Annotated in this window: 103 protein-coding genes and 1 pseudogene (1 of these 104 cut by a window edge); 59 read left to right on the top strand and 45 right to left on the bottom strand. The window is 75.3% G+C overall.

The features are described 5' to 3' along the window. The first annotated feature begins 98 nt into the window (after positions 1–98). The 6 genes from ACU610_RS13500 to ACU610_RS13475 all read left to right on the top strand — a co-directional run bounded on the left by ACU610_RS13500 (position 99) and on the right by ACU610_RS13475 (position 5,731). Positions 99–1,310, top strand: a complete 1,212-nt coding sequence (locus ACU610_RS13500; RefSeq protein WP_446768226.1) for an MFS transporter — start codon at positions 99–101, stop codon at positions 1,308–1,310. Between the two features lie 112 nt (positions 1,311–1,422). Continuing rightward, positions 1,423–2,229, top strand: coding sequence for a SemiSWEET transporter (locus tag ACU610_RS13495; protein ID WP_446768225.1), 807 nt, complete (start codon positions 1,423–1,425; stop codon positions 2,227–2,229). 66 nt (positions 2,230–2,295) lie between these two features. After that, positions 2,296–3,240, top strand: coding sequence for a quinone oxidoreductase family protein (locus ACU610_RS13490; protein ID WP_446768224.1), 945 nt, complete (start codon positions 2,296–2,298; stop codon positions 3,238–3,240). Positions 3,241–3,310: 70 nt separating this feature from the next. After that, complete coding sequence (locus ACU610_RS13485) at positions 3,311–3,691, top strand: hypothetical protein (protein WP_446768223.1); 381 nt, start codon at positions 3,311–3,313, stop codon at positions 3,689–3,691. Between the two features lie 249 nt (positions 3,692–3,940). Beyond that, positions 3,941–4,729, top strand: coding sequence for a DUF4142 domain-containing protein (locus tag ACU610_RS13480; RefSeq protein WP_446768222.1), 789 nt, complete (start codon positions 3,941–3,943; stop codon positions 4,727–4,729). Positions 4,730–4,732: 3 nt separating this feature from the next. Next, the gene (locus tag ACU610_RS13475; protein WP_446768221.1) at positions 4,733–5,731 is read left to right on the top strand and encodes a hypothetical protein; all 999 of its coding nucleotides are present in this window, start codon (positions 4,733–4,735) and stop codon (positions 5,729–5,731) included. 10 nt (positions 5,732–5,741) lie between these two features. On the opposite strand, the gene ACU610_RS13470 is transcribed toward ACU610_RS13475, so the two are convergent. The 3 genes from ACU610_RS13470 to ACU610_RS13460 all read right to left on the bottom strand — a co-directional run bounded on the left by ACU610_RS13470 (position 5,742) and on the right by ACU610_RS13460 (position 8,002). Next, positions 5,742–6,062, bottom strand: a complete 321-nt coding sequence (locus ACU610_RS13470; RefSeq protein ID WP_446768220.1) for a hypothetical protein — start codon at positions 6,060–6,062, stop codon at positions 5,742–5,744. Between the two features lie 290 nt (positions 6,063–6,352). Continuing rightward, positions 6,353–7,285 (bottom strand): ketopantoate reductase family protein, encoded by a 933-nt coding sequence (locus ACU610_RS13465; RefSeq protein ID WP_446768219.1) that lies wholly within the window; start codon positions 7,283–7,285, stop codon positions 6,353–6,355. A gap of 249 nt (positions 7,286–7,534) precedes the next feature. Continuing rightward, complete coding sequence (locus ACU610_RS13460) at positions 7,535–8,002, bottom strand: hypothetical protein (protein ID WP_446768218.1); 468 nt, start codon at positions 8,000–8,002, stop codon at positions 7,535–7,537. Positions 8,003–8,117: 115 nt separating this feature from the next. Here ACU610_RS13460 and ACU610_RS13455 point away from each other — a divergent pair, with 115 nt between their 5' ends. Continuing rightward, complete coding sequence (locus ACU610_RS13455) at positions 8,118–8,471, top strand: dihydrofolate reductase family protein (RefSeq protein ID WP_446768217.1); 354 nt, start codon at positions 8,118–8,120, stop codon at positions 8,469–8,471. Between the two features lie 213 nt (positions 8,472–8,684). Here the strand turns inward: ACU610_RS13455 and ACU610_RS13450 are convergent, their stop codons facing one another. Further along, entirely contained in the window at positions 8,685–9,434 is a 750-nt protein-coding gene (locus tag ACU610_RS13450) for an alpha/beta fold hydrolase (RefSeq protein WP_446768216.1), read from the bottom strand. Positions 9,435–9,602: 168 nt separating this feature from the next. Between ACU610_RS13450 and ACU610_RS13445 the strand changes: the two genes are divergently transcribed. The 5 genes from ACU610_RS13445 (at position 9,603) to ACU610_RS13425 (ending at position 13,290) form a co-directional block, all read left to right on the top strand. After that, on the top strand, positions 9,603–10,055 hold the full coding sequence (locus ACU610_RS13445) for a YybH family protein (RefSeq protein WP_446768215.1): 453 nt from the start codon (positions 9,603–9,605) through the stop codon (positions 10,053–10,055). 106 nt (positions 10,056–10,161) lie between these two features. Next, the gene (locus ACU610_RS13440) at positions 10,162–10,293 is read left to right on the top strand and encodes a hypothetical protein (protein ID WP_446768214.1); all 132 of its coding nucleotides are present in this window, start codon (positions 10,162–10,164) and stop codon (positions 10,291–10,293) included. Between the two features lie 114 nt (positions 10,294–10,407). After that, positions 10,408–10,818, top strand: coding sequence for a YciI family protein (locus ACU610_RS13435; RefSeq protein WP_446770723.1), 411 nt, complete (start codon positions 10,408–10,410; stop codon positions 10,816–10,818). Next, positions 10,815–12,134: an RNA polymerase sigma factor gene (locus ACU610_RS13430; RefSeq protein ID WP_446768213.1), complete on the top strand. Its 1,320-nt coding sequence runs from the start codon at positions 10,815–10,817 to the stop codon at positions 12,132–12,134. Before ACU610_RS13435 ends, ACU610_RS13430 begins: the two co-directional genes overlap by 4 nt. Positions 12,135–12,174: 40 nt before the next feature. Next, positions 12,175–13,290, top strand: a complete 1,116-nt coding sequence (locus ACU610_RS13425; RefSeq protein ID WP_446768212.1) for an aminotransferase class V-fold PLP-dependent enzyme — start codon at positions 12,175–12,177, stop codon at positions 13,288–13,290. A gap of 20 nt (positions 13,291–13,310) precedes the next feature. Here the strand turns inward: ACU610_RS13425 and ACU610_RS13420 are convergent, their stop codons facing one another. Continuing rightward, positions 13,311–14,375: a LacI family DNA-binding transcriptional regulator gene (locus ACU610_RS13420; protein ID WP_446768211.1), complete on the bottom strand. Its 1,065-nt coding sequence runs from the start codon at positions 14,373–14,375 to the stop codon at positions 13,311–13,313. 147 nt (positions 14,376–14,522) lie between these two features. Here ACU610_RS13420 and ACU610_RS13415 point away from each other — a divergent pair, with 147 nt between their 5' ends. Continuing rightward, positions 14,523–15,716, top strand: a complete 1,194-nt coding sequence (locus ACU610_RS13415; RefSeq protein WP_446768210.1) for an MFS transporter — start codon at positions 14,523–14,525, stop codon at positions 15,714–15,716. A gap of 88 nt (positions 15,717–15,804) precedes the next feature. Here the strand turns inward: ACU610_RS13415 and ACU610_RS13410 are convergent, their stop codons facing one another. Then, entirely contained in the window at positions 15,805–16,623 is an 819-nt protein-coding gene (locus ACU610_RS13410) for an alpha/beta fold hydrolase (RefSeq protein WP_446768209.1), read from the bottom strand. Between the two features lie 123 nt (positions 16,624–16,746). On the opposite strand from ACU610_RS13410, the gene ACU610_RS13405 reads away from it, so the two are divergent. Then, entirely contained in the window at positions 16,747–17,421 is a 675-nt protein-coding gene (locus ACU610_RS13405) for a MarR family winged helix-turn-helix transcriptional regulator (RefSeq protein ID WP_446768208.1), read from the top strand. Continuing rightward, on the top strand, positions 17,418–17,921 hold the full coding sequence (locus tag ACU610_RS13400) for an SgcJ/EcaC family oxidoreductase (RefSeq protein ID WP_446768207.1): 504 nt from the start codon (positions 17,418–17,420) through the stop codon (positions 17,919–17,921). The genes ACU610_RS13405 and ACU610_RS13400 overlap by 4 nt, the downstream gene beginning before the upstream one ends. Before the next feature lie 35 nt (positions 17,922–17,956). Here the strand turns inward: ACU610_RS13400 and ACU610_RS13395 are convergent, their stop codons facing one another. After that, a complete protein-coding gene (locus ACU610_RS13395; protein ID WP_446768206.1) occupies positions 17,957–18,112 on the bottom strand; it encodes a hypothetical protein in 156 nt (51 codons plus the stop codon). A gap of 84 nt (positions 18,113–18,196) precedes the next feature. On the opposite strand from ACU610_RS13395, the gene mgrA reads away from it, so the two are divergent. Next, complete coding sequence (gene mgrA / locus ACU610_RS13390) at positions 18,197–19,228, top strand: L-glyceraldehyde 3-phosphate reductase (RefSeq protein ID WP_446768205.1); 1,032 nt, start codon at positions 18,197–18,199, stop codon at positions 19,226–19,228. Positions 19,229–19,339: 111 nt separating this feature from the next. Here the strand turns inward: mgrA and ACU610_RS13385 are convergent, their stop codons facing one another. Then, positions 19,340–19,813 (bottom strand): SRPBCC family protein, encoded by a 474-nt coding sequence (locus ACU610_RS13385; protein ID WP_446768204.1) that lies wholly within the window; start codon positions 19,811–19,813, stop codon positions 19,340–19,342. Between the two features lie 40 nt (positions 19,814–19,853). Between ACU610_RS13385 and ACU610_RS13380 the strand changes: the two genes are divergently transcribed. Beyond that, complete coding sequence (locus ACU610_RS13380; RefSeq protein WP_446768203.1) at positions 19,854–20,810, top strand: hypothetical protein; 957 nt, start codon at positions 19,854–19,856, stop codon at positions 20,808–20,810. 30 nt (positions 20,811–20,840) lie between these two features. Here the strand turns inward: ACU610_RS13380 and ACU610_RS13375 are convergent, their stop codons facing one another. Then, positions 20,841–21,359 carry a DinB family protein gene (locus ACU610_RS13375; protein WP_446768202.1) on the bottom strand — a complete coding sequence of 173 codons (519 nt, stop codon included), beginning with the start codon at positions 21,357–21,359 and terminating at the stop codon, positions 20,841–20,843. A 95-nt stretch (positions 21,360–21,454) separates the two neighbouring features. Between ACU610_RS13375 and ACU610_RS13370 the strand changes: the two genes are divergently transcribed. From ACU610_RS13370 to ACU610_RS13360, 3 genes are all read left to right on the top strand, one after another. Beyond that, positions 21,455–22,462 carry a helix-turn-helix transcriptional regulator gene (locus tag ACU610_RS13370; protein WP_446768201.1) on the top strand — a complete coding sequence of 336 codons (1,008 nt, stop codon included), beginning with the start codon at positions 21,455–21,457 and terminating at the stop codon, positions 22,460–22,462. After that, a complete protein-coding gene (locus tag ACU610_RS13365) occupies positions 22,459–22,638 on the top strand; it encodes a hypothetical protein (protein ID WP_446768200.1) in 180 nt (59 codons plus the stop codon). The genes ACU610_RS13370 and ACU610_RS13365 overlap by 4 nt, the downstream gene beginning before the upstream one ends. 82 nt (positions 22,639–22,720) lie before the next feature. Continuing rightward, complete coding sequence (locus ACU610_RS13360; RefSeq protein ID WP_446768199.1) at positions 22,721–23,527, top strand: SDR family oxidoreductase; 807 nt, start codon at positions 22,721–22,723, stop codon at positions 23,525–23,527. A gap of 10 nt (positions 23,528–23,537) precedes the next feature. Here ACU610_RS13360 and ACU610_RS13355 read toward each other — a convergent pair whose 3' ends face one another. From ACU610_RS13355 to ACU610_RS13345, 3 genes are all read right to left on the bottom strand, one after another. Beyond that, a complete protein-coding gene (locus ACU610_RS13355; protein WP_446768198.1) occupies positions 23,538–24,935 on the bottom strand; it encodes an NAD(P)/FAD-dependent oxidoreductase in 1,398 nt (465 codons plus the stop codon). A 259-nt stretch (positions 24,936–25,194) separates the two neighbouring features. Beyond that, a complete protein-coding gene (locus ACU610_RS13350; RefSeq protein ID WP_446768197.1) occupies positions 25,195–26,124 on the bottom strand; it encodes a diguanylate cyclase in 930 nt (309 codons plus the stop codon). Between the two features lie 145 nt (positions 26,125–26,269). Beyond that, entirely contained in the window at positions 26,270–27,238 is a 969-nt protein-coding gene (locus tag ACU610_RS13345) for a S1C family serine protease (RefSeq protein WP_446768196.1), read from the bottom strand. A gap of 103 nt (positions 27,239–27,341) precedes the next feature. Between ACU610_RS13345 and ACU610_RS13340 the strand changes: the two genes are divergently transcribed. From ACU610_RS13340 to ACU610_RS13320, 5 genes are all read left to right on the top strand, one after another. Beyond that, positions 27,342–29,327, top strand: coding sequence for an alpha-amylase family protein (locus tag ACU610_RS13340; RefSeq protein ID WP_446768195.1), 1,986 nt, complete (start codon positions 27,342–27,344; stop codon positions 29,325–29,327). Continuing rightward, the gene (locus ACU610_RS13335; RefSeq protein ID WP_446768194.1) at positions 29,324–30,472 is read left to right on the top strand and encodes a carboxylate-amine ligase; all 1,149 of its coding nucleotides are present in this window, start codon (positions 29,324–29,326) and stop codon (positions 30,470–30,472) included. Before ACU610_RS13340 ends, ACU610_RS13335 begins: the two co-directional genes overlap by 4 nt. A 29-nt stretch (positions 30,473–30,501) precedes the next feature. Next, positions 30,502–31,293, top strand: a complete 792-nt coding sequence (locus tag ACU610_RS13330; protein ID WP_446768193.1) for an SDR family NAD(P)-dependent oxidoreductase — start codon at positions 30,502–30,504, stop codon at positions 31,291–31,293. 3 nt (positions 31,294–31,296) lie between these two features. Then, positions 31,297–32,595 carry an erythromycin esterase family protein gene (locus ACU610_RS13325; RefSeq protein WP_446768192.1) on the top strand — a complete coding sequence of 433 codons (1,299 nt, stop codon included), beginning with the start codon at positions 31,297–31,299 and terminating at the stop codon, positions 32,593–32,595. 146 nt (positions 32,596–32,741) lie between these two features. Next, the gene (locus tag ACU610_RS13320) at positions 32,742–33,380 is read left to right on the top strand and encodes an alpha/beta hydrolase (RefSeq protein WP_446768191.1); all 639 of its coding nucleotides are present in this window, start codon (positions 32,742–32,744) and stop codon (positions 33,378–33,380) included. On the opposite strand, the gene ACU610_RS13315 is transcribed toward ACU610_RS13320, so the two are convergent. Beyond that, on the bottom strand, positions 33,377–34,804 hold the full coding sequence (locus ACU610_RS13315; RefSeq protein WP_446768190.1) for an NAD(P)/FAD-dependent oxidoreductase: 1,428 nt from the start codon (positions 34,802–34,804) through the stop codon (positions 33,377–33,379). The genes ACU610_RS13320 and ACU610_RS13315 overlap by 4 nt on opposite strands. Before the next feature lie 139 nt (positions 34,805–34,943). Here ACU610_RS13315 and ACU610_RS13310 point away from each other — a divergent pair, with 139 nt between their 5' ends. From ACU610_RS13310 to ACU610_RS13280, 7 genes are all read left to right on the top strand, one after another. Next, entirely contained in the window at positions 34,944–35,618 is a 675-nt protein-coding gene (locus ACU610_RS13310; RefSeq protein ID WP_446768189.1) for an alpha/beta fold hydrolase, read from the top strand. 48 nt (positions 35,619–35,666) lie between these two features. Beyond that, positions 35,667–36,833 carry an ROK family protein gene (locus ACU610_RS13305; RefSeq protein ID WP_446768188.1) on the top strand — a complete coding sequence of 389 codons (1,167 nt, stop codon included), beginning with the start codon at positions 35,667–35,669 and terminating at the stop codon, positions 36,831–36,833. Between the two features lie 374 nt (positions 36,834–37,207). Further along, positions 37,208–38,800, top strand: a complete 1,593-nt coding sequence (locus ACU610_RS13300) for a sugar ABC transporter ATP-binding protein (protein WP_446768187.1) — start codon at positions 37,208–37,210, stop codon at positions 38,798–38,800. Further along, positions 38,797–39,963, top strand: coding sequence for an ABC transporter permease (locus ACU610_RS13295; RefSeq protein WP_446768186.1), 1,167 nt, complete (start codon positions 38,797–38,799; stop codon positions 39,961–39,963). Before ACU610_RS13300 ends, ACU610_RS13295 begins: the two co-directional genes overlap by 4 nt. A gap of 98 nt (positions 39,964–40,061) precedes the next feature. Beyond that, entirely contained in the window at positions 40,062–41,123 is a 1,062-nt protein-coding gene (locus tag ACU610_RS13290) for a substrate-binding domain-containing protein (protein ID WP_446768185.1), read from the top strand. A gap of 66 nt (positions 41,124–41,189) precedes the next feature. After that, a complete protein-coding gene (locus tag ACU610_RS13285) occupies positions 41,190–42,353 on the top strand; it encodes a Gfo/Idh/MocA family protein (RefSeq protein ID WP_446768184.1) in 1,164 nt (387 codons plus the stop codon). A gap of 17 nt (positions 42,354–42,370) precedes the next feature. Beyond that, on the top strand, positions 42,371–43,378 hold the full coding sequence (locus ACU610_RS13280; protein ID WP_446768183.1) for a sugar phosphate isomerase/epimerase family protein: 1,008 nt from the start codon (positions 42,371–42,373) through the stop codon (positions 43,376–43,378). Positions 43,379–43,856: 478 nt separating this feature from the next. Here ACU610_RS13280 and ACU610_RS13275 read toward each other — a convergent pair whose 3' ends face one another. From ACU610_RS13275 to ACU610_RS13265, 3 genes are all read right to left on the bottom strand, one after another. Next, positions 43,857–44,357: a cupredoxin domain-containing protein gene (locus ACU610_RS13275; RefSeq protein ID WP_446768182.1), complete on the bottom strand. Its 501-nt coding sequence runs from the start codon at positions 44,355–44,357 to the stop codon at positions 43,857–43,859. A 104-nt stretch (positions 44,358–44,461) separates the two neighbouring features. Continuing rightward, positions 44,462–45,403 carry an alpha/beta hydrolase family protein gene (locus ACU610_RS13270; RefSeq protein WP_446768181.1) on the bottom strand — a complete coding sequence of 314 codons (942 nt, stop codon included), beginning with the start codon at positions 45,401–45,403 and terminating at the stop codon, positions 44,462–44,464. Position 45,404: 1 nt separating this feature from the next. Then, the gene (locus ACU610_RS13265; RefSeq protein ID WP_446768180.1) at positions 45,405–45,743 is read right to left on the bottom strand and encodes a hypothetical protein; all 339 of its coding nucleotides are present in this window, start codon (positions 45,741–45,743) and stop codon (positions 45,405–45,407) included. A gap of 63 nt (positions 45,744–45,806) precedes the next feature. Between ACU610_RS13265 and ACU610_RS13260 the strand changes: the two genes are divergently transcribed. Then, a complete protein-coding gene (locus ACU610_RS13260) occupies positions 45,807–46,337 on the top strand; it encodes a helix-turn-helix domain-containing protein (protein ID WP_446768179.1) in 531 nt (176 codons plus the stop codon). Between the two features lie 36 nt (positions 46,338–46,373). Here the strand turns inward: ACU610_RS13260 and ACU610_RS13255 are convergent, their stop codons facing one another. The 3 genes from ACU610_RS13255 to ACU610_RS13245 form a co-directional block, all read right to left on the bottom strand. Further along, a complete protein-coding gene (locus ACU610_RS13255) occupies positions 46,374–46,874 on the bottom strand; it encodes a hypothetical protein (protein WP_446768178.1) in 501 nt (166 codons plus the stop codon). Between the two features lie 104 nt (positions 46,875–46,978). Next, positions 46,979–48,595: a DEAD/DEAH box helicase gene (locus ACU610_RS13250; protein WP_446768177.1), complete on the bottom strand. Its 1,617-nt coding sequence runs from the start codon at positions 48,593–48,595 to the stop codon at positions 46,979–46,981. 190 nt (positions 48,596–48,785) lie between these two features. Then, positions 48,786–49,781: a GlxA family transcriptional regulator gene (locus ACU610_RS13245; RefSeq protein ID WP_446768176.1), complete on the bottom strand. Its 996-nt coding sequence runs from the start codon at positions 49,779–49,781 to the stop codon at positions 48,786–48,788. A gap of 120 nt (positions 49,782–49,901) precedes the next feature. Here ACU610_RS13245 and ACU610_RS13240 point away from each other — a divergent pair, with 120 nt between their 5' ends. Then, positions 49,902–51,230 carry an MFS transporter gene (locus tag ACU610_RS13240; protein WP_446768175.1) on the top strand — a complete coding sequence of 443 codons (1,329 nt, stop codon included), beginning with the start codon at positions 49,902–49,904 and terminating at the stop codon, positions 51,228–51,230. 15 nt (positions 51,231–51,245) lie between these two features. Here the strand turns inward: ACU610_RS13240 and ACU610_RS13235 are convergent, their stop codons facing one another. From ACU610_RS13235 to ppk2, 4 genes are all read right to left on the bottom strand, one after another. Next, a complete protein-coding gene (locus ACU610_RS13235) occupies positions 51,246–51,956 on the bottom strand; it encodes a nuclear transport factor 2 family protein (protein ID WP_446768174.1) in 711 nt (236 codons plus the stop codon). Between the two features lie 262 nt (positions 51,957–52,218). Then, complete coding sequence (locus tag ACU610_RS13230) at positions 52,219–53,841, bottom strand: GMC family oxidoreductase (protein ID WP_446768173.1); 1,623 nt, start codon at positions 53,839–53,841, stop codon at positions 52,219–52,221. After that, positions 53,838–55,355, bottom strand: a complete 1,518-nt coding sequence (locus ACU610_RS13225) for an aldehyde dehydrogenase family protein (protein WP_446768172.1) — start codon at positions 55,353–55,355, stop codon at positions 53,838–53,840. The genes ACU610_RS13230 and ACU610_RS13225 overlap by 4 nt, the downstream gene beginning before the upstream one ends. 45 nt (positions 55,356–55,400) lie before the next feature. Continuing rightward, complete coding sequence (ppk2, locus tag ACU610_RS13220; protein ID WP_446768171.1) at positions 55,401–56,333, bottom strand: polyphosphate kinase 2; 933 nt, start codon at positions 56,331–56,333, stop codon at positions 55,401–55,403. A gap of 108 nt (positions 56,334–56,441) precedes the next feature. Between ppk2 and ACU610_RS13215 the strand changes: the two genes are divergently transcribed. Then, entirely contained in the window at positions 56,442–59,471 is a 3,030-nt protein-coding gene (locus tag ACU610_RS13215; RefSeq protein WP_446768170.1) for a sacsin N-terminal ATP-binding-like domain-containing protein, read from the top strand. A gap of 83 nt (positions 59,472–59,554) precedes the next feature. On the opposite strand, the gene ACU610_RS13210 is transcribed toward ACU610_RS13215, so the two are convergent. Continuing rightward, positions 59,555–59,917 (bottom strand): hypothetical protein, encoded by a 363-nt coding sequence (locus ACU610_RS13210; protein WP_446768169.1) that lies wholly within the window; start codon positions 59,915–59,917, stop codon positions 59,555–59,557. A 210-nt stretch (positions 59,918–60,127) separates the two neighbouring features. Continuing rightward, entirely contained in the window at positions 60,128–60,421 is a 294-nt protein-coding gene (locus ACU610_RS13205; protein WP_446768168.1) for a hypothetical protein, read from the bottom strand. Positions 60,422–60,663: 242 nt separating this feature from the next. Here ACU610_RS13205 and ACU610_RS13200 point away from each other — a divergent pair, with 242 nt between their 5' ends. From ACU610_RS13200 to ACU610_RS13190, 3 genes are all read left to right on the top strand, one after another. Then, on the top strand, positions 60,664–61,029 hold the full coding sequence (locus ACU610_RS13200; protein WP_446768167.1) for an STAS domain-containing protein: 366 nt from the start codon (positions 60,664–60,666) through the stop codon (positions 61,027–61,029). A gap of 320 nt (positions 61,030–61,349) precedes the next feature. Continuing rightward, the gene (locus tag ACU610_RS13195) at positions 61,350–62,246 is read left to right on the top strand and encodes an endonuclease I family protein (protein WP_446768166.1); all 897 of its coding nucleotides are present in this window, start codon (positions 61,350–61,352) and stop codon (positions 62,244–62,246) included. 119 nt (positions 62,247–62,365) lie between these two features. Beyond that, complete coding sequence (locus ACU610_RS13190; RefSeq protein WP_446768165.1) at positions 62,366–62,674, top strand: hypothetical protein; 309 nt, start codon at positions 62,366–62,368, stop codon at positions 62,672–62,674. Between the two features lie 254 nt (positions 62,675–62,928). On the opposite strand, the gene ACU610_RS13185 is transcribed toward ACU610_RS13190, so the two are convergent. Continuing rightward, the gene (locus ACU610_RS13185) at positions 62,929–63,918 is read right to left on the bottom strand and encodes an MFS transporter (RefSeq protein WP_446768164.1); all 990 of its coding nucleotides are present in this window, start codon (positions 63,916–63,918) and stop codon (positions 62,929–62,931) included. Between the two features lie 121 nt (positions 63,919–64,039). Between ACU610_RS13185 and ACU610_RS13180 the strand changes: the two genes are divergently transcribed. Both ACU610_RS13180 and ACU610_RS13175 read left to right on the top strand, forming a co-directional pair. Beyond that, positions 64,040–65,251, top strand: a complete 1,212-nt coding sequence (locus tag ACU610_RS13180) for an acetyl-CoA C-acetyltransferase (RefSeq protein ID WP_446768163.1) — start codon at positions 64,040–64,042, stop codon at positions 65,249–65,251. 116 nt (positions 65,252–65,367) lie between these two features. Beyond that, positions 65,368–66,137: pseudogene (locus ACU610_RS13175) on the top strand (SDR family oxidoreductase). A gap of 58 nt (positions 66,138–66,195) precedes the next feature. On the opposite strand, the gene ACU610_RS13170 reads toward ACU610_RS13175, so the two are convergent. Next, on the bottom strand, positions 66,196–67,032 hold the full coding sequence (locus ACU610_RS13170; RefSeq protein WP_446768162.1) for a DUF1206 domain-containing protein: 837 nt from the start codon (positions 67,030–67,032) through the stop codon (positions 66,196–66,198). 192 nt (positions 67,033–67,224) lie between these two features. Further along, positions 67,225–68,088 carry a DUF1206 domain-containing protein gene (locus ACU610_RS13165; protein ID WP_446768161.1) on the bottom strand — a complete coding sequence of 288 codons (864 nt, stop codon included), beginning with the start codon at positions 68,086–68,088 and terminating at the stop codon, positions 67,225–67,227. A 98-nt stretch (positions 68,089–68,186) separates the two neighbouring features. Here ACU610_RS13165 and ACU610_RS13160 point away from each other — a divergent pair, with 98 nt between their 5' ends. From ACU610_RS13160 to ACU610_RS13145, 4 genes are all read left to right on the top strand, one after another. After that, positions 68,187–68,810, top strand: coding sequence for a hypothetical protein (locus ACU610_RS13160; RefSeq protein WP_446768160.1), 624 nt, complete (start codon positions 68,187–68,189; stop codon positions 68,808–68,810). A gap of 64 nt (positions 68,811–68,874) precedes the next feature. Next, on the top strand, positions 68,875–70,500 hold the full coding sequence (locus tag ACU610_RS13155) for an SIR2 family protein (protein ID WP_446768159.1): 1,626 nt from the start codon (positions 68,875–68,877) through the stop codon (positions 70,498–70,500). Between the two features lie 55 nt (positions 70,501–70,555). After that, positions 70,556–71,791 carry a cytochrome P450 gene (locus tag ACU610_RS13150; RefSeq protein WP_446768158.1) on the top strand — a complete coding sequence of 412 codons (1,236 nt, stop codon included), beginning with the start codon at positions 70,556–70,558 and terminating at the stop codon, positions 71,789–71,791. A 100-nt stretch (positions 71,792–71,891) separates the two neighbouring features. Continuing rightward, positions 71,892–72,089, top strand: coding sequence for a hypothetical protein (locus tag ACU610_RS13145; protein WP_446768157.1), 198 nt, complete (start codon positions 71,892–71,894; stop codon positions 72,087–72,089). A gap of 64 nt (positions 72,090–72,153) precedes the next feature. Here the strand turns inward: ACU610_RS13145 and ACU610_RS13140 are convergent, their stop codons facing one another. Then, positions 72,154–75,297, bottom strand: a complete 3,144-nt coding sequence (locus ACU610_RS13140) for an alpha/beta fold hydrolase (protein ID WP_446768156.1) — start codon at positions 75,295–75,297, stop codon at positions 72,154–72,156. A 203-nt stretch (positions 75,298–75,500) separates the two neighbouring features. On the opposite strand from ACU610_RS13140, the gene ACU610_RS13135 reads away from it, so the two are divergent. After that, a complete protein-coding gene (locus ACU610_RS13135; protein WP_446768155.1) occupies positions 75,501–75,668 on the top strand; it encodes a hypothetical protein in 168 nt (55 codons plus the stop codon). A 132-nt stretch (positions 75,669–75,800) separates the two neighbouring features. Here ACU610_RS13135 and ACU610_RS13130 read toward each other — a convergent pair whose 3' ends face one another. Continuing rightward, a complete protein-coding gene (locus tag ACU610_RS13130) occupies positions 75,801–76,526 on the bottom strand; it encodes a hemerythrin domain-containing protein (protein WP_446768154.1) in 726 nt (241 codons plus the stop codon). 150 nt (positions 76,527–76,676) lie between these two features. Here ACU610_RS13130 and ACU610_RS13125 point away from each other — a divergent pair, with 150 nt between their 5' ends. From ACU610_RS13125 to ACU610_RS13105, 5 genes are all read left to right on the top strand, one after another. Next, on the top strand, positions 76,677–77,471 hold the full coding sequence (locus ACU610_RS13125) for an alpha/beta fold hydrolase (protein WP_446768153.1): 795 nt from the start codon (positions 76,677–76,679) through the stop codon (positions 77,469–77,471). A 7-nt stretch (positions 77,472–77,478) separates the two neighbouring features. Next, the gene (locus ACU610_RS13120) at positions 77,479–79,761 is read left to right on the top strand and encodes a SpoIIE family protein phosphatase (RefSeq protein WP_446768152.1); all 2,283 of its coding nucleotides are present in this window, start codon (positions 77,479–77,481) and stop codon (positions 79,759–79,761) included. Positions 79,762–79,812: 51 nt separating this feature from the next. Then, entirely contained in the window at positions 79,813–80,166 is a 354-nt protein-coding gene (locus tag ACU610_RS13115) for a hypothetical protein (RefSeq protein ID WP_446768151.1), read from the top strand. A gap of 90 nt (positions 80,167–80,256) precedes the next feature. Continuing rightward, positions 80,257–81,423: an acyl-CoA dehydrogenase family protein gene (locus ACU610_RS13110; RefSeq protein WP_446768150.1), complete on the top strand. Its 1,167-nt coding sequence runs from the start codon at positions 80,257–80,259 to the stop codon at positions 81,421–81,423. Between the two features lie 67 nt (positions 81,424–81,490). Then, the gene (locus ACU610_RS13105; RefSeq protein WP_446768149.1) at positions 81,491–82,564 is read left to right on the top strand and encodes an acyl-CoA dehydrogenase family protein; all 1,074 of its coding nucleotides are present in this window, start codon (positions 81,491–81,493) and stop codon (positions 82,562–82,564) included. A gap of 180 nt (positions 82,565–82,744) precedes the next feature. On the opposite strand, the gene ACU610_RS13100 is transcribed toward ACU610_RS13105, so the two are convergent. Further along, on the bottom strand, positions 82,745–83,365 hold the full coding sequence (locus ACU610_RS13100; protein ID WP_446768148.1) for a hypothetical protein: 621 nt from the start codon (positions 83,363–83,365) through the stop codon (positions 82,745–82,747). 149 nt (positions 83,366–83,514) lie between these two features. Continuing rightward, entirely contained in the window at positions 83,515–84,135 is a 621-nt protein-coding gene (locus tag ACU610_RS13095) for a hypothetical protein (protein ID WP_446768147.1), read from the bottom strand. Positions 84,136–84,469: 334 nt separating this feature from the next. Between ACU610_RS13095 and ACU610_RS13090 the strand changes: the two genes are divergently transcribed. From ACU610_RS13090 to ACU610_RS13075, 4 genes are all read left to right on the top strand, one after another. Next, entirely contained in the window at positions 84,470–85,936 is a 1,467-nt protein-coding gene (locus ACU610_RS13090; RefSeq protein ID WP_446768146.1) for an aldehyde dehydrogenase family protein, read from the top strand. Between the two features lie 31 nt (positions 85,937–85,967). Continuing rightward, entirely contained in the window at positions 85,968–87,611 is a 1,644-nt protein-coding gene (locus ACU610_RS13085; RefSeq protein WP_446768145.1) for an APC family permease, read from the top strand. 70 nt (positions 87,612–87,681) lie between these two features. Beyond that, complete coding sequence (locus ACU610_RS13080) at positions 87,682–88,194, top strand: universal stress protein (protein ID WP_446768144.1); 513 nt, start codon at positions 87,682–87,684, stop codon at positions 88,192–88,194. A gap of 67 nt (positions 88,195–88,261) precedes the next feature. Then, complete coding sequence (locus ACU610_RS13075; RefSeq protein WP_446768143.1) at positions 88,262–89,002, top strand: alanyl-tRNA editing protein; 741 nt, start codon at positions 88,262–88,264, stop codon at positions 89,000–89,002. Positions 89,003–89,066: 64 nt separating this feature from the next. Here ACU610_RS13075 and sbnA read toward each other — a convergent pair whose 3' ends face one another. The 10 genes from sbnA to ACU610_RS13025 all read right to left on the bottom strand — a co-directional run bounded on the left by sbnA (position 89,067) and on the right by ACU610_RS13025 (position 105,518). Beyond that, positions 89,067–90,113, bottom strand: coding sequence for a 2,3-diaminopropionate biosynthesis protein SbnA (sbnA, locus tag ACU610_RS13070; RefSeq protein WP_446768142.1), 1,047 nt, complete (start codon positions 90,111–90,113; stop codon positions 89,067–89,069). A gap of 193 nt (positions 90,114–90,306) precedes the next feature. Continuing rightward, a complete protein-coding gene (locus ACU610_RS13065) occupies positions 90,307–94,317 on the bottom strand; it encodes an nSTAND1 domain-containing NTPase (RefSeq protein ID WP_446768141.1) in 4,011 nt (1,336 codons plus the stop codon). Positions 94,318–94,634: 317 nt separating this feature from the next. After that, positions 94,635–95,960: an alkaline phosphatase gene (locus tag ACU610_RS13060; RefSeq protein WP_446768140.1), complete on the bottom strand. Its 1,326-nt coding sequence runs from the start codon at positions 95,958–95,960 to the stop codon at positions 94,635–94,637. Between the two features lie 194 nt (positions 95,961–96,154). Next, a complete protein-coding gene (locus ACU610_RS13055) occupies positions 96,155–96,589 on the bottom strand; it encodes a hypothetical protein (protein WP_446768139.1) in 435 nt (144 codons plus the stop codon). A gap of 681 nt (positions 96,590–97,270) precedes the next feature. Beyond that, positions 97,271–97,441 (bottom strand): hypothetical protein, encoded by a 171-nt coding sequence (locus tag ACU610_RS13050; RefSeq protein WP_446768138.1) that lies wholly within the window; start codon positions 97,439–97,441, stop codon positions 97,271–97,273. A 308-nt stretch (positions 97,442–97,749) separates the two neighbouring features. Further along, positions 97,750–98,787 (bottom strand): glutathione S-transferase family protein, encoded by a 1,038-nt coding sequence (locus ACU610_RS13045; protein ID WP_446768137.1) that lies wholly within the window; start codon positions 98,785–98,787, stop codon positions 97,750–97,752. A gap of 37 nt (positions 98,788–98,824) precedes the next feature. Next, entirely contained in the window at positions 98,825–99,247 is a 423-nt protein-coding gene (locus ACU610_RS13040) for a DUF1810 domain-containing protein (RefSeq protein WP_446768136.1), read from the bottom strand. A gap of 46 nt (positions 99,248–99,293) precedes the next feature. Further along, on the bottom strand, positions 99,294–101,198 hold the full coding sequence (locus ACU610_RS13035) for a S9 family peptidase (RefSeq protein ID WP_446768135.1): 1,905 nt from the start codon (positions 101,196–101,198) through the stop codon (positions 99,294–99,296). After that, positions 101,195–102,985, bottom strand: coding sequence for an N-acetylglutaminylglutamine amidotransferase (locus ACU610_RS13030; protein ID WP_446768134.1), 1,791 nt, complete (start codon positions 102,983–102,985; stop codon positions 101,195–101,197). Before ACU610_RS13030 ends, ACU610_RS13035 begins: the two co-directional genes overlap by 4 nt. Beyond that, positions 102,966–105,518: a glutamate--cysteine ligase gene (locus tag ACU610_RS13025; RefSeq protein ID WP_446768133.1), complete on the bottom strand. Its 2,553-nt coding sequence runs from the start codon at positions 105,516–105,518 to the stop codon at positions 102,966–102,968. Before ACU610_RS13025 ends, ACU610_RS13030 begins: the two co-directional genes overlap by 20 nt. A 236-nt stretch (positions 105,519–105,754) precedes the next feature. Here ACU610_RS13025 and ACU610_RS13020 point away from each other — a divergent pair, with 236 nt between their 5' ends. Continuing rightward, complete coding sequence (locus tag ACU610_RS13020; protein ID WP_446768132.1) at positions 105,755–106,969, top strand: CaiB/BaiF CoA transferase family protein; 1,215 nt, start codon at positions 105,755–105,757, stop codon at positions 106,967–106,969. Here ACU610_RS13020 and ACU610_RS13015 read toward each other — a convergent pair. The 3 genes from ACU610_RS13015 to ACU610_RS13005 are packed head-to-tail and all read right to left on the bottom strand — an operon-like array spanning position 106,941 to position 109,745. Further along, on the bottom strand, positions 106,941–108,158 hold the full coding sequence (locus ACU610_RS13015) for an MFS transporter (protein ID WP_446768131.1): 1,218 nt from the start codon (positions 108,156–108,158) through the stop codon (positions 106,941–106,943). The genes ACU610_RS13020 and ACU610_RS13015 overlap by 29 nt on opposite strands. A gap of 55 nt (positions 108,159–108,213) precedes the next feature. Further along, positions 108,214–108,972 carry an SDR family NAD(P)-dependent oxidoreductase gene (locus ACU610_RS13010; protein WP_446768130.1) on the bottom strand — a complete coding sequence of 253 codons (759 nt, stop codon included), beginning with the start codon at positions 108,970–108,972 and terminating at the stop codon, positions 108,214–108,216. Further along, a complete protein-coding gene (locus tag ACU610_RS13005; protein ID WP_446768129.1) occupies positions 108,969–109,745 on the bottom strand; it encodes a GntR family transcriptional regulator in 777 nt (258 codons plus the stop codon). The genes ACU610_RS13010 and ACU610_RS13005 overlap by 4 nt, the downstream gene beginning before the upstream one ends. A gap of 186 nt (positions 109,746–109,931) precedes the next feature. On the opposite strand from ACU610_RS13005, the gene ACU610_RS13000 reads away from it, so the two are divergent. The 4 genes in view from ACU610_RS13000 to ACU610_RS12985 are tightly spaced (at most 28 nt apart) and all read left to right on the top strand, a layout consistent with a single transcriptional unit that may run on beyond the window. Next, a complete protein-coding gene (locus tag ACU610_RS13000; RefSeq protein WP_446768128.1) occupies positions 109,932–110,933 on the top strand; it encodes a TAXI family TRAP transporter solute-binding subunit in 1,002 nt (333 codons plus the stop codon). A gap of 28 nt (positions 110,934–110,961) precedes the next feature. After that, positions 110,962–111,537, top strand: coding sequence for a hypothetical protein (locus ACU610_RS12995; RefSeq protein ID WP_446768127.1), 576 nt, complete (start codon positions 110,962–110,964; stop codon positions 111,535–111,537). Positions 111,538–111,539: 2 nt separating this feature from the next. Beyond that, the gene (locus ACU610_RS12990) at positions 111,540–113,789 is read left to right on the top strand and encodes a TRAP transporter permease (protein ID WP_446768126.1); all 2,250 of its coding nucleotides are present in this window, start codon (positions 111,540–111,542) and stop codon (positions 113,787–113,789) included. Beyond that, positions 113,786–114,367 carry the 5' portion of a DUF6282 family protein gene (locus ACU610_RS12985; protein ID WP_446768125.1) on the top strand. Its footprint extends 270 nt past the window's final position, so 582 of the gene's 852 nt are visible here — the first part of the coding sequence; the start codon lies at positions 113,786–113,788; its stop codon lies beyond the right edge, outside the window. Before ACU610_RS12990 ends, ACU610_RS12985 begins: the two co-directional genes overlap by 4 nt.

Raw genomic sequence — 114,367 nt, 5'->3', positions numbered from 1 at the left:
GACCACCACCGGGTGCCGCCGGCGCCGCCTCGACCGCCGGCAGCCCCTTCCCCGGCCCGCGGCCGGGCGCCGGTCACGGGCGTGCGAGCATCCGGGGCGTGCTGTGGCGGGGGCGGGCGGAGCAGCCCCGTGAGGTCGGCATCCTCGCCGTCGTCGCCTTCGTCGTCGCGCTCGGCTTCGGCATCGTCGCGCCGGCGATCCCGCTGTTCGCCCGGTCCTTCGGCGTCGGGACGACGGCCGTCGGGCTCGCCGTCAGCGCCTTCGCCTTCTTCCGCTTCGTCTCCGCCTTCGCCGGCGGCTCCCTGGTCGAGCGGCTCGGCGAGCGCACGGTCCTGTCGGCCGGCCTCGGCATCGTCGCGGTCACCACGGGGCTGGCCGGCCTGGCGACGTCCTTCCCGCTGTTCCTCGCCCTCCGTGCGGCCGGCGGCGTGGGCAGCGCCATGTTCACCGTCGCCGCGCTGTCGCTGCTGCTGCGGGTCGCCCCGCCCTCGCACCGGGGACGCGCCGCGGCGACGTACCAGGGCGGGTTCATCCTCGGCGGGATCGCCGGTCCGGCGGCCGGCGGGCTGCTGGCCGAGCTCTCCCCGCGCCTGCCCTTCCTGCTCTACGCCGGCTTCCTGATCCTCGCCGGCTCGGTCGCCCTGGTGCTGCTGCGCCCGTCCGTGACCCCGCAGCGCTCGGCGGCACCCGCGGCGACCGGACCCGACCTCGCCGCCGACCCGGTGGGCCTGCGGACGGCGCTGCGCTCGCGCGTCTACCTCACCGCGCTGGTGGCCAACCTCGGCGTCGGCTGGGTGCTCTTCGGCGTCCGCAACTCGCTGGTTCCCCTGTACGTCACCGAGGAGCTGGGCCGGACGGTCGCGTGGGCCGGCGCCGGCCTGCTGGCGGGGTCGGTGGCGCAGGCCCTCGGCCTGCTGCGGTCGGGTCGCCTGGCCGACACGTGGGGACGGCGTCCCGCGCTGGTCCTCGGCGCTGCGCTGGCCACGGTCTCGACGGCGGCCCTGGTCCTGCCTCCGGCGCTGTGGGTGTTCCTGCTGTCGATGGCCCTCTTCGGGTTGGCCGCCTCCTTCCTCGCCAGCGTGCCGGCGGCGCTGGTCGCCGACGTCAGCCCGGCCCGCGGCGGTCGGGTGGTGGCGGTGTTCCAGATGTCGGCCGACCTCGGCGCCATCGCCGGCCCGCTGGTGGCCGGCTGGCTCACCGACGTCGCCTCCTACCAGACCGCCTTCGCCGTCACCACGGCCGTGCTGGCCGCCGGGCTCGGCGCCGCCCTCACCCTCCCGCGGGCCGCGGGCGCAGCCGTCCGGAGCTAGGCCGGGAGGGGCCGCCGCGGCGCCTCCCGGGCACGTGGTCCCGGCCACGGCGATGAGCGAGGTCACAGGACGATCACGCCGGATCGCATCCCGTCACGGGTCCGGAGCGCCGATGACCCCTCTGGCCATCCTGCAGCGCCCGGCGCTGCCGCTCACCGACGAGCGCCCCCGCCCGGCGTGTGGCTGGACAGCCCGCCGGTGGCCGCGCCCCTCGCAGTCCACCCGAACGGATCCCCGCTCCACCATGATCGCCGCTCTCGGCTCCACCGCGGCCGCCCTCAGCATCACCGTCGTCTGGCCCCAGGTCTGGCTCTCCTGCCGGCACGGCCGCACGCTCGGACTCTCCCCGACCGGCAGCTGGCTCGCCGTCGGCCTCAACCTCTGCTGGCTGACCTTCGGTCTCCTCGTCAGCGACGGACCGCAGATCGCCACCCACGCCGTCGTCGGCGCCGGCAACACCGCGGTCCTCGTCGCACTGCTCCGCACCCAGCCGCAGCTGCGCACGGGACAGCAGCTCCGGCGCACCGCCGCGGGAGCCGCCGCGCTGGCCGCGCTGGCCGCGGGCAGCGTCGTCGCCGTCGTCCTCGGTGCCGCGACGGCCGCGGTCGCGGCCGTGCTCAGCGCGGTCGTCACCCTGGTCGGGATCGTCGCCGCGCTGCCCCAGCTCCTGGGCATCCTGGTCGACCGGACCCAGGACCTGTCCGGGATGTCCCCGACGCGCTGGTACCTCGGCGCCGCTTCGTGCGCCTCGTGGACGGCCTACGGCTGGCTGCTGGGCCAGCCGACGGTGTGGCTGTCGTCCGGCTTCGGACTGGTCTGCGCGGTCGCCACCTGCGCCGTCCTGTGGACCCGGCGGACGGCTCCCCGCACCTCCGCACGGCCGGCGGTCGCTGCCCGCGCCGTGCCGGCCGCGGCCTGAGCTACCGGCAGCGCCCGGCGCGGTGCCGGCGTCCGTGGTAGGCACGGGCGACGACGGGAGGACGACGTGCAGGCAGTGCTCATGGAGCGGACCGGTGGCCCCGAGGTGCTGACCGTCCGCGAGCTGCCCGACCCCGAGCCGGGGGAGGGCCAGGTGCTGGTCGACGTCGAGGCCGTGGGCGTCAACTTCCGCGACGTGTACGAGCGTGAGGGTCGTCCGCCCTACGGCGGGGACCTGCCCCGGGTCGTCGGCGCGGAGGGGGCGGGCACCGTCGTCGGCACCGGGGAGCGGGTCGCCTGGCTCGACGTCGCCGGCAGCTACGCCTCCCGGGTGGCCGCGCCGCGCGACGAGCTGGTCCCGGTGCCGGACGACGTGCCGCTCGACGTGGCCGCCGCCGTCATGCTGCAGGGCTGCACCGCCCAGTACCTGGCCGCCGACTCGTACCCCGTCGCCGAGGGCGACTGGGTGGTCGTGCACAGCGCGGCGGGGGGAGTCGGACTGCTGCTCACCCAGTTGGCGCGCGCCCGCGGCGGCTCCGTGCTGGCCACCGTCTCCACCGAGGAGAAGGCCGAGCTCGCCCGGGGAGCCGGTGCCGCCGAGGTGGTGGTCGGCTACGACGGCTTCCCCGAGCGGGTCCGCGAGCTCTCCGGCGGCGAGGGTGCCGCGGCCGTGTACGACGGCGTCGGGCGGACGACGTTCGCCGCGGGGCTGACCGCGCTGCGACCGACCGGCCGGATGATCGTGTACGGCGCCGCCAGCGGGCAGCCCGAGCCGCTGGCGGTGCAGCAGCTGGCGTCGCACGGCTCGCTGTACGTCCAGCGACCGACGCTGGGCACCTACACCCGCACCCCGGGGATGCTGCGCGAGCGGGCCGGCGCGGTGCTGGGGATGGTCGCCGCCGGCCGGCTCGACGTCCGCATCGGCGGCCGGTACCCGCTGGCCGAGGCCCGGCGCGCGCACGAGGACCTCGAGGGACGGCGGACCACCGGGAAGCTGCTGCTGACGGTCTGACCTGACCGGACCCGTCATCGTCGGCCGAGGGCCTCGGCCCGGGCTCCGGTCCGGGTGGTGCACTGTCGGGGTGGACACCGCTGACCTCGACGTCCTGCTGGCCCGGCTCGCGCCCGGGGTGGCCGACCTGGTGCGTGCGGCCGACGCGCTGGTCCGCGACGTGGACCCGGACGCCGTCCGGGTGGTGTGGCCGCACCAGGGGACGGTGGGTTACGGCGTCGGCCCGGCCAAGAACAGCGAGCACTACACCTACCTGGCGACGTTCGCCCGGCACCTGAACCTCGGCTTCAACCACGGGGCCGACCTCGACCACGGCGGGCTGCTGGACGGCACCGGCAAGGCGTTCCGCAAGCTGACCGTGCGCCACGCCGAGGACCTCCGCGACCCGCGCCTGCGACCGTTGCTGCGCGCCGCCCGCGAGGAGCGCCTGTCCGCTCTCGGCCGCACCTGACGCCGCGTGGGAAAGCTCACCCCGAGCGGCCCGCGGGAGGGGACCCGGCCGCGGGCCAGGCGGTGGGCGGGAGCGGGACGACACCCCCGCCGACCTGCAGCGGACCGGCGCTACCACGGCCCGCCGGTGGGGTCCAGCGGGCCCTGTTCCGGGACGGACCGGTCCGTTTTCGGGGGCTTCCGATCACGCTGTGCACTTGCCTAACCTCGCCGGGTCACTGCTGCTCCGGATCCGAGGACGCCGCTCCCCATGCACCACCGCCGCTCCGGGCTCCTGTTCCGCCGCACCGTCCGCTGGGTCCTCGCCCTCGTCGTCCTCGGGGTCGTCGCCGCGCTCGCCGTCCCCGGGCAGGCGGCCGCGGACACCGACATCGGCACACCGGTGCGGCAGGTGGACGAGACCGCCGGTCCCCTCGGCCCCGCCGACCGCGACGTGCTGCACAAGGTCAAGCAGGCCGGGCTGTGGGAGATGCCGGTCGGCACCTGGGCCAGCGAGCGGGCCGAGAGCCCGCGGCTGCGCGAGGTCGGCCGGCTGATCGCCGCCGAGCACCACGAGCTCGACGGGCTCGTGGAGGCCGCCGCGGCGGAGCTCGGGGTCGAGCTGCCGGTCGAGCCGACCGCGCAGCAGCAGGACTGGATGGACGAGATCGCGGCGCAGCCCCGGGCGACCTTCGACGAGCGGGCGGTCTTCCTGCTGCGGCAGGCACACGGCGGGGTGCTGCCCGTCCTCGCACAGGTCCGCGCGGCGACCGAGAACGCGGTGGTGCGCGAGTTCACCGCCGAGGCGATGACCTTCGTCCAGCGGCACATCGAGTACCTCGAGTCGACCGGTCTCGTGGACTACGCCGCGCTGCCCGACCCGGCGGCTCTGGGCTCCGACGACTGGCTCTCGCACACGATGACGTTCGTCGTCCAGGCCGCGCTCGCCGCCCTCATCACCGCTCTGCTCCTCGTCGCCGGTCGCGCCGTGGCCGACCGGGCGAGGCGCCGGGCTCCGATCCCGCGGGCGCCGGTCCGCGGACACCACGCAAGGAGCTGACCCATGGACAGGACCACCAGGCGCCGCACGCTCACCCTCGTCGCCGGGATCGGGCTGGCCGGCCTCGTCGCCGGCACCAGCGCGGCCTACGCGCAGGGCGGCCCGGCCGCGACCGCCACCGCGCCGGCCGCCGCTCAGGACGGGCACGCGCACGGGACGACGTCCGACTCCTCCGCTCCGGCCGGTGCCTCCGCCGCCGCCACCGGTTCGGCCGCTCCCGCCGCGACCGCGGACGTGTGCGCGGAGTCCGACCTGCCGGCGCACACCGGGTTCCAGGTCGGGCCGGCCTGCGTCTCGACGCCGTTCGGCGAGGTGGGCGCGGCGGAGGACAACCCGCAGCTGCTCATCACCGACGCGCCGGAGGAGGTGGCGGTCGGGCAGGCCTTCACCCTCCAGGTGTCGACCCGGAACCTGGTCCGCGACCGCTTCCTCCCGGCCGCGGAGGGCGGCTACTACGTCGAGCCCTCGACGCTGACCGAGGACGGCCTGGTCCGCGGGCACTTCCACACGGCCTGCCGGGTGCTCGGCGACACCGACACCGCGCCGCAGCCGGAGCGCCAGGCGGTCTTCGTCGCGACCGAGGACGGCGGGGGCGGCGCGCGCCCGGACACCGTCACGGTCCGCATCCCAGGCCTGCCCGCGGCCGGTGAGGCGCAGTGCGCGACCTGGGCCGGCGACGGCTCGCACCGGATGCCGATGATGGTCTTCGCCAACCAGGTGCCCGCCTTCGACGCCGTCCGCATCACCGTGCGCGGGGCCGGTGCCGGTGCCGCCGAGTCGGCCGAGGAGTCCGAGCAGGCCCCGGCGGCTGAGGCCGAGGAGCCGGCCACCCAGCCCGAGGTGCCGGCCACCGGGACCGGCGAGGCCACCGGCACCGAGGAGGCGACCGAGCCCACCGGGTCGGCGGCGCCGCAGCGCGCGGACGTCGAGGACGCCGCCGCCGACGTGACCGGCAGCGGCACGCGGTCCCGGGACGAGGAGGACACCGGCGCCGACGACTGACCGGCTGCCGTCAGTCCCGCTCGGCCAGGTCCACCTCGGCCTGTTCCCGGTCGGCCCGGGCGGCCACCCGGTCGCGTGCTGCCTCCTCACGGTCGGCCTGCGCCGCCCGACGGTCGCTCGCGGCCGCGAGCCGGTCCCGTCGGGCATCCTCGCGGTCGTCGGTGTCGGCGTCCCCCTGCCCGGCGCTGTCCGCGGCGCTCAGGGTCCGGTCAGCGGCATGCTCGTCCCGTTCTCGGGCAGCCCGGTCCCGCTCGTCGGCGCGGGCGTCACGGGTGTGGGCCGCGGCGTCGCGCGCCGCGGCGGCCTCGTCTCGCTCCCATCCCCGGTCCACCGGGGAACCCCCTGGGTGCGGTGTGCTGCCGGACACTGCTGCTCCTCTCCTGGCGCGTGCCGGGGGACTGCCAGGGCGTGCCCCCATCCTGGACCGTGCGCGAGCCGGCGGGTGGCTGACACCCGACTCACGCGGAAGTCCAGCTCGGTACCCCCCTCGCGGATCAGGTCGCACTCCGCGCCGAGGCGGACGACGGCGGTCACGGGGGCGTCCTGGCGCGGCGACGCCGTGGACGGCGTCCCGGTCACCGGCCCGCAGCAGGTGCCGTCCACGCTGACCTCGCCGGACGCTCAACTGCCCGGGTGGCGCTCCCGCAGCTCGTCGACGTAGCGGGCGGTGACCGGGACGGCGATCCCGTGCCGGGTCGCGGCGCGCACGACGGCCCCGCCGATCGCGTCGAGCTCGAGCGGGCGGCCCGCCGCGGCGTCGCGCTGCATCGACGAGCGCATGCCCGCGGGGACGCCGTCGAAGAAGGCGACGACCTGCTCCTCGTCGGCGGGCGCACCCTCGGCGCGGGCGACAGCGGCGACCTCGCCGACGATCGCCTCCAGGTCCTCCCGCCGGGACTCGCGGACCTCGCCGGCGGTCGCCTGTGCGGCGGTGGTGAGCAGCGCGAGGGGGGCGAGGAAGTTCAGCTTGCTCCACAGCACGGCCGGCTCGTCGTCCCCGACCCGCGTCGTGACGCCGGCCTGCTGCAGGGCGTCGGCCAGCCGCCGCACCCGCTGCTCCAGCCCGGGGACGGCGACGAGGTCGACGGTGACGAACGGGCTGCCGTGCTGGACCACCCCCGGTGCGGTGCGGGTGCTCTCGACGCGGATCGTCGCCGGGACGACGCCCGCCTGCGGGTAGCGCCGGCGCAGGTGGTCGACGTGCTCCACGCCGTTGAGCAGCGGCACGACCAGCGCGTCGCCGAGGACGTCGGCCGGCACCCGCTCGAGGGCGTCGTCCAGGTGCGTGGCCTTGACCGTCACCAGGAGGACGTCGACCGGCGCGGTCAGTCGCTCGGCGGCGTCCACGGGGACGGCGAGGTCGCCGAAGTGCGCGCTCTCCACCCGGATGCCCGCCGTCCGCAGGTGCTCCGCCGTCGCCGCACCCGCCAGGCAGGTGACCGCCGCACCGTCCCGGGCGAGCAGTGCCGCCAGCAGGCCGCCGACCCCGCCGGGGCCGAGCACGGCGACGCGCAGTCCGGTCAGGGCGTTCTCTCCGTCGGTCACGGCGGACATGCAAGCAGAGGCCACCCGGGCGGCGTCAGACCCCGGCAGCGCGGGAGCCGAGACCTCGGTGACCGACCCCGCGGGGTCTGCGGGCCGGGTCGCGGGTCAGGCCGTGCAGGAACCGCTCGTCGGATCCCGGCGCTCAGCTCCAGGCCGCCACTCGCGACGACGACGATCCGGTCCTGTGGCCTCCCGGTGGCCGGAGCCGCCTGTGCACGATCCCCGGACGGAGCTGCACGTTCGCCCCGCACCGCCTCCTCAGCTCCGCACAGCACTCCGCAACAGCCGCTCGTACGGGCCGTCGGTGGGGGAGGGCTCCAGGTCGCCCAGGAACACCGCGACCACCTGTGCGCCCGGCCGGTCCGCCAGCTCCGCGCGGACCTGTCGCCACGCCGCGAGATTGGGGTGGTCGAGGTCGGTGCACGCCTCGGCCGGAGCCAGCAGGTCGATGGCCTGCTGCAGGCGCTGCTGGTCGAGCACGTAGGTCGCCGTCCCGCGCACGTGGCCGCAGACGGTCGCCAGCACCACCGCGGGGAGGAAGTTCCCGCCACTGTTGATGCGCGGGAAGACGTCCTCGGCCGGGGCACGGTCCTCGGTCGCGGCACGCTCCCTCCCGGCCAGCCCGAGCGCGTAGGCCGCGGGGCGCTCGTAGCCGTCGATCGCGGCCTCCAACCGCGCGCGTGCGGCCGCGAGGTCCTCGGGCGTCGTCCACCGTTCGTCGGTCACGGCGTGCAGTGTGCCGCCGGCGCACCCGTGCGCACCGTCCACCCGACGACACCGACCGGTGGCGATGAGTCCGCCCCGGCCGAGCGGTCACGGACGGCGAGGACGGGAGGGCCCGATGACCCGGGTGATCGCAGGGATGACGGTGTCGCTCGACGGCTTCGTGCAGGACGCAGAGGGCAGCGCGGCGGCGCTGTACACCGGCTTCGCCGACCTGCAGGACTCCGACCACCTGACGGCGATGCAGGACGAGACCGGCGCGGTGCTGATGGGTCGACGGACGTTCGAGATGGCCGGCGACACCGACAGCTACGCCGACACCTACGAGCTGCGGGTGCCGATCCTCGTCCTCACCCACATGCCACCCGCGGTCACGCCCGAGCGCAACGAGCGGCCCCCCGTCACCCTCGTCACGGACGGGTCGAGCCCACCGTCGCGCAGGCTGCCGAGGCGGCGGGGGAGCGCGACGTGACCGTGGTGGGCGGCGTCGACCTCAACCGCCGGCTGCTCGCCGCCGGTCCGGTCGAGGAACGGCGCGTCGACGTCATGCCCGTCCTCCTCGACGCCGGGCTGCGGCTGTTCGACGGCACACCGCCGGGTCGCCTTCGAGAAGCTCGACGTCGACGACGTCGGCGCACGGACCAGCCCTGCGGTTCCGGGTGCTGCGGTCGAGCCGGAGGCGCCGTCAGAGCGACGCCCAGAAGCGCTCGAGGACGGCGGCCCCGCGCTGCGGGTCCTCCACCATCCACCAGTGCCCGAGGCCGTCGAGCACCTCGACGCGGGCACCGGCTCGCTCCGCGGCGCGGCGTCGCTGGGCGTCGGTGCCGACGAAGGAGTCCTCCGACGCGAGCAGCGCCAGTCCGGGGCGGGCGGCGGCGACCTCCAGCGAGCGGCCGGCCTCGGCCATGGCCGGCTGGGCCCCCGAGCGGTGGAGCGCCAGGAGAGCACGCCCCATGTCCTCGTCCTGCCCGGCGGCCACCTGTTCCGCGACGTCCTGCGGGAAGCCGGACGAGACCAGCCGCGCGGCCTTGTCGGCAGGACTGCCGCCCAGCATCTGCGCGATCGACTCCTCGCCGACGCCCGGCTGCTGCCACACCTGCGCCAGGTCGTGCCAGACGTAGTCCTGGTCGAAGATGCCGATCGCGTCGCTCGCCCAGCTGCGCAGCAGGTCGGGCCGCGCCATGGCGACGTTCACCACGTGGGCGCCGCCCCAGTCGTGACCGACGAGGTCGACCGGCTCGCCGATCGGCTCCAGCTCTCCGACCAGCCAGTCGCGGTAGTCGGGCATCGTCGCCCCGAAGTCCGCGGGCAGCGGAGCGCCGAAGCCGGGCGGGGCCAGCCTGACGACGTCCCGCTGCAGGGCGCCGGCCAGTGGGTCCCACACCGCCGGGGTCTCGGGGTTGCCGTGCACGAACACCGCCGGTGGCGTGGTCACGGGGCCTCCTCGACGTCCTGCCGGTGCGACGGCCGCAGCCTGCCCCATTCCGAGACCGGCCGGGGACACCGGACGCCCGGCTCCGGGAGGACCTGTGGTCCTGCCCTCCGCCGGCGGCACGGTCCATGCTGCGGTCGGGCCGCAGGCCTCGGACCCTCGGGAGGGACCATGGGCACTTCCGCCGAGGAGCTCGCCGACGTCGTCCGGTGCACCCGGGAAGCCGCCGCCGCCTACATGCGCGGAGACATGGACCGCTACCTCACGCTGGTCCGCCACGCCCGCGGCTTCACGCTGCTGCCCCCGTACGGCGGGGGACCCCGGCGCTACGACGACCGCGGTGCGGACCTGCGCCGGGCGGAGGCCTCCATCGAGGGCGGCGACGCGGAGCTCGAGCAGGTCGAGACGCACGCCCGGGGGGACACGGTCGTGCTCGTGATGATCGAGCGGCAGCACGGCCGGGTCGGCAGTCTGCCCGACCAGGACTGGTCGTTGCGCGTCACCCAGGTCTTCCGCCGGGACGGTGACGGCTGGCTGCTGGTGCACCGCCACGCCGACCCCCTGGTCCGGCCGGTCGACCTGGAGCAGGTCGCGGCGCTGGCCCGCGGCGCCGACGGGACCTGACGCGGCGGCGGACGTCCCCGGCGGCGCCACGCCGTTCCTCCCCGGCCGACGGGGACGGCCTGGACGTCAGGGGGGAACGGGTCCTGATCCCACCTCGTGGGGAGTGGTGCAATCCCTTTCGCCCACGGCACGGTCGTGGCCGAACTCCCCCGAGGAGGCCCGCGAGTACGGCCCGGTCGACCACGTCGTCCCCTGGGCCGCGGCGCTGCCCGTCCCCGGCCCGGTCGGCTCTCCGTGATGTCGCCGGCGGGATCGCCGCCCGCGGTGTCGATCCGGTGCTGCCGCCGTTCGACCGGGGAGTGAGAGGGTCCGACGGGGACCCGGGAACGGTAGGGAGACCACCGTGAAGTACATGCTGATCATGCGCGCGACCGACGAGACGTACGCCGCCTTCCAGGACGTCGACTTCGCCGAGGTCATCGAGTCCATGGGCCGGTTCAACGACGAGATGATCCGGGCCGGCGTCCTGGTCGCCGCCGAGGGTCTGGACGACGCGGCGAAGGGTGTCGTCGTCGACTACTCCGTGGAGCCCCCCGTGGTCACCGACGGCCCGTACGGGGAGACCAAGGAGCTGTTCGGCGGCTTCTGGATCCTCGACGTGGCCTCGCTGGAGGAGGCCGTCGAGTGGGCCAAGCGGGCGCCCATGGCCGGTCCGGGCAGCAAGGCCGAGATCCGCCGCGTCACCAGCATCGACGAGTTCCCGCAGGACAACGAGTGGATCCAGAAGGAGCGGGCGTGGCGAGAGGCGACCGGCCAGCTGTGAGCCGTCCGGGGGGTGGCCCCGCGGCCACCCCCCGCGCCGCGGGCGGGCGGGAGGCGGTCGAGGCGGTGTGGCGGATCGAGTCCGCGCGCATCACCGGGACCCTGGCCCGGTACACCGGGGACTTCGCCCTGGCCGAGGACCTCGCCCAGGAGGCACTGGCCGAGGCGCTGGTCGCCTGGCCGAGGGACGGCGTGCCGCGCGAGCCCGCCGGGTGGTTGCTGACCGTGGGGCGACGCCGCGCCATCGACGCCTTCCGCCGCCGCTCGGCCCTCGACGAGCGGTACGCCGTGCTGTCCCGGGACCTCCCCGAGGGCGGCGCCGTCACCGGAGCGACCGCGACCGACCCCGGGGACCCGGACCGGGACCTGCTGTGGGACCCCGACCGCATCGACGACGACGTCCTCGCGCTCGTGTTCACCGCCTGCCACCCGGTGCTCTCGCGCGAGGCCCGGGTCGCGCTCACCCTGCGCGTCGTGAGCGGCCTGACGAGCGACGAGATCGCCCGGGCCTTCCTCGTGCCGACCGCCACCGTGCAGGCGCGGATCACCCGGGCCAAGAAGACGCTCGCGGCCGCGCAGGTGCCGTTCGAGGTGCCACCGCCCGCGGAGCGCCGCGCACGGCTCGGCTCGGTGCTCAGCGTGCTGTACCTGGTCTTCACCGAGGGGTCGACGGCCACCTCCGGGAGCGAGTGGATCCGGCCGGACCTGGCCCGCGAGGCGGTCCGGCTGACCCGCGTGCTGGCGCAGCTGGTGCCCGACGAGGCGGAGGTGCACGGCCTGCTCGCCCTGCTCGAGCTCACCGCTGCCCGGTTCCCGGCACGCGTGGGGGACGACGGCGAGCCCGTCCTGCTGGAGGCGCAGGACCGCCGGCGGTGGGACCGTGCGGCCATCCGGCGCGGGCGGGCGGCACTGGTCCACGCCGGCCGGGTCGGCCGCGGCCTCGGTCCCTACGGCGTCCAGGCGGCGATCGCCGAGTGCCACGCGGTCGCGCCGTCGGTCGAGGAGACGGACTGGGAGCGCATCGTGCTCCTCTACGACGTGCTCGGCCGCCTGGCGCCGTCCCCGGTGGTCGAGCTCAACCGGGCGGTCGCCGTCTCGTTCGCCCGCGGGCCGGCGGCCGCGCTGCCCCTCGTCGATGCGCTCGCCGACGCGGGCAGCCTCCCCGGCTCGCACCTGCTGCCGAGCGTCCGGGGCGAGCTGCTCGCGCGGCTCGGCCGGTTCGACGAGGCGCGGCGTGAGATCGAGCGTGCGGTGCAGCTCTGCGGGAACCAGCGGGAGCAGGACCTGCTCCGCCGCAAGGCCGCCGCCTGGGTCTGACCACGCCCCGCTCCCGCGCTGGGGGCGGCAAGCTGGGCACGTGCAGACGGCGGGGGAGACGACGACGCAGGACGCGCGGGTGCTGACCGCGGCGCGGGCCGAGTTCGACCCGGAGGTGACCTACCTGGACACGGCCACGCTGGGGCTGCCGCCCCGGCGCTCCCTCGCGGCGCTGCGCCAGGCCGTGGACTCCTGGGCGGCCGGGCGGGCCTCCGCACGCGACTACGACGTCCCGCTGGCCGCGGCCCGCCGCTCCTACGCCGCGCTGGTCGGGGTCGATCCCGGCCGGGTGGCGGTGGGCAACCAGGTCAGCGTCTTCGCCGGGCTGGTCGCGGCCAACCTGCCCGACCGCAGCGAGGTGCTCACGGCGGCCGGCGAGTTCACCAGCATCGTCTTCCCCTTCCTGGCCCAGGCTCCTCGTGGCGTCGTCGTCCGCGAGGTGCCGCTCGAGCACCTGGTGGACGCCGTCACGTCGCGCACCGCGGTGGTCGCGGTCTCGGCGGTGCAGTCGGCCGACGGCCGGGTGGCCGACCTGCCCGCGCTCGCCGACGCCGCTGCCGCGACCGGCGCCCGGGTGCTGCTCGACGTCACCCAGGCCGCCGGCTGGCTGCCCGTCGACGCCGGGGCCTTCGCGTGGACGGTCTGCAGCGGCTACAAGTGGCTGCTCGCGCCGCGCGGCACCGGCTTCCTCACCGTGGCGCCGGAGCTGGCGGGGGACCTGGTCCCGCACCTGGCCGGCTGGTACGCCGGGGACCGGCCGTGGGAGTCGATCTACGGCGGCCCGCTGCGGCTGGCCGCCGACGCCCGCAGATTCGACATCTCGCCCGCCTGGCACTCCTGGGTCGCGCAGGCCCCGGCTCTCGACCTGCTCACCGGGGTCGGGCGGCGACTGCTGCACCAGCACTCCGTCGGCCTCGCCAACCGCTTCCGCGCCGCACTCGACCTGCCGCCCGGCGACTCGGCGATCGTCAGCCTGCCGGTGCCGCTGGAGGCGCTGGACCGGCTGCGGGACGCCGGCGTCGCGGCCGGCCTGCGGTCCGGCCGGTTGCGCCTGGCCTTCCACGTCCACAACGACGTCGCGGACGCCGACCGTGCTGCCGACGTGCTGGCCGACCTCGTCCGCCGCGGCGACGGCGTCGCCGAGCCCTCGGGCTGACCGGGGCCGGATGACGGTGGTCAGCGGGGCGCCGGTCCGGTCGTCGTGCCCACCGACAGCCGCACGTCGAGCACGACGTCGTCCGGACGCCGCCCCTCGACCAGCTCGACCACGGCCCGGCCGGCCACCCGGCCCTTCTCGGTGGTCGGCTGCACGACGGTGGTCAGTCGCACGGGCGGCAGCCAGGGCAGCTCGGCGCCGTCGAAGCCCGCGACGCTGACGTCCTCCGGGACGCGCAACCCCAGTCCGGCGGCCGCGCGCAGGACGCCGGCGGCCAGGATGTCGCTCTGGGCGACCACCGCCGTCGGCCGCTCCGTGGTCGGGACGTCGAGCAGTGCGCGCCCGGCCCGCTCGCCCTCCTCGACGGCGTTGGCCGCCGTCTCCCACAGGGGCACGGCGCCGAGGACGTCCTCGACGCCGAGCACCCGCTCCCGGACGTCCAGGTAGTGCCCCCGCGCCCGGCGCCCGGGGGAGACCGGGCCGCGGGTGCCGTCCAGGCGCAGCGGCAGGGTCACCACGGCGACGCGGCGGTGACCCAGGCCGGTGAGGTGGTGGGCCAGCTCCACGGTGCCGCGGCGGTCCTGGATGCCGACGAAGACCACGTCGTCGACCCGCGGCCCGTCGACGGCCACGACCGGCACCCCGCGCCGGCGCAGGTGGTCCAGGGCCGGGTCGTCCTCCAGGCCGCAGGTCGCGTAGACGACGGCGTCGAGCGGGACGTGCGACAGCTGGGCCAGCGTCGGGCCGGACCGGTCGGCGTCGCCCGGGAGCAGCAGCAGGCCGACCCCCAACGGGCTGAGCACCTCGGTCACGCCGTCCAGCAGCTGCACCGACACCGGGTCCCGGAACGCGTAGGCCAGCCGCTCGCCGATCACCGCGCCGACCACGCCGCTGCGGCGGGAGCGCAGCGAGCGGGCGACCGGGTCCGGCCCGGGGTAGCCGAGCTGGGCGGCCGCGGCGAGCACCCGTTCCCGTGTCGCCGGCGCGACCCGCGCCGACCCGGAGAACACCAGGGACGCCGTCGAGGGCGCCACCTCGGCCCGGGCGGCCACGGTGGCCAGCGTCGGCCGGCTCCGGTCGCTCACGGTCGCGGCTCCAGGGTCAGCGGGCTCCGCCGGTCGGGTGCGGAGTCGTCGGGTCGGCCGACGCTACGACCCGCGGGAACCCTGCGTCGAGGATGCGCTGTCGAATCGATTCGATAGAGTGGGGGCCCACTTCCCGGGAGGACCTCGATGCTGACCTCGACGACGACCGCCGTCCCCGCCGAGCGGGCGCGTGTCGCCGTCGCCGTGGCGTTCGTGGTCAACGGGTTCGCCTTCGCCTCCTGGATCTCCCGGGTGCCGGCCGCCCGCGACGCGCTGGGTCTGTCGTCGGCGGAGCTCGGCCTGCTGCTGCTGTGCGTCGCCGTCGGCTCGACCGTCGCGCTGCCGCTGACCGGTCCGGTGGTCCACCGCATCGGCCCCGCCCGCGGCGTGCTGGCCGGCGGGGTGGTCACGGGTGCCGGGTTGCTCCTGCTGGCCCTCGGGCTGGGCTCCGGTCAGGTGGTCCCCGCCGGCGCGGGACTGACGCTGGTCGGCGTGGGCGTGGGCAGCTGGGACGTGGCCATGAACATCGAGGGCGCGGCGGTCGAGCAGCGGCTGGGGCGGGTCCTCATGCCGCGCCTGCACGCCGGGTTCAGCCTGGGCACCGTCGCCGGCGCGCTGCTGGGGGCCGGTGCCGCCGCGCTGGCCTTCCCGCTCGCGGCCCAGCTGGCGCTGACGGCGGTGCTCGCGGTCGCCGCGCTCACGCTCGCCACCCGCTCCTTCCTGCCGGCGGAGCCGGGAGCGGAGGACGCGCACCGGGGTGGGTCCGGCGTCGGGCGAGCCTGGCGGGAGCCGCGGACCCTGCTCGTCGGCGTGCTCACCCTCGCCTTCGCCTTCACCGAGGGCAGCGCCAACGACTGGCTGGCGGTCGCCCTCGTCGACGGGCACGGCATCGCCCAGTCGACCGCGGCCGTCGGCTTCGCCGTCTTCGTCGCCGCGATGACCGCCGTCCGGCTCGTCGGCGGCACCCTGCTCGACCGGTGGGGTCGGGTCGCCGTCCTGCGCGCCGGCGGGCTCACCGCCGTGCTCGGGCTGCTGCTGTTCGTCACCGCCCCCGCGCTGCCGTTCGCGCTCGCCGGTGCACTGCTGTGGGGCGCCGGCGCCGCGCTGGGCTTCCCGGTGGGCATGAGCGCGGCGGCCGACGACCCGGCCCGCGCCGCGGCCCGGGTGTCGGTGGTCAGCTCGATCTCCTACACCGCGTTCCTCGCCGGGCCCCCGCTCATCGGGTTCGTCGCCGAGGCGAGCGGCGTGCTGCGGGCACTGCTGGTGGTGCTCGTCGTCCTCGCGGTGGGGATGCTCGCCGCCGGGGCCACCCGGCCGCTGCGCCCCGCCGAGGCCGACTAGCGGGACAGCCGGGCGGCTCGGAGGACGAGGACGGCGTGCTCGAGCGGGTTCGCGGCGACCACCGTGCCGCCGCGCTTGGCGGCCCGGCTCAGGTCCGGGCGGCGGCCGGGCGCACCTGGGCGAGCACGAACTCGGCGACGACGTCGTGCACCGCGTCGCGGTCGTGCTCGTTGAGGACGTCGTGCAGGTCGCCGGGGAAGGTCCGCAGCGTGGCCCGGGGCAGCTGCGCGACCAGCGTCCGCGAGACCTCGACCGGCACCATCGGGTCCGACTCACCGTGCAGGAACAGGGTCGGGATCGACGGCCGGCCCTCGGCGACCCCCGCCGCCACCGCGGGCCAGGTCGCCACCACCGCCTCCATGGTCTGCCGCGGCACGGGGCCGCGGTGGACCAGCGGGTCGTGCCGCAGTGCGTCCAGGTACTCGGGGTGGGTGCTGAACATCTCGCTGGGGTCGGGGTCCTCGACGTCCTCGGCACCCTCGGCCATCAGGGCCTCGACCCACGGCAGGGGCTGGGCCGGTGGTGCGGAGACCACCAGCGCCTGCGCCAGGTCGGGGGACCGCTGGGCCAGCAGGAGGGCGCACACACCCCCGCCGGAGTGGCCCATGAGCACCAGCGGGCGGTCCGGGTGCTGGGCCCGGGCCAGCTCGGCCAGGGTGCGGGTGTCGTCGACGTAGTCGTCCCAGGTGAGCATCAGGTCGCGCTCGCCGTCGCTGCGGCCGTGCCCGATCGCGTCCAGGGCGTGCACCGCGATCCCGTCGGCGGCCAGCCGGCGCCCGAGCACCTCGTAGAGGCCCAGGTGTTCGCCGAAGCCGCCGTGGCAGAAGACGGCGGCGGCGCGGACGTCGCCATCGGGCAGCCAGGCCTCGTGGTGGATGCGGCCACGGGAGCCGTCGAAGAAGGGCATCGCGCCCCTCCCTCCAGTCAGGCGGACGGGCCCCGCTGCGGCGATCCTCCTCGCCGGCGGCACCGGCCGGAGGGGTCCTCCGACCCTCGCCGGCGGACGCGCGCAGCGCCGCGTCACACGGCTGTGGTCGCCACGGGACGGATCGCGATCGGCACCGACCCGGTCCTCTCAGGCCTTCGCGACCTCTCGTGGGAGCTTGACGACCCTCTCTCCTTGAGCCATAAACTCGCTCAGTACCTGAGCGAAATGGGCGGATACCCCATGAGCCGACGCGTCGACCCCGGACGTGAGCACCTCGCGCGGATCGCGCGCCGGTACAGCACGGCCACGGTGCTGTACCACCATGCCGTCGCGGAGCGGCTCGGCCTCGGGCCCTCCGACCACAAGTGCCTGGACCTGCTGCTGCAGCACGGCGAGCTCACCGGCAGCCGGCTCGCCGCGCTGACCGGTCTCACGACGGGTGCCGTCACGGGTGTCGTCAACCGGTTGGAGGCGGCGGGCTTCCTGCACCGCCGTCCGGACCCGTCCGACGGACGACGGCAACTGCTCCAGCCCGTGCCGGAGCGCATCGAGGAGGTCGCCGCCGTCTTCGCTGAGGATGCGCCGGACCTCGATCGCCTCACCGCCGGGATGACGCGCGACCAGGTCGACGCGGTGCTCACCTTCCTGTCCCGCGCGACCGAGGAGCTCGAGGAGTGCGCGGCCCGGCTCCGGGCCCGGGCGCTCCTCGTCGGTACCCGTCGCGCCACCGGCCGCGCACCCACCCATCCGGAGCGCGCTGAGGAGGAAGCCCGATGACGGTCGTCGACCGGAGCGCGGACGCGGCGCTGCACGAGCTGTTCGACCGCATGTGTGCCGCCTGGACGGCCGGGGACGCGGCCGCCTACGGGGAGTGCTTCACCGCGGACAGCGACTACGTCTCCTACGACGGCACGCACGCGCGCGGTCGCCGGGCCATGGTCGACGACCACGATCGGCTGTTCAGGGGCGTGCTGAGCGGCTCGGCACTCGTCGGCCGCATCGAGTCGGTCCGTCACCTGCGACCGGGCGTCGCCGTCCTGCACGCGACCGGCTCCGTCCTGATGCCCTGGCGCTCGAGCCTGCCGAAGCGGCGGCTCTCCCGGCAGACGCTGGTCGCCGTGGAGGAGGGCGGCGCGTGGCGGATCGCTGCGCTGCACAACGGTCGGGTCCGGCCGGTCACCATCCCTGGACCGGCGTCCGTGCCGTCCCGGATGTCCCGGGCGCTGGCCGCGGTGGCCCGCGCACTGGGCGTCGGGCACACCCTCAGCCGACGGTGAGCACGAGCGCTGTGGCCCGAGTTCCCCGTGGGCGCTCAGACCCGGGTGTCGCGCTTGCTCCAGCCGACCGCGGCGGTGAGCAGGAAGAGGACCAGGCCGACCACCGCGAGCCAGAACAGGCCCTCGAGGACGGCGCCGACGACGGTGACGACCAGCCAGATGAGCAGCAGGACGCCGAGCAGTCGCAGCATGGCGGACCTCCGTGCGGGTGGGCGTCCCAGCCTAGGGCCGGGGCGGCCGGTTCGGGACCTCGCGGTCCGGGCAGGATCGCGGCCATGGCCCACACCGCAGCTGACGACCGCTACGACTCGATGACCTACCGGCGCACCGGCCGCAGCGGCCTGGACCTGCCGGCGGTCAGCCTGGGTCTGTGGCACAACTTCGGGGACGACGTCCCGTTCGACCGGCAGCGCGCGATCCTGCGCCGCGCCTTCGACCTCGGCGTCACCCACTTCGACCTGGCCAACAACTACGGACCCCCGTACGGCAGCGCGGAGGTCAACTTCGGTCGGCACCTCGCCGACGACTTCCGGCCCTACCGCGACGAGCTGGTCATCTCGACCAAGGCCGGCTACGACATGTGGCCCGGTCCGTACGGCCAGGGCGGCGGCGGGCGGAAGTACGTGCTCGCCAGCCTCGACCAGTCGCTGCGCCGGATGGGACTGGAGTACGTCGACGTCTTCTACTCCCACCGGCCGGACCCGACCACGCCGCTCGAGGAGACGATGGGCGCGCTGCACAGCGCCGTGCAGGCCGGCAAGGCGCTGTACGTCGGTATCTCCAGCTACGGCCCGGAGGACACCGCGAAGGCTGCGGAGATCCTCGCCGACCTGGGGACGCCGCTGCTGATCCACCAGCCGTCGTACTCGATGCTCAACCGCTGGATCGAGACCGAGGGCCTGCTCGACACCCTCGAGGACGTCGGCGCCGGCTGCATCGCCTTCTCCCCGCTGGCCCAGGGGATGCTCACCAGCAAGTACCTCGACGGCATCCCGGAGGGCTCGCGCGCCAGCCAGGACAAGTCGCTGTCGAGCGCCCTGCTCACCGAGGAGGCGCTCGGCCACGTCCGCGCGCTCAACGGCATCGCCGAGAAGCGCGGGCAGAGCCTGGCGCAGATGGCGCTGGCCTGGGCGCTGCGCGACCCGCGGGTGACCTCCGTGCTCGTCGGCGCGAGCAGCGTCGGCCAGCTGGAGCAGAACGTCGCCGCTCTCGAGCGCCTGGACTTCACCGACGACGAGCTCGCCTCGATCGACGAGCACGCCGTCGACTCGGGCATCGACCTGTGGGAGGCCCCCCGCACCGCCTGAGGAAGGACCCCCTGCCCCCACCACCCGCCAGCTCGCGGCGGGTCCCTGCCGGGGGCCGTCCGTCCTCCCCAAACCTCGCAGGCTCGGCGTGGGGAGGACGGGGGTCCTCTTTCAGTGCCCGCGTTCGACGAGCGCGGCGAGCCGGTCCAGCGCCGTCCGCCAGCCGAGCTCGTTGTCCTCGGGGGCCACGGCCTCGGGCACCCCGTCGTGGACGGCGGTCAGCTCGGTGCCGCCGCCCGGGGCCTCGACCAGCGTGATGGTGCTGGTCATCTCGCCCTGCAGCGCCGGGTCGGCGCTCTCGAAGACGTCGACCTCGACGACCAGCTCGTCGGGTACCAGGCGGACGAAGCGACCGCGGTAGGTGTCGGTGTGCGCGGTCGTCTTGCCCCGCGGCCCCGGCTCGTCGTAGGTGAGCGAGACGCGCAGCGTGCCGCCGTCGCGGGCGTCGAACTCGTGCACCTGGCAGGTCATCCCCTCGGGCACCTTCCAGCGGGCCACCGCGCCGGGGTCGAGCAGCGCCCGGTAGACGGCGGCACGCGGCGCGTCGATGTGCCGGGTCACCCTGGTGGTGGTCACGGCGGCCATCGTGCCTGCGCGACACCGGGGGCGTGGCAGGGTCGGCCGCGTGGATCTCGACGCGGTGGCCGACGAGCTGTACGCGGTGCCGCCCGACGGGTTCGTGACGGCGCGCAAGCAGCGCCAGGACGACGCCCGCGCGGCGGGGGACCGGACCCTCGCGCGGGAGATCGGTGCGCTGCCCAAGCCGACCGCCGCGGCCTGGGTGTGCAACCTGCTGGTGCGGGAGCAGCGGGCGGAGATCGAGGGGCTGGTCGAGCTGGGCGACCTGCTGCGGCAGGCCCAGGAGAGCCTGGCCGGCGACCAGCTGCGGGCGCTGGACCGCCAGCGCTCGCAGCTGCTGACCGCGCTCACCTGCCAGGCGGTCGCGCTCGCCCGGGAGCACGGCATGCGGGTGGGCGGCACCGTGGAGACCCAGGTCGCAGACACGTTGCGCGCGGCGATGGCCGACCCGGAGGCCGGCGAGGCGCTGCTGTCGGGCCGGCTCACCGGCGCCATGTCCTACAGCGGCCTGGGGACGACGGGCAGCCGGCCGGTGCTGCGGCTGGTGTCACCGCGGCCCGAGCGGGAGGGGACCGGCGGGTCGCGCTCCGGTACCGCGGCCGCCCGCCGGCGCCACGACGAGGACGCCCGGCGGGCCGCCGAGCAGGAGGCCCGCCGGCGCGAGGAGGAGGCGCGGCGGGCGGCCGAGGAACGCCGGCGGCGCGAGCTCGAGGAGGCACGCCGCGCGGCCGAGGAGGCGACCGCGCTGGCCGCCGAGGCCGTCGCCGCGGCCGAGGAGGAACGGCACCGGGTCGACGACCTCGACGCCCGCCGGGCCGACCTGCAGGCGCGGGTGGAGGAGCTGACCGACGAGCTCGCGCGCACCGAGGAGGAGGCCGCGCAGACCGCCGAGGAGCTCAGGCGGGCCGAACGGCACCGGCGCACCGCCGAGCGACGCGCCACCGAGGCGGCCACCGCGCGCGACCGCGCGGTGGCCGCGCTGCGGGCGCTCGAGGAGGGCTGAGCCCCGCCGTCGTCCCCCAGGGGTGACAGGTCAGCCCATCGTCTTCTGGCCGTCCAGGGACTCCCGCAGGATGTCCGCGTGCCCGGCGTGCTGGGCGGTCTCCGCGACGATGTGCAGGAACACGCGGCGGGCCGAGCGGGTCGCGCCCGGCTCGAACCACGGCGCCTCCGGCAACGGGTGCGAGGCGTCCAGGTCGGGGAGCGTGCGCACCAGCTCGTCGGTGCGCTGGGCGACCTCCTCGTAGTGGGCCAGCACGCCCTCGAGCGTCTCGTCGGGACCCATCCGGAACTCCTCGGCCCACTTCGCCATCTGCTCCGGGTCGGTGGCCGAGGCCATGGCAGCCGGGCCGTTCACGATGAAGTCGACCCAGCCGGCCTCCTGGGAGGCGACGTGCTTGACCAGCCCACCGAGGGTGAGCTCGCTGGCGGTGGTCCGCTGCCGTGCCTGCTCCTCGGTGAGTCCCTGCACGGTGAAGCGGAGGAAGTGCCGGTGCGCGGCCAGCGCCTCCAGCAGGTCGGCCCGCTCGCCGGTGAGGGTCGTGGTGTCCATGGGATCCGCCTCTCGGTGTCCGCCGTCGCTGACGAGGCCCACGCTAGGCAGCACAGCGGCCAGATACTGACCGCAATGTGCGGCAGGATCGCCGCATGTCCGATCCGTCCGCACGGACCCTGCGTCTGCTCTCCCTGCTGCAGCAGCGCCGCTACTGGGCCGGCTCCGACCTCGCCGACCGGCTCGGCGTCTCGGTCCGCACGCTGCGGCGGGACGTCGACCGGTTGCGCGAGCTCGGGTACCCGGTGGAGGCCCAGCGCGGCGTCGACGGCGGCTACCAGCTCGCCCCGGGCGCCGCCCTGCCGCCGCTGGTGCTCGACGACGAGGAGGCGGTCGCGCTCGCCGTCGGCCTGCAGACCGCTGCCCAGAGCGCCGTCGCGGGGACGGCGGAGTCGTCGGTGCGGGCGCTGGCCAAGGTCGCGCAGGTGATGCCCACCCGGCTGCGGCGCCGGGTGGAGGCGCTGCGTGCGGTGACCGACCCCGCGCCCTGGGCCGGGCCGCAGCAGCTCGTCGACCCGGGGGCGCTCGCCGTCGTCGCCCAGGCCTGCCGCGACTGCGAGCGGCTCGACTTCGGCTACACCGCCGCCGACGCCACCCCGTCGGACCGGCGGGTCGAGCCGCACCGGCTGGTCACCCTCGGCCGGCGCTGGTACCTGGTCGGCTACGACCTCGACCGCGGCGACTGGCGCAGCTTCCGCCTCGACCGGCTGGCCCGGCCGCGGCCGACCGGGGCGCGGTTCGCGCCGCGGCGACTGCCGGCCGAGGACGCCGTCGCCTTCGTCCGGGCCGGCACGGCCGGGGGAGCCAGCCCGACGCCGGTCGAGTTCCTCGTCGCCGCCCCCGCCGACCGGGTGCGGGAGCGGATCGGGCGGTGGGCGCGCGTCGAGGACGACGGCTCCGGCGGCAGCCGGGTGCACATGGTGGCCGACGGGCTGGACTGGCCGGCGTTCGCCATCGGCACCCTGGACGCCGAGGTCAGCGTCGTCTCGCCACCGGAGCTGCTGGCCCTGCTGCACGCGTGGGGACGTCGGCTGAGCAGGGCCGATTCTGTCGTACCCCCGGACGAGCATGGGGCGCGTCCCACCGAGGGGAGGTCGCCATGACCCGCACGGTTCCCAGCACCGAGACGCTCGACCTGGAGATCGCCATCGCCCACATCGCGCTGGGTGTCGCCCGCAGCGCCGCGGCCCGCAGCCCGTCGGCCGAGAACGCGCGGCGCGTCGCCGAGGCCGAGGCCGACGTCGACGCCCTGCTCGACCAGCGCCTCGCCGCCGCCTGAAGCCCGGGGTGGTCCCTCTGCACGGTCCCGCCGTGAGCTTGCCGGCGGTGGGGGCAGGGGGTCCTCCGACTAGCGTCGGGCCATGACCGCACCCGCATCCCGCATCGCCATCGTCACCGGCTCCGAGTCGGGCATCGGCCGGGCCACCGCCGTGGCCCTCGCCGACGCCGGCTGCGACCTCGGGATCACCTGGTACCGCGAGGAGAAGGCCGCGGAGGCGACCGCCGACGAGGTGCGGGCGCTGGGCCGCCGCGCCGAGGTGCGGCACGTCGACCTCACCGAGCTGCCGCAGGCCGCCGACGTCGTCGACGAGCTGGCCGAGGCCCTCGGCGGGGTCGACGTCCTGGTCAACGACGCCGGAACCGGACACATGTCGACGGTCCTCGACACCGACTTCGCCACCTGGCGCGAGGTGCTCGCCACCGACCTCGACGCCGCCTTCCTCTGCCTGCAGCGGGCCGCGCGGCGGATGGTCACCGCCGGCCGCGGCGGGCGGATCGTCAACGTCACCAGCGTCCACGAGCACCAGCCGCGGGTCGGCGCGGCCGCGTACTGCGCGGCCAAGGGCGGGCTCGGCCTGCTCACCCGGGTCGCCGCGATCGAGCTGGCCGAGCACGGCATCACGGTCAACGCCGTCGCGCCCGGTGAGATCGCCACCCCGATGACCGGCCAGGAGGACGAGGACCCGACCGCTCCCGGGCACGGGCGGCCCGGCGTCCCGCTGGGTCGCCCCGGCGACGCGCGCGAGGTGGCCGCGGTCATCGCCTTCCTCGCCTCGCCGGAGGCCTCCTACGTCACCGGCTCCTCCTACGCCGTGGACGGCGGCATGCTGCAGATGGGGCCGATGGCCGGGTCGCACCTGACCTCCGACGACTGGCGCCGTCCCTGAGGTCCGCCGCTCAACCGGCCAGCAGCTCCAGCAGCTGCGCCCGGTCCGGGCCGGGAGGAACCGGCGGTGGCTCGCCCGCGTGGGCGGCCACCAGCTCGGCCATCCCCGGCCGCGCGAGCACCTCCTCGGGCAGCGCCAGGCAGGTGACGGTCTCCAGCAGCGCACGGTAGGCGTCGGCGTCGTGCGCGGCGGCGGCCAACAGGCCGGTGCGGGTCGGGTCCGCGGGCGGGGGTTCGCGGCCGGCGCGGAGGGCGTCCATCTCGGCGATCCGCGTCCGGTCGGCGGCCAGCTGGTTGCGGTAGAAGGGCGCCACCTCGCACTCGGTGCGCCCGTCGAAGAGCCGCGCCAGCTCGACCGGGTCGTCGGGCGACTCCCGCACCACGGCCCGCAGCAGCTGCGCGTGCACGGCGCCGACCGAGATGCCGCGCCCGGCCGAGGGGTTGGTGCACGCCCAGGCGTCGCCCACGGCGAGGAACCCGGTCACCACCGGGACGCCGTCCACCACCAGGCGGCGGTAGCGGTCCAGCACGCCGGCCATCGCCAGCACGCCGGTGATCGGCTCGCCGTCCAGCCAGTGCGCCTGTCGGGGACAGGCGGCGATCACCCGGTCGAACACCGCCGGCTCGCGCAGCGCCTTGAGCGGCGCGTCGCGGGTCGGCCCGAACACCGTCACCGACCAGGTGTCGTTGTCCCCGCCCAGCGTGATGAGCGAGATGCTGCCGACCGGGGCCAGCTGGGGACCCAGCCGCCGCGGTTGCTCGGGGCCGGTGAAGTAGCGGGTGTAGTACACGAAGCCGCTGGGCTGGCTCTCCGCCTGGGCCGGACGGGCGTCCAGCTCGGCCAGCCAGTCCGCGCTCGGTGAGCGGCGTCCGGTCGCGTCGACGACCAGGTCGGCGGCGAGCCGGCCGCCGGTGTCGGTGCTCACCCCGGTGACGTGCGGGACGCCGGGCAACGGCGAGGGGCCGATCACCAGGCCCGTGACCCGCACGCCGCGGCGGACGCGCAGCCGCGGGTGTCCCTCCGCGGCCGCCGCGACCACCGCCTCGGTCACCGGACGCCGCCCCGTGACGAACCGCAGCCGGTCGTCGCCGGGCCGGGGCGCGCGGTCCGCGATCGAGGGCGGCAGCGACTCCACGTAGTCGACCCGGAGGCACCCAGCGTCGGCCAGCCGCTCGGTCAACCCGGGCAGCTCCCGGTCGACCACCTGGCGGAAGCGCGGGAGGAGGGTGTGCGGCTGGCGGAACTGGGCGACCCCGGCTCGTCGCCAGTCGTCCCACGCCTCGGCCGGCGTCCCCGGGGGGTCGGCGGGGTCCGGCTCGAGGACCGTCACCTCGTGCCCGTCCTCGGCCAGCATCAGGCCCGCACACAGGCCGATGACCCCGCCACCGCACACCACGATCGCCGCCATGCCGCCTCCCGGGTCCGCCGGGAAGGGTCCTCCCGGGCCAGGAGAGCGGCCAGGGCCGGAAGCCTCCGCGGGGACGGCGGTGTCGCGCCCCCGCCTCCGTCGCCCGGCCGTGGTGATCATGGGCTCGTCGCTGTCTCGCGCGGCGTGCCCGCGCGTGTCGCCGGCAGCAACCCCGTGATCGACTCTGCTCGGCACCAGGACGAGCGGCCGCCGGCGCCGGGGGCACGTGCGAGCCGGGCCTGCGGAGGTCGCGGCGGCGTCAGCTGCCGCGCTTGCGGCGCTTCTCGCGGTAGAGGTCGGTGTCGGCGCGGACCAGCAGGTCGGCGAGGGTGTCGCCGGGTCCCGCGGTCGCGGTCCCGGCCGACCAGCCCGCGGGGTGGGCTTCGCGCAGCCGCGCCAGCAGGTCCGCGGCGCGGGCTGCGTCGGTGCTGGGGAGGCTGAGCACGAACTCGTCCCCGCCGTAGCGGCCCAGCAGGTCCGACATCCGCAGCTGCGCGGTCCACGCGGCGGCCAACCCCTGCAGCAGGGCGTCGCCGGCGCCGTGGCCCGCCCGGTCGTTGATCGCCTTGAAGTCGTCGAGGTCGATGAGCACGACCGTGAAGGGCTCGTCGCTGCGCAGTGCGTGCGCCAGGCCGCGGTCGGCCGCCACCTGCCAGGCCCGCCGGTTGGCCAGCCCGGTCAGCGGGTCGGTACCGGCGGCCCGGTACAGGTCGCCGGAGACGCGTGACTGCGCCTCGGTGAGCAGGACGACGGTGACCACCGTCGTCAGCCACAGGGGCAGGAACCCGGTGGGGACCGCGGCGAGGGCGCCGGCGGTGGTGAGCACCAGCATCAGCGCGACGTGTACACGAGCCGCGCGGCGGGAGAAGAAGTGCGCGCTGAAGACGCCGATGGTCACCATCGCCGGCCCCAGCCCGACGATCCCCACCGCGGTCACCGAGCGCCAGGCGAGCAGACCCAGTTCCGCGGAGGCCAGCAGCACCGCCGCGTGCAGTGCCCACGGCCCCAACCGGTCGCGGCGCAGCCACAGCACGGCCGATCCGACGGCACCCAGCCCGGCCAGGCCCCACAACAGCGCCACCGGCGACCGGTCGGACACCGGCACCAGCGCGCCCACGGCGCACAGCACCGCGCTCACCGCGTACAGCAGTGAGAGCAGGGCGATGCCGCCCGGCCGCAGCGAGTGCATGGGACCCCCGTTCGTCCGGGCCAGCATCAGCCGCCCGGACGACGCCCCGCATCGATACGGAACCGACCCGACCCGATGGGGGGAGCCCCCGCCGCCCGACCGGGGGAGGCCGGGCTCACTCCCTGTCACCCCCACGTGTCGGCGATCACCCGCCGGTGAGCTCGGTCGGCACGGTGATCACGTCGACCATCGCGCCGCGGCGGTGCACGGTCACCGGCAGGGGGCGGCCGATCGCCTCGTCGAACAGCAGCCGCTGCAGGCTCTGCGCCTCGGCGACCGGTCGCCGTCCGGCCTCCAGCACCAGGTCGCCGGCCTTGAGCCCGGCACGGTCGGCCGGCGACCCGGGGACGACGTCGACGATCCGCAGCCCCCGTCGCCGCCCGGTGCGCTCGGCGAGCGCCGCCGGCAGCGGAGCAGGCGTGCTGACCAGGCCGAGGTAGGCGCGGCGCACCCGGCCGTCGCGCACCAGCGCGTCCACGATCCGCCGGGTGGTGTCGTTGACCGGCACCGCCAGGCCCAGCCCCCAGCCGGCGACGGCGGTGTTGACCCCGACCACCCGGCCGGCGGAGTCGGCCAGCGCCCCACCGGAGTTGCCCGGGTTGAGCGCGGCGTCGGTCTGGATGACGTCCTCCACCACCCGGGCGGTGCGCCCGTCCCGGGTGGGCAGCGACCGGCCCAGACCGCTGACCACGCCGGCGGTCACCGAGCCGGCCAGCCCCAGCGGGTTGCCCACCGCGACCACCAGCTGACCGACCCGCAGCGTCGCGGCGTCCCCGAGCTGTGCCGGCGGGGGGGTGGCGCCGCGCGCCCGGACGACGGCGAGGTCCGACAGCGGGTCGGCGCCCACGACGTCGACCCCGGCCTCGCTGCCGTCGGCGAAGACCGCCCTCCCGGCGCGGGACCGCCCGACGACGTGGGCGTTGGTCAGCAGGAGCCCGTCACCCGGGACGACGACCGCCGATCCCGCGCCGCCGCTCCCATCGGGCGCGGTCACCTGCAGCGCGGCGACGTGCGGGGTGAGCTCGGCGGCGACGGCGGTGACCACCTGGGAGTACGCGTCCAGCGCCCGCTCGTCGACGGAGCCCGAGGTGTCCGGCTCCGGCAGCACGCCCATGGCGCACCTCCTCGATTACGCGATTACAGAGCCAGTGAACTCCCGTGCGGACGCCTGTGGGAGCGGTCATGCCGTGGGCGAACAGCGGCCCGATACTGGCCCGGTGACGATCCCTGCGATCATCCCGGCGGCGGTCCGTCGAGCAGCGGCGGAGCAGGCGTGGCAGCAGCTGCGGCCCGAGGTGGCGGCCGAGGCCGTCGCGGCCCTGGGCCCGGCGGAGGGTGACGCCTTCCTCGCCCGCGCCGACCTCGCCCTCTACGACGTCCACGAGCCGCTGGCCGTGCTCTACGGGGACGCGGCCGACGAGCTCTTCGCCCGCGCGCTGCGCACCGCCCTGGCCGCCGCGGTGGAGCGCCCCGAGGAGCTGCGCCGCATCGACCGGCGCCGCGAGGTCGACCCGGCGTGGTTCCAGCGCGCCCGCGTGCAGGGCTACGTCTGCTACGTGGACCGCTTCTGCGGCACCCTCGACCGGCTGCCGGAGCACCTCGACCACCTCGCCGAACTCGGCACCACCTACCTGCACCTCATGCCGCTGCTGAAGCCGCGGCCGGGGGAGAACGACGGCGGCTACGCGGTGATGGACTACCGCGAGGTCGACCCCCGGCTGGGCACCATGGCCGACCTCGAGGAGGTCGCCACGGCCCTGCACGACCGCGGCATGGCGCTGTGCATCGACCTGGTGCTCAACCACACCGCCCGCGAGCACGCCTGGGCCCAGGGCTGGCTGGCCGGCGACCCGGCCTACGCCGGCTTCTACACGGCCTTCCCCGACCGGACGCTGCCCGACGCCTACGACGCGACGATCCCCGAGGTCTTCCCCGACCGGGCGCCGGGCTCGTTCAGCTGGGTGCCGGAGGCCTGCGGCGGCGAGGGCGGCTGGGTCTGGACGACGTTCTGGCCGTACCAGTGGGACCTGGACTACGCCAACCCCGCGGTCGCCCTGGCGATGCTCGGGGAGATCACCTGGCTGGCCCACCGCGGCGTCGACGTCTTCCGGATGGACGCCGTCCCGTTCATGTGGAAGCGGCTGGGTACCAGCTGCCAGAACCAGCCCGAGGGGCACAGCCTGCTGCAGCTGCTGCACGCGCTGACCCGGCTGGCCGCGCCCGGCGTGGTCTTCAAGGCCGAGGCGATCGTCTCGCCCGACGACCTCGTCGGCTACCTCGGCGGGCACGACCGCTACCGGCCCGAGTGCGAGCTGGCCTACCACAACCAGCTCATGGTGCTGCTGTGGAGCAGCCTGGCCACCGGCGACGTCCGGCTGGCCCGGCAGTCGCTGGGCCGGATGCGGCCGGTGCCGCCCAGCGCCACCTGGTGCACCTACGTGCGCGGCCACGACGACATCGGGTGGGCGGTCGCCGACGAGGACGCCGCCGCGGTCGGCCTCGACGGTTTCGCGCACCGCCGCTTCCTCAACGACTTCTACGCCGGCCGCTTCCCCGGCTCCTTCGCCCGAGGCGCGCTGTTCCAGGAGAACGAGGTCACCGGGGACGCCCGGATCTCCGGCTCCGCGGCGTCGCTGTGCGGCATCGAGGCCGCGCTCGAGGACGGCGACGACGCCGCGCTGGACGCCGGGGTCCGCCGGCTGGTGCTGCTGTACTCCGTGGTCTACGCGTACGGCGGCATCCCGCTGCTGTACATGGGCGACGAGCTGGCCCTGCGCAACGACGCCGGCTACCTCGCCGACCCCGCGCTCGCCCCGGACAACCGCTGGATGCACCGCCCGCCGATGGACTGGGACACCGCCGCCCGCCGCGGCGACCTGGCGACCCTCGAGGGCCGGGTGTGGAGGGAGATCCGCCGGCTGGGTGAGGTGCGCCGCGCGCAGCTGGCGCTGCGCGGCGGGGTGGAGTCCGCGGTGGTGGACGCCGGCAGCGACGCCGTCCTCGTCTGGCGCCGCAAGCACCCGCGCAGCGGCACCTTCGTCGGGTTGGCCAACTTCTCGTCCTCGCCCCAGGCCGTGGACGCCGACACCGTCACCGGCTTCGGCAGCTTCGAGCAGGTGCACGGCAGCGACGGCGTCCTCCCCGTGCGAGACGGGCAGGTCGTCGTGCCCGGGCTCGGCTTCGCCTGGTACGCCGAGCCGTGACCGGGCCGACGACGCCTCCGACCCACCCGCCGCCCCCGACTCCCGCCGGGGGCACCGTCGGTGTCGAGGAGGAGTTCCACCTCGTCGACCCCGGCACCCTCGCGCTCACGCCGAGCACGACGGTCGTGCGGGCCGCTCTCGCCGGCGCCGCGGGGGAGCACGTGCACGCGGAGATCGTCACCACCCAGCTGGAGACCTCCACCGGGATCTGCTCCACGCTCGCCGAGCTGCGCGCCCAGCTGGTCGCCACCCGTGCCGAGGCCGCGGCGGCCGCCGCCCGCGACGGGCTGGTCGTCCTCGCCGCCTCCACCCACCCCTTCGGCACCTGGCGCGAGCAGCGGATCACCGGCGCACCCCGGTACGAGGCGATGGTCGAGCGCTGGGGCGGGCTGGCCGACCGGCAGGACATCTGCGGCTGCCACGTGCACGTCGGCATCCCCGACGTCGGGACGGCGGTGGCGGTGATGGACCGCGCCCGTCCCTACCTGCCGGTGCTGCTCGCGATGACCGGCAGCTCCCCCTTCCACGACGGCGCGGACACCGGCTACGAGTCCTGGCGCACGGTGTGGTGGTCGCTGTGGCCCAACGCCGGGCCGCCGGAGCCGCTGGGCAGCGAGCAGCGGTTCCGCGAGGTCCTCGACGGGCTGGTCCGCTCCGGGCTCGTCGAGGACGGCCGGCACCTGTACTGGGAGGTGCGGCCGTCCGCCCGCTGGCCGACGCTGGAGTTCCGGCTGGCCGACGTCTGCACCGACCTCGACGCCGCCGTCCTGCACGCCGCGCTGGTCCGCTCGCTGGTGCGGGTGCTCGCCGGTCGCGCGGAGCGCGCCGAGCCGCTCCCCGAGGTGCGCCCCGAGCTGCTGCGCGCCGCCCGCTGGCGGGCCGCCCACGACGGGCTGCGCGGCGAGCTGTTCGACCCGGTGCGCGGCGAGCCGACCGCCGCACGGGACGCCGTCGAGGCGCTGGTCGCCGAGCTCGCCGACGACCTGCGCGCGCACGGTGAGGAGGACGACGTCGACGCGCTCCTGGACCGCCTGTGGGCGCACGGCACGTCGGCCACCCGGCAGCGGGACACCTGGGCCGCCACCGGCGACCGCCGCGCGGTGGCCGCCGCGGTGGTGCGGGACGGCGCCGCCGGTACCGGGTGAGACCGGGGAGTCCGGGGTAGGGGGCGGCCATGACCGAACCGCGCCCCCTCGCCCTCGTCACCGGTGCCTCCAGCGGGATCGGGCTCGAGCTGGCCCGCCAGTTCGCCGAGCACGGCTTCGACCTCGTGGTGAACGCCGAGGACGCCGAGCTCACGACCGCCGCAGAGCAGCTGCGCGCAACCGGCACCACGGTGCAGTCGGTGCAGGCCGACCTGCGGACTCCCGAGGGTGCGCAGGCCGTCTACGACGCGGTGACCGCCACCGGGCGCCCGCTGGCCGCGGCGGCGCTCAACGCCGGCGTCGGCAAGGGCGGGCCGTTCGTGGAGAACCCGCTCGAGGACGAGCTGGCGATCATCGACCTCAACGTCCGCTCGACCGTCGTCCTGGCCAAGTCCGTGCTGCGGGACATGGCCGCGCGCGGGGAGGGCCGGGTGCTGTTCACCTCGTCGGTCGCCTCCACCATGCCCGGGCCCCACCAGGCGGTCTACAACGCCTCGAAGTCCTTCGTGCAGTCGTTCGCCGAGGCGCTGGCCACCGAGCTGCGGGACACGGGGGTGACGGTCACCTCGCTGATGCCCGGCCCCACCGACACCGAGTTCTTCGAGCGCGGCGACCTGATGGACACCAAGCTCGGCCAGGGGCCCAAGGACGACCCGGCCCAGGTCGCCAAGCAGGGCTTCGAGGCGATGATGGCCGGGCGGGACAAGGTGCTCGGCGGCTCGGTGATGAGCAAGGCGCAGGCAGTCGTCAACTCGGTGCTGCCGGACCGGCTGAAGTCCGCCGGCCACGCGAAGATGGCCGAGCCCGGCAGCGGGGACTAGGCCATGACCGGCGTCCGGGACCTCGCCCTGCCGCTGCGGGACCCCACCGACCTCGACCCGGTGCTCGAGCGGGTCGGCGACGCGCACGTCGTGGCGATCGGCGAGGCCAGCCACGGCACCCACGAGTACTACGCCTGGCGGGCCGCGCTGACCCGCCGGCTCGTCACCGAACGCGGCTTCCGCTTCGTCGCGGTGGAGGGCGACTGGCCCGACTGCTACCGGGTCAACCGGTCGGTCAAGCTGCGGCCGGGCGCCGACGTCGACCCGCGCGACGCCCTCGACGCCTTCTCCCGCTGGCCGACGTGGATGTGGGCCAACGACGACGTCGTCGGCTTCTGCCGCTGGCTGCGCGATGTGAACGCCGAGCTCCCGGAGGACGAGCGGGTCGGCTTCTACGGCCTGGACGTCTACAGCCTCTGGGACTCGATGCAGGAGCTCGTGGGCTGGCTGCGGGAGCACGAGCCCGAGCACGTGGAGACCGCGCTGCGGGCGCTGCGCTGCTTCGAGCCCTTCGGTGAGGACGGCGCCGAGTACGCCTTCGCCTCCCGCTTCGCCCCCACGAGCTGCGAGCAGGCGGTCGTCGACCTGCTGCACCACCTGTGCGACGAGAGGGGGAGGGCCGAGACCGGGACCGACCCGGAGGCCCGCTTCTCCGCCGAGCAGAACGCCGCCGTGGTCGTCGACGCCGAGCGCTACTACCGGGCCATGGTGCAGGGCTCGGCCGAGTCGTGGAACGTCCGTGACGTCCACATGGTCGACACCCTCGATCGGCTGCTCGCCTCGAGCGACAACGGCCCCCACCCGCCCAAGGCCGTCGTCTGGGAGCACAACACGCACATCGGCGACGCCCGCGCCACCGACATGGCCGACGCCGGGATGACCAACGTCGGGCAGCTGCTGCGCGAACGGCACGGCGCCGACGACGTCGTCCTGGTCGGCTTCGGCGGGTACCGCGGCGGCGTCATCGCCGGCAGCGCGTGGGGCGCGCAGATGCAGCGGATGCCGGTGCCCGAGGCCCGGCGCGGCAGCCTGGAGGCGCTGCTGCACGAGGAGGTCGGCCGCGACGCGCTGCTCGTCTGGGGGCGCGACGGCTCCCGGCCGGCCGAACTGGGGCGGCGGCTGGACCACCGGGCGATCGGCGTCGTCTACCGGCCCGAGCGGGAGAAGTGGGGCAACTACGTGCCCACCGTGCTGGGGGAGCGCTACGACGCCTTCCTGTACCTCGACGACACCTCGCCCCTGCAGCCGCTGCACCTGGAGCGGGCCGACGAGCACGTGCCGCCGCTGGCGCACGCGGTCTGATGGAGGACCCCCTGTCCCCCCGCCGTGGGAGGACCCCGTCCTCCCCACCCTTCGCAGGCTCAGGGTGGGACCCGGGACGGGGCCGCAGCGGGCCCCCGCAGGGGGCCACCCGCCACGCCGCAGAGGGGCGGCTCGACGCCCGGCCGGTGACCGCGCCGGCGGCGGCACCGTACCCGCCGGGCGTCCGGACGCTGGAGCTGGGACCGCACGCGCGGGCGCAGCTCGTCGTCCCCGACGGGCCGCGCCGACCACGGCCGCTGCTGGTGTTCTTCCACGGTGCCGGCGGGACGGCGGCGCAGTCCGTGGGCCTCGTCGGCGGGCCGGCCACCGCCCACGAGGCGCTGGTGCTCGCACCGTCGTCGGTGGCCGCCACCTGGGACCTCATCGCCGGCGGCCTCGGCCGGGACGTCGCGGTGCTCGACGCCGCCCTGGAGCAGGTCTTCGCCCGGCAGCCGGTCACGAGCGTCGCGTTCGGCGGCTTCTCCGACGGCGCCTCCTACGCGCTCAGCCTCGGCCTCACCAACGGCGACCTCGCCGAGGCCGTGCTCGCGTTCTCCCCTGGGTTCGCCGTCCCACCGCGGCGGGTCGGCCGGCCGCGGTTGTGGATCTCCCACGGCACCGACGACCGGGTGCTGCCCGTCGCCCGGTGCGGACGGCGGCTGGCCCGCGAGTTCGGCGCCGAGGGGTACGACGTCACCTACGAGGAGTTCGACGGCGGCCACGTCGTCCGGCCCGTGGACGTGACCGCCGCCCTCTCCCTCTGGCTCGGCGAGCGTCCCGGTTAGGCGGAGCGGCGCTCGGTTAGGTCCGTCGCCGGGGCCGTGACGTCCTTGGGGCCGCCGGTCTTGGAGACGGCGAACTCCGACCCGAGCGCCTCCAGCGCCAGCCGCCCGTACACCTGCTGCTGGGTGGCGACCCGCTCGGCGCGGCCGCGGCCGAGGAAGCTGACCACCCAGTGCAGCACCGCGGTGACCCGGCTCTTGAAGCCCACGATGTACATCAGGTGGACGACCAGCCACAGCACCCAGGCGAAGAAGCCCTCGAACTTGAACTTCTTGATGTCGGCGACGGCGGAGAACCGGGAGATCGTCGCCATGTTGCCCTTGTCGCGGTAGTGGAACGGCTTCTGCGGCTCCCGACCGGCGATCCGCCGCTGGATCGCCTCGGCGGCGTACCGCCCGCCCTGGATGGCCACCTGCGCGACGCCGGGCAGCCGGTCCGGGTGGTTGGCCATGTCGCCGACGACGTGCACCTCGGGGTGGCCGGGCAGGGTGAGGTCGGGCTGCACGGAGATGCGGCCGGCGCGGTCGACCTCGGCGCCGGACTGCTCAGCGAGCAGCCGCCCCAGCGGGCTCGCCTGGACGCCCGCCGCCCACACCTTGGTGGCCGCCCGGATGCGGCGGACCTGCCCGTCGCGGTCCTTGACCTCCAGGCCGTTGGCGTCGAGGTCGGTGACCATCGCGCCGAGCTGGACCTCGACGCCGATCTCGTTGAGGTGCCGGCGGGCGCGCTCGCCGAGCTTCTCGCCGAACGGCGGCAGGACCTGCGGGGCGGCGTCGAGCAGGATCACCCGGGCCTGCGTCGGGTCGATGGTGCGGAAGTCGCGGCGCAGCGTGCGGTGGGCCAGCTCGGCGATCTGACCGGCCATCTCCACGCCCGTCGGGCCGGCGCCCACCACGACGAAGGTGAGCAGCCGGTCGCGCTCGGCCGGGTCGGTGGCCAGCTCGGCCAGCTCGAAGGCGCCGAAGATGCGACCGCGCAGCTCCAGGGCGTCGTCGATGCTCTTCATGCCGGGCGCGAACTCGGCGAAGCGGTCGTTGCCGAAGTAGGACTGCCCGGCGCCGGCGGCGACGATCAGCTCGTCGTAGGGGTGCACGGTGCTGCGGCCCAGGATGGTCGAGGTGACCGTGCGGGCGGCCAGGTCGATGTCGGTGACCTCACCGAGCACCACGCGGGTGTTCTCCTGGTTGCGCAGGATCTCGCGGGTGGGCGGTGCGATCTCGCCCTCGGAGAGGATGCCGGTGGCCACCTGGTACAGCAGCGGCTGGAACAGGTGGTGGCTCGTCTTGCCGATGACGGTGACGTCGACGGGGGTCCGCCTGAGTGCCTTGGCGGCGAACAGCCCACCGAAGCCGGAGCCGACGATGACGACCCTGGGCCGACCGGACGAGGAGGCGCCGGCGAGGCCGGCCACAGGTGATGTCGTCATGATGAATCAGTCTCCCACCTCGGTGTCTGGGGTCCGCGCGTGGCCGGGAGCGATCCAGGCCACAGCGTCCTGGCCGCACCCGCCGTTGCCACCTCTACCCGCGATCAGTCCCCCCACGCGGGCGCGGTAGACCGGTCCGGTGCCGCAATCCCTGATCGGACCGGTCCTCGTCCCCGGTCTGGGGCTCGACGAGCGCTCGTCGGCCCGCCTGCGGGAGCTGGTGGCGGCCGACGTGGTCCTGCTGCCGGGTATGGGGCTGCGCGGACCGGTGCCGCCGCTCGAGGAGCTCGCGGCCGGCGTGCGGGCCCGGCTCGGCGAGGGGCCGGTGCTGCTCGTCGGCCACTCGCAGAGCTGCCAGGTGGTGGCCGCCGCGGCGGGGGACCCGCGGGTGGCCGGGCTGGTGCTGCTCGGGCCGACCACCGACCCGCGGCTGCGGTCGGCCGCGGGACTGGTCCGGCGCTGGGTGGCGACGGCGGTCCGTGAACGGTGGCCGCAGGCGCCGCTGGTGCTGGCGCAGTGGCTGCGCACCGGGCCGCGCGCGATGCGGCAGCTGTGGGCCGTGGCCTCGCCCGACCGGATCGACGTCCGACTGAGGACGGTCCGGGTGCCGGTGACCGTCGTCCGCGGCACCCGCGACCGGCTCTGCCCCCACGACTGGGTCGCTGCCGTGGCGGCGGCCGCGCCGGACGGCCGGCTCGTGGAGATCCCCGGGGCGGCCCACCTGACCCCCATGACCCACCCCGAGCAGGTCGCGGACCTGCTGCGCGAGGCGGCCGGCCGGACCGCGCCGGGGCGGCACCGACCCGGCGCCTGATCGACTCGGACCCCCGAGCGGGTGGCCACTGCGTGACACGATGTGCTCGTGGCCCACTCCTCCGCCTCGGCCGGCGCGCTGCTGCGGCACGTCCGCACCGGTCGCGCGCGCAGCCGGGCCGAGCTGGTCGCGCTGACCGGCGCCTCGCGGAACACCGTCAGCGCCCGCGTCGACCAGCTGATCGCGGCCAACCTGCTCGCCGAGGGCGGGCGCGGGTGGAGCACCGGCGGACGGCCGCCGACCCTGCTGCAGTTCAACAGCGGCGCCGGGTGCGTGCTCGCGGTCGACCTGGGCGTGACCAGCGTCGACGTCGCCGTCACCGACCTGTCGGCCGAGATCCTGGCCACCGTCGGCCACCCGATCGACATCGCCGAGGGCCCCGGCCCGGTGCTGGCCGAGGTCGACCGGCTGGCCCAGCTCGTCCTCGCCGAGGCCGGCCTGGAGCCGGCCGACGTCTGCGCCGTGGGCGTCGGCGTCCCCGGGCCGGTGGAGCACTCCAGCGGGCGCCCCTCGCACCCGCCGATCATGCCGGGCTGGCACGACTACCCGATCCCGAGCGCGTTCGGCCGCTACGAGTGCCCCGTCTACGTCGACAACGACGTCAACGTCATGGCCCTGGGCGAGATGGGCGCTGCGGGGTCGATGCAGGACGTGCTCGTGGTCAAGGTCGGCACCGGCATCGGCTGCGGCGTCATCGTCGACGGCCGGGTCTACCGCGGCGCGCAGGGCAGCGCGGGGGACATCGGGCACATCTACGTGAGCACGCCCGACGGGCGGGTGGTGACCTGCCGCTGCGGCCAGGAGAACTGCCTGGAGGCGCTCGCCGGCGGTGGCGCGCTGTTGCGCGACGCCGTGGCGGCGGGGCTGCCGGTCCGCACCACCCGTGAGGTCGTGGAGCGCGCCGCGCACGGCGACGGTGCGGCGATCGAGCTGGTCCGCGAGGCCGGCCGCACGCTCGGCACGGTGCTCGCGGCGCTGGTCAACTTCTTCAACCCGCACCGCATCGTCATCACCGGCGGTGTGGCGCAGGCCGGCGTCCCGCTGCTGGCCGGGATCCGCGAGTCGGTCTACCGGCGCTCGATGCCGCTGGCCGCCCGCGCGCTGGAGATCACCGTCAGCGCGGCTCCGGAGCTCTCCGGCCGGGTCGGCGCCGCCCTCATGGCGATCGAGGGCTTCCTCGACGAGGAGTCGGTCGAGCAGGCCCTCGCACGGTGACACCGTCGGTCCACCGGCCGACACCACGGTTGCACTGCGGTCCTCCGGACCGCACCGCGGCCGGGTGCCGTCCCCAGGTGCGTGGAGCCGCTGCGTCGCGCCTGCGCGGACCCCTCCGGGGCCCACTCGACACGACCACACGGCCGGGTGCGGTCCCCAGGTGCGTCGAGCCGCTGCGTCGCGCCCGCGCGGACCCCTCCGGGGCCCACTCGGCACCACCACACAACCCGGATGCGGTCCCCACTCGGGGTGAGCGGTGTGGTCTCGATTCGGCAACCCCCGTTGAGTGGCCTTGACCACGCTCCGCCCCGCCCCTTATGTTCTCGCCTCAGCCGACTAATGATCAGCGTTGAGCAGAAGTCTGGGTGGTGCCGATGCCCTCGTCCCCCTCGCCGTCAGGTGGGCCTCCGCTGCTGGAGGTGCACGGCGTCGTCAAGTCCTTCCCCGGTGTCCGGGCGCTCGACGGCGTCGACCTCGACGTCCGGGCGGGGGAGGTGCACTGCCTGCTCGGCCAGAACGGCGCCGGCAAGTCGACCCTGATCAAGGTGCTGGCCGGAGCGCACCAGCCCGACGCCGGCCGGATCAGCTGGCGCGGGGAGCCGGTGCGGCTCACCGACCCGCAGGCGGCGATGTCGCTCGGCATCGCGACCATCTACCAGGAGCTCGACCTCGTCGCCGGCCTCACCGTCGCCGACAACGTCTTCCTCGGCCGGGAGCACGCGCGGCTGGGAGTGACCCGGCCGTCCTCGGCCAACCGCGCCGCCGCGCAGCTGCTCGAGCGCCTCGGCCACGCCGACATCCGGCCCACCGCCGAGGTCGGCTCCCTGCCGGCGGCCGCCCAGCAGATGGTCAGCATCGCCCGGGCCCTCTCCCAGGACGCGAAGCTGATCATCATGGACGAGCCGTCGGCCGTCCTGGACAGCGAGGAGGTCGAGCGGCTGTTCGCGGTGATCCGCGACCTCACCGCGCACGACGTCGCCGTCGTCTACATCTCCCACCGGCTCGAGGAGATCCGCGAGGTCGGCGACCGGATCACCGTCCTCAAGGACGGCCGCACCGTCGCCACCGGACTGCCCGTCCAGGGGACGACGACCCGCGAGGTCATCACGCTGATGACCGGCCGCGACATCGAGTACGTCTTCCCCGAGCGCCGGGAGCTGCCCGACCCCGAGGCCGCGCCGCTGCTCGAGGTCGAGGGGCTGGGGCTGCGCGGCCGGTTCGCCGACGTCTCGTTCACCGTCCGCCCCGGCGAGGTCGTGGGGCTGGCCGGCCTGGTCGGCTCCGGCCGGTCGGAGATCCTCGAGACGATCTACGGCGCGCGCCGCGCGACCTCCGGCACGGTCCGGGTCGGCGGACGGCGGCTGCGCCCGGGGGACGTCGCCGCTGCGGTCGCCGCCGGTGTCGGCCTGGCCCCCGAGGAGCGCAAGAGCCAGGGGCTGCTGCTGGGGGAGTCGATCTCGCGCAACATCAGCCTCTCCAGCCTGGCCCGGTTCGCCCGCGCCGGTTTCCTGTCCCGGTCCGCCGAGGCCGAGGCCGCCCGGCAGCAGGTCACCGCACTCGAGGTCCGGCCGGCCGACGTCGACCGGGAGGTCCGGACCCTGTCGGGTGGCAACCAGCAGAAGGTCGTGCTGGCCCGCTGGCTGCTGCGCAACTGCCGGGTGCTGCTGCTCGACGAGCCCACCCGCGGCGTGGACGTCGGCGCCCGATCGGAGATCTACGCGCTGATCCGCGGCCTGGCCGACCGCGGCGTGGCCGTCGTCGTGGTCTCCAGTGAGATCCCCGAGGTGCTCGGCCTGGCCGACCGGGTGCTGGTCATCGGCGACGGCCGCGTGCTGGTGGAGGAACCGGCCGGCGCGCTCGACGAGCACCGGGTGCTCGATCTGGTCATGGAGGACGCGGCCGTCCACGGCGGCCAGATGCACACGCGAGACGACGAGCACGCACAGCGCGAAGGGGACGTGGCATGAGCAGCACGACCGTGGCGACGGGGACGGACGCTCCCCGGCAGCCCTCCGGCACGGCGGGGCGCCGCGGCGGGGCGGGGTTCCTCGCCGGCCCCGTGGGCCGCAACCTCGGCCTCGTCGTGGCCCTGGCGGTGCTCTGCATCGTCGGCACCGCCACCGCCCCGGACCGGTTCCTCGCCGTCGACAACGTGCTGACGATCCTGCGACTGGCCGCGGTGATCGGCGTGGTCAGCGTCGGCATGACGTTCGTGATCATCGGTGGCGGCATCGACCTGTCGGTCGGGGCGATCGTCGCGCTCTCGTCGGTCTGGGCGACGACGCTGGCCACCCAGGCGATGGCGGCGGACTTCCACTGGATCGTCATGGTGGTCACCGCGCTCCTGGTGGGAGCCGGGTGCGGGCTGGTCAACGGGATCGTCATCGCCTACGGCAAGCTCGTGGCCTTCATCGCGACGCTGGCCATGCTGGCGGCGGCCCGCGGCCTGGCCGAGATCATCGCCAACCGCCGCACCCAGATCGTGCAGGACCGTGACTTCCTGGCCTTCTTCTCCGGCGACGTGCTGGGCGTCCCGACGCTCGTGGTCATCTTCGCCGTGGTCGCCGTCGCCGGGTGGGTGCTGCTCAACCGGACGACGTTCGGCCGGCGCACCTTCGCCGTCGGCGGCAACGCCGAGGCCGCGCGGCTGGCCGGCATCCGGGTGCAGCGGCACACGATGTGGCTCTACGTGCTCTCCGGCGTCACCTGTGGCATCGCCGCGGTCATGCTGATGGCCCGCACGACCACCGGCAGCTCGACCCACGGCACGCTCTACGAGCTCGACGCGATCGCCGCGGTGGTCATCGGCGGCACGCTGCTCATCGGCGGCCGCGGCACCATCGTCGGCACCGTCCTGGGCGTGCTGATCTTCACGACGCTCGGCAACGTCTTCACGCTGAACAACCTGTCCAGCTCCGCCCAGGCGGTCGCCCGCGGCGTGATCATCGTCGTCGCCGTGCTGCTGCAGATGCGGCTGGCGACCGGCTCGTTCAGCCTGGGCCGGCTCGGCCGCGGGTCCGGCACCGGCAGCCCGCCCGCCCCGGCCGGCGCGGCCGGCACCGTCTCCGGCGGCGCGACACCCGGCGGTCCCGGCGGCCCCGCACCCGGTGCGACGACCGACCGCCCCTGACGCGGTCCGGGGCGGCACCGTCCCGGACCGGCACCACCCGCACGACCCCCACGACCTGGCCGACGACAGCCAGGGAGGCGATCCCCCGAGGAGAGAACATGTCTGCAGCGAGGCAGCGCCCGTTCCGTCGTGTCACGTCGACCGCGCTCGCCGTTCTCGGCGCCGGCGTCCTGGTCGCCGGCTGCACGAGCAACACCCCCGAGGCCTCCGGCGGCGGCGGGGCTGGCGGCGGCGGCGAGGCCGCCACCGCCAACGACGAGCCCGGCGAGACGGTGCGCATCGGGTTCTCCGCGCCGGCCGCCGACCACGGCTGGATGGCCGGCATCTCCCAGGCCGCGCAGGCCGAGGCCGACCGCTACGAGGACGTCGACCTCTCCATCGCCGAGGGCACCAACGACGTCAGCACCCAGATCAGCCAGGTCGAGACCTTCATCAACGAGGGCGTCGACGCGATCGTGCTGCTGCCCTTCGACGGCGCCGCACTGACCCCCGTCGCACTGCGGGCCATGGAGGCCGGCATCCCGGTCATCAACGTCGACCGCGAGTTCAACAGCCCGTTCGCCGCCCAGTCCACCGTCCTCGGCGACAACTACGGCATGGGCGTCTCGGCCGGCCAGTACATCTGCGAGCAGCTGGGGGGCCAGCCCGATGCCGTCGTCGCGGAGATCGCCGGCATCGACTCGCTGCCGCTGACGCAGGACCGTAGCCAGGGCTTCGCCGACGCGCTGGCCGAGTGCGGGCTCAACGTGGACAACCGGGTGGCGGCGGACTTCACCGTCGAGGGCGGCGAGGAGGCCGCGGCCAACCTGCTGCAGGCCGCACCGCAGATCGACGCCATCTGGAACCACGACGACGACCAGGGCGTCGGCGTCCTGGCCGCCATCAACAACGCCGGCCGCAGCGAGTTCCTCATGGTCGGCGGCGCGGGCTCGGCCAACGCGATGCGTGAGATCCAGTCCGGGGAGTCGGTGCTCAAGGCGACGGTCATCTACCCGCACACCCAGGCGGCGGACGGGATCGCGCTCGCCCGGCTCATCGCGCAGGGCAAGAGCCTGTCCGACCTCACCTCCCAGGGAGTGCCGCAGCGGATCGTGCTCGACGCCCCCGTCGTGACCGCCGACAACGTCGACCAGTACATCGACGCCGCGTTCGAGTCCTGACCCGCTGACACGCCGGTCGCCGGGGGACGGCGCGCCGTCCCCCGGCGGCCTCGGTGAGGAGACCGCATGACCCCGACCCTCGGCGTCGGCCTGATCGGCTACGCCTTCATGGGCGCCGCGCACTCCCAGGCCTGGCGCACCGCCCCCCACTTCTTCGACCTGCCGCTGCGGCCGGAGCTCACGGTCCTCGCCGGCCGCGACGCCGTCCGCGTCGCTGACGCGGCGCAGCGCCTGGGCTGGTCGAGCACCGAGACCGACTGGCGCCGCGTGCTCGAGCGCGACGACGTCGACCTCGTCGACGTCTGCACGCCCGGCGACACCCACGCCGAGATCGCGATCGCCGCGCTCGAGGCGGGCAAGCACGTCCTCTGCGAGAAGCCGCTGGCCAACTCGGTGGCCGAGGCCGAGACGATGGCCGAGGCTGCCGCCCGCGCCGCCGAGCGCGGCGTCCGGTCGATGGTCGGCTTCACCTACCGCCGCGTCCCGGCCATCGGCCTGGCCCGGCAGCTGGTCGCCGAGGGCCGGCTGGGCGAGATCCGGCACGTCCGCGCCCAGTACCTGCAGGACTGGATCGCCGACCCCGCCGCACCCATGTCGTGGCGGCTGGAGCGGGACAAGGCCGGCTCGGGCGCGCTCGGCGACATCGGCGCGCACATCGTCGACCTGACCCAGCACATCACCGGCCAGAGGCTCACCGGCGTCAGCGCGCTGCTGGAGACCTTCGTCAAGGAGCGCCCGCTGCCGGCGTCGGCCGGGTCGCTGTCCGGTGTCGCCGGCGAGGGCATGGGCACGGTCACCGTGGACGACGCCGCGGTGTTCCTCGGCCGGTTCGACGGCGGGGCGCTGGCCAGCTTCGAGGCCACGCGGTTCGCCCTCGGCCGGAAGAACGCCATCCGGATCGAGGTCAACGGCTCCCGCGGCAGCCTGGCCTTCGACTTCGAGGACATGAACGTCCTGCACTTCTTCGACGGCGACGAGCCGGCGACGACCGCAGGTTTCCGTCGCATCATCGTGACCGAGCCCGACCACCCCTACGTCGGCGCCTGGTGGCCGGCCGGCCACGGGCTGGGCTACGAGCACGGCTTCACCCACCAGGTCGTCGACCTGGTCACCGCCATCGCCAAGGGCGAGGACCCGACGCCGTCCTTCGCCGACGGGCTGCAGGTGCAGCGGGTGCTCGACGCCGTCGAGCGCAGCGCCGCCGCCCGCTCCGTCTGGACCGAGATCTGAGCCAGGAGGAACCCGACATGCCCCGTCCCGTCACCCTGTTCACCGGCCAGTGGGCCGACCTGCCGTTCGAGGAGGTGGCCCGGCTCGCCTCCGAGTGGGGCTACGACGGCCTGGAGATCGCCTGCTGGGGCGACCACCTCGACGTCGAGCGCGCGGCCAACGACGACGCGTACGTGCAGGAGCGCCTGGCCCTGCTCGACAAGTACGGCCTGAGGGTCTGGGCCATCTCCAACCACCTCAACGGCCAGGCCGTCTGTGACGACCCCATCGACGAACGGCACCGCGGCATGGTGCACCCGCGCGTCTGGGGGGACGGAGACCCCGAGGGCGTCCGGCAGCGGGCCGCGGAGGAGATGAAGCTGACCGCGCGCGCCGCGGCGAAGCTGGGCGTGAAGACCGTCGTCGGGTTCACCGGGTCGAAGATCTGGAAGACCGTGGCGATGTTCCCGCCGGTGCCCGAGTCGATGATCGAGGACGGCTACCGCGACTTCGCCGACCGCTGGAACCCGATCCTCGACGTGTTCGACGAGGTCGGGGTCCGGTTCGCGCACGAGGTGCACCCGTCGGAGATCGCCTACGACTACTGGACGACGGTCCGCACCATGGAGGCCATCGGCCACCGCGAGGCGTTCGGGCTGAACTGGGACCCGAGCCACTTCGTCTGGCAGGACCTCGACCCGGTCTCGTTCATCTGGGACTTCAAGGACCGGATCTACCACGTCGACTGCAAGGACGCGAAGAAGCAGGTGGACAACGGTCGCAACGGCCGGATGGGCTCGCACCTGCCGTGGGCCGACCCGCGCCGCGGCTGGGACTTCGTGTCGACCGGCCACGGCGACGTCCCGTGGGAGGCCTGCTTCCGGATGCTCAACACCATCGGCTACGACGGGCCGATCTCGGTCGAGTGGGAGGACGCCGGCATGGACCGCCTCGTGGGTGCCCCCGAGGCGCTGGCGTTCGTGCGCCGGTTGGCCTTCGACCCGCCCGCGGCCGCCTTCGACGCGGCGTTCGCCAGCGGCAGCTGAGAGAGAGGGCCACCCTCCCCACGCCCAGTCGGGGGGACCCCGTCCCCCACCCCCGCGAGTTCGGGGCGGGACCCGGGACGGGGCCGGCGGGGCCATGAAGGGTGGTCGCCGTCCGCCCGGGAGCTCGGGGGCGGGCCGAGGACGGACCGGGAGGTGGGCGGCGGTCGGGGGGAGGCCGCCGCCCACCTCCCGGGGCTCGCGGGCCCGTCCCAGGTGGACGGACCCTGGCCCCCCGCAGGGTCCCTGCCGGCCCCGTCCGGAGGCTCGCCGCGGCCCCGTCCAGGGCACCGGCGGTGCCCTGCAGGGTCCCGCCGCGGGCCCGTCCCGGTCCCACCCCGAGCTCTGACGGCCCCCTTGCAGGGTCCCGCCGCGAGCCTGCAAGGGGCGGGGGCAAGGGGGTCCTTCGAGGGAGGGACGGGGTCCTTCCACGGTGGGGGGAGGGGGTCCTCCTTCGAGCAGCGGTGGCGGGGGCCCTGCGTCAGGCTCCGACGGTGACCGGGACCTCCATGCCGGCGGCCCGGTGGGCGCCGACGGAGCAGTAGAAGACGTAGTCGCCCGGGGCGAGCTCGACCTCGAGGGTGGTCGACTCGCCGGGCTGGAGCACCTCGGTGCCGGCCACGTCCTCGCCGGCCTGCTCGACGACGAAGTCGTGCGGCATGTCGCCGGCGTTGGTCACCTCGAAGGTGTACGTGCCCGCGGAGTAGGAGTCCTCCGAGAGATCGATGAACATCTCACCCTCGGTGACCGAGACCGTCTCGCTCTCGCTCTCCGCCGCCGCGTCCGACGCAGGCGCGGACGACGCGGGGGTGCTCGTCTCCGCGCTGCTCGTGGGCGCGCTGCTCGTCGGCGCGCTGCTCGACGGTGCGGCCTCCGCGGACCCCTCGTCCCCGGAGCAGCCACTGAGCAGGGCGATGCCGAGGGCCAGGACCAGTGGCGCGGCGCGGCGGGCGGAGTGGGTGGGACCGGTCGCGTAGGACACGCGGGACCTCCTGGAAGCCGACGGGATCCCGCCCCGGCGGCGGCTCCCCGTGGTCCGCGATGCTGCAGGGGTCAAGCACCCCGGGGAACCCCTCGACCCCGGGGTCACGACGACGCGGGCACTCCTGTGACGCTCCGGCACCAGGCGACTACGGTATCGAGCAGTTCCGGGTCGACCAGACGGCGCAGCTCCTCCCGGTAGTGCCGCATCGACGGGGCGCGCTCCTGCCGGCGCAGCGTGTGCGTCAGGTCGGGGACGCGCCGGGTCTCGACCGGTCCGGGCACGGTGGCGGCGAGGACGGCGAGGTCGTCGGCCGGCACCTGGAGGTCCTTGTCCCCGGTGAGGGCCAGGACCGGGACGGTCAGCCGGGCGAGGTCGGTCCGGGGGTCGTGGGCCAGGAACTCGCGGTGCCAGCGGGCGTTGAGCCGCGCCCCGCCGATCCGCGCGACATCGGTCGTCGTCGCCTTGATCCGCTCGTGGTTGGCCGCCACCCTCGCCTCCAGGTCGGTGCGCAACAGGCGCAGCAGGCCGCGCACCGGCGCGGGGAGCGTGGGCGCGATCCGGCGCGCCTGCCAGCGCAGCAGCTCCTCGCCCGGGGTGGCGCTCATCGCCAGCAGGACGACGCCGGCGACAGGTGCGCCCCGCCGACCGCCCGCCTGCCCGGCCACCGCGGCGGCCAGGAGGGCGCCCTCGCTGTGCCCGGCCAGCAGGACGCGGTCGGCGTCCACCTCCGGGCGGGCGGCCAGCGCGTCGAGCGCCCGGCCGAGGTCCTCGACGTTGTCGGTGAAGCCCGCCGCGCGCCAGTCACCGGGGGTCTCGCCCACGCCGCGCTTGTCGTAGCGGAGACTGGCCAGCCCCGCGGCGGCGAGGGCGTGCGCCAGCTGCCGGGAGACGTCGAAGCGGGCCCGCCGGTGGTTGGAGTCGCGGTCGATCGGGCCCGAGCCGCTGGCCAGCAGCACCGCGGGCACCGGCGCCGAGGAGTCCGGGAGGGTCAGCGTGCCGGCGAGTGGCGGCTCGCCGGGCACCTGCAGGGGGAGCTCGCGCACCTCAGCGGCCCGTGGAGAGGGTGGCGGCCACCGCGGCGGCGTCGTCGACCCCGAGGAGCAGGGTGTCGAAGCGCTGCCCGGTCAGGCGCACGCGCACGGCCGGCTGACCGCGCCGCACCGACACCAGTGTCTTCTCCCCGCGCCGGCGCCAGGTGCCGACCTTGCGGACGCCGGGCAGTGCCAGCCCCGGCGCACGCAGACCCCGGGTGGCGGCCAGCCCGTCGGGGACGACGTCGACCCCCTGCACGGCGGACAGGGGGACCTCGAGGTCGCGGAGCAGGCCGAGGAGACGCTCGGTGCGGGAGAGGGAGACGCAGACGGTCTGGGGTGTCGTGGTCACGGTCGCCATGGCATGATCGTTACCGAAGTTGAGAACAATGTCAACTATGAGAACGGTGGCGTCATGGCGACAGCGGACCTGCTGCTCCACCCGGTGCGGCTGCGGATCGTGCAGGCCTTCCTGGGGGATCGCACGCTCACCACGGCCGACCTGCGCACCGAGCTGCCCGACGTCCCCGCGGCGACGCTGTACCGGCACGTCGGGGTGCTGGCCGAGGCCGGCGTGCTGACCGTGGTGGGGGAGCGCAAGGTGCGCGGCGCGGCCGAGCGCAGCTATCGGCTGGTGACCACGGCGGCGTCGGTCGGCGCTGCGGACGCCGCGACGATGTCGGTCGACCAGCACCGGCAGGCCTTCGCCACCTTCGTCGCCGCGCTGCTCGCGGACTTCGACCGGTACGCCGACGCTGCGGCCGGCCGGGATCTGGACCTGGCGGCCGACGGCGTCGGCTACCGCCAGGTGGCGCTGTGGCTCGATGACGAGGAGTTCACCGATCTGGTGACGGAGCTGCGCGCGGTCCTGACCGCGCGACTCCCGCTCGGGCCCGACGGCGTCCGCCGGCGCCGGATCGTCAGCCAGGTGTTCCTGCCGGGGTGACGCACGGGGCCGGGGAGTCCCCCGGCCCCGTGTCCGTCAGGCGGCGCGATCGGCGGCCCGCGCGACCTTCCTGTTCGCCTTGGCCAGGGTCCTCGCCGCCTTGCGCACCCGGCGCGGCTCCCGGTCGATCGTCCCGCGGGTGAGCAGGCCGACGCCGATGCCGAGCAGCCACACGTCCTTGGCCACGGTCAGCCCCTCTGGGGTCGGCGCCAGGCTGCCCGGCTTCCGCATCCCGGGGGTGTTCAGGTAGAGCCCGAGGAGTCCGCCGGAGAAGCCCGTGAGCAGGGCGCCGGCCACGGCGGTCGGCACGAACGGCGTCAGCAGTGCCGCCCCGACGGCGATCTCGCTGTAGGCCAGCGCCTTGACGAACGTCGCCGGCGGGACGTTCTTCAGGAACGGGTAGGTGCCGGAGGCGAAGCCGTGCAGCCCGGCCGCGGTGCCCTCGTCGGCGCCGCGCTTGCCCAGGCCGCTGTTGAGGATGAACGCACCGGCCGAGATGCGGGGCGCGATCTCGGACAGGGTGATGGGCAGTGCCATGGTGCTCCTCGCTCGTCGCAGGCGGTCAGGGCCCGGCCTGGCCCTGGTCGAGGGGTCCAGTGCCCACCAGCCCGGGCGTCAACCGTCGTCGCCGCCCGTCCCGGTCAGCGGCCGCCGCGGCGGGAGCGGCCGCTGAACGACGCCGCCGAGTGCATCCCGGCGCGCGCGGCCAGCTCGGCCCGGGTGCGGGCCGGACCCGAGGGCCGGCCCTGGCCGCGGGCGGACGTCGTCCCGCCGCCGGAGGCGGTGCCGGCCTGGCCGGTGGACCGTCCGGAGCCACCTCCGGACCGGCGGCGTCGGCCGCCGCCCTGGCCCTGCGGCTGCGGCTGGGGCTCGGGTGCGGGCGCCGGCTCGACGTACGGGGCGGCCGGCCCGGTCAGCGCGCTGATCTCCGCCGCACCGGGGCGGACGGCGCTCACCGTGGGCGTGATGCCGGCCTGCCGGGCGAGGGTGCGCACCTCGCCGGCCTGGTCGGGGGTGGAGACGGTGACCACGGTGCCGCCGGCACCGGCCCGGGCGGTGCGGCCCGAACGGTGCAGGTAGGCCTTGTGCTCGGCCGGCGGGTCGACGTGGACGACGAGTGCGACGTCGTCGACGTGGATGCCACGCGCGGCGATGTCCGTGGCGACCAGCACCCGGGTGCTGCCGTTGCTGAACGCCTCGAGGTTGCGCTCGCGGGCGTTCTGGCTGAGGTTGCCGTGCAGGTCGACGGCCGGGACGCCGGCCGCGGTCAGCTGCTTGGCGAGCTTCTTGGCCTGGTGCTTGGTACGGGTGAACAGCACGCTGCGGCCCAGCCCCGAGGCCAGCTCGCGGACGACGGCCGGCTTGTCGGCGGCCTCCACCCGGAGCACGTGGTGGGTCATCGTGGCCACCGGTGCGACCGCGGGGTCGACCGAGTGCGTCGTGGGGGCGGACAGGTATCGCTTCACCAGGACGTCGACGCCGTTGTCCAGCGTCGCGGAGAACAGCAGCCGCTGGCCGGTGGCCGGGGTGCGGTCCATGAGGCGCTTGACGCCGGGGAGGAACCCGAGGTCGGCCATGTGGTCGGCCTCGTCCAGGACGGTGATCTCGACGGCGGAGAGGTCGCAGTGGCCCTGGCCGATGAGGTCCTCGAGCCGGCCGGGGCAGGCGATGAGGACGTCGATGCCCCCGGCCAGCGCCTGCACCTGCGGGTTCTGGCCGACGCCGCCGAAGACGGTGGTCGCCTTCATGCCCAGCGCGCGGGCCAGCGGGTCGACGACGGCGAGCACCTGGTTGGCCAGCTCACGGGTCGGCACCAGCACCAGCGCCCGCGGCCGCTTCGGCTGCCGGCGGCTGTCGGAGGCGGCCAGCCGGGCGACCAGCGGGAGGCTGAAGGCCAGCGTCTTGCCCGAGCCGGTGCGCCCGCGGCCGAGCACGTCACGCCCGGCGAGGGTGTCGGGCAGCGTGGCCACCTGGATCGGGAACGGTGCGGTGATGCCGCTGGCGGCGAGCACCTCGACCAGCGGGGCTGGGACGCCGAGGTCGGCGAAGGTGGCGTCGGTGGGGAGCGCGCTCGCCGGGGCGCCGGCCGGGACGACGGGCGCCTCCGCCGTGGGCTGCGGGGCCTGCGGGGTGACGGCGGGCCGGGTGCCCCGGCCGCGGCCGCCGCGGCGGCGCCGGTGGGCGGGAGCGCCCTCGCGAGCAGGGGTGTTCGGGTCGTGCGGGGTCATCGAGTTCTTCCTGACGATCGGTGTGGCCACCGTCGATCCCGGCGACCGGGAGCGCGGCGCTCCTGCCGGGCAGGGCGGGCTCACGTCGTCAGCGGGACGTCGGACAGCCGGGCGCGCCTCGGTGGCGCAGCCTCAGCCCGACGTCGATTCCAGCCGCTCCGGATGAGCGAGGGCGGCGCCGGTACTGCTACTCAACCAGACGCGGCGCGCAGCTGTGCCGTCAGACGGGGGAGGGCCCGGTCACACCGCCGCCGCGGTAGCTGCGCCGGTACGTGCCCGGCGCGACCCCGATGCTGGCCCGCAGGTGCTGGCGCAAGGACGCCGGGGTGCCGAACCCGGCGTCGGCGGCGACCCGGTCGATCGGCGCGTCGGTGGACTCGAGCAGCTGCCGGGCGAGGGCCAGGCGCTGCCCCGCCAGCCAGCGCAGCGGCGACAGGCCGGTCTCGTCGCGGAACCGGCGGGTGAAGGTGCGCACGCTCATCCGCGCGTGTGCGGCGAGGTCGGCCAGCGTCAGGGGCTCGCCGAGCCGCTCCACGGCCCAGGCGCGGGTGGCCGCGGTCCCGAGGTCGCCCACCTCGGGCAGCGGCCGCTCGACGAACTGCGCCTGCCCGCCCTCCCGCCACGGGGCGACGACGTTGCGCCGGGCCACCCGGTTGGCCACCTCGTGGCCGTGGTCGCACCGGACCAGGTGCAGCAGCAGGTCGATGCCCGCGGCGTTGCCGGCGGAGGTCAGCACGTCGCCGTCGTCGACGAACAGCACGCCCGGGTCGAGCCGGACGGCGGGGAACAGGCGGCCGAAGGCCTCGGCGTGCATCCAGTGGGTGGTGGCCGGGCGGCCGTCGAGCAGGCCGGCGGCGGCGAGCACGAAAGCCCCGGTGCAGATCGACACCAGCCGCGCGTGCCCGGCGGCGGCCCGCAGCGTCTCGCCGAGGCCGTCGGGGAGCGCGCCGTCGGTCATCGCCGGCCCGCCGTACACACCGGGGACGACGACAGTCCCGGCGGAGGCCAGCAGCGAGGCGTCGTGCTCGGGGGTGATCGAGTAGCCGGCCGAGGTGCGCACCGGGCCGCCGTCGAGCGTCGCGACCCGCACGCGGTAGAGCCGGCGCCCGTCGGCGCCGACGGCGGACTCCAGCAGCCGGTGCGGCAGGCCGAGCTCGAAGGCGATCGTGTTCGGCAGCGCGAGGACGGCGACGTCGTGGACCGCTCCTGCTGTCACCGCCGGACTCGGGCCTGGGGTCATGGCCGGACTCGGGCCTGGGGTCATGGCCGGATCCTTCCACGTGTTGGCCTCCGGGCCACTGTCGGTCCGCCGCGGCGGTCGGTCATGCTCGTCGCCGTGACGACGACCGACCACCCCCGCACGGCCGCCGCCCCCCGCATCCACCCGGCGTGGTGGGTCGCGGCGGTCACCTTCCTGGCGCTGGTCGGCGCCGCGGCGTTCCGGGCGGTGCCCGGCGTGCTGATCGAGCCGCTGCGCGCGGAGTTCAGCTGGTCGGTCACGACGATCTCGGCCGCCGTCGCGGTCAACATGGCGCTCTACGGGCTGACCGCGCCGTTCGCCGCCGCCCTGATGGAGCGCTTCGGCATCAGGCGGGTCGTCGTCTCGGCGCTGCTGCTGACCGCCACCGGCAGCGGGCTGACCGTCTTCATGACCGCCAGCTGGCAGCTGGTGCTGCTGTGGGGCTTCCTCGTGGGCCTGGGCACCGGGTCGATGGCGCTGTCGCTGGTGGCGACGGTGACCGGCCGCTGGTTCGTGGCCCGCCGCGGCCTGGTGTCGGGGATCCTCACCGCCGGCGGGGCGACCGGGCAGCTGGTGTTCCTCCCGGTCGTCGCGGCGGCCGACGCGGCCTGGGGCTGGCGCTCGGCGTCACTGGGCACGACCGCGGCCGCCCTGGCCGTCGTCCCCCTGGTGCTGTGGCTGCTGCGGGACCGGCCGCGTGACGTCGGCGTCGTCCCCTACGGCGGGACGGCGGCCGACGACCTCGACCCGGTGCGCACCGGAGCCGCGCGGACCGCGCTGCGCGGGCTCGTCTCCGCCGCGCGGACGGTCCCGTTCTGGCTGCTGGCCGGCGGCTTCTTCATCTGCGGCCTGTCGACCAACGGGCTGGTGCAGCCGCACTTCATCCCGGCCGCGCACGACCACGGCATGCCGATCACCACGGCCGCCGGGCTGCTCGCCGTCGTCGGGGTCTTCGACATCGCCGGCACGGTGCTGTCGGGCTGGCTGACCGACCGCACCGCCCCCCGTGTGCTGCTGCTGGCCTACTACGGGCTGCGCGGGCTGTCGCTGTTCCTGCTGCCGGCCCTCTTCGGGCCCGAGCTGCACGTCAGCATGGTCGCCTTCATCGTCTTCTACGGCCTGGACTGGGTGGCCACCGTGCCGCCGACCCTGGCGCTGTGCCGCGAGTTCTTCGGCCCCCGGGCGCCGGTGGTGTTCGGCTGGGTGTTCGCCTCGCACCAGGTCGGGTCGGCGTTCGCGGCCTTCGGCGGCGGTGTGATCCGCGACGTGACCGGCGCCTACGACCTGGCCTGGTTCCTCGCCGGCGCGTTCTGCATCGCCGCGGCCGCCATGTCGTTCCTCATCCCGCGCACCGCGCAGCCCGTCGTCAGCACGGCGCTGCCGACCGACCCCGACGAGGCCGCTGCCGCCCAGGCGCACGGCTGAGTCGGGGCCGGCACCTCAGCCGCCGCGCTGCGGCGTGCCCACGGCCCAGGTGGCGGCCGCCTCCCGGCACCGGTCCTGCTGTCGCTCGGCGACGAGCCCCTCGGCGAAGCCGTGCGCGTACCAGAGAGGCGCGTTCAGCTGGAGCCCGCTCGGGGGAGCGCCGGCCCGGTCGGCCCACAGGAGACGGGCGAACTCCTCGGGCTCGCGGCCCTGGCAGCGCGTCGACTGCGGGGCGGCCGAGCCCTCCGGTTCGATCTGCGCGGCGAGAGCGCCGTCCGCGCGGCCGAGCGAGTAGGCCACCTCCAGCAGCTGGAGGTAGGGCTGGGGCGGTTGTCCGGTCGTCACGACTGTCGGAGCGAGAACCGGCCTCCGTGGATACACCGACCGCCGAACGACTCGTCCCGCCGGGACGGCTGCCCACGCAGTGCGCTCCAGCGAGAGCCGCACCGTCTGCACCTGGATCGCGTCGTCGCCGAACACGGAGGTGTCGACGCCCTCGGCGCGGGCCTCCTCGGCGACCGCCGTCCACTCGGTGAAGAGGACCTCGCCCTCGAAGACCTGGGTGGGGATCTCCCAGGCGGCGTTCGGGACGTCGCCGAGCAGGGACGTGAGCACCTCCCGGATCTGGTCCCCGCCCCGGTCGACACCCTCGGGGGTGATGAGGACGGCGTCCTCGGCGTAGTCGGCGACGATGGCGTCGACGTCGCCGGCACCGATCGCGGCCACGTGGTTCCGGGAGGTCTCCTGCGGTGCGGGCCATGTGTCCCTCCCGAGGTGAGTCCCTCCCGAGGTCCTCGCCGGCCCGGGGTGAGCACGCCCCACGGGGGCGGGCCGTGGCCCCCTGCAGGACCCCGTCCCGGGTCCGCCGGTCCCCTGCAGGTCCCCGTCGGCCCCGTCCAGCCCCGTCCAGAGGAAGGGTGGGAGGACAGGGGCCTTCCCCGGGGAGGACGGGGTCCTCTCGCGAGCGGTGGGGCAGGAGGGTCCTCGTTCAGGCGGTGCCGGTGAGGGTCGGGTCGACGGTGCGGCCGGTGATCAGGTCGGCCGCCCGCTCCGCGATCATCATCGTCGGGGCGTTGGTGTTGCCCCGCACCAGCGTCGGCATCACCGAGGCGTCGACCACCCGCAGCCCGTCGACTCCGTGGACCCGCAGCTGCGGGTCGACCACCGCGTCGTCGTCGGTGCCCATCCGGCACGAGGACACCGGGTGGTACAGCGACTCGAGGGTGCCGCGCACCGCCTGCCGCAGCCCCTCCCGGGAGTGCACGGTCCCGCCGGGGGACCACTCCTCGGCCAGGACGGCGGCCAGCGGGCCGGTCGACGCGATCTCGCGGGCCTTCTCGACACCGCACACGAGTGCGTCGAGGTCGCGCTCGTCGGTGAGGTAGCCGGCGTCGATGGCCGGCGCCCAGGTCGGGTCCGCCGAGCGGAGCCGCACCGAGCCACGGGAGTGCACCCGCACCAGGACGGCGGCGGCGGTGAACGCGTCGACGTCGGGGTCGACCTCCGCCTGCCGCCAGAACTTGACCGGCAGGAAGTGGTACTGGAGGTCGGGTCCGGGCAGGTCCGGCCGGGAGCTGGTGAACAGCCCCGCCTCGGCGAGGTTCGAGGTCAGCGGGCCGCGGCGGGCGCCGAACCAGCGCGCGTAGCCCGACGGTGACTCCGCCCGGAACAGCGACCTCCCCGACCGGGTGTGCCAGATGACCGGCACCAGGGGGTGGTCCTGCAGGCCGGCGCCGACCCCGGGCAGGTCGTGCACGACGTCGACGCCGACCTCGCGCAGGTGCGCTCCCGGCCCGATGCCGGACAGCATCAGCAGCTGCGGTGAGTTGACGGCCCCGCCGGCCAGCACCACCTCGCCCGCCGCGTGCGCGGTGCGGGTCTGCCCGCCGGACCGGTACTCCACGCCGGTGGCGCGCCCGCCCGAGACGCGCACCCGGGTGGTCAGCGCGCCGGTCCGCACGGTCAGGTTGGGGCGGCCGGCGGCCGGGTGCAGGTAGGCGTCGGCGGCCGACCAGCGGCGGCCGCGGCGCTGGGTGAGCTGGTAGAGCCCGACGCCCTCCTGGGTGGCGCCGTTGAAGTCGTCGTTGTGCGGGTACCCGGCGGCGACCGCGGAGGCCACGGCCGCCCGCGACCAGGCGTGCGGCGAGCGCGGGTCCTCCACGCGCAGCGGCCCGCCGACGCCGTGGAAGCGGTCGGCGCCGCGGGCGTTGTCCTCCATCCGGCGGAACAGCGGCAGGACGTGCTCGTAGGACCACGACTCGTCGCCGGTGAGCTCCGCCCACTCCTCGTAGTCGGCCGCCGCGCCGCGGACGTAGATCATCGCGTTGATCGACGACGATCCGCCCAGCAGCTTGCCCCGCGGCCAGAACAGCCGCCGCCCGCCGAGACCCGGCTGCGGCTCGGTCGTGTAGTTCCAATCCCGCCGGGTGCGCCAGACCTTGTACAGCGCCGCCGGGATCTGCACCTCCAGGACGTCGTCCGAGCCGCCGGCCTCCAGCAGCAGCACCCGCAGCGAGGGGTCCTCGCTCAGCCGGGCGGCCAGCGCGCAGCCGGCCGAGCCGGCACCGACGACGACGACGTCGAACTCCTCTCCGTCCACCGAGGTGGTCACCGGTGCCGCCCGTGCACGAGGCCCATCACGCGGGCGAGCGCATCGGCGGCCGCGGCCGGCCGGGTGAAGCTCATCAGGTCCACCGGCAGCGGGAAGCGCCGGCGGGTGATCGCCTTGGCCCGGGTGAACTCCCGCAGCCCGTCCGCACCGTGGATCCGGCCGAAGCCGCTCTCGCCCACGCCGCCGAAGGGCAGCGCCGGCACCGAGGCGAAGGTGAGCACCGAGTTCACCGAGGTCATGCCGCTCCTCATCCGGCGGGCCAGGTCCATCGCGCGGGCCTTGGAGCGGGAGAAGACCGCGCCGGCCAGGCCGTGGGCGTTGGCGTTGGCGCGCTCCAGCGCCTCCTCGGCGTCCCGCACCCGGGAGATGGTCAGCGTCGGGCCGAAGGTCTCCTCGCGCACGGCGGCGGAGGTCTCGGGGACGTCGAGCAGCACCGTGGGTGCGACGAAGCGGCCCTCGACGGTGCCCCCGGCCGCGACCCGGCCACCGGCGGCGACCGCGTCGTCCACGTGCCGGCGGACGACGTCGGTCTGGGCGGCCATCGTCATCGGGCCGTAGGCGGCCGCCTCGTCGGTGCCCGGGCGCAGCCCGCGCACCCGCTCGGTCACCTCGGCGACGAAGGCGTCGTACACCCGCTCGGTGGCGTAGACCCGCTCGATGCCGATGCAGGTCTGACCGGCGTTGCTCATCGCGCCCCACACGGCGGCGTCGGCCGCGGCGGCCACGTCGGCGTCGTCGTCGACGATCATCGCGTCCTTGCCGCCGAGCTCCATGAGGACCGGCGTGAGGGTCTCGGCACACGCGGCCATGACCTTCCGTCCGGTGGGCGCCGAGCCGGTGAAGGCCAGCTTGCCCACGCCCGCGCGGCACAGCGCCGCGCCGGTCTCCCCGAGGCCGGTGACGACCTGCACGGCGTCCGGGACCTCGGGGACGGCGGCCCGCCAGGCGTCGGCCAGCCACGTGCCCACGGCCGGCGTGTGCTCGGAGGGCTTGAAGACGACGGCGTTGCCGGCGGCCAGCGCGTACGTGATCGAGCCCATCGGCGTGAACACCGGGTAGTTCCACGGGCCGATCACGCCGACGACGCCGAGGGGCTGGTACTCCAGCCACGCCGCGTGGTTGGCCGCCAGCAGGCCCGGGCTGACCCGGCGCGGGCCGAGCACCGTGCGGGCGTGGGTGGCGGCCCAGGCGAGGTGGTCGACGGCCAGGGTGATCTCGAGGATCGCGTCGGCGTGCGGCTTGCCGTTCTCCCGGTGCACCAGGTCGGCCAGCTCGTGCACCCGGCGGGCGAGGTAACCGCGGTAGGCCGCCAGCCGCGTCCGGCGGCCGTCGAAGCCGAGGTCGGCCCACGACGCGGCGGCGACGCGGGCGCGGTCCACGGCCGCGCGGACCTCGTCGGGCCCGTGCACCTGGAACACCGCGACGACCGCCCCGGTGGCGGGGGCCGTGGACTCGAAGGTCTCGGGGACACGGCGCTGGTCCGGGCCGGCGTCCCGGTGTTCGGCGAGCGACATGGCCGCACGTTACCCGTCGGTAGGAACCGTCGGCGGCGAGCCGGGTCAGCGGGCCGCCGCCAGCTCCTCCCGCTCGAGCGCCTCGCGGTCGGACTCCAGCACGTCGGCCGCGGCCACGACGATGATCGGGTCCGGCCGCCCGACGACCGCCTCGTCCTTGCCCTCGTAGGGCAGCGAGTGCAGCACGAACCGCAGGGCCTCCAGGCGGGCCCGCTTCTTGTCGTTGCTCCTGATCACCGTCCACGGCGCGTAGTCGGTGTCGGTGACGGCGAACACCGCCTCCTTGGCCGCGGTGTAGTCGTCCCACTTGTCCAGGGAGGCCAGGTCGGTGGGGGAGAGCTTCCACTGCCGCACCGGGTCGATCCGCCGCACGATGAACCGGGTGCGCTGCTCGCGGCGGGACACGGAGAACCAGAACTTCACCAGCCGGATCCCGCTGTCGACCAGCATCCGCTCGAACTCCGGCGCCTGGCGCATGAACCGCTGGTACTGCTCGTCGGTGCAGTAGCCCATGACCCGCTCGACGCCGGCGCGGTTGTACCAGGAGCGGTCGAACAGCACGATCTCGCCGGCAGCCGGCAGGTGCTGCACGTAGCGCTGGAAGTACCACTGCGTCTGCTCGCGCTCCGAGGGCTTGTCCAGCGCCACGACCCGGGTGCCCCGCGGGTTGAGGTGCTCGGTGAAGCGCTTGATCGTGCCGCCCTTGCCCGCCGCGTCGCGGCCCTCGAACACGATCACGACCTGCTGGCCGGTCTCCTTGACCCAGCTCTGCAGCCGCAGGAGCTGGATCTGCAGCCGGCGCTTCTCCCGCTCGTAGTCCCTGCGCGGCAGCCGCTCGCTGTACGGATAGCCCTCCCGCCAGGTCTCGACCCGCTTGCCGTCGGGGCCGAACAGCTCACCGTCGTCGTCCCAGTCCTCGTCGGAGTCGTCCTCGGGGAGGGCCTGCAACCGGTACCGGGAGACGTCGATCTCGCTCACGCACCGGGGAGTACCCCGAGCGCGGCCCGGTCCACGCGCGCCCGTGCGCATCTCCGGCGAGCCGTGCACCGCGGGCGGCGGCCGATCCGCCGCTGCGACGATGACCCCGTGACGGCCGACCCCTTCGACACCGCCGGGCTGCGGGGACGGGTGCTCACCGCCTGGGCCGACTCCCCGGCCCGCTTCCGCGAGGACGCCAACGCCGAGGAGGACCTCGTCCGCGGCGGGTACCGCGACCGGCTGCTGGTCGAGCTGGCGCAGAACGCCGCCGACGCCGCCGCCCGGACGGGCGTGCCCGGACGACTGCGACTCGAGCTGGCCGACGACGGCGCCGGGGGGGAGGTGCTGCGTGCGGCCAACACCGGCGCACCGCTCGACGTCGGCGGGGTGCAGGGCCTGGCCACGCTGCGTGCGTCGGCCAAGCGCGACGAGCCCGGCTCGGTGGGCCGGTCCGTGGTCGCGGGCGGACCGAGGGTCGACACCGTGGGCAGGTTCGGGGTCGGGTTCGCCGCGGTGCTCGCGGTGACCGACGAGCCGGCGGTGCACTCCACCACCGGCGGGGTCGCGTTCAGCGCCGACCGCACCCGCGCCGAGGTCGCCGGCATCGGCGCGCTGACCGACGAGGTGGCCCGCCGGGACGGCGCGGTCCCGGTGCTGCGGCTGCCCTGGCCGGCCGAGGGGACCCCGCCCGAGGGCTTCGCCACCGAGGTGGTGCTGCCGCTGCGCGCCGGGTCGCGGGCCGCCGTCCGGTCCGCGCTGGAGGAGCTCGAGCCCGAGTTGCTGCTCGCGCTGCCCGGCCTGGCCGCGGTCGACGTCGTCCTCGACGGCACGGTGCGGTCGTTGGCGGTGCGGTACGCGGGCACGCAGGCACAGCTGACCGACGGCGACCGCACGACGACCTGGCGGATCCAGCGGCGGGACGGCGTGCTGCCCGAGGAGCTGCTCGCGGGGCGACCGGTCGAGGAGCGGGAGCGCCGCGCCTGGTGGCTCACCTGGGCGGTGCCGCTGGACGACGACGGCCGCCCGGCGCCCCTGCCGCTGCCGCAGCGGGTGCACGCACCGACGCCCAGCGACGAGCCGCTGACCCTGCCCGCCCGGCTCATCGCCCCCTTCCCGCTGGGGCCCGACCGGCGGCACGTGCTGCCCGGGCCGGTCACCGACGCGCTGGTGGCCGAGGCGGCCGGCGCCTACGCCGACCTGCTCGCGGGGCTGGCCCACGATGCCGCCGTGCTCGCGCTGGTGCCGCGCGTCGGGCTGGCCGGCGCCGAGCTGGACGCCGCCCTGTGCACCGCAGCGCTGGAACGGCTGCGGAACGTCGCGTGGCTGCCGGTCGCCGGCGCGGACGGTGACCGGCAGGCGCCCGGGCGGGCCGCGGTGCTCGCCGAGCCGACCGGGGAACGAGTGGCCGCGCTGACCGGCGTCGTGCCCGGGCTGCTGCCGGCGGCCTGGTCCGGCCGCGGTGACCTGCCCGCGCTCGCCGCTCTCGGGGTGCGCCGGGTGGGCACCGCCGAGGCCGTGGAGGCGGTGCGCGGCGTCGCCCGGCCGCCGGCGTGGTGGGCGCGGCTGTACGCCGCCCTGGACGGCGTCGAGCGCGAGGAGCTGGCCGCGCTCCCGGTGCCGCTCGCCGACGGTCGCACCGCGCACGGGCCGTCCGGGGTGCTGCTGCCCGACGAGGGGCTGCCGGTGGCGCGCCTGGGTCCGCTGGGCCTGCGGGTGGCCGACCCGGACGCCGTCGCCCCGCGCGCCGCCCGCCGGCTGCTGGAGCGGCTCGGCGCCCGCCCCGCGACCGCAGCCGCGGTGCTCGCCGACCCGGAGGTGCGGACGGCGGTCGAGGCCTCCGTCGACGCGGCCGACGGCGGCTGGGATCCCGACCGCGACCCGGCCGCGTTCGCCGACGCGGTCCTGGCGCTGGTCGCCGCGGCCGGTCCCGCGCCGGGCGAGCTGCCGTGGCTGGCCGAGCTCGCGCTGCCCGACGCCGACGGCGGATGGGCGCCGGCGGGGGAGCTGGTGCTGCCCGGGTCGCGGTTCGCCGCCGTGCTGGCCGACGGGGCCCTGGGCGCGCTGGACCCCGCAGTGGACGCCGATCCCGACGTGCTGCGCGCGGTGGGTGTGCTCGACGGCTTCGCCCTCGTGAGCACAGAGGACCCCGACGACCTCGACGTCGACGGCGTGCAGGACTGGGCCGACGCCGTCCTCGACCGACTGCCCGCCGACGCGCCCGCGCCGTCCTGGCCGCCGCTGACCGCCGTCCGGGACCTCGAGCTGGTCGCCGACTGGGCCGGGGCGCTGCCGCTGCTGGCCGAGCTGCCCGCGCAGGCGTGGGCCGACGTCGTCCTCGACGGCGTGCCGGTGCCCGGCTACCTGCGCTGGTGGCTGGGCACCCACCCGGTGCTCGCCGGGCGGCGCCCGGACCGGCTGCGGCACCCGGACGCAGCGGAGCTGCGGGGACTGTACGAACCCGCCGACGCCGCCCCGGCCCTGCTCGACCTGCTGCGGCCGCCGGCCTCGGTGGACGACGTCCTCGCCGACGTCGACGCCGCGCTCGACCTGCTGGACCGGCTCGGCGACCCACGCCGGACGGTGGTCCCGGCGGTGCTGCGCACCGTGCACGCCCGGCTCGCCGCGGCGCTGGACGGCGTCGACGTGGATCCGCCGGACCGGGTGCGCGTGGCCCCGGACCGCGTGGTGCCCGCCGCGGAGGCCGTCGTCCTCGACGCGCCGTGGTTACAGCCACTGGTCGACTCCCCCCTCGTGCCCGCGGGTGGCGCGCCGGGACCGGTCGCGGACCTGCTGGACCTGCCGCTGGCCGGCGAGGTGGTGCGGGCACGGGTGGACAGCCGTTCGGCGCGCACCGTGCGGTGGGCCGACGTCCCGGGCGCGGGGCTGGCCGCCGCCCGGCTGGGTGTGACGGAGCTGTCCGGCGAGGTCGCCGTCCACGAGCCGCTGCGGGCCGGTGGCCGTCCGGTGCCGTGGTGGCCGGGGGACGGAGTCGACCAGGTCGACGGCACGCCCGCCGCGCTCGGGCGGGCGCTGGCCTGGCGGGCCGGCGCGTGGCCGCTGCGCCAGGCGCTGGCCGAGGCGTTCGCGCACCCCGACCGCGCCACCGCGCTCGCCGCCGAGGACGCCGTCGGCCCGTAACGCCTGCCCCCGCCTGCCCCCGCCGGCCCCCTTGCAGGGGCTCGCCGCGAGCTCGCGAGTGGCGGGGGCAAGGGGGTCCTCGTTCAGTACCAGCGGGGTGCGGCCATCGCGCCGGGGGCGTGCCCGTGCGCCGACGGCCGGCCGCTGCGCCCGCCGGCCGTGGCGGGCCCCGGGGCGTGCCCGGCTGCGGCGCAGCAGCGGTGCAGCGACAGCCACTGCTCGGCGGTCAGGTCGGCGGCGCGGGTGGTGGGCGGCAGGCCCTCCGACCGCAGCCACCGGGCGCCGGTCGTGCCGGGCAGGACGGCGCGCAGCGCGGCGCCGAGGGCGGCGCCGGGGCGCGCGAGGACGGCGTGCGCGAGGCGGTCGAGCTCGGCCGCCTCCGGCTCGGGGAGGGCGGCGCGGGCGGTGGCGGGTGCGCCGTCGAGGGTGCGGTGCGGGCGTGACAAGGCAGACCTCCGGGGAGGGCAGGGCTGCGGAACCGGCAGCCGGGCAACAGCAGGCGGGAGGCGCGGCGCAGGAGCGCGGCGCGGACGGCGGGGAGCACGTGCTCGACCCGCGGGGCGTCACGGGGGACGGGTCAGGACCGCATGGGGAGGACGCTACGGACCCGCCGTGGCGCCGTCGACCGGATTACCGGAGCCGGCTGTCCGCCCAGGTCAACGACCCCCTCCGCGCTCTGCCTTGCGTCGCTGGTGGGCCTCCCAGCGGGCGCGGTCGCGGGCCCGGGCGTCCTTGGTCTTCTCGCGGCGCTCGGCGCGCCGGCGGGCCCGGGCGAGTTCGCGCTGCTCGAAGGTGGGGTGCTGCTCCCAACCGCTGGCCAGCACCGCGACGACCCAAAGACAGAGGCCGAAGATGGCGAGGAAGGAGGCGAGGATCGGGTCGAGCAGCAGGAAGGCGGCGACCGAGCCGACCAGCCAGACCCCGCCCCACACGATCAGTCGCCGCGACACACCGCCCAGTATCCCCGTCCGCGGGGCGGGCCCGGTCGCCGCACCAGGGCGGGGTCCGGTGCCGCCGGACCGGCGGGGCTCCGACGACTCCCCGGCGGGCCTTGATATCGGTGTCGGAGCTCCCTACGGTCGTGGGCAGCGGTTCAACAGTCAGCCGCGGCACCAGATGCCGGACTCCGCGTCGTGCCACGGCTGCCGTCGTGGCCCTCCGCACGGGTTCGCCTACCTCAGAGAGGCGCACCGTGACTGCTGCCCCCGTCCCCGACCTGGTCTCCATCGACGTGACCGGGTCCGCCGCCACCGGCGTCCTGCTCACCGTCACCGGTGAGGTCGACTCCTCCACCGCTCCGTCGCTGCGCGAGGTGCTCGACACGCTCTTCACCGACGGCGTCCCGATGCTCACCGTGGACCTCGACGGCGTGACCTTCCTCGACTCCGCCGGCCTCTGCGTGCTCGCCGGCGCGCACCGCCGCGCGACCGAGGACGGCGTCGTCCTCCGGGTCATCGCCACCAGCCGGGCGGTCGTCCGGCCGCTGCAGATCACCGGCCTCTACGGCCTGCTCGCCGTCGAGCAGGCCGAGCCCCGCGCCGGAGCCGGCGCGGCCTGAGAGACGACCCCACTCTCCTCCCGCCTCGACAAGGGGTCCCTGCCCCAGCCACTCGTGGCAGGACCCCGTCCGCCTCACGCCTCGCAGGCTCGGCGCGAGCCTCGGGACGGGCCGGCGCGCCCCTGGTCGGGGCCGCCGGCCTCCCGCCCGGTCACGACCCGACCCGCCCGAGAGCGCCCCCTCCTCCGGGAGGGGGCGCCGCCGCGCTGCGGCCCCCTGCGGTGCCACCCACCGTCGACGAGGGTCGAGCAGTGCGACGACCACCCGGCCCGATGAGGCCGTTGACGCCACGGTGACGATCCCCGGGTAGGTGTTGCCCGGTGAGCACCGGCGACGTCCTGCAGGTGCCCGGGTTGACGGCGGCCGACGTGGCGGCCTCGCTGGCCGAGCTGGCCGAAGCCCGGGAGCGGGTCTACTACGACGCCGAGGCCGATTCCGCCGCGGCTGACGGCTACTACGGCGAGGTCGCGCCCGAGCAGTTCGGAGACCTCGTGACGCGCACCCACGTGCGCAAGCCGGCCTACAAGCCGGCCAAGGAGCTGTACCCCTGGGTCGACCTGCAGCCCACCGGGAAGCTCCGGAGCCTGTACACCAGCCACGAGTGGGACCCGGAGGAGCTGATCCGCGCCGACCTCGCCATCGCGGAGGCCCGCGTCCGGGAGCTGACCTCCCGACTCGGTGTCCCGGAGGCACGGGACCCCCTCGAGGTGCTGGCCGAGGTGGAGGACGCGTTGCCGTTCAACTGCGAGCACGTGGTCCCGCAGAGCTGGTTCACCAAGAAGGAGCCGATGCGCGGAGACCTGCACCACCTGTTCGCGTGCGAGACCCGCTGCAACAGCTTCCGCAGCAACACCCCCTACGACGAGTTCGCGGACTTCCCCGAGGCGACGGCGGCGGACCCGGCGCTCGACGTGGTGCGGGACGACTGCGGCAAGAGCGCGGCGAACCGGTTCGAGCCGGCGCACCGCAAGGGGGCCGCCGCCCGGGCCGTCCTCTACTTCCTCCTGCGCTACCCGGGGGTGGTGGAGGCCGACGAGATGCCGCCGGTGCGACAGCAGGTGCTGGTGGCCTGGCACGAGGAGGAGCCGGTCACCGAGTGGGAGCGCCACCGCAACGCCGCCATCGTCGAGCGGCAGGGGAACCGCAACCCCTTCATCGACCGTCCCGAGCTGGCCCGCCGCCTGGTGCCGCTCCTGGCGCCGCGGGGAGGTCGTTGAGCCGTGCGCGACGACGGCCGGCACGGGGATCTCGTCGGGACCGCCCGGCCCCGGCCTGGTGTCTGCCGGCCATCGGCACCCACCGCCACCTCTGGCCGCACAGGAGAACGGAGTCCGTCATGACCCACGGGATCGCCGTGGACTTCCCGGCACCGATCGAGTTCTACGACGCGCTGCACGCCGAGGTGGCGCGGCGCAGCACCGGCGGGGTCGACGGCCTGCTGCTGCACGTCGGCCGGCCCACGACCGGTGGCTTCGAGCTGCTGGAGGTCTGGGAGTCCAAGGAGAAGTGCGACCGCTTCTTCGCCGAGGTCGTCTGGCCCGCGAGCGCCTCCGTGTCGGCCGGCCGGCCGCCGGCGGGCCAGCCGGTGACGGAGGAGTTCGAGCCGCGCGGCCTGGTCATCCCGAGCGCGGCCATCGCCGTCTGACCGTCCCGGCGTACGGCGACGGCTCCCTGCGGGATCCCGGCGAGGAGTCCCTGCGAGCCCGATGGCCGCGACGTCGGACGAACGAGTGCCTCACAGCCGGCCGCGGTACGCGACCGGCAGGAGCCGGAGAGCGAGCAGCCCGGTGAGTGCCGCGGCGACGCCCAGCGGTACCCAGGCCGGCGCCGAGCGGGCCGCGGTGGCCATGAGGAACGGGACGGCGAACCCGAGGTAGGCGCAGGCGAGGAAGACCGACGTCAGCTCGCCCCGCCGGGTGGGCGCGGCCAGCCGGCCGGTGACCGTGAGCCCGGCCGCCAGGCACAGCCACCGCCGGACCCGAGCAGGGGTGCCGCGGCCAGCAGCCACGGCCAGGCACCGGTGGCCACGAACAGCGCGGCGGCGGCGTACCCGACCGCCCCGAGAGCAGCGCCGGTCACGGCGGTCCACGACCCCAGCCGGCGCTGCAGCCCCGCGACGAGCGTCCCCGCGCCGAGGGTGACGCCGGCGAGGACGCCCGTGACGGCGACCCCGCCCGCCGGCAGCTCGCCGAACAGCGGGACGGCGGAGACGACCGACGACGGGAAGGCGTAGACGCAGACCGCCACCGGGGCCAGCACGGTCGCCGCGAGGCCCAGGCTGCCCGGCGGCAGCAGCGGGACGGCGGGGCCGCCGTCGTCCCGCCGTCGGCCGGGCCGCAGGACGACGGTCTCCGGCAGCCGCACCGCCAGCGCCAGCCCCACGCCCACCAGCACGGTGTGCAGCAGGTAGGGCAGCGCCGTGGGCGCCGGCGCGAACTGGCCCAGCAGTCCGCTGGTGAGCGGCCCGAGCGAGAAGCCCGCGGTCATCGCGACCGCGGCCCGCCGCCCTCCGGCTCCTCCCCCGGAGGCGGCCGAGAGCTCGGCGACCCAGGCGCTCGCGACGCTGAACACCACGCCGCTGACCACGCCCTGCAGGAACCGGGCGGTGAACAGCAGCACCAGCGACCCGCCGGCCGCGGCGAAGGCCAGCGACGCCAGCCCGGCGAGGACGACGCCGGGGAGGGCGACGCGACGGCGCCCCAGCCGGTCCGACAGCGGGCCGGCCAGGAACAGCGCCGGGACCAGACCCGCGGCGTAGCAGCCGAACAGTGCGGTCAGCACCTCGGCGGAGAGGCCGAGCCGCTCCTGGTAGACCAGCAGCAGGGGTGTCGGGACGTTGGTGCCGGCCGCGACGGCGAACAACGTGAACACCGCTCGCCTCCAGGCCACCGCGGCAGGCTACGGAGACCGCGTCGACTCCGTGCGCGACGTGCGCAGCGCCCGCTGCGACGCCGCGCTACGCCCGGGGGCAGACTCACCTGTGCCGACGGCGACGAACGAGGAGGACCCCGTGCGCGATGCGGTCATCTGCGAGCCCCTGCGGACCCCGGTGGGCGGCTTCGGCGGCTCCCTGCGCGACGTGCCGGTGCAGGAGCTGGCCTCGACGGTGATCCGGGCGGTGATGGAGCGCACCGGGCTGGCCCCGGAGTCGGTGGACGACGTCCTGCTCGGGCACTGCTACCCGACCATGGACGCCCCGGCGCTGGGTCGGGTGGCGGCGCTGGACGCCGGGCTGCCGGTGACCGCCTCGGGCATCCAGCTCGACCGGCGCTGCGGCTCGGGCCTGCAGGCGGTGCTGTACGCGGCGATGCAGGTGCAGACCGGCGCCGCCGAGGTCGTGCTGGCCGGGGGTGCGGAGTCGATGAGCAACGCGCCCTTCTACTCCACGGCCATGCGCTGGGGCGTCAAGGCCGGCCCCGGGGTGCTGCTGACCGACGGCCTGGCCCGCGGCCGGGTGACCGCCGGTGGCCGGCACCACCCGGTGCCCGGCGGGATGCTGGAGACCGCGGAGAACCTGCGCCGCGAGTACGGCATCAGCCGCGCCGAGCAGGACGAGTACGCGGTGCGCAGCCACCAGCGCGCCGCGGCCGCCGCGGCGGAGGGCCGGTTCGCCGACGAGATGGTGCCGGTGACGGTCAGGCAGCGGAAGGGCGAGACCGTCGTCGACCGCGACGAGCACATCCGCCCCGACTCCACCGTCGAGACGCTGGCGAAGCTGCGCCCGATCATGGGCAAGGAGGACCCGGAGGCCACCGTCACCGCCGGCAACGCCAGCGGCCAGAACGACGGCGCCGCGGTCTGCGTTGTGACTTCCCCGGAGAAGGCCGCCGAGGTGGGCCTGACCCCGCTGGCGCGGCTGGTGTCCTGGGCGGTGGCCGGCGTCCCGCCCAAGACGATGGGCATCGGGCCGGTGCCGGCGACGGCCAAGGCGCTGGCGCTGGCGGATGTGAAGCTGGCTGAGGTGGACCTGATCGAGCTCAACGAGGCCTTCGCCAGCCAGGTGCTGGCGGTGACCCGCGAGTGGGGCTTCACCGAAGCGGACTTCGAGCGCACCAACGTCAACGGCTCGGGCATCTCCCTGGGGCACCCGGTCGGCGCCACCGGCGGCCGCATCCTGGCCACCCTCACCCGGGAGATGGCCCGCCGCGACGCCCGCTACGGGCTGGAGACGATGTGCATCGGCGGCGGCCAGGGCCTCGCCGCCCTCTTCGAGCGCGTCTGAGAGGACCACCCTCCCCCCACGCCTCGTAGCAGGACCCCGTCCTCCCACCCCGCGCAGGCTCGGCGGTGCCCTGGACGGGGCCCGGCGGACCTTCCCTCACCCACAGGAGCTGCCGCATGTCCGAGTCCCGTCCCACCGACCAGCGCGTCGCGATCGTCACCGGCGCGGCCCGGGGCATCGGCGCCGCCACCGCGCAGCGGCTGGCGCAGGACGGCTTCGCCGTGGCGGCGGTCGACCTCGACGAGTCCGCGACCGCCGCGACGGTCCGGGCGATCGAGGCCACCGGCGGCCGCGCCATCGGGGTCGGGGCCGACGTCGGGGACGCCGACCAGGTGGGGGCCGCCGTCGAGCGGGTCGTCGCCGAGCTCGGGCCGCCGCTCGTGCTGGTCAACAACGCCGGGGTCACCCGCGACAACCTGCTGTTCAAGATGACCGACGCGGACTGGGACCTCGTCATGCACGTCCACCTGCGCGGCTCGTTCCTCATGACCCGCGCGGTGCAGCAGCACATGGTCGAAGCCGGCTGGGGCCGGGTGGTCAACCTGTCGAGCACCTCGGCGCTGGGCAACCGCGGCCAGGCCAACTACGCCACCGCCAAGGCCGGGCTGCAGGGCTTCACCAAGACCCTCGCGATCGAGCTCGGCAAGTTCGGGGTCACCGCCAACGCGATCGCCCCGGCTTCATCCAGACCGAGATGACCAGGGCGACCTCCGAGCGCCTCGGCCGCGACTGGGAGCAGTACGTCGCCGAGCGGGCCGCGGCGATCCCGGTGCAGCGAGCGGGCGTGCCGGCGGACATCGCGCACACCGTCTCGTTCCTCGTCAGCGAGGGCGCCGGGTTCGTCTCCGGCCAGGTCGTCTACGTGGCCGGCGGCCCGCGCACCTGAAGGACCCCTGCCCCCACCGTCGAAGGACCCCGTCGACGGCGAGGGCAGGGGTCCTTCGTCAGGTGCGCTCGGGGTAGCGGGCGCGGACGAAGCAGTAGGCGCCGAACGCGGCGATGCCAATCGCGACCAGGGTGAGCAACACCTGGCCGAAGGGGGCGCCGAGGATGGTGCGCAGCGCGCCGTCGAGGCCCGTGGCCCGGGCCGGGTCGAAGGTGACGGCGGCGTAGACCAGCAGCCCGCCGACCACACCGAGGGCGACGCCCTTGGCCGGGAAGCCGACCTGCCCGAGACGGGTGACCAGGCGCGTCGCCTGCGGCGGGGCCTGGCCGAGGTCGACCTCCTGGAGGAACCGCTTGGAGACGCCCTTGTGCACGAGGTAGACGCCGACCCCGATGACGACGAGACCGACCAGCCCCACCAGCCAGCGCCCGGCGGGCCAGCCGAAGACGCCGGTCGCCTGCTGCTGACCCCCGCCGCCACCACCGCCGGTGGCGGTGCGGACCGCCAGGACGGCGAGCGCGGCGTAGAGGACTGCCTTGGCGACCGCCTTCACTATCTTCTCGAGCGCCTTCTTGCGGGCGTCCCCGGATGCCGACAGCCGGCTCCGCCAGCGCAGCACCTCGGCCGCCTGCCAGGCCGCGAGCGCGACCAGCCCGACGGCCAGCAGCCACAGCAGCGGCCGGCCCAGCGGCTGCTCGGCCAGCGTGGCCAGCGCGCCGGCCTGGTCTGCGGACTGGCTGCTGCCACCGCCCCAGGCCAGCTGCAGCGCCAACCACGCGACCAGCAGGTGCACCACGCCGTACGCGATCAGGCCGATGCGTGCCAGGTGCTCGAGGGCGTCGCTGTCGCCCGCCCGGCCCGCGGCTCCCGCGGCCCGCCCGGTCACCCCGCCCATGGCCGCCTCCTCCCGGACCGCTGCACGTCTGCCGCGGACATGATCAGCGTGGCACAGCGGGGACCGCGCCGCCGGGTGTGCATCAGCCGCCCCCCTGTTCGGGCATAGGAGGCTATGCATGCGTCCAGACCCTCCAGGACGCATGCATAGCCTCCTATGCCCGTGGTGGAAGGGCGTGCCGGAGGTCCTCGCTCAGTCCACGGGGTGCCGGGCGCGGGTCAGGCAGTACACCGCGAAGGCGGTCAGCCCGACCGCGACCCCGGCCAGCACCCACGCTCCGTGCGGCTGGGCGGCCACCGCCCGCAGCGCGGCGTCCAGACCGGTGGCCCGCGCCGGGTCGAACGTCGCCGCCGCCCAGGCCACCATCGCGCCGACCAGCACCAGGGCCACGCCCTTGAGCACGAAGCCGGCCTGGCTGGCCCGGTGCGCCACCGTGCAGAGCGCGGGGGAGACGGTGGAGAGGTCGATCTCGTCGAGGAAGTCCGACCGCAGGCCCTTGCGCACGTGGTAAAGGCCGATGGCGACGACGACTCCGCCGACGGCGACGACCAGCAGCTGGCCGCCGGGCCAGGCGAGGACGCCGCGCACCGCGCGGGTGTCCGCGGCGGGGTCGCTGCCGCGGCCGAGGGCGACCCGGGCCGCCGAGACGGCCAGGAAGCCGTAGACCAGCGCCGTGCCGAGGGTCTTGCCCAGCTGGACGACCGCGCGCCGCCGGTCGGGGCCGGGCGCGGGCAGCCGGCGGTGGTGGCGGAGCACCTCGACGGCCTGCCAGACGCACAGCCCGGCGAGCCCCGCGGTCAGCAGCCACAGCAGCACCGGGCCGACCGGGGAATCCGCGATTAACGCCATGGCCCCGCTCTGGTCGACGGCGGCGCCGCGGTCGGCCGGCCGCGCCCGTCCCGCCTGCCAGGCCAGCTGGAGTGCCAGCCAGGCGACCAGCAGGTGCAGCAGCGCGTAGCCGACCAGGCCGGCCTGGGCCACCGCGCGCAGTGTCGTGCTGTGCGCAGCCCGGTGCGCCAGCGGCGCACCCTCCGTCTGACCTGCCTCGGTCGTCACTCCGCTCCCTGCTCCGCCGGTCGCGCCACTGCGGCACACCTCGCAGGGTGACACGGCTCGCGCCGGGACGCCGGGGACGGTGGGGGACACTCTGGAGCGTGGCGAGCGGTGCAGCGATGACGGCGGTGGGGCGGACGAGTCCGGAGCGGGCCCGGCGGGCGTGGCCCCGCTGGCTGGCCGGCGGGGTCGCGCTGCTGGTCGTCGCGGCGGTCGCGGTCTTCTGGGCCGACGGCGGCGCGCGGCTGCTGCTCGGCGTGGCCGGCGCGCTGGTCGCCTGGCGCGGTGGGCACCTGGCGGCCGAGAGCGGCCACCGGGCGCAGGGGTGGGCGCTGGCCGCCGCCGGCGTGCTGGGGATCGGGCTCGCCTCGGTGTCCGCGGGGCTGGCGAGCTGGCTGCTGCTCCTCGCCGTCCCGGCCGGGCTGCTTGTCGGCGCGCTGACCCTGCTCGGCCGCGGCGGAGCGGTGCGCCGCAGCGGTCAGGCCGCCCTCGTCTGGTGGGCGCTGGTCACCGGCCTGCTGGTGGTCACCGGGCTGGTCGCCGGCTGGGAGCGCGCGGCCGACGGCGCCACCGTCGTCGGAGCCCTCGGCCTGGGCCTGCTCGGCGTCGTCCTGCTCGTCGGCTCCTCGAGCCTGCGCGCCATCGCCGCCCGGCCGGCACCGGTCCGGCCCGCGGCCTGCGCCGGGTGCGCCTGCGGCGCCGGAGGCTGCGGCATCCCCCGCTGAGCGCCCGACCCCGACGGGGCAACCCCCCGGTTCACGTCCCGCCCGGTGGGGCACCCCTCCGGCCGTGAGCGGACACGTCTTCGTCGTCGGGGCGGACCTCCGACGGCTGGTGTGCGACGACGTCCTCGTGCCCACCGACCGGTCGCTGCGGGTCACGCACGAGTGGCGCCGGTTGCTGCCCGACGACCTCGTGGGCACCGAGGACCGCGACGGCGTCTGCCTCGACCTCACCTGGGGCGGCGAGGAACGGGTGCTCGAGGTCCCTGGCGGCCGCGCCGGCGAGCCCGGGCGGCAGCTGTGGCTCGTCGACACCGTCGACGAGCGCGAGCGCGACCCCGAGGACGCGCTGCGCTGGCTGGTCGACGGCGCGCGGGAGGCGCTGGCCGCCGTCGCCCGGCGGGAGGTGCCGGCACCGGTGCACGGCCGGGCCCGTCGGCTGGTCGCGTTGCCGGCGCTCGGGACCGGCTGGGGCGGCGCCGCCGGGCAGCGCGGCACCCTGCTGCAGCGGCTGATGCCGGTGCTGCGCGAGGGCGCGGCCGAGCACGGCTTCGACGTCGCCCTGGTGCTGCGCGGGCCCAGCGACCTGGCCGCCGCGCAGCGGGTGCGCCGGGCCGAGGCGGGCGGCTGGGACCTGCCCGGGCACCTGCGGGAACTGGCCGAGGACCTCGGCGAGCGGGCCCGCCGCGGGCAGCTGGCCGTCTTCGCCGGCGCCGGCGTGAGCGCCGCCGCGGGCCTGCCCACCTGGGAGCAGCTGCTCGACGAGCTGGCGGAGCGCTCGGGGCTGGACGACGCGCTGCGGGCCGGGCTGTCCCAGCTGCCGGCCCAGGACGCCGCGGCGCTGATGGCCCGGGAGCTCGGCCGCGAGCAGCTGGAGGGCTTCGTCAAGGAGCGGTTCGGGCCGGGGCACTACGCGCTGGCGCACGCGCTGATCGCCGACCTGCCGGTGCAGGAGTTCGTCACCACCAACTACGACCCGTTGGTCGAGCTGGCCGCCGCCGACATCGGCCGCGACCTCTCGGTGCTGCCCTTCGACGACGCCGTCCCCGGCCAGCCCTGGCTGCTCAAGCTGCACGGCGACGCCGCCCACCCGGAGAGCATCGTGCTGACCCGCGAGGAGTACCTGCAGTTCGGTGACTCCCGTGCGGCGCTGGCCGGGGTGCTGCACTCGCTGCTGCTCACCCGGCACGTGCTGTTCGTCGGCACCTCCATGCAGGACGACGACCTGATCCGCATCGCCCACCAGGTGCGCAGCGCCGTCCAGGCGCCCGGGGCGTCCCCGCGGCAGCGCAGCGGCACCGTGCTGGCGTTGAGGGAGGACCCGGCCCGCGCCCGGCTGTGGGAACGGGACGTGCAGACGGTGGCGATCGCGCCTGCCGACGCCCCGCCGGCCGAGGCCGCCCGCCTGCTGGAGGTGCTGCTGGACTGCATCGGCTGCCTGTCCACCCCGCCGACGGGCTATCTGCTGGACCCCGCCTACCGAGGCATGCTCTCCGAGGAGGAGCGGACCCTGGCCGGGGCGCTGGCGCACGTGGAGCGCGCGGTGCCGGCGGGGGCGTCGTCCTCGGCCGTCGAGGAGGTGGCCGCGCTGCTGCGCCGGCTGGGCTCGCAGGAGTGCGGAGCGGGTGAGCCACCGCCGGACGAGGCCAGCGCACCGCGCGACGACCGCCTCCAGCAGCAGCGCCCGGGCTAGAGGAGGGCACGGGTCGTTCGTGTGAGCCGGCGCCCGCGTGGGCAAACGGGACCCCGTGCGCCGACCCCGACTCGAGAGCAGCCCGCTCCTGATCGCCAAGGGCTACGGCTGGCTGCCCGACGCGCGGCGGGCACGGGGCATCCGTACCGTCGCCGCCCGGCTCGGCGGCCTGCCCGTCCTCGGTATCGCGGGCCCCGACGCAGCCCGGTTCCTCTACGACGAGGACCACGTGCGCCGCTCGCACGCCATCCCCGAGCCGGTGCAGGGCACGCTGTTCGGCAAGGGCGCCGTGCACACCCTCGACGGCGAGGCGCACCGCACCCGCAAGGCGATGTTCGTGGGTCTGCTGATGGACGACCACCGCATCACCGCCCTGGTCGACACCGCCACCGCCGCCTGGGACGCCGCGGTGCCGGACTGGGTGCGCCGCGGGGAGGTCGTGCTCTTCGACGAGGCCGCCGAGGTGCTCACCCGCGCGGTGTGCGGCTGGGCCGGCGTTCCGCTGTCGGACGACGAGGTGCCCTCGGTGGCCCGGGACCTCACCGCGATGGTCGACGGCTTCGCCACCGCCGGGCCCCGGCACTGGCGGGCCCGCCGGGCGCGCGGCCGCCGCGAGGCCTGGCTGGCCCGGCTGGTCGAGGAGGTGCGCAGCGGCACGGCGACGGTCCCGACGGGGTCGGTCGTCGACGCCGTCGCCCGGCACCGCGACGCCGACGGGGAGCGGCTGGACCCGCGCACCGCGGCGGTCGAGGTGCTCAACGTGATCCGCCCGACCGTGGCGATCGGCTGGTTCGTCGCCTTCTCCGGGCACGCACTGGCCCGCTGGCCGCAGTACCGCGCGCGACTGGCCTCGGGCGAGCCCGCGTTCGCGGAGGCCTGGGCGCACGAGGTGCGCCGCTTCTACCCGTTCGCGCCGTTCATCGGCGGCCGCGCACCGCGCGAGGTCGAGTGGGACGGCCAGCGGGTGCCCGAGCACTCGATGGTGCTGCTCGACCTGTACGGGCAGGACCACGACCCCGAGCTGTGGGGCGACCCGTACGCGTTCCGGCCCGAGCGGTTCCTCGGCCGCGAGATCGGCGCCTTCGAGCTGGTGCCCCAGGGCGGTGGCGACCCGCGCACCAACCACCGCTGCCCGGGCGAGCAGGTCACCGTCGCCGTGCTGTCGGCGCTGGCCGTACGGCTGGCCCGGCTGCAGGCCGACGTCCCCGAGCAGGACCTGTCGATCTCGCTGCGGCGCATCCCGGCCAAGCCGACCAGTGGCGTGGTGCTGCGGGTCCGCGGGACCGACTGAACCAGGTCGGTAGCGCAACGTCACCGGCGCACGGGGAGGCGGCGCCGGGTGCTCCCGCCGCGTGGTGTCATCGCCGGGCCGTACGGACGAGGGAGCCGACATGAGCAGGTGGCTGGCGCCGCTGGTGGGTGTGGTCGGGCTGCTGACGCTCGTCGGCGGCGTGGTCTGGGCCGAGCTCGACATGAGGACCATGGGCGGCGTGCCGCTGGTCGGCGTCGGCGGCGTCCTGCTCGTGGCCGCGGCCGTCGTGGCCGCCTGCGTCGAGGCCGCCGACCGCCGCCGGCACCCGCAGCACTGAAGAAGGACCCTCCTGCCCCCCACCGCTCGCAGGCTCGCCGCGAGGCCCTGCAGGAGGGCCGACGTCAGGCCGGGACGAGGCGGGCGAGCTCCGCGGGCAGGTCGCCGGGGGAGAGGACGCCGAGCCGCTGGGTGGCCCGGGTGAGCGCCACGTAGAGGTCGTTGTACCCGCGCACGCCCTCGTCGAGGACCCGTTGCGGGTCGACGACGAGCACCGCGTCGAACTCCAGTCCCTTGGCCTCGCCCGGCGTGACCACCACCGGCCCCTGCGACGAGTCGGCCTCGGGACCGGAGGACACGCCGTCCACCCGGGCCGCCACCGCGGCGGCGAGCCCGGCGACCCGGCCGGCCGGCGCGATGACGGCGGTGGTGCCCTCCCGCCCGGCCCACTCCTCGACCACCTCGGTGACCCGCGCGGTCAGCCCGGCCTCGCCGGTCACCTCCGCCCAGGGCTGCGTGGTGCCGGGGCGGACCGAGCGGGGTGCGCCGGCCCCGGTGCCGCCCGCGGCGAGGACGTCGGCGGCGACGGCCATGATCTCGGCCGGCGTCCGGTAGTTGACCGTCAGCTCCTCCAGCCGCCAGGCGTCCCCGACGTGCGGGCGCAGCGTCTCGTCCCAGGCGTCGGCGCCGGCGAGCGTGCCGGTCTGGGCCAGGTCGCCGACGGCGGTCATCGACCGGGTGGGGCAGCGGCGCACCAGCAGCCGCCAGGCCATCGGGGAGAGCTCCTGGGCCTCGTCAACGACGACGTGCCCGAAGGTCCAGGTGCGGTCGGCGGCGGCGCGCTCGGCGGTGGTGCGGGTGTCCAGCGTCCGCTGCCGCTCGGCCAGCTCCTCGGCGCTGATGAGGTCGCCGGCGCTGAGCACCTCGGCCTCCAGGTGCTCGTCCTCCAGGTCGATGGAGCGCGAGCCGTGCAGCACGTCGAGGGTCTCCTGCGCCTCGGCCAGCCGGCGCCGGCGGTCCCGTTCGGCGCGGGCCCGCTGCGCGCTGTCGTCGAAGCCGAGCAGCTCCTCGGCCTCCTCGAGCAGCGGGACGTCGGCCGGCGTCCACGCCGACCCCCGCGGGCGGTGCAGCAGCGCGCGGGTCGCGTCGTCCCACCCCGGGGTGGCGGCGGCGACGCGGGCCGGGTCGGCGAACAGCTCGGTGAGCAGCCGCTCGGGCGTGAGGACCGGCCACAGGTCGTCGATGAGCAGCCGGACGGCGGGTTCCTCGGCGACCTCGCGGCGCAGCGCGGCGGTGTCCTCCCGGTCGAACAGGTCGGCACCGCCGTCGATGCCGGTGCCGATGCGCTCGGCGTAGCGCCGGGTGAGCACGTCGACGACACGGCGGGTGAAGACCGGACGGGCCAGGTTGTGCAGCCGCTCGGCCTTGCGGGCGGCGTTCTGGGCCCGCCTGACGTCGATCGGCCGGAGCCGCAGCGCGAACCCGTCGACGGTGACCTCGCGGGGGGCGTCGGGCACCACCTGCCGGTCGGCGACGGCGCGCGCGAGCACCTCGACCATCTCCAGCCGGCCCTTGACCGCGGCGGTCTCCGGCGACTCCGTGCCGCGGGCGTCGAGGCCGGGGCGCAGCTGGCCCAGCCCGGCCAGCAGCACGCCGGTCTCGCCGAGCGAGGGCAGCACGTCGGCGATGTAGCGCAGGAACGTCGGCGTGGGCCCGACGACCAGCAGGCCGCGGCGGGCCAGCCGCTCGCGGTAGGTGTAGAGCAGGTAGGCGGCGCGGTGCAGCGCGACGGCCGTCTTGCCGGTGCCCGGTCCGCCCTGGACGACGAGGACGCCGCGGTCGTCGGCGCGGATGATGCGGTCCTGCTCGGCCTGGATGGTGCGCACGATGTCGGTCATCCGGCCGGTGCGCGCGGTGTCGAGGGCGGCCATCAGCGCGGCCTCGCCGGTCAGGCCCGACCCGGCGACCCCGTCGGTGAGCACCTCGTCGTCGAGCCGGACGACGGTGCGCCCGCGGGTGCGGATGTGCCGGCGCCGCGAGACGCCCAGCGGGTGCACCGGGGTGGCGGTGTAGAACGGCCGCGCGGCCGGTGCCCGCCAGTCGACCAGCGCGGGGTCGCCGCCGGCGTCGTCGGCGGCCAGCCCGATCCGGCCGATGTAGAGCGGGCCGTCGTCGGTGCGGTCGATCCGCCCGACGCACAGGCCCGCCTCGGCGGCATCGAGGGCGGTGACCCGCTCGGTCTGGAAGCGGACGGTGGCGTCGCGCTCCTGGAGCGCCTGCGGGTCGACCGCCGGCCAGGCGATCGCCTGCTTCAGCCGCCGCTCGGCCAGGTCGCGCGCGGCGTCCAGGCGGCCGTAGAGCTCACGGACGTACTGCTGCTCGGTCTCGATCTCGGGGTGGGGTACGACCTCTGGCTGCGTCGTCGGCACTGCACGTCTCTCTGTCGGCACTCGGCTGCGGGAACAGACGAACGTCCATGGTGCCCGCGCATTCCCGGGGCCGGGTCCAGGCGCCGCCGTGCGGTCGGCCACGCACCCGGCGCGACCGTCAGGGGACGGGCAGCGCGGCCAGGTGACCGACCAGCCGGTCGCGAGCTCCTCCGGGCGGCTGAGTGCCACGAGGTGGCCACCGGGCAGCTCCTCGACCGGCAGGCCGAGTCGCTCCGCCGCCACCTGCCGCTGGAAGTCCACGGGGAAGAACCGGTCGTCCCGGCCGGCCAGCACCCGGGTCGGCACGTCCGGCCAGGCGGGCAGTGGCCACGGCTCGGTGAACGGCGTCCCCGACTGGGCGAACGGCACGGGCGCGCTGGCCGCGACCCCCGGCGGGACGTCGTGCAGGAACGCGTCGTCGTCGTCCAGCGGCCAGCCGTGCGCCCGCGCCGCCTCCGTCCGTGCCCGCTCGTGCCCGGTGGCCGTCCACCACGCGCCGCCGGTCTCGCCCGGCCGCGGGACCATCGCGTTCAGCAGGACCAGCAGGTCGACCTCCCTCCGGGCGCAGACCAGCGGCGCGGTGAGCCCGCCCATCGACTGGCCGACGACCACCAGCGGCCCGCCGGAGGAGCGGGGGACCGTGTCCAGCACGGTCTGCGTGTACCGCTCGAGGCCGGCGGTGTCGTCGCCGGCGGGCAGGTCGACGGCGACCGCGGTGGCGCCGCGCCGCTCCAGCTCGGGGACCAGCCGGTGCCAGTACCAGGCCCGGCCGCCGGCTCCGGGGACGAGGACGAACGTCGCGCGCACGTCCTGCTGACCGCCGGCGGCGCCGGTACTCATCGCCCTCCGCGCCGCGGTCCACCTCGAGTGGTGGCCGGCCGTGGTCTCCGGGTCCCGGAGGCCACGACGCCCCGCCACGCGACGACCGGACGGCGCCGCGTTGCTCCCGCGACACGCGGAACGGGCGGTAACCGCAACCCGGAGGTCATCTCCGTGACACGTCGGCTACCTACCGTCGGCCGTGCGACCCCAGGAGGTGCCCCATGAGCCCGACTCCCACCGACACCCGGACCGACCCCCGGCGCCGGCGCGGCCGACGCACGCGCAGCCGCCCGCGCATCGACCGCAGCGCCTGGACCTGCCCCAACTGCGAGCAGGAGACCCTGCCGCCGCGCAAGCGCTGCGCTGACTGCGGCACATCTCGCTACTGACGAGGGACCCCGTCCTCCACCCGTCGGAGAAGGGACCCGTCCCCCTCACCGTGGAAGGACCCCGTCCTCACGCCTCGCAGGCTCGGCGCGCGCCTCGGGACGGGGCCGAGCTCGGGAGGGCCGGTCTCTCGTTCAGCGGGCGGGCGGTTCCCCGCGCAGCCGGACGACGGTGGCGCGGTAGCGGCCCCGCCCGGCCAGCCGCCAGGCCAGCCGCCTGGTCACCGGCAGCCCGGCGAGCAGCCGCGCCCGGTCGTCGGCGCTCGCGTCCTCGAGCGCCAGGCCGAGCACGAGCGATCGCTCCCGCCGCGACAGCGGGCAGCGTGCCGCCCGCGTGACCTCCGCCCACGCCGCGGGGGAGAGGTGCGCGTCGAGCAGCGGCAGCAGCTCCCGCTCCTCCTCGGCGGTCTGCGCGTCGACGGCGTCGGCGAGGTCCAGGCAGGCCAGCGTGAAGGCGTCGTGCGCCTTGCCCGAGGCGGCGACCGCCCACTGCCGCGCGGCGGTGGAGAGGCGGCGCAGTCGGTGGTCGAGGTCGGCGACGCGGTCGGTCCAACGCTCCACCTGCGGCCGGGCGGCCGGCGCGGCGTGCAGCAGCGCCGGCCACAGCAGCTCGCGCTCGACGGTGTGGTGGTGCAGCAGCAGGCGGGCGAGCAGATCGGCGTGCCGGGTCAGGTCCCGCGTGCGGCCGGCGTCGTCGGCGGCCGCCCGCGCGGACAGCTCGGCCAGCAGCCGCAGCTCGCGGCGCACCAGCCGGTGCAGCAGCAGCTCGGAGGCGACCGCGCGGGAGGTCGGGACGTCGTCCGGGGGACCAGCCGGGGCCGTACGGGCGGGGGAGCGGCGGAGCGCCGCGGCGGCGGGCATCGAACACCTCGGGAGGGTGGGGTCCGGACGCTCCGAGCGTAGGGACGGCGGCTCCCCGTGCGAAGGGTTCCCGCTCCGTCTCGTCGACGCCGGGCACGACTCGCGGACGGGGGAGGGACAGGAGGGCCCCGGGGCGGCTACCTTGCGGCGGTGAGCGTGATCGCCCGGAACCGGGTCCGCGTGAGCGGGGTCGTCGAGGGGCGGCCGATGGTCTTCGCGCACGGGTTCGGGTGCGACCAGGAGATGTGGCGCTTCGTCGCCCCGGACTTCGCGGTCGACCACCGCGTCGTCCTCTTCGACCACGTCGGGTCGGGCCGCTCGGACCTGTCGGCCTACGACCCGGAGCGGTACGGCTCGCTGCACGGGTACGCCGACGACGTCGTGGAGATCTGCCGCGAGCTCGGGCTCGACGACGTCGTCTTCGTCGGGCACTCGGTGAGCGCGATGATCGGCGTGCTGGCGGCGGCCCGCGCCCCGGAGCTGTTCGGTGCGCTGGTCATGGTCGGGCCCAACCCGCGCTACGTCGACGACGGCGACTACACCGGCGGGTTCTCCCGCGAGGACATCGTCACGCTGCTGGAGTCCCTCGACAGCAACCACCTGGGCTGGTCGGCCGCGATGGCCCCGGTGATCATGGGCAACCCCGACCGGCCCGAGCTCACCGCCGAGCTGGCCAACAGCTTCTGCCGCACCGACCCCGACATCACCCGGCAGTTCGCCCGCGTCACCTTCCTCTCCGACAACCGCGCCGACCTGCCCGGCGTCCGGGTGCCCACGCTGGTGCTGCAGTGCACCGACGACGCCATCGCCCCCGAGGTGGTCGGCCGGTACGTGCACGCGCAGGTGCCCGGCAGCGTCTTCACCCAGCTGGCGGCCACCGGGCACTGCCCGCACCTGTCGGCGCCGGAGGAGACGACCGCCGCGATCCGGGCCTTCCTGGGATAGCCCGGTCATGGACGAGCCGCGGCGACCGGACCCCCGGGAGGGTCCTGCCGGGCTGCGCCGGCTGCTGGAGGAGGACCCGGCCGACCTGTACGAGAACGCCCCGTGCGGCTACTTCTCCGCGCTCCCCGACGGGCAGGTCGTCAAGGCCAACCGCACCTTCTCCGAGTGGACCGGCCGGCCGGCCGGCGAGCTGATCGGGCTGCGCTTCCAGGAGTTGCTGAGCATCGGTGGCCGGGTGTTCTACGAGACCCACCTGGCGCCGCTCCTGCGGCTGCAGGGCATGGTGCGGGAGGTCGCGCTCGACCTCGTCCGCGCCGACGGGTCGCTGCTGCCGTGCCTGCTCAACGCCGTCGAGGTGCGCGACGAGCAGGGTGCGCCACTGCTCGTGCGGGCGACGGTGTTCGAGGCGACGTCCCGGCGCCGGTACGAGCGGGCGTTGCTGGCTGCACAGCGTGCGGCGGCGGAGTCCGAGCGCCGGGCGCGCACGCTGCAGCAGGTCGTCTCGGAGGTGTCGGCGGCGTCCTCGGCGCGCGACGTGGCCGAGGTGATCGTGCGGCGCAGCCGGGAGGCGGTCGGGGCGAGCGGCGCGGCGCTGTGGCTGGGCACCGAGCGGCGGGCCAGCCGGCGGGCCGAGCCGTCGGTGCCGCCGCTGGAGCTGGTCGCCGCCGACGGGATCACCCCGGAGCTGCTGGAGGCGATGGAGGCCGCCGCGTTCGGCGGCGCGGAGCTGGTCCGCGACGGCGGGGTGCACACCGTCCCGCTCGGTGCGGGACTGCGGTCGGTGTGGCCGGGTCTGGCCACCGCGATGGAGGAGGCCGGGCAGGAGGCGCTGGTCGTCGTGCCGGTGGACGCCGACGCCCGCCACCTGGGCGCGCTGGTGCTGCTGCTCGGGGTGGCGGGGGACACCGGGCTGATCGACCTCACCCCGCCCGGCGAGCGGGGGCAACTGGTCCAGGCCGACGCCGACCTGCTGGCCGCCGTCGGCCGCCAGGCGGGACAGGCGATCGAGCGGGTCCGGCTGTACGAGGAGACCGCGCGGCACGCGGAGCGCTCGGCGTTCCTGCTCGACGCGGCCCGGCTGATGGCCTCGGCCGGGGACGTCACCGAGACCGCGGAGCGGCTGGCGGAGCTGGCGGTACCACGGCTGGCCGACGTCTGCGTCATCGACCTGGCCCTCGAGCGCGGCCTGGTCCGGACGGCCGCCCGGCACGGCGACCCGGCGCGGCAGGAGCTGGCCGCCGCGCTGCAGGAGCGGCACCTGCCGCACCACGAGTCACCGCACCCCGCCGTGCAGGCCATGGAGCTGGGCCGGACCGTGTGGATCCGTGGGGTGACCGACCGGTGGCTCGCGGAGGTCGCCGCCGACGACGAACACCTGGGGCTGGCCCGCGCCCTCGAGCTGGTCAACCTCGTCTGCGTGCCGCTGCTGGCCGACGGGCGCGTCCTCGGCGTCCTCACCCTGGGCAGCGACCGGCGGCGCGGGCCGTTCACGCCGGCCGACGTCGAGGTGGCCGAGCAGCTGGCGCTGCAGGTGTCCCAGGTGGTGGACAAGGCGCAGCGCCTGGAGCTGGAGACCCGGACGTCGCACACGCTGCAGGCCAACCTGCTGCCGCCGGCGCCACCACCGGTGCCCGGGCTGGCGGTCGCCGTCCGGTACCTGCCGGCCAGCCGCGGTGCCGACGTCGGCGGCGACTTCTACGACGTCGTCCCGCTGCCGGACGGGCAGGTGGCGCTGGCGGTCGGGGACGTCGTCGGCCACGACATCCGCGCCGCGGCGGTCATGGGCCAGCTGCGCAGCGTCTACCGGGCGCTGCTGACCGACCGGCCGCCGCCCAGCGCGGTCATCGACCGGCTGCAGGCGAGCTGGTCGCTGTTGGGCCTGCAGCTCATGGCCACCGCCCTGTTCGCCGTGCTCGACCCGGACAGCGGGCGGCTGCGGGTCGCCTCGGCCGGGCACCTGGCGCCGCTGCTGGTCGCGGGCGGGACGGCGGAGCTGCTCGACGTGCGGCCCAGCCGGATGCTCGGTGCGCCCCCGGCGCCGGGCCCCGCGGTGGAGTGGGCGGGGGTGCTCGCACCGGGGGCGACGCTGCTGCTCTACACCGACGGGCTGGTGGAGAGCCGGGACGCCGACCTCGACCGGGGCCTGGCCGCGCTGCAGGACGCGGCGGTGCGGGCCGACACGACCGACCCCGACGAGCTGTGCGACCGGCTGCTGGCCGAGCTGGCGAGCGGGGTGCGCGCCGACGACGTGGCGCTCCTGGCGATCGGCCGATCCCCCCTGGCTTCCTGAGCCTGCGCGGGCCACCATCGGACCCAGGCACGTGCGGCGCGGGAGGCGGCCATGGAGCGTCGACCCAACCCGGTGACCGAGTCGATCGACGGAGCCACCGGCGACATCACGATGTCCGGCGACGCGATGCGGTGGTCGCCGGAGCTGGCCGACGGACAGGCGCGGGTGGGCGGCTCGCCCGGCGCGCTACCCGGGGTGGACGTCGCCGCCGGCTTCGGCGCGCTGCTCGGTCTCGACGGCCCGGGGGTGCGGCGGCTGGTGTCCGGCGCGGTGACCTCGCTGGCGACCGTGGCGGGGGACGTCGTCGCGGAGCTGCGCCAGCTCACCCGGGGTCCCGAGGAGGACGAGGGCGAGGAGGGCGAGGGCGCGCCGCCGGACGCCCCGCCGGCGCCGTCCCCCGGCTGACCAGGGCTCGCGGACGCCGACGCGCTGCCCACGCGGCCGCCCTGTACAACCAGGGGGACACGGCCACACCGACGTGGGAGGTCGCACCGCATGAGCAGTCCGCTGACCCTGGCGCCCGCGCCGCCGTCCGAGGCCGCCGAGGAGGTCCGCGCCCAGGTGCGGGAGTTCCTGGCCGAGGAGCTGGCCGCGGGTACCTTCACCACGCACGTCGACACGTGGCTGTCCGGTGTGGACCCGGCGTTCTCCCGCAAGCTGGGCGAGCGCGGCTGGCTGGGGATGACCTGGCCGAAGCGGTACGGCGGGCACGAGCGCTCGGCGATGGAGCGCTACGCGGTGACCGAGGAGCTGCTGGCCGCCGGCGCGCCGGTGGCGGCGCACTGGATCGCCGACCGGCAGTCCGGGCCGAACCTGCTCCGCTACGGCACCGAGGCGCAGCGGCAGGCGATCCTGCCGCGGATCGCCGCGGGGGAGTGCTACTTCGTCATCGGCATGAGCGAGCCGGACTCCGGCTCCGACCTCGCCTCGATCCGCACCCGCGCCGCGCGCAACGCCGACGGTGACTGGGTGGTCAACGGCGCCAAGGTGTGGACGTCGAACGCGCACCACTCGCACTACGGGATCGTGCTGGTGCGCACCGGCCCGCCCGGGGAGGGCCCGCGCGGCAAGCACCAGGGCCTGACCCAGCTGCTGGTCGACCTGTCGCTGCCGGGGATCAGCATCAACCCGATCCGCATCCTCGACGGCGGCCACCACTTCAACGAGGTCGTCTTCGACGACGTCGTCGTCCCCGGCGACATGCTGCTGGGGGAGGAGGGCGCCGGCTGGCACCAGGTGACCGCGGAGCTGGCCTTCGAGCGGTCGGGGCCGGAGCGGTTCCTGTCGACCTACCCACTGATCGCGGAGTTCGGCCGGCGCGCCTGCGACACCGGCGACCGCGCACAGCTGGCCACGCTGGGCCGGCTCTCGGCGCGGCTGCTGGCGCTGCGCCAGCTCTCCCTGCGGATCGCGGCGGCGCTGGACCGCGGCGAGCTGCCCGACATCCCCGCGGCGCTGGTCAAGGACGTGGGGACGACGTTCGAGGCGGACGTGGTCGACGAGATACGCCGGGTGGTCGAGGTGACGCCGTCGCTGGACTCCCCGGACCCGCTGGCACGGGCGCTGGCCGAGGCGCAGCTGCACGCGCCGGGCTACACGCTCCGGGGCGGGACGAACGAGATCCTGCGGGGGATCGTGGCACGGGGGCTGGGGCTGCGGTGAGCGAGCGCGGAACGCCGGCGACCGGGCAGCGGAACGAGGCCGGAGTCGAGCGGGGGGTGGTGCGCTGATGGCGTCCGAGCAGGACCTGGTGGTCGAGACCGTCCGGGACATCCTCGCGGGCCACGAGCCGTTCGCCCTCACCGCCGACACCGCGTGGGACCCCGGGCTGTGGGCCGACCTGGCCGAGGCCGGGCTGACCGGGGTGGGGCTGCCCGAGGAGGCCGGCGGTTCCGGCGGCGAGCTGGCCGACGCGGTGGCCGTCGTCCGCACGCTGGCCGCCGGTGCGGGGGCGGTACCGGTGGCCGAGCAGCTGCTGGCCGCGGGCCCCGCGTTGCTGGCCGCCGACCTCGACCTGCCCGACCCGGTCGAGCCGCTGACGCTGGCGGTCGCCGAGGCGGTGCACGCGGCGCCGTCGGACGACGGCGACGGGCCGGGGCGCTGGACGCTGACCGGCACCGCGACCGACGTGGCGTGGGCGGGGGTCGCCCGGCACGTCGCCGTCCTGGCCCAGCCGCCCGAGGGGATCGAGGGCGCGGTGCTCGCGCTGGTGGACGCCGAGGGGCTGGCGACCAGCGACGCGCGCAACCTGGCGGGGGAGCCGCGCGGGTCGCTGGTGCTCGGGGGCGCCGCTGCGTCCGGCGCGCTGCTGACCCCGGCGCGGGCCGGCGAGGTGCGGGCCCGCTACGCGCTGGCGCGGGCGGTCCAGCTGACGGCGGCGCTGGAACAGGTGCTGGCCTGGACGGTGCAGTACGCCGGGGAGCGGCACCAGTTCGGCCGGCCGCTGGGCAGGTTCCAGGCGGTGCAGATGGAGCTGGCGCAGATGGCCGGCGAGGTCACCGCGGTGAGCGCGCTGGTCGACGCCGCCGTCCAGACGCTCGATCGTGGAGACGACGTCGTCCTGGCCGCGGCGGCGGCGAAGGTGCGCGCCGGCGCCGCGGTGGAGGTCGTGGCCCGGCTCGCGCACCAGGTGCACGGCGCGATCGGGTTCACCCAGGAGTACCGGCTGCACCACCTGACCCGGCGGCTGTGGTCGTGGCGCGACGAGGCCGGCTCCGAGCTGTCCTGGTCGCAGGTGCTCGGCGTGGGGCTGCTCGTCGAGGGCGGCGACGGCCTCTGGCCGGCCCTCACCCGCGTCGTCTAGCGGCGGACCCCCTCGCCCCCGAACCCCTCCCGGGGCCCGCCGGCCCCGTCCGGCGGCCCTCCTGCAGGGGCCCGCCCCGAGCCTGCGAGTGGCGGGGGGCAGGAGGGTCCTTCCGCCGAGCCTGCGCGGGGTGAGGGGGACGGGGCCCTTCGACGAGCGGTGGGGGCAGGGAGTCCTCCTTCACCCGGTCTCGGGGACCCGCAGGTGGGCGAGGACGAGCTCGAACTCCGCGACCTCGGTGATCTCGCTGCCCACGGTGGCGGCGAACTCCTCGCGGACGGCCGTGGCGTCGGTCCGGGAGCGGTCCAGCGTCAGGCGGTCGGCGTAGGTGACCGAGCCGGCGGCCCGGCCCTCCCGGCGGTCGACCAGCAGGCTGGCGCTGCAGAAGCCGTCGAGCTCCTCGAGCCGCGGCAGCAGGCCCGTCCGGTAGGCGTCGAGGGCCTGTGCCACCCGGTTCGGGTCGGTCCGGGTCCAGGTGACCCGGGTGCAGGCTCCGTCGGGTGCCTCGTGCAGCCGGTGCACGACCGCGATCTCCCACGTGTGCAGCTCCACCGAGCCGCCGAGGACCTCGGCGAAGCGGGCCCGCAGCGGCCGCAGCTGCTCGCCGGTGTCGGCCATGGCGGCCTCGTCCTTCCAGGACGTGGTGGCGATGCAGCGCCCGGTCTCGCGGTCGGCCAGCATCGACAGGCCCACGTAGCCGGGCAGTCCCTCGACGGCGGGCATGACCCGGTCCCGCAGGAAGGCGACGCCCTCGTCGACGGCCTTCGGGTCGCCGTGGACGGTGGTGGTGCGTGCGTACACGTGCTCTCTCCTCTCCCGGCGGGCCGGCCGGGGCGGTCCGGACGGCCTCCCTGCAGGGCCCGCCGCGGCCCCGTCCGGGGAACCGCCCTGAGCTTGCGAGAGCGGTTCCCCGGACGGGCCTTCCACGGTGGGGGCAGGGAGGTCCTTCTTCACGCGGTCTCGGGTACCCGCAGGTGGGCGAGGACCAGGTCGAACTCCCGGACGTCGGTGACGGCCAGCCCCATCCCCGTCGCGAACTCCTCGCGCAGCGCGCGGGCGCTCTCGCGGTTCTCGACCATGTCCTCCCGGCTGTCGTAGGTGACCGCCGAGGCTGCCATGCCCTCGGCCGGGTGGGTCATGAGGCTGACGCTGCAGAAGCCGGCGAGGTCGTCCAGCCGCGGCATGAGGCTCATCCGGAAGGTGTCGATGGCGTGGTCCATGGCGTCGGGCTCGCCGCGGAGCCACGTCACGCGGGCGCACGCACCGTGGTGGGCCTCGTGCCGGCGGTGCATGGCCGACACCTCCCACTCCTGCACCTCGTACTCGCCGCCGAAGACCTGCGACGCCCGGTCCCGCAGCGGCCGCACCCCCTCGGCGCTGGCCTGCATCGTCTCCCGGTCGCGCCAGGAGGTCGTGACGATGCACATCCCGGACTCCCGGTCGGCGAGCAGGGACAGCCCGACGCAGCCGTCCATGCCGCGGACGGCGGGCATCAGCTCGTCACGGACGAAGTCGATCCCCGCGTCCAGCGACTCCGGGTTGCCACGGATGGTGGTCGAGCGTGCGTACACGGCACCGTTCCTCTCCAGGACGCTGCAGTTCCGGGACGGCGGTGCTCCTGCGGCATCGCCGCGGCGCCCAGCGTCCTCGCGGCGGCGACAGGTGGCAACGACCTGCTGCGCCCCACGCTCAGGGCCCGGGCCCGCTCCGGGCACGGGTGTCCGCCGTGGCGCACGGGGTCCACGCGGAGGGGATCACCGCCCTCAGTTCTCCCCCTGACCGGCGATCGGTCAGGCTGGAGCACCGGGGAACTCGTCCGCACGGGATCTCGACGCGAGCTGGCCATCCCGCCAGCCGTCCCACCGAGCACGACGGTCCCGCACCCCGGGACAGGCAGGGAGTGTCATGGCCACCCTCTTCATCGGCGGCACGTGGCGGACGGGGTCCTCGTCCGAGCAGCGCGAGGTCGTCAACCCGTTCGACCAGAGCGTCGTCGCGAAGGTCGACGAGGCGACCGTCGAGGACGTCGCCGCAGCCGTCGGCGCCGCCCGGGCGGCCTTCGACGCGGGGGAGTGGTCCGGCACCCCGGCGGCCGAGCGCGGTGCCCTGCTGCGCCGCGTCGCCGACCTCCTGGTGCGGGACAGGGAGGACATCGCCCGGCTGGAGACCCTGGACACCGGCAAGACCGTCCGCGAGAGCCGCCAGGACGTCGACGACGTCGCCTCGGTCTTCCGCTACTACGCCGACCTGGCGGACGAGGACCCCGGCCGACTGGTCGACGCCGGCCGCCCCGACGTCGTCAGCCGCGTCGTCTACGAGCCCGTGGGCGTCTGCGCGCTGATCACGCCGTGGAACTACCCCCTCCTGCAGGTCTCCTGGAAGGTCGCACCGGCGCTCGCGGCCGGCACCACCATCGTCGTCAAGCCCAGCGAGGTCACCCCCCTGACCACCGTCCGGCTCACCGAGCTGCTGGAGGAGGCCGGCGTCCCGGCGGGCGTGGTCAACCTCGTCCTCGGTGGCGGGGAGGTGGGTGCGGCGATGGTCGAGCACCCCGACGTGGACATGGTGTCGTTCACCGGTGGCCTCGGCACCGGACGGTCGGTCCTGCGGGCCGCGGCCGAGACGGTGAAGAAGGTGACCGTCGAGCTGGGTGGCAAGAACCCCAACATCGTCTTCGCCGACGTCGACCTCGAGACCGCTGTCGACAACGCCCTGACGGCGGTCTTCCTGCACTCCGGCCAGGTGTGTTCCGCGGGGACCCGGCTCATCGTGCAGGACGAGATCCACGACGAGTTCGTCGCGGCCGTGGCCGGACGCGCCGAGCGCATCCGCCTCGGCAACGGGTTCGACCCGGCCGCCGAGAGCGGCCCCCTGGTCTCCGAGCAGCACCGGGCGCGCGTCGAGGAGTACGTCGCCACCGGCGTCCGCGAGGGCGCCCGCCTCGTCACCGGTGGCCGCCGTCCCGGGGAGCCGGAGCTCGCCGGTGGGTTCTTCTACCTCCCGACGGTGTTCGCCGACTGCCGCCGCGACATGCGGATCGTCCAGGAGGAGTCCTTCGGGCCCGTCCTCACCGTGGAGCGGTTCACCACGGAGGAGGAGGCGATCGCGCTCGGCAACGACACCCACTACGGGCTCGCCGGCGCGGTCTGGACCGCCGACACCCCCCGGGCCGAGCGGGTCGCCCGGGCCCTCCGCCACGGGACGGTCTGGATCAACGACTTCGGCCCCTACCTGCCGCAGGCGGAGTGGGGCGGGTACGGGCGGTCGGGCAACGGGCGCGAGCTCGGCCCGTCGGGTCTCGCCGAGTACCGCGAGGCCAAGCACATCTGGCACAACACCGCCCCTGCACCGGCTCGCTGGTTCACGGGCTGACCCACCCCCAACCCCACCGGACGGACGGCCCATGAGAGCGCACCCCACGCAGGACGGCGAGTCCCACCTCGCCGAGTTCGGCTACAGGCAGGAGCTCGACCGGAGCATCGGCAGGTTCTCCAGCTTCGCGGCCGGGGTCAGCTACATCTCGATCCTGACCGGCACGTTCCAGCTGTTCTACTTCGGCTTCGGCGCCGGCGGACCGGCCTACCTGTGGTCCTGGCCGATGGTCTTCCTCGGTCAGCTGATGGTGGCGCTGTGCTTCGCCGAGCTGGCCGCCAGGTATCCGGTGGCGGGGTCGCTCTACAACTGGACCAAGCGGCTGGGCAGCCGGAGCACCTCGTGGATGACCGGGTGGATGATGCTCACGGCGTCGATCGTGACGCTGTCGGCGACCGTCCTCGCGTACCAGATCACGCTGCCCCAGCTGTGGTCCGGCTTCCAGATCGTCGGGAACGGCACGGGGACCCACGACTTCGCGGTCAACGCCGTCATCCTCGGCAGCGCCCTCATCCTGTTCACCACGCTGGTCAACGCCTACGGCGTGAAGCTCATGGCGCGGATCAACAGCGCCGGGGTGTTCATCGAGCTGGTCGCGGCCGTGCTGATCATCGTGATCCTGGCCCTGGCGATGACCCGCAGCCCGGTCGAGGTCCTCACCGACACCGCCGGGATGGGGGAGGGCCGGGACCTGGGCTACCTGGGTGCCTTCCTCGTCGCCTCGCTGGCCTCGGCCTACGTGATGTACGGCTTCGACACCGCCAGCTCGCTGGGCGAGGAGACGATCGACCCGCGGCGCACCGCCCCGAGGGCCATCGTCCGTGCGGTCACCGCGTCGTTCGTCCTCGGCGGCCTGATCCTGCTCTTCGGGCTCATGGCGGTGCGGGACCTCGACGACCCGCAGCTGTCGTCGAGCACCGGCGGCCTGCAGTACGTGCTGCTCCAGGTCGCCGGCACCGGGCTGGGCAAGGCGTTCCTGATCTGCATCATGATCGCCATCACCGTCTGCTGCCTGGCCGTGCACACCGCGACGATCCGCATGGCGTTCGCGATGGCGCGCGACGGCAACCTGCCGTTCAGCTCCCGGCTGGCGAAGGTCCACCCCAAGCGCAAGACGCCGGTCGTGCCCGCGATCGTCACCGGCGTCCTGTCGATCAGCATCCTGCTGATCAACATCCGGCAGCCGCAGATCTTCACGGTGCTCACCAGCATCGCGATCATCATGGTGTACCTGGCCTACCTGCTGGTCACCGTGCCGATGCTGCTCAGCCGACTGCGGGGTCGCTGGGTGGGAACCGGTGCGCGCGACGACGGCAGGTACTTCTCGCTCGGCCGCTGGGGCCTGCCGGTCAACGTGCTGGCGGTGCTGTGGGGTGCGGGCATGGCGCTGAACCTCGCCTGGCCACGGCGGGAGGTCTACAACGCCACCGAGCCGTACCACTGGTACCTGCAGTGGGGCGCCTTCGTCTTCATCGGCGCCATCGCGCTGGTCGGGCTGGCCTACTACCTGCTGCGGGCCCGGCACAGCAGCGGCGTGCTGCCCGAGCACGCCGTCGACCCGGTGCCGGGCGCACCGGCCCCGGGGGACGTCGCGACGGACGTCCCGGCCGTCCGCCTCGGCGACCCGGACGAGGACCCGGGGTGCGCGGACGTCCCGGTCGGCGGCGTCCGCTGAGGGGGAGGCGGCCGGCGGAGACCCGGGCCTCGCGACGGAGGTGGTGCCACGACGACGGTAGGTTGCGTCCATGACCGAGGAGATCGACGTGGCGTTCGACGACGAGGGCGTGACCCGGGTGGCCGACGTCCCCGGTGGGATCCTGGTCGGACACGACGGGTCGAGGTGCGCGCAGGAGGCCCTGCAGTGGGCCGCGCGCCTGGCCGCCCGCGCCGGCTTCCCGCTGCACGTGCTGCGCGCCTGGAAGATCACCACGGCCCCGCGCCCGACGACCTGGGCGCCGGGCTACATCCCTCCGTTCGAGGACTTCGAGAAGGCGGTTCGAGCCGACCTGGAGGCCGACGTGGCCGCCGCCGGCCTGGACCCCATGCTGCCGGTGACCTGCCACGTCACCCACGGCAACGCCGTGCGCGGGCTGATCGAGTCGGCGGTGCGGGCGGACCTGCTCGTGGTCGGCGCCCGCGGCCGCGGTGGCTTCACCGAGCTGGTGCTCGGCTCGGTCAGCGACCAGGTCGTGCGCCACGCCCCGTGCCCGGTCACGGTCGTCCGCACCGGGACCGGAGCCGCCCACCCCGGGGCCTGACCGTGGGTCGACCGTCCCGGGCGTCCGGCGGTGGCCGTCGTCCGCCCGCAACCGGCAGCATGCCGGGGTGACCACCGCCGGCGACCACCACGGGCACACCCACCGCCTCGACCTGGCCGATGCCACCGTCCGGGAGTGGGACGCGACGGTCGTCGCGGCCGACCCCGAGCAGGGCATCGTGCTCGACCGCAGCGCCTTCTACCCGGGCGGCGGTGGACAGCCGCCGGACGAGGGCGTGCTGCTGTGGGGCGGCGTCCGCACCCGCATCGCCGGCACCCGCAGGGGCGACGAGCTGTACCTGATCCCGGTGGAGGGGGACCCGGTGCCGTCGGCGGGCACCGCCGTCCGCGGGGCGCTGGACGACGAGCGGCGGACGGCGCTGATGCGGACGCACTCGGGCCTGCACGTGCTCACCGGCGTCGTCCTGCGCGACTTCGGCGCGAAGGTCACCGGCGGCAACATGGAGCCGCTGACCGCACGGATGGACTTCGACCTGGCCGAGGTACCGGGCGACTTCAAGGACCGCGTGGCCGAGGCGGTCAACGCGGAGATCGCCGCGGACCGGCGCATCGAGGTGCGGACGCTGCCGCGTGTAGAGGCCTACGCCATCCCCGACCTCATCCGGACGGCGACCGACCTGCTGCCGCCCGACATCGAGGAGGTCCGGATCGTCGACATCGTCGGCCTGGACCTGCAGGCCGACGGCGGCACGCACGTGGCCTCGACGGCGATGGTCGGCCGGGTCGAGGTGGTCAAGATGGAGAACAAGGGCCGCGGCTTCCGCCGGCTGCGCATCCGCATCGTCTGACGTGCCGGCGCCGGGGAGCGGGATCGCCCCCGGCGCCGGCCGGTGTCTCGAACGGTGTGGCCCGTCAGGCGGCGTCCGACCTCCCCGCGGACTCGGCGGGGACCCGCGGTGACGGGATGGGCAGTGGTGCGGACGCGGGTTCCACGTGCACATCGAGCGACTGCAACACGTCGTCGCCGTAGAGGTCCTGCACCCAGTTGGGCTGGTAGACGGTGTCGAGGTAGCGCTCGCCGAGGTCCGGGGCGATGGTGACGGCGGTCAGGCCGTCCCGGCCGTTCCGGGCCAGCCAGCTCGTGGCCCCGCTGACCACGGTGCCGGTCGAGCCGCCGAACAGGAAGCCGCGCCGGGCCAGCCGGTGGCAGGCGCGGACGGTGTCCGCCTCCTCCACCATCACCACCTCGTCGACGTAGGACTCGTCCAGCAGCGGCGGACGCACGGCCATCCCCAGACCGGGGATCGCCCGGTTCCTCGACGGGCCGCCGAACGACACCGAGCCGACGACGTCGACGGCGACGATGCGCACCGAGGGGCGGTGCTCGCGGAACCACCGGGCGCAGCCCATCAGGGTGCCGGTGGTGCCGGCCCCGACGAAGAGCACGTCCAGGTCCGGGAACTGCCGGTCGATCGCGGGTGCGGTCTGGCGGTAGTGCGCCTGCCAGTTGTTCTGGTTCTCGTACTGGTTGAGCCACACGTACCGGGGGTCGGCGGCACACCGGGCCCTCACGTAGTCCATGCGCGCACCGAGCAGGCCGCGGACCGGGTCGGGCTCGGTGACCACGTGCACCTCGGCGCCGAGTGCCTCCATCAGCAGCCGGGTCTGCAGGTTGCAGCGGCGGTCGGTCACGCACAGGAACCCGTAGCCCTTGCTCGCCGCGATCATGCTCAGCGCGACGCCGAGGTTGCCCGACGAGGACTCCACGATGACCGATCCCGGCCGCAGCCGTCCCTCGCGCTCGGCGGCCGCCACCATCCCGCTCGCGGCCTTGAGCTTGACGGATCCGGCGAAGTTGAGCCCCTCGACCTTGAGGAACAGTGAGTGGCCCACCACCGACCGGAGGTCGATGAACAGGTCGTGCTCGTTGAACTCGTGCGGCATGGAGATGACGGTCACGATCCGTCCTCAATCTCGTCGGCGCGGGACTGCGGTGTCTCGCGCGGCCCGTGGGTGAAGGGATCCCGAGGAAAAGAGTCCGGTGTGGCGCCACTTGATACGACCGGGCCTGCCCCCGAATCGACCCGGTGTTCCCCCACGGTCGGAGGTGGGGTCAACCCCACCCCCGCGACGAGCGCGCCTGACCGTGTGGTCAGTCCGAGTACCGGGCCGCGGGAGCATCAGGCGGTGCGCCGTCGCCTCCGGGCAGGTCCGGGCAGGTGCGCTCGTACGGGACCTCCGGCAGCAGCTGCTCCCACTCGGATCGGGACAGGTTGCGGTTCACCAGCTGGCACCCGACGCGTACCCAGGCCGTGAAGCCCGGGTTCCACAGCCGCACCGTGTCGTCCGCGCTGGCGGTGGCCAGCAGCGTGCCGTCCGGGCTGAAGGCCACGTCCGACACTGCACCGCTGTGTCCCGCCAGCGGCGGTCCGGAGGGCTGGCCGCTGGCCGCGTACCACAGCCGCACCGTCTGGTCGTTGCTGGCGGTGGCCAGCACCCGCCCGTCTGGACTGAAGGTCACTCCGTACACCGCGTTGGTGTGGCCGGTCAGCGGCGCGCCGGTGGGTCGGCCGGTGGCTACATCCCACAGCCGTACCGTCTGGTCGTCGCTGGCGGTGGCCAGCAGCGTGCCGTCCGGGCTGAACGCCACCCCGTTCACCGTGCCGGTGTGGCCGGTCAGCGGCGCGCCGGTGGGTCGGCCGGTGGCCACATCCCACAGCCGCACCGTCTGGTCGTCGCTGGCGGTGGCCAGCAGCGTGCCGTCCGGGCTGAACGCCACCCCGTACACGCTGTCGGTGTGTCCGGTCAGTGGCTCCCCGTGGGGTCGGCCTGTGGCCACGTCCCACAAACGCGCGGTGGCGTCCTTGCCGGCGGTGGCCAGCAGCATCCCGTCGGGGCTGAACGTCACCGTGGTCACCCAGTCGGGGTGGCCGGCCAGCGGCTCCCCGTGCGGCCGCCCAGTGGCTACGTCCCACAGTCGCACCGTTGCGTCCTTGCTGGCCGTGGCCAGCAAGCGCCCATCAGGGCTGAACGCGACCGTGGTGACCCAGTCGGCGTGGCCGGCCAGCGGCTCCCCGTGCGGCCGGCCGGTGGCAACGTCCCACAGCCGCGCCGTGTGATCGTCGCTGGCGGTGGCCAGCAGCCGCCCGTCGGGGCTGAACGTCGCCTCGTTGACCCAGGCGGTGTGGCCGATCAGCGGTCGGCTGAGGGAAGGTGTCTCGGCCTTGTCCCAGAGCCGCGCCGTGTGGTCTGCGCTGGCGGTGGCGAGTAGCCGTCCGTCGGGGCTGAAGGCGACCCCGCTCACCCAGCTGGGGTGGCCGGTCAGCGGTGTGCCGTACGGCTGGCCAGTGGCTGCGTCCCACAGCCGCGCCGTGTGGTCATCACTGGCTGTAGCTAGCAGCTGCCCGTCAGGGCTGAACGCCACTCCGTTCACCGCGTCCAGGTAGCCGGTCAGGGGTGCGCCGTGTGGCTGCCCCGTGGCCACCTCCCACAGCCGTGCCGTCTGATCCCAGCTGCCGGTGGCCAGCACGCGCCCGTCGGGGCTGAACGCCACCCCGGTCACCGTGTCGGTGTGGCCGGCCAGCAGCTGTCCGTGAGGCCGCCCGGTGGCCACGTCCCACAAACGCGCTGTGGCGTCCTTGCCGGCGGTGGCCAGCAGCGTGCCGTCGGGGCTGAACGCCACCCCGGTCACCCCGTCGGCGTGGCCGGTGAATGGCTCGCCGTGCGGTTGGCCGGTGGCGACGTCCCACAGCCGCGCCGAGGAGTCCCTGCTGCTGGTGGCGAGCAACCGTCCGTCGGGGCTGAACGCCACCCCGGTCACCCCGTCGGCGTGGCCGGTGAGTGGGGGGCCGACGGGTCGGCCGGTTACCACGTCCCACAGCCGCGCCGCGGAGTCCCTGCCGGCGGTGGCGAGCAGCCGGCCGTCGGGGCTGAAGGCCACCCCGGTCACCGCGCTGGTGTGGCCGGCCAGCGGCTGTCCGTGTGGCCGCCCGATGCCCACGTCCCACAGCCGTGCCGTCCCGTCCAGGCTGGCGGTGGCGAGCAGCCGCCCGTCGGGGCTGAACGCCAGCGAGTACACCCAATTGGTGTGCCCGGCGAGCAGTCTCGACCGGTGGATGACCCCGCCCATCGCGGTCATAAGTCCCGCCGACGGCTCGGGCCGGTGGTCACGGGCAAGACTGAGGCTCTGCAGACCGGCCAGGATCGCGACGTCCGGCCGGGTCTGAGCCAGCTGTTCGGCCTGGCTGGAGAGCTGTCGTGACTGTGCCAGCCGGGTCTGTGTCTCGGCTTCCCCGTTCGCCTTCACAACCAACCCGCCGGCCCCCAGCGCTGCCACCAGCAGGATCGCCAGACCACCGGCCAGCACGCGCAGGCGTCGGTTGGACCGGCGAGCGGCCTCCAGTTCGCGCGTCGCCAACGCTCGGCTGGCTTCCAGGAACTCCCGTTCGAGCGAACCGAGCTCTGCCGGGTGCTGGCTAGCCCACCCGTCCATCGTGGCCAGCCGACCGCCGCGCAGCAGGTACGAGTCGTCCCGCCGGCCGTGCTGCCAGTCGGCTGCCAGTCGTTCCAGTTCCGAGCGCAGCCGCAGCAGGTCCCGGTCGGCCTCGATCGCGTCGCGCAACGGTGGCCACTGCCGCAGCAGCGCCTCGTGCGCCACCTCGACCACGGCCTCTTCGCCGGGCTCGGCGGGATCGTGGTCGCTGACGAGCAGTGAGGCGTCGACGAAGGCGTCCACCACAGCTCGCTCCTCGGCGCCGAACGCGCTGCACCGCACCCGCCGGCGGGTCGGCTGCTCGTCGCCGGTGACCGAGGCCAGCCGCAGCAGCGTCGGCAGGACCAGTTCACCGTGGCCGCGTCGCTCCAGCTCGTCGGCCAGCCGGTCGGCGCGGTGGCGCAGGGCGCCGATGACCCCGCCCACGGCCTCGTAGTCCTCCGCGGTGATGCGCCGGTCGCGCCCGGCTCGCTGACAGAGCTCGTGCAGGGTGTAGCCCAGCAGGGGCAGCGCATCGCCGCCTGCGGTGTCCTCGACCATGCGTTCGACGAGCCCGGGCGCGAACTCCAGGCCCGCGCGCTGGGCGGGCCGGGCGATCACCTCGGCCAACCGGGTGCGGCTCAGCGGCTCGATGACGAGGGGGTCGTCGATGGCCTCGGCCAGTCCGGCGCGTTCCGGGGCGGAGCTGAGGAACTCCGAGCGCACCGTGGCCACCGCCCACACCGGACTGTCCTCGTGCAGCGCGCCGCTCACCAGCTGGAGGAAGTCCTGTTCCTCGTGGCTGCCGGTGCGGGTCACCAGCTCCTCGGCCTGGTCGATGACCAGCAACACGCTGGGCCGGCCGGCGCCGTCGGCGCCGAGGTCGGCCAGTTGCCCGGCCAGCTCGACCAGCCCCGCGGAGCCGGTCGCCAGCACCGCGGCCAGCTCCTCGGCCGGGCGGGGCCGGCCTCGGGCGGCGAAGGCCCGGGCCAGACAGCCGGCCAGGGTGGCCGTGGGCTGCTGACCGGGTCGCAGCGGCGGCACCACCACCCACCGATCGGGCACTCGGACCAGCCGGGGCAGCAGCCCGGCGTGCACCAGGGAGGACTTGCCGCTGCCCGAGGGGCCGATCACCCCGATCAACCGACCGGGCCCGCGCTGCAGCGTCGGGGTCAGCAGCTCCACCAGCCGGCCGGTCTCGGATCGTCGGCCGAAGAACACCGCCGCGTCCTCCACGGCGAACGGCGCCAGGCCCGGGTACGGCGATCGGCGGGGATCCCAGGCGAAGGAGTCGGCCGGGTCCACCCCGGCAGCCCGCAACCCGGCCACCAGCGGCGCCAGCCCCGACCGCGCCTCGGGGAGGTCCGTCCACTGCACGTCGGCCAGCAGCGGCAACCCCACCCCAGGCTGCAGCCGCAGCGGAAACACCGGGCGGCCCAGGGACCGGGCCAGGCTGAGTTCGGCGAAGCACCACCGGGAGGACACCGAGGCCTCGCTGGCCAGGAAGACCACGGCGTCGGTCCTCCGCAGCTGGGCGTACAGCTCCTGCTCCCAGTTCCGTCCCGCGGGGATGCCGTGCTCCGGGTCGAAGTCGACGAAGAGGGCGGTGAACCCCGCAGCCCTCAACTCCTCGACCACCCACTCCGTGGCTGCCCGGTCCCTGCTGCTGTGGCTGACGAACACCGAGGCCATGGCATGCTCCCTCGCCGGCGCGCCATCGCGGTTCCCTGGGCGTCGGACGGCGGACCAGCCGCGGCACGGACTCCCGACGCCCAGCAGAGGAGGGGAGTGGAGGCTGAGATACACCGCCGTCCGCTGGACGGCCGACCCTCCGGTGGACTCCGCGTCTACGGCCGGGCGGTGCTCGGCCGCGCTGAGCACCTGCCTGGTGCGTTCCACCAGTGACTGCGCGACCGCCTCGGGGACTCCTCACCGCCGACTCCCGGCCCAAGACGTCCGCAGGGGCCGTTCCGCGACGCCCAGCGGAGCGGCCCCTGCGGTCGTGCCGGTCAGCCCAGCAGGACCTCCCGCACGACGTCGTGCAGGTGGGTGTTCGGGTAGATGCCGGTCAGCTGCTCGCTGCCCGGCCCTTCCGCGGTCACCGGCGTGGGCTCCCCGCTGTGGGCGGTGGTGGTCCAGTCGACGACGAACTGGAGGTCGCTGCCGGGGATGGCGAACGGGCCGTCCTCGCCGGACTCGGTCGCGCCCTCGCCCGGTTGCAGCGTCCCACCGGGGCCGCTCTCGTCCTCGGCGTCGACGTTCTCGATGGCCATGCTGCCGGTCTCGTGGTCACCGGTCACGATCAGCAGCGTGTCCGGGTGCTCGGCCACGTAGGCCCGCGCGACCTCCACGGCCGCGTCGAGCGCGGCCATCGACTCCAGGGTGCGCGCGGCGTTGTCGCTGTGGCTCATCTCGTCGACGGCCTCCTCCTCGACGAGCAGGAAGAACCCCTCCTCGTGCTGGGAGAGGACGTCCAGTGCCTTGGCGGTCATGTCCGCCAAGGGGACGACGGGGTCGTACTCGTCGCCCTGGCCCTCGGGGCGCTGCTGGAACATCTCCTCGTTGGCGAAGAGCCCGAGCAGGAGGTCGCCCTCGGCCGCAGCGAGCCCGTCGGCGTCGGAGACGTACTCGTACCCCAGGTCCTGCGCCGCGGCGACGAGGTCGCCCTGCTCGCCGCGGCTGCCCTCCTCGGGGTCGTCGGCCGGGGCGTCGGGGAAGGCGCCCGGGTCGCCCGCCGGCAGCCACCAGTCCTCGCCGCCGCCGAGGATCACCTCGGGGCGGCTGACCTCCAGGTACTGGCGGGCGATCTGGTCCTGCAGGCCGCGGTCGGTGGTGTTGGCGAAGAAGGCGGCCGGTGAGGCGTCGGTGACCTGGGCGGTGGTCACGATCCCGCCCGCCAGGCCCGCCTCCTCGGCCTCCTGCCCGAGGGTGGGCAGCGGGTTGCCGTCGACGTCGACGCTGATCGCGCCGTTGTAGGTCTTGACCCCGGTGGCCCAGGCGCTGGCTGCCGCGGCCGAGTCGGTGACGGCCTCCTCGGGGTCGCGGGCATCGGTGGTCTGCAGCCCGGCGACCGGCAGCGAGTTCATGGCCAGCTGACCGTCGTAGCCCTCGTGGGCGAGCCGGGCGGCCTCGCGGTGCGTGGCGCCCATGCCGTCGCCGTTGACGAAGATGACGCTGCGGGCCTCCCGGCCGTGGCCGCCGGCGGGTTCCGAGCCGCGCCCCGGCCCCTCCCCGTCCGCCGAGGCGATGGGCGGGAGCAGGACCAGGGCGCCGCCGACGAGGGTGGCGGTGAGACAGACGGGGAGTGCCTGGCGGTGCGGTGACGAGTGCGACATGGTCCCCTCTCTGCGGCGAGCTCCCTGCTCCCGCTCCGGCACCGTGCGCCCGACGGGGGAGGACCGCGCGTCCACCGTCGACCTGCCGTCGTCGGGCTCGGCGCGCCCGTCGTGGCGGAGCCGCACCGCTGTGGATCACGTGCGCACCGTGACGATCCGTGGCCGTCGGTGGATCCGCCGGGGTGGAGGAGGGGTCATCCCAGCGGCCACCGCCACGTCGGTGGCTCGCGGACGGGGACCACTCGCCCGCCCGCGGCCAGGTGCAGGCTCCAGCTGCCCTCGATGGCGTCGTCGAGGACTGCCTGCAGCCCCTCGGCCCACTCGTCGTCGTCCGCGGTCACCACGGTGTGCCCGGGGCGGTACAGAGCCATCGCCAGGTGGGCGATGCCGGCGGAGTGCTCGGTCACGGCCTCGTGCAGGTGGACCAGTCCGCGCAGCGTGGGCAGGTCCGGCGCCCGTGGCACGTCGTCGACCGGCATGACCACCGGCAGCGTGGTGCCGTCCTCGTGCAGCCACGACAGCCATAGGCTGCGGGCGGCGAAGACCGGCGGGTCGAGCAGGTCGGCCCAGCGCTGGGTCAGCTCGGCGGCCGAGCGGGCGGGGACCTGGGCGAGCGGGGGAGTCGTCATGCCGAGGACCCTCGCCGCGGGGTGTGTCGGCGGGCTCCGCCGTCCACAGGACGGCGCCCGTCCACACGGTCCGCCTCGTCTCGCTCCGAGTGGGGGTTCTGTCCCAACCCTGTGTGTAGATCGGCTGGCAGGCCGATGGGACAGGGTGCCTGTGGACAAGCGGGACGCGGTCGCGTGCGGCGACCCCGCGCACGAGGGCTGGACGGTATGGCGCGACGGCTCCTACGGCCGGCCGCCGCACCGACGGCTGCGCTGCCGGTGCTTCGACCCGGCCGACCACAAGAAGAGGACCCACAAGTTCACGCCGAAGGTCGTCCGGCGGGAGGCGCTGGGACACCACTGTCTGGAGTGCGAGAACCCGCTGACGAGCGGGCCTGGGCCGACCGCATCCGCCAGCACCTCATCGCCGACGACGGCCAGGCGCCCCGGCAGCGGCAGCTCGTGGGCGCCGGTGGGCTCTGACCGGCGCAGTTGTCCACCGGCTGTTGGACGACTGCGCAACAGGCTGTTGCCCGATCGGACCGCCTGCCCCTTGTGTCGCTGTGCGGGGTGACAGGGCGGCAGTCGTCGCTCTCATGGCGTTGTGCCGGCGAGCGTCACATCTGCTCCCGTGTTGACGGTGACCGCAGGCTAGAGACGACCGCCTCCACCCTGCTCACACCGCTCCTCGCCGCGGCTCGGTCAGTCGCCGTCCGCGTCGCCGGAGCCGCCGTCGACCCACGGCATCGGGTCGCCTCGCCAGTCGGCAGGCGGGGGAACCGGCTCGGACTGCACCTCGACCTGCTCCTCCAGCGGCACCCGGGCGCTGGCGTAGAACTCGTCCTCCGGGAGGCGATACCTGTTGTCCGGCATGGCCGCAGCGTGGCATCGGGGATGCACGAGGGGAAGCTCGCACGCACGCTTCCCCTCGCGTCGCCGCATTCTCCTCGCGCGACTCCAAGAGATCACCGTCTGTCCGGTGGTCACCTCTCACAGCGATACGAGCGCCTGCCCTGTGGAAGCGCCCGGCGAGCGCCTCGTGGCCAGCCTGTGGACACCCCAACCCCAGTGGGAGCGAGACAAGCGGTCGGCGACGCCGTCCGCCCGGCTGTGCCACCGGCCGCGCCGCCGCTCCGGAGCGCGGAGGGTCGGTGGACGGCCGTGGACGGCGCCTCCTGGGGTCACCGGTGGCCGAGGCCGCCGGGGCCGTGGTCGGCCGGCACGCGCTCGTCCTCGGGCGGCGGTCCGGGCGGCGTCCCGTCGCCGAACGGCGACCCGCCGAGGTCCTCACGCCCGTGCGGGGTCAGCCAGTTCGACGTGTCCGGGCCCTGCGGGATCACCTGCGTTGGGTTGATGTCGGCGTGGACGACGTAGTAGTGCTCCTTGATCTGCGGGAAGTCGGTCGTGTCGCCGAACCCGGGGGTCTGGAACAGGTCACGGGCGTAGGCCCACAGCGCCGGCATCTCGGTCAGCTTCTGCCGGTTGGCCTTGAAGTGGCCGTGGTAGACGGGGTCGAAGCGGGCCAGCGTGGTGAACAGCCGGATGTCGGCCTCGGTGATCGACTCGCCCATCAGGTACCGCTGCCCGGACAGCCGCTGCTCGAGCCAGTCCAGCGCCGTCCACAGCCGCTCGTACGCCTTGTCGTACGCCCGCTGCGAGCCGGCGAAGCCGCAGCGGTACACGCCGTTGTTGACCTCGGTGTAGACGCGCTGCATGACCTCGTCCATCTCGTCCCGCAGCTTCTCGGGGTAGAGGTCGGGCGCGCCGTCGCGGTGGAACGCCGTCCACTCGGTGGAGAGGTCCAGGGTCATCTGCAGGAAGTCGTTGGTGACCACCTGCTTGGAGGGGACGTCGACCAGCGCCGGCACCGTGATGCCGCGGTCGTAGTCGGGGAAGCGGGCGAGGAAGGCCTCCTGCAGCCGCTCGTAGCCCAGCACCGGGTCGCGGCCGCCCGGGTCGAGGTCGAAGGTCCAGGAGCGCTCGTCGTGGGTCGGCCCGCACATGCCCATGGAGATCGCGCCCTCCAGGCCGAGCAGCCGGCGCACGATGACCGCGCGGTTCGCCCACGGGCAGGCCCGCGCGACGACGAGCCGGTAGCGCCCGGCCTCCACCGGCCACCCGTCGGAACCGTCCGCGGTGACCCGGTCGGGGATGTAGTTGGTGTCCCGGTTGAACTCCCCGGAGGTGACGTAGCCGGAGCCGCTGCTCTGTTCGCTCACGCCGCCCAGCGTGGTCGAGTCGGCGCCACCCCGCTCGTCAGAGCCGAGTGGTGGTCGCCTCGTCCCGCCGGGCGCCGTAGAGACGCTCCAGCACCTCGCCGAACACCGGCTCGTCGGACGCGGCTGCCTCGAACAGCGTCATCGAGGAGCGCAGTTTGAGCGCGTCCACCGAGCCGAGCACCCGCACCGGGTCGTCCCCGGGCAGCTCCAGCAGCGCCCGCGCGCACTCGACCAGCCGCGGCCCCAGCACCGGGTGCGCCAGGTACGCCCGCGCCTCGTCCAGGCCGCTGATCGCGTACCGCTGCGCCATGGGGCTGTGCCCGAGCCCGGCCACCTGCGGGAACACGAACCACATCCAGTGGCCGCGCTTGGCGCCGGCCCGCAGCTCACCCAGCGCCTGCTCGTACACGCCGTCCTGGGCCCGGACGAACCGCTCGAGGTCGAAGGGGTCCTCGCTCACCGGGGGAGGGTCCGTCGCGTCGCCGTCCCGGGCAACCCGGGACGGATCAGTCCGTGAGCTCTGCCGCCACGACGCGGTCGGTCACCCCGTTCAGCGCGACGGTGAGGAAGCGCAGCGTCGTCCGGGCCAGCCGCTTGCGGGAGTCCGCCCGGCGGTAGTCGTGTCCCTCGCCGGGGAGCTCCAGGTACTCGACCGGCCGGTCCAGCTCCCGCAGCGCGGCGACGATCTGGTGCGCCTCGCCGATCGGCACGTTGGTGTCGTGCTCGCCGTGGACGACGAGCAGCGGGACGTCGATGAGGTTCGCGGAAGCCAGCGGCGAGATGTCCTCGAGCAGGGCGCGGTCGCGCTCGGGGTGCCCGTACTTCGACACCGCGGCCGCGGCGATCCACGGCTCGCTGTCCCGGTAGAAGGTCACCAGGTCGGACATCCCGCAGATGTCCACGCCCGCGGCGAAGACGCCGGGGGAGAAGGCGAGTGAGGCCAGCGTCAGGTAGCCGCCGTAGGAGCGGCCGGTCACTGCGATGCGTGCGGGGTCGGCGATCTCGGCCGTGACCAGGTGGTCGGCTGCGGCGAGGACGTCGGCGAACGCCGCGTAACGGCCGTGCAGGTCGTCGGCGTGCACGAACTCGCGGCCGAAGCCCGAGGAGCCACGGATGTTCGGCGCGAACACGGTGATCCCCGCCGCGGCCAGCACCTGGTGCTCGGGGTGGAACGTCGGCCGTTCCTGCGCCTCCGGCCCGCCGTGCAGGTACAGCGCCACCGGGCCCGGGTCCTTCAGCCGGGTCGGTGCCCGGTACAGCCAGCCGGTCAGCGGCAGGCCGTCCCGCCCGGCGAAGGTCTCCAACGTCGGGACGACGAGTCGCTGCCGGGGCAGGGGCGGGGCCGAGGTGACCCGGGCCCAGGCGTGCGTGGTGGTGTCCAGGTGCCACAGCTCCCGAGGCCGGGTGGGTCCCTGCACGCCGAGCACCACGCTGGAGCCGTCGCGGCTGAGCACCGGGTCCGCGGCGACCAGGCCGGGCAGGCCGGTGATCGGGGTCCGCCCGCCCGTGGCCGTGTCCATCAGCTCGAGCTCGCTGCGCCCGGCGACGTTCCACACCAGCAGCAACAGCCGGCCGGCGTCGTCGGCGTCGACGAACTCCAGCTCGGCGTCGTCGCGGGCCGCGAGGGTCCGGGGCTCCCCGCGCCAGCCGTTGGGGCCGAACGGCACCCCGATCAGCTGCCGGCGCGGCAGGCCGACGTCGGAGGCCAGGTAGACGTAGACCGGCCCGGAGTGGTCCTCCGGCGCCGGCCGGATCAGCGCGACGTCGGTGGAGCCGGTCGCACCGTGCGGCAGGACGCTGAGGTCCTCGTCGGTGAGCCGGTCGACGACGACGACGAACTGCTGCCCGCGCTCGCCGTCGCGGATGACGATGAACCGCTCCTCCAGCGATATGTCGAGCACGTGGATGAGGGCGCCCTCGGCCAGCGGATCGAGCCGGCCGGTCGCCGGGTCGGCCAGGTAGGAGCGCGTCGGCATCCCCTCGGCGGTGCCGGGGAAGGTGACGACGAAGCGGTGCCCGCTGCGCGTCCACGGCCCGAGCTCGGCGTGGGTCTCGGTGTCCCCGGCGATCCGGCGGGCGTCGGTGCCGTCGGGCCGCACCACCCACACCGCCGTCCGGACGCCGCCGTCGGTGGCGACCTCGCAGGTCAGCCACCGGCTGTCGGCGGCCCACCGGACCTTGACGACCGGGTCGTCGGAGAGCCGGATGTGCCGCGCCTCGGGCCGGTTCCCGTCGAGCACGACGTCCTGGATGTAGAGCTGGGGGACGCCGGAGCGGTCGCTGATGAACGCGACGCACCGGGCGTCCGGGGTCATGTTCGGCCCCCAGCTGCCCCAGGCGTCGACGAGCGCGTCGGCCAGCGCGGCCGCGGCCTCGACGTTCCGCGGGGCCGCGTCCAACTGCGTCGTCACCGTGCCAGGTCCTCCACCTTCTGCAGCCACATCTCGAGCAGCGCCAGCTGCCACAGCGCGTTGGAGCCGAGCGTCGTCCGGCTGGCGTTCGGCTCGCGCAGCATGCGCTCCACCGTGTCCGGCCGGAACAGGCCACGCCGTCTGGCCGCCGGGTCGCAGAGCGCGTCGCGTACCCGCTCACGGTACGGCCCGTCGAGCTGCCGGATGGCCGGCACCGGGAAGTAGCCCTTGGTGCGGTCGATCACCGCGTCCGGCACCAGCCCGCGGGCAGCCCGCTTCAGCACGCCCTTCCCGCCGTCGGCCAGCTTGAGCTCCGGCGGGATCCGCCCGGCGAGCTCGACCAGCTCGTGGTCGAGGAACGGGACGCGCGCCTCCAGGCCCCACGCCATCGTCATGTTGTCGACCCGCTTCACCGGGTCGTCGACCAGCATGATCGTGGTGTCGTTGCGCAGCGCGGCGTCCACGGCGGTCTCCGCCCCCGGGGCGCCGAACTGCTCGGTGACGAACGCGGTGGGCGCGTCGGTGTCGACGATCCACTCCGGCTCGAGCACCTCACCCATCGCCGTCCACCGGCGGTCGAAGAAGACGCGGGAGTAGGCCTCGACGGCGTCCTCCCGGGGGACGCCGGCCAGCGGCGGGTACCAGTCGTAGCCGCCGAGCACCTCGTCGGCCCCCTGGCCGGACTGCACCACCTTCACGTGCCGCGACACCTCCTGCGCCAGCAGGTAGAACGCGACGCAGTCGTGGCTCACCATCGGCTCGCTCATCGCCGCGACGGCGGCGTCGATGCCGGGCAGCAGGCGGGAGTCGTCGATCGGGATGCGGTGGTGGTCGGTGCCGAACCGCGCGGCGACCAGGCCCGAGTACTCGAACTCGTCGCCGGACTCTCCGCCGGCGGCCTCGAAGCCGATGCTGAACGTGGCCAGCCCGGTCTGCCCCTGCTCGGCCAGCAGCGCGACCACCAGGCTGGAGTCGATGCCACCGGAGAGGAGCACGCCGACCGGGACGTCGGAGACCATCCGCCGCTCGACCGCGGTCCGCAGCGCACCGAGCAGCGCCTCCTCCCAGTCCCGGGAGGTCCAGCCGGCGCGGTCGGGATCCCGGGTGAACTCCGGCCGCCAGTAGACGGTGTCGCGGCTGGTGCCGTCGGCCTCGACCACCCGCACGGTCGCCGGCGGCAGCTTCCGCACGCCGGTGAGGATCGTCCGCGGCGCGGGGACGACGGAGTGGAAGGTCATGTAGTACGCCAGGGCGGTCCGGTCGATGGCCGTGTCGACCCCGCCCGCGGCCAGCAGCGCCGGCAGCGTCGAGGCGAACCGGAGCAGGCCCGGCCGGGTGTCGACGTAGAGCGGCTTGATGCCCAGCCGGTCGCGGGCCAGGACCACCCGGCCGGTGGCGTGCTCGACGACGGCGAAGGCGAACATGCCGAGGAAACGCTCGACGCAGGCGGTGCCCCACTGCGCGTACGCCTTGAGCACCACCTCGGTGTCCGATGTGGAGAAGAAGCAGTGGCCCGCGCGCTCGAGCTCGACGCGCAGCTGCCGGTGGTTGTAGACGATGCCGTTGAAGACGACGGTCAGCCCGAGGTGCGGGTCGACCATCGGCTGGGCGCCCCGCTCCGACAGGTCGATGATCGACAGCCGGCGGTGCCCGAGCCCGACCGGCCCGCGCGCCCACAGGCCGTCGCCGTCCGGGCCGCGGTGCCGTTGGCAGGCCGTCATCCGGTCCAGCGCGGCGACGTCCGCCCGCTCTCCGTCGAAGCGCACCTCACCGGCGAGTCCGCACACGGGCGGATCCCCTCTCCTCGACCACGATCCAGGTGTCCTTGGCGCCGCCGCCCTGGGAGCTGTTGACCACCAGGCTGCCGGGCGCGGCGACGCGGGTGAGGCCGACGTCGACGAACCGGCAGTCCTCGGTGCGGGTGTCGGTCAGCAGGACGAACGCTCGCAGGTCGATCAGCCGCGGGTGCAGGCCGTCAGCGGTGAGCGCCGGCGCCGAGGACAGCGGCACCATCTCCTGCGCCACCCACGCCGCCGGGTCCTGGGCCAGCTCGGCGCGCCGCCGCACGACCTCGGCCGCGGTGGCCGCCGGGCCGATGAGCACGCCACGCCCGCCGAAGCCGTCGACCGGCTTGGTGACCAGCTCGCCGATCCGCTCGATGACCGCCCGGCGCTCGACCTCGTCGACCGGGCGGTAGGTGGGCACCGACTCCAGCAGCGGCCGCTCGTCGAGGTAGTAGCCGATCAGTTCGGGCACCGAGGCGTACACGGCCTTGTCGTCGGCGACGCCGTTGCCCGGCGCGTTGGCCAGCACCACGGCGCCCTCGGCGGCCACGTCGAGCACCTCGGCGCCGACCGGCCGGCCATCGGCGTCGGTGAGGTCGACCAGCTCGCCGTCGATGCGCAGGTAGAGGCAGCCGATCGGCTGGCCGCCGGTGCGGTGCACGACCCGGCCGCCGGCGACGTCGAGGTCATCGGCGCCGACCAGCAGCAACCCGGAGCCCTCGGCCAGCCGACGGTGCTCGAACCAGGCCGAGCTGGCCGGGCCGCTGGACAGCAGCGCCGCGAAGGTGCCCGGCTCGGCGCGGGCCAGCAGCGTGGAGCGCAGCAGCTCGTAGGCGGCGGCCGGGTTGGCCAGGCCGGGCGGGCGCGGCAGGTCGGGCATGACCGTGTCCAGCAGCCGGCGCGCGGCGATGGCGTAGCCGAGGCCGCTGGGGGAGCGGACGTTGTCCTCGAGCACCCGCCAGCCGCCGTACTCGGTGCGCACGATGTCGAAGCCCATGACCGGCGCGCGGGCGGCGTCGCCGGGGAGCCGGGCGGCCTCGGGACGGTATCCGGGGCAGCCGAGGACGACGTCGCGCAGCACCACCCCGTCGGCGAGCGCCCGCTGCTCGCCGTAGACGTCGCGGAGGAACAGCTCCAGCGCGCGGGCCCGCTGGACCAGACCGGCGCCCAGCTCCTGCCACTCGTGCCTGGTGATCACCCGGGGGACCAGGTCGACGCCGAAGAGCCGCTCCTCGCCGTCCACCCGGAAGGTCACCCCCTGCTCGGCCAGCCAGGTGTCGCGCAGCTCGAACCGGCGGGCGACCTCGTCGGGGGAGAGGGCCGAGACGACGTCCAGCACCCCGCGGTAGGCCGGCCGCGGCACCGATCCCGCGCCGACCGCCTCGTCGCCGGCGCGCGCCCGGTAGCGGTGCAGGACCGGGGCGACCGGCGGGGGGCCGCAGGCCGGTCCGTGCGTCTCCTCGACCACCCGGCGCATGACGTCGGTGAGGTTGCCGGTCTCGGCATAGGCGGCGCGCTGCCGGTCGGCGGAGTTGCCGCGGGCCAGGGCGGTCTCGGCCAGTTCGGTGACGGCGTCCCGGTCACCGAGCTCCTCCAGCTGGGGGCGCAGCCGGTCGAGCAGCGCGTGGACGACGTCGGCCGCGGGGCGGGGGCGGGGGTGCGGCGCGGCGTCGAGGAGGTCGCGGGTGAGCCCGCCGCGCGCGGCCTGCCACATGGCCGCGCGGTGCAGCGGCGGGGGTGCCGGCCGGTGCGGGCGGCCGGCTGCCACGTCCAGCTCCGCGGCCCGGACCAGGGCCCGGAACAGGCCCGCGAGGAGGACGGCGTCGTCGACCAGCGGGCAGGCGTCGCACACCCGCAGCTCCAGGGTGGGGGCGTGCGAGGAGGGCCGGACGTCGAAGTAGGCCATCCGGGCGTCGGCGATGACGCCGGAGCCGATGAGGTCGGCCAGCAGCGCGTCGTACTCGGCGGCGCTGGCCAGCGGGCCGGTGGAGCCGGCGGTGGGCCAGCGCTGCCAGATGATCGTGCGGATGCTGGCGTAGCCGGTGTCGTGGCCGTTCCAGAACGGCGAGCTGGCCGACAGCGCGAGCAGCACCGGCAGATCGCGGGCGACCCGCTGGGCGATCTCCACGGCCAGGTCGCGGTCGGAGACGCCGACGTGCACCTGCGTGCCGCAGATGAGCTGCTCGTCGACGAGCAGCCGGTACTGCTCGTGCATCCGGCCGAAGCGGCCGGTGGGGGTGAGCTCGAAGTCGGCGAAGGTCGAGCACGGCGCGGTGCCGACGGCGGCGACCCCGAGGCCCTCCCGGCCGGCGACGGCGACCAGCTCCTTGCGCAGCCGCAGCAGCTCCTCGCGGAGGTCGTCGAGCGAGTGGACGACGGCGGTGTTGGTCTCGACCGTGGTGCGCTGCAGCTCGGCCGAGTAGGACGTGCTGGACAGGCGGCTGAGCAGCTGCGGCGCCCGGGCCGACAGCTCCCACCGGTCGAGGTCGATGAGGTGGAGTTCCTCCTCGGCGCCGAGCGTCAGCTCTGCGGCCATCCCGTGACGGTAGCGAGATCCGGGTCACATCCGGGGGTCGCCGACGTTGCCATCTCCGCACGTCCCAGGCCGCCCCGGTCGGTGCGCGGCACACGGCAGGCCGGCGCCGTCCCGGCCGTACCGGTGCGCCGAGCGACGTGCGTGCGGACCCCGCCGCTCGCGCCCTCGGCCGGGTACGCCGGCGCGGCGCTCTGGCAGGCTGCCTGCACCGCTGCCGACCGAGGAGGGGAGGGCCCGTGCCGCCGTCGCCCGGACCGCTCGCGGGGCTGACCGTCGTGGAGCTGACGTCGACGTTCCTCGGCCCCTACTGCTCGGTGCTCATGGCCCAGATGGGCGCGCGGGTGGTCAAGGTCGAGCCGCCGGCGGGCGACATCATCCGCGGCGTCGCCGACGAGCGGGGCTCCGGGCTCGGGCCGGCGTTCCTGAACTTCAACCGGGGCAAGGAGTCCGTCGTCCTCGACCTGACGACGCCGGCCGGGCGCGCGGCCCTCGACCGGCTCATCGACGAGGCCGACGTGGTCCTGCACAACATGCGGCCGCGGGCGGCGGCCCGGCTGGGCGTCGACGCGGAGACGGTGCTGGCCCGCAACCCCCGGGTCGTGCACTGCGCCGCCGTCGGCTACGGCTCCGCCGGTCCGTACCGCGACGAGCCGGCCTACGACGACGTCGTCCAGGGCGTCTCGGGGCTGGCCGCCGTGCAGGGCGGGGTGGGGGAGCCGCAGTACGTGCGCACCCAGGTGGTCGACAAGACCGTCGGGGTCATGGCGCTGGCCGCCGTGCTGGCCGCCCTGCACGAGCGGTCGGTCTCCGGCCGCGGGCAGGCCGTCGAGGTGCCGATGTTCGAGTCGATGGCGGGCTTCCTGCTCATGGAGCAGCAGGGCGCCCGGGTGTACGCCGACCGCACCGACGGCACCGGCTACGCCCGCACGGCCTCGCCCTACCGCCGGCCGCACCGCACCGCCGACGGCGTGATCGCGGTGCTGCTCTACACCGACGCGCACTGGCGCGACTTCTTCCGGCTGGTGGACCGGCCCGACCTCGCCGACGACCCGGAGCTGGCCTCCATCCGCGGGCGCACCCGCCGCATCGACGAGCTGTACCGGCTGGTCGACGACGAGCTCGCCCGCCGTCCCACCGCGCACTGGCTGCGGGTGCTGCGCGAGCGGCACGTCCCGGCGATGCCGGTGAACACCGTCGACGACCTCTTCGACGACGAGCACCTGGCCGCGGTCGGCTTCTTCGAGCGGGTCGAGCACCCGACCGAGGGCGCGCTGCTGCACGCCCGGCTGCCGTGGACCTTCGGGCGCAGCGGCACCCCGGTGCTCCCGGGCGCACCCGCGCTGGGCCAGCACACGGAGGAGACACTGCGCCGCCTCGGCCTCGACGACGACGCCGTGCGCGCGGCCGGGACCCCCCGGCCGGTCACCGGGGAGCGGCCCGCTCCGGCGTGAGGGCGGCGGCCCGCTCGGCCGAGAGGATCAGCGCCGCCGCGGCGAGCGTGCAGGCCGCCACCGCCCCGAACGCCACGCCGTACCCCGCGGCGCCGATCAGGGCGCCGGCCGCCACCGGCGCGAGCACCCGGCCGGCCTGCCCGGCGAGTGCCTGGCCGCCGGAGACCGATGCGAAGACGGCGGCGGGCACGTAGGTGCCCAGCAGCGCCGGGCGGGCGATGTGGATCGCGCCGAAGCCCGCGCCGAAGAGCAGCACGAACAGCACCGTCGAGACCGGCTGCGGCAGCGCGAACAGCAGTGCGACCCCGACCGCCTGGCCGGCGATCAGCGCGGCGCTGACCGGACCGGTGCCGAACCGCCCGGCCAGCGCCGTGAGCACCACCCGCCCGGCCACCGACATCGCGCCGAGCGACCCGGCCGCCGCCGCGGCTCCCGCCGGGGACGCGCCGCGGTCGAGCAGGTGGGCGACCAGGTGCACGGCGACGGCGGTGGTGGCCAGCATCTCCAGCGCCGTGGCCAGGGTCAGCCGGCGCACCGCCGGGTGCCGCCACGCGCTGCCTGCCGCGGGCGCCGGTGCGGCGGCGGCCGGGGCGTCGGGCGTGGCCACCTCGGTCGGCGCGGCCCCGTCGGGGACCAGACCCAGGTCGGCCGGCGCGCGCCGCAGCAGCAGCGCCTGCGGCACCGCGCAGAGCGCGACCAGCCCGGCGAGCACCAGCAGGGCGCCGCGCCAGCCGAGTGCGTCGATGAGCGCCTGCGACGTCGGCAGGAAGACGGTGGAGGCGAAGCCGGCGACCACGGTCAGGGTCAGCAGCGCGGCCCGCCGGTCGCGGCGGAACCAGGTGTTGATGACCGCGTACGCCGGCTCGTAGAGCACCGCCGCGCAGGCCAGCCCGATGCCGGTGAACACCAGGTACAGCTGCGGCAGGCTGCGCACCTGCGACCAGCCGACGACGCACGCCGCGCCGAGCAGGCTGCCCGTGGTCATCAGCCAGCGCGCCCCGTGCCGGTCCAGCCAGCGGCCCACGCCGACGGCGGCCGCCCCGGTGACGGCCATGGCCAGGGTCAGCGCGCCCGACAGCTGCGCGGTGCTGGCGCCGAGGTCGCGTTGGATCGGCACGAGGAAGACCGCGAAGGAGTAGAAGAGCACCCCGTAGGCGACGGTCTCGGTGACGGCGAGCGCCCACACCATCCGCCAGCCGGGGAAGTCCCGGCGCCGCCGCGGCGGCCCTCCGGTCAGCGCAGCCTCACGAGCTGCGGCGGGCGACCCTGCCGGACCCGGCCTGGTCGACCGGGTACACCAGGACGTCGGCGACGACGACGTGCGGCGGCCGGTCGGCGATCCAGGTGACGACGTCGGCGACGTCTGCGGCCGACAGGGGCGTCAGCCCCTCGTAGACGGCGTTGGCCGAGGCCTCGTCGCCGGCGAAGCGGACGAGGGAGAACTCGGTCTCCACCATGCCGGGGTCGACCTGGCTGATCCGGACGCCGCTGCCGAGCACGTCCATCCGCATGCCGCGGGTGATCCGCTCGACCGCGGCCTTGGTCGCGCAGTACACCGCGCCGCCGGGGTAGACCTCGCGGCCGGCGTTGGAGCCGATGTTGATGACGTGCCCGGTGCCGCGCTCGACCATCCCGGGCAGCACGCAGGCCGAGACGTTGAGCAGGCCGCGGACGTTGGTGTCGAGCATCCGGTCCCAGTCGTCCGGGTCATCGGTGTGGATCGGCCCGCGGCCGGCCGCCAGCCCGGCGTTGTTGACCAGGACGTCGATCGGAGTCCACTCCGCGGGCAGTGAGGTGAGCGCGGCCGACACCTGGGCGCGGTCGCGCACGTCGACCGTCAGCGGCAGGACGGCGTCCCCGTGCCGGGCGCGGAGGTCCTCCAGCCGCTCCGTGCGCCGCGCGGCCGCGATCACCCGCGCGCCCCCGGTGAGGAAGGCCTCCACGCAGGCGCGGCCGATGCCGCTCGAGGCTCCGGTCACCAGGACGACTCGTGCGGCGCTCACAGGGTCTCCGTTCGCTCGGGGAGGGTACGGCTCAGCTGCCGGTGCGGGACCGCGGCGGCCCGTGATCCCGACGGTGCCCGGGTGCGGCGCAGCGCCACCGGCTCGGACGGGGTGTCCCGGACCAGTTGGGTGTCGAGGTAGGAGTCGCGGGACCTCTCGACGTGCACGCGCATCGCGGCCGCGGCCTCCTCGGCCCGGCCGGCCCCGATGAGCTCGGCCACCTCGCGGTGCTCGGCCCACGCGCGCGGGGCGATGGTGCCGACCAGCGGGGCGAAGAACCAGCGGCTGCGCTGGGAGAGCTGCTCGCCGAACTCCAGCAGGAGGTGGTTGCGCGCGCAGAGCAGCACGGTGCGGTGGAAGCGCGCGGTGTGCCCGGCCATCTGCTGCGACGGGACGCCGCGCGCCAGGTCGGCGTCGGCCTCGTCGCAGATGCCGAGCAGCGTCGCGGCGTCCTCGGGGGTGCACCGTTGCGCGGCGAGCTCGGCGGCGGAGCGCTCGACCAGTTCACGGGCCTCGAAGAACTCCTCCACCTGCTGACGGGTGGGCTGGTTGACGAACGCGCCGTGGCGCGGCCGCAGCGTGATCCAGCCGTCCCGGTGCAGCCGCTGCAGCGCCTCACGCACCGGGCCGCGGCTGACCCCGAGCTCGGCGGCCAGGCGCTCCTCGACCAGGTGGTCACCCGGCGCGAGGGACCGGGCGATGAGCAGCTCCTGGAGCCGCCCGTAGACGTGCTCCCGCAACGGGACGGCGTGGATCTGGTCGGCACCTGACACGTCGACCTCCCCCTCCCGCCACGGCCGGCAACGGGATCGTCGCACTAAACGTAAACAGTAGACAAGGATTGTTGTGAGCTGCTTCACTCGGCTTCCAACCGCTCCGGTTCCGTCTCCCGGGCCGCCCGGACGAGGGAGGACACCGACCCGGGAGGCCTCCGATCGCACCCACCAGGAAGGCCAACGATGACCTCCAGCCCGAACCCCGCCCGGTCGGCCCGTCGTCTCCTCGGCACGGCCACGGCCGCAGCCCTCCTGCTCACCGCCTGCGGCGGAGGCGACTCAGGCGGCACGGGGGGCGGTGAGGGTGCCCAGGCCGGCGGCACGCTGACCTTCGCCACCGGCGGCACCGGGGGCGTCTACTACCCGTACGGCGGCGGCATCGCGAACCTGCTCAGCTCGCAGCTCGACGGCACGGTCGTGACGGTCCAGGAGACCAACGCGTCGGTCGACAACATGCAGCTGCTGGCCTCCGGGCAGGCACAGCTGGCCTTCGGCCTCGGCGACGTGGTGTCCGACGCGGCCAACGGGGAGAACACCTTCTCCGAGCCGCTGCCGATCTGCTCGCTCGGCAACATCTACAACAACTTTACGCACGTCTTCACGACCGCCGAGACCGGGATCAAGACGATCGAGGACCTCCGCGGCAAGCGCGTGTCCCCCGGGGCGGTCGGCTCGGCCTCGGAGGTCACCGCCGACCGCATCATGCAGGCGGCCGGCATCGACCCGCAGACCGACATCGAGCGCGCCCAGCTGGGCGTCGCCGAGACCGTCGCGGCCATCCAGGACGGCACCGTCGACGCCGGCTTCTGGTCCGGCGGCCTGCCCACCGGCGCGATCGTCGACCTGGCCAGCACCGACGACCTGGTGCTCATCCCGACCGGCGAGTACGCCGACGAGATGGCCCAGCAGTACGGCGACTACTACTTCGCCGACGAGATCCCGGCCAACACCTACGAGGGCCAGGCGGAGCCCTCGCCGCAGGTCGTCTCACCGAACATCCTCGTCGTCCGGGAGGACATGGACGAGCAGCTGCAGCAGGACATCGCCCGCACGGTCTTCGAGAACAAGGAGCAGCTGCTCACCGTCCACCCGGCGGCCGCGGAACTGGACCCGGCCACGGCCGACGAGGTCGCCTTCATCGAGACGTGCCCCGGCGCCCAGGCCTACTTCGACTCCGTGGGCTGACCCCCGGACCCGCAGCGGAGGAGGACAGGTGGTCGCGCCGCCGGGGGCCGGCGCTCGCGCCGCGGGCCCCGGCGGCGCGCCCGCCCGCCACCGGACGCCGCGGTGGCTCCTCGCCGTCGTGCTGGCGGGAGCCGCCGTGCTGATGGGAGCGGCAGTCACCGCGACGACGTCGGCGCCGGCCGGCGGGAACGGCCCGGCGGTCGTCGTCCGGACACCGGACGGCGAGGTCGTCGCCAGCGTCCCGCTCACCGGGGACCGGTTCGCCGTCGGCTACCGCAACAGCGTCTACACCACCCTTGCCGAGGAGCGGTACCGCGTCCTCCCGGACGGCCGCTTCGAGCTGGTCGAGCTCGCCGCCGACCAGGTGGCCGTGCTCGAGGAGTACTACGCCGTCCCGGGTGCGCCCCGGCCGGCACCGCCCGGCGACCGGCGGGCGCACGTGGCCGAGCCCGACCCGGCCCGACCGGCCGTCTTCGACGTCCTGAACATCGCCGCAACCGACCTGGGCGAGCGCACCCTGTACGCCCCGGGCGCCGATCCCGTCCCGATCTGGCGGCTCGTGACCGAGGAGGACCCCACCGTGCTACTGGAGATCACGCGATGAGGATGAAGCTGCCAGGCCGCACACGGACCCTTCCGGCCGAGGACGAGCAGGCCCCGGCCGAGCACCGGCACGACAGCGTCCACAAGGCCGCCCACCACGCCGCGCACCGGCAGGGCGGCATCGTGGACGTCGCCACCCTCGACAAGCGCCCCGACGCCGAACCGCTCGACGATCCCGACCGGATCGACGAGGAGGCGCTGATCGCCGAGTTCGAGGCCGAGAAGCCGGCGCGCCACCTCACCGGATGGCCGAGCTGGGTCACCTCGGTGGTCGGTGTCGGGCTGTCGGTGTTCGCCCTCTACTGGGTGTTCAACCCGATGCCGCGGCAGGTGTACCTGCCGCTGTTCCTCTCCGTCGGCCTGTTCCTGACCTTCCTCACCTACCGCGGCTGGCCGCGGTCGGAGAAGGCCAGGAAGGCGGGCAGGCCCGACCGCCCGAACGTCCTCGACTGGCTGCTGGCCCTGGTCTCGCTCATGCCCGGCGTCTACATGGTGGCGGACTGGCAGGGCTTCTTCCGGCGCGCGATCCTGCCGACCGACACCGACCTGCTCATCGGCACGCTGCTCATCCTGCTGTGCCTGGAGGCGGCGCGGCGCACCGTCGGCGTCCTGGTCCCGATCGTGGTCCTGCTCTTCATCGCCTCGGCGTACTGGGGCTCGTTCCTGCCGTCGCCGTTCACCACCGCCAACTTCGGCTGGCCGCGGCTGGTGGGGCACAACGTCATGGGCACGCAGGGCATCTTCGGCACGCCGCTGGAGGTCGCCGCGACCTACATCATCCTGTTCACGATCTACGGCGCCGTCCTGGCCGCGTCCGGCGCCACCCGCTTCTTCATCGACCTGTCCTTCGCCGCCTTCGGGCAGTCGCCGGCCGGACCCGGCCGCACGGTGACCCTGTCGGGCTTCCTGCTGGGCACGGTGTCCGGCTCGGGTGTCGCGACGACCGTGACCCTCGGTGGCATCTCCTGGCCGCTGCTGAAGCGGGCTGGCTACCCCGCCGAGGCCGGCGGTGGCGTGCTCGCGGCCGCCGGCATCGGCGCGATCATGTCGCCGCCCACCCTGGGCGCGGCGGCGTTCATCATCGCCGAGCTGCTGCAGGTCTCCTACCTCGAGGTGCTGATCTGGGCGACGATCCCGACGATCCTGTACTACCTCGGGATCATCCTGGCGATCGAGATGGACGCCCGGCGGCACAAGACGCACACCGTCGCCATCGAGACCCGGTCGCCGTGGAAGCTGCTCCTCCGCTTCGGCTACCACTTCTCGTCGCTGGCCGCGATCGTGTTCTTCCTGGTGCTCGGCTACACGCCGTTCCGCGCGGTCGTCTACGCCACCGTGCTGGCCTTCCTGCTCAGCTTCCTCGAGCGGCGGTCCTGGATCACGCCCCGGCGGATGTGGTCGGCGCTGGCGCAGGGCGCGACCGGTGCGCTCTCGGTCATCCCGGTCATGGCCGTCGCCGGCATCATCGTCGGCGTCATGACCCTGACCGGGCTGGCCCTGCGGCTGGCCGGGATCATCGTCGACTTCTCCAACGGCAACGTCGTGCTCACCGCGCTGTTCTCGGCCGCGGTCGTCGTCCTGCTGGGGCTGGCGGTGCCGGTGACGGCGAGCTTCATCATCTCGTTCGTCGTCATCTCGCCGGCGCTGCAGCAGGTGGGCGTCGAGCCGTTCGCCGCGGCGATGTTCATCTTCTACTACGCGGTGCTCAGCGAGGTCTCCCCGCCGACGGCGCTCTCCCCGTTCGCCGCCGCGGCGATCACCGGCGGCAAGCCGGTGAAGACCATGTGGCTGACGTGGAAGTACACGCTGCCGGCGTTCCTCGTGCCGTTCATCTTCGTGCTCTCCCCGCGCGGCGTCGGGCTGCTCTTCGAGGGCGGCGCCGAGACGGTGGCGATCGCCTTCGTCACCTCCGTCTTCGCCGTCGCCTCGCTGGCGGTGGTCACCGGCGCCTGGCTGTTCGGCCCGGCACGGGTCCCCGAGCGGCTGCTGTTCCTGGTCGCCGCGATCGCGCTGCTGGTCATGACGCCGGTGTTCATCGCCGTCGGCGCGGCGTTCATGGTCGCCGGCGTGCTCGTGCACCTGGTCACCCGCCGCCGGAACCGGGCGGAGGACGCGGGTGGCGGCGACCGGGACGCCGCGCCGACGGCCGGGCAGGACGCGCCCGGCGGTGCGCCGACGGTGGCCTCGCGGCCGGCGTCGTCCCCCGTCGGCAGCACCCCGGCGCCGGTGGACCGGCCGCGGACGGAGCGGTGAGCCCCCGGCTCATCAGCGGCGTCGCCGACCTGCACGTGCACGGGGCCCCGAGCCTCGTGCCGCGGCACGGCCTCGACCACGAGGTCGTCGGCGCGCACGCGCAGGTCGGGGTCGACCTCGCCGTCCTCAAGGCGCACGAGGGGTCGACGGCCGAGCGGGCGGCGCTGGCCCGCGAGCGGGCGGAGACGGACGGCGTCGAGGTGGTCGGCGGCATCGTGCTCAACTCGCCGGTCGGCGGGGCCAACCCCGACGCGGTCGAGGTCGCCGCCCGGCTCGGCGGGCGCGTGGTGTGGATGCCGACGGTCTCCGCTCCCGCGCACGTCGCCTCGGCGGCCCGTCCCGAGCTGTCGGTGCACCGGACGCTGTCCTTCCGGCAGGTCGACGTCGTCGACGAGGACGGCGCGCTGCTGCCCGCGTGGCAGGAGGTGCTCGACGTGGTCGCCGCGGCCGACCTGGTGCTGGCCTCGGGTCACCTCACCTGCGCGGAGGCGCTGGTGCTCTTCCGCGCCGCCCACACCGCCGGGGTGCGCCGGATGCTGCTCAACCACCCGCGCATGCCGTTCCTGCAGTGGGACGAC

This window comes from Geodermatophilus sp. URMC 61, assembly GCF_052931555.1.
The sequence above is the reverse complement of the archived record's forward strand: the minus strand, read 5'-3'. Positions and strand labels throughout refer to the sequence as shown.

Coding starts and splice junctions, on each gene's coding strand:
- ACU610_RS13400 (WP_446768207.1), top strand. CDS start 17,418: ATGACGGTCGTCGACCGGAGCGCGGACGCGGCGCTGCACGAGCTGTTC.
- ACU610_RS13055 (WP_446768139.1), bottom strand. CDS start 96,589: ATGACGACTCCCCCGCTCGCCCAGGTCCCCGCCCGCTCGGCCGCCGAG.
- ACU610_RS12990 (WP_446768126.1), top strand. CDS start 111,540: ATGAAGCTGCCAGGCCGCACACGGACCCTTCCGGCCGAGGACGAGCAG.
- ACU610_RS13375 (WP_446768202.1), bottom strand. CDS start 21,359: ATGGACACCACGACCCTCACCGGCGAGCGGGCCGACCTGCTGGAGGCG.
- ACU610_RS13370 (WP_446768201.1), top strand. CDS start 21,455: ATGTCCGATCCGTCCGCACGGACCCTGCGTCTGCTCTCCCTGCTGCAG.
- ACU610_RS13395 (WP_446768206.1), bottom strand. CDS start 18,112: ATGCTGCGACTGCTCGGCGTCCTGCTGCTCATCTGGCTGGTCGTCACC.
- ACU610_RS13050 (WP_446768138.1), bottom strand. CDS start 97,441: ATGCCGGACAACAGGTATCGCCTCCCGGAGGACGAGTTCTACGCCAGC.
- ACU610_RS13255 (WP_446768178.1), bottom strand. CDS start 46,874: ATGGCACTGCCCATCACCCTGTCCGAGATCGCGCCCCGCATCTCGGCC.
- ACU610_RS13115 (WP_446768151.1), top strand. CDS start 79,813: ATGGAGCGTCGACCCAACCCGGTGACCGAGTCGATCGACGGAGCCACC.
- ACU610_RS13120 (WP_446768152.1), top strand. CDS start 77,479: ATGGACGAGCCGCGGCGACCGGACCCCCGGGAGGGTCCTGCCGGGCTG.
- ACU610_RS13330 (WP_446768193.1), top strand. CDS start 30,502: ATGACCGAACCGCGCCCCCTCGCCCTCGTCACCGGTGCCTCCAGCGGG.
- ACU610_RS13080 (WP_446768144.1), top strand. CDS start 87,682: ATGACCGAGGAGATCGACGTGGCGTTCGACGACGAGGGCGTGACCCGG.
- ACU610_RS13110 (WP_446768150.1), top strand. CDS start 80,257: ATGAGCAGTCCGCTGACCCTGGCGCCCGCGCCGCCGTCCGAGGCCGCC.
- ACU610_RS13225 (WP_446768172.1), bottom strand. CDS start 55,355: ATGTCGCTCGCCGAACACCGGGACGCCGGCCCGGACCAGCGCCGTGTC.
- ACU610_RS13065 (WP_446768141.1), bottom strand. CDS start 94,317: ATGGCCTCGGTGTTCGTCAGCCACAGCAGCAGGGACCGGGCAGCCACG.
- mgrA (WP_446768205.1), top strand. CDS start 18,197: ATGGCCCACACCGCAGCTGACGACCGCTACGACTCGATGACCTACCGG.
- ACU610_RS13295 (WP_446768186.1), top strand. CDS start 38,797: ATGAGCAGCACGACCGTGGCGACGGGGACGGACGCTCCCCGGCAGCCC.
- ACU610_RS13325 (WP_446768192.1), top strand. CDS start 31,297: ATGACCGGCGTCCGGGACCTCGCCCTGCCGCTGCGGGACCCCACCGAC.
- ACU610_RS13140 (WP_446768156.1), bottom strand. CDS start 75,297: ATGAGTACCGGCGCCGCCGGCGGTCAGCAGGACGTGCGCGCGACGTTC.
- ACU610_RS13495 (WP_446768225.1), top strand. CDS start 1,423: ATGACCCCTCTGGCCATCCTGCAGCGCCCGGCGCTGCCGCTCACCGAC.
- ACU610_RS13290 (WP_446768185.1), top strand. CDS start 40,062: ATGTCTGCAGCGAGGCAGCGCCCGTTCCGTCGTGTCACGTCGACCGCG.
- ACU610_RS13455 (WP_446768217.1), top strand. CDS start 8,118: ATGACCCGGGTGATCGCAGGGATGACGGTGTCGCTCGACGGCTTCGTG.
- ACU610_RS13000 (WP_446768128.1), top strand. CDS start 109,932: ATGACCTCCAGCCCGAACCCCGCCCGGTCGGCCCGTCGTCTCCTCGGC.
- ACU610_RS13465 (WP_446768219.1), bottom strand. CDS start 7,285: ATGTCCGCCGTGACCGACGGAGAGAACGCCCTGACCGGACTGCGCGTC.
- ACU610_RS13350 (WP_446768197.1), bottom strand. CDS start 26,124: ATGCACTCGCTGCGGCCGGGCGGCATCGCCCTGCTCTCACTGCTGTAC.
- ACU610_RS13410 (WP_446768209.1), bottom strand. CDS start 16,623: ATGCCCTTCTTCGACGGCTCCCGTGGCCGCATCCACCACGAGGCCTGG.
- ACU610_RS13365 (WP_446768200.1), top strand. CDS start 22,459: ATGACCCGCACGGTTCCCAGCACCGAGACGCTCGACCTGGAGATCGCC.
- ACU610_RS13090 (WP_446768146.1), top strand. CDS start 84,470: ATGGCCACCCTCTTCATCGGCGGCACGTGGCGGACGGGGTCCTCGTCC.
- ACU610_RS13145 (WP_446768157.1), top strand. CDS start 71,892: ATGAGCAGGTGGCTGGCGCCGCTGGTGGGTGTGGTCGGGCTGCTGACG.
- ACU610_RS13280 (WP_446768183.1), top strand. CDS start 42,371: ATGCCCCGTCCCGTCACCCTGTTCACCGGCCAGTGGGCCGACCTGCCG.
- ACU610_RS13345 (WP_446768196.1), bottom strand. CDS start 27,238: ATGGGCGTGCTGCCGGAGCCGGACACCTCGGGCTCCGTCGACGAGCGG.
- ACU610_RS13315 (WP_446768190.1), bottom strand. CDS start 34,804: ATGACGACATCACCTGTGGCCGGCCTCGCCGGCGCCTCCTCGTCCGGT.
- ACU610_RS13285 (WP_446768184.1), top strand. CDS start 41,190: ATGACCCCGACCCTCGGCGTCGGCCTGATCGGCTACGCCTTCATGGGC.
- ACU610_RS13085 (WP_446768145.1), top strand. CDS start 85,968: ATGAGAGCGCACCCCACGCAGGACGGCGAGTCCCACCTCGCCGAGTTC.
- ACU610_RS13435 (WP_446770723.1), top strand. CDS start 10,408: ATGCTGATCATGCGCGCGACCGACGAGACGTACGCCGCCTTCCAGGAC.
- ACU610_RS13445 (WP_446768215.1), top strand. CDS start 9,603: ATGGGCACTTCCGCCGAGGAGCTCGCCGACGTCGTCCGGTGCACCCGG.
- ACU610_RS13260 (WP_446768179.1), top strand. CDS start 45,807: ATGGCGACAGCGGACCTGCTGCTCCACCCGGTGCGGCTGCGGATCGTG.
- ACU610_RS13060 (WP_446768140.1), bottom strand. CDS start 95,960: ATGTCGCACTCGTCACCGCACCGCCAGGCACTCCCCGTCTGTCTCACC.
- ACU610_RS13190 (WP_446768165.1), top strand. CDS start 62,366: ATGACCCACGGGATCGCCGTGGACTTCCCGGCACCGATCGAGTTCTAC.
- ACU610_RS13385 (WP_446768204.1), bottom strand. CDS start 19,813: ATGGCCGCCGTGACCACCACCAGGGTGACCCGGCACATCGACGCGCCG.
- ACU610_RS13355 (WP_446768198.1), bottom strand. CDS start 24,935: ATGGCGGCGATCGTGGTGTGCGGTGGCGGGGTCATCGGCCTGTGTGCG.
- ACU610_RS13025 (WP_446768133.1), bottom strand. CDS start 105,518: ATGGCCGCAGAGCTGACGCTCGGCGCCGAGGAGGAACTCCACCTCATC.
- ACU610_RS13135 (WP_446768155.1), top strand. CDS start 75,501: ATGAGCCCGACTCCCACCGACACCCGGACCGACCCCCGGCGCCGGCGC.
- ACU610_RS13360 (WP_446768199.1), top strand. CDS start 22,721: ATGACCGCACCCGCATCCCGCATCGCCATCGTCACCGGCTCCGAGTCG.
- ACU610_RS13475 (WP_446768221.1), top strand. CDS start 4,733: ATGGACAGGACCACCAGGCGCCGCACGCTCACCCTCGTCGCCGGGATC.
- ACU610_RS13130 (WP_446768154.1), bottom strand. CDS start 76,526: ATGCCCGCCGCCGCGGCGCTCCGCCGCTCCCCCGCCCGTACGGCCCCG.
- ACU610_RS13105 (WP_446768149.1), top strand. CDS start 81,491: ATGGCGTCCGAGCAGGACCTGGTGGTCGAGACCGTCCGGGACATCCTC.
- ACU610_RS13415 (WP_446768210.1), top strand. CDS start 14,523: ATGCTGACCTCGACGACGACCGCCGTCCCCGCCGAGCGGGCGCGTGTC.
- ACU610_RS13015 (WP_446768131.1), bottom strand. CDS start 108,158: ATGGTGTGGGCGCTCGCCGTCACCGAGACCGTCGCCTACGGGGTGCTC.
- ACU610_RS13480 (WP_446768222.1), top strand. CDS start 3,941: ATGCACCACCGCCGCTCCGGGCTCCTGTTCCGCCGCACCGTCCGCTGG.
- ACU610_RS13300 (WP_446768187.1), top strand. CDS start 37,208: ATGCCCTCGTCCCCCTCGCCGTCAGGTGGGCCTCCGCTGCTGGAGGTG.
- ACU610_RS13170 (WP_446768162.1), bottom strand. CDS start 67,032: ATGGGCGGGGTGACCGGGCGGGCCGCGGGAGCCGCGGGCCGGGCGGGC.